109 protein-coding genes, 1 tRNA gene, 4 pseudogenes and 1 riboswitch (2 of these 115 cut by a window edge) are annotated in these 112,090 nt (G+C 75.1%); of the genes and pseudogenes, 57 read left to right on the forward strand and 57 right to left on the reverse strand.

The annotated features are described in order from the left end of the window. Positions 1-458, reverse strand: partial view of a cation:proton antiporter domain-containing protein gene (locus RM780_RS02555; protein WP_311628758.1) — the beginning only. The gene continues 1,021 nt to the left of window position 1, outside the view; 458 of the gene's 1,479 nt are visible here — the first part of the coding sequence; the start codon lies at positions 456-458; its stop codon lies off the left edge, out of view. Between the two features lie 7 nt (positions 459-465). After that, on the reverse strand, positions 466-693 hold the full coding sequence (locus RM780_RS02560; protein WP_311628759.1) for a potassium transporter TrkA: 228 nt from the start codon (positions 691-693) through the stop codon (positions 466-468). A gap of 222 nt (positions 694-915) precedes the next feature. Here RM780_RS02560 and RM780_RS02565 point away from each other — a divergent pair, with 222 nt between their 5' ends. Beyond that, a complete protein-coding gene (locus RM780_RS02565) occupies positions 916-3,669 on the forward strand; it encodes an alpha/beta fold hydrolase (protein WP_311628760.1) in 2,754 nt (917 codons plus the stop codon). Continuing rightward, complete coding sequence (locus RM780_RS02570; RefSeq protein WP_311628761.1) at positions 3,666-4,553, forward strand: ABC transporter permease; 888 nt, start codon at positions 3,666-3,668, stop codon at positions 4,551-4,553. The genes RM780_RS02565 and RM780_RS02570 overlap by 4 nt, the downstream gene beginning before the upstream one ends. A 7-nt stretch (positions 4,554-4,560) precedes the next feature. Here the strand turns inward: RM780_RS02570 and RM780_RS02575 are convergent, their stop codons facing one another. The 4 genes and pseudogenes from RM780_RS02575 to RM780_RS02590 form a co-directional block, all read right to left on the reverse strand. Then, positions 4,561-5,793 (reverse strand): glycosyltransferase family 4 protein, encoded by a 1,233-nt coding sequence (locus RM780_RS02575; RefSeq protein WP_311628762.1) that lies wholly within the window; start codon positions 5,791-5,793, stop codon positions 4,561-4,563. Further along, positions 5,790-6,254, reverse strand: coding sequence for a hypothetical protein (locus RM780_RS02580; RefSeq protein ID WP_311628763.1), 465 nt, complete (start codon positions 6,252-6,254; stop codon positions 5,790-5,792). The genes RM780_RS02575 and RM780_RS02580 overlap by 4 nt, the downstream gene beginning before the upstream one ends. Beyond that, on the reverse strand, positions 6,251-7,150 hold the full coding sequence (locus RM780_RS02585) for a sulfotransferase family protein (protein WP_311628764.1): 900 nt from the start codon (positions 7,148-7,150) through the stop codon (positions 6,251-6,253). The genes RM780_RS02580 and RM780_RS02585 overlap by 4 nt, the downstream gene beginning before the upstream one ends. A gap of 343 nt (positions 7,151-7,493) precedes the next feature. After that, positions 7,494-8,261 (reverse strand): annotated as a pseudogene (locus tag RM780_RS02590) (sporulation protein); the annotation flags it as partial. 212 nt (positions 8,262-8,473) lie between these two features. On the opposite strand from RM780_RS02590, the gene RM780_RS02595 reads away from it, so the two are divergent. The 4 genes from RM780_RS02595 to RM780_RS02610 all read left to right on the forward strand — a co-directional run bounded on the left by RM780_RS02595 (position 8,474) and on the right by RM780_RS02610 (position 11,704). Continuing rightward, positions 8,474-9,124, forward strand: a complete 651-nt coding sequence (locus RM780_RS02595; protein ID WP_311628765.1) for a DUF3105 domain-containing protein — start codon at positions 8,474-8,476, stop codon at positions 9,122-9,124. Continuing rightward, a complete protein-coding gene (locus tag RM780_RS02600) occupies positions 9,121-9,768 on the forward strand; it encodes a DUF305 domain-containing protein (protein ID WP_311628766.1) in 648 nt (215 codons plus the stop codon). Before RM780_RS02595 ends, RM780_RS02600 begins: the two co-directional genes overlap by 4 nt. 62 nt (positions 9,769-9,830) lie before the next feature. Next, positions 9,831-10,145, forward strand: coding sequence for a GNAT family N-acetyltransferase (locus RM780_RS02605; RefSeq protein ID WP_311628767.1), 315 nt, complete (start codon positions 9,831-9,833; stop codon positions 10,143-10,145). Positions 10,146-10,393: 248 nt separating this feature from the next. Next, complete coding sequence (locus RM780_RS02610; protein WP_311628768.1) at positions 10,394-11,704, forward strand: amidohydrolase family protein; 1,311 nt, start codon at positions 10,394-10,396, stop codon at positions 11,702-11,704. 51 nt (positions 11,705-11,755) lie between these two features. Here RM780_RS02610 and RM780_RS02615 read toward each other — a convergent pair whose 3' ends face one another. From RM780_RS02615 to RM780_RS02635, 5 genes are all read right to left on the reverse strand, one after another. Next, entirely contained in the window at positions 11,756-12,430 is a 675-nt protein-coding gene (locus tag RM780_RS02615; protein ID WP_311628769.1) for a GntR family transcriptional regulator, read from the reverse strand. A 31-nt stretch (positions 12,431-12,461) separates the two neighbouring features. Then, entirely contained in the window at positions 12,462-13,457 is a 996-nt protein-coding gene (locus RM780_RS02620) for an isopenicillin N synthase family dioxygenase (RefSeq protein WP_311628771.1), read from the reverse strand. Beyond that, positions 13,454-14,563, reverse strand: a complete 1,110-nt coding sequence (locus RM780_RS02625; protein WP_311628772.1) for an isopenicillin N synthase family dioxygenase — start codon at positions 14,561-14,563, stop codon at positions 13,454-13,456. The genes RM780_RS02620 and RM780_RS02625 overlap by 4 nt, the downstream gene beginning before the upstream one ends. Positions 14,564-14,681: 118 nt before the next feature. Then, the gene (locus RM780_RS02630; protein WP_311628773.1) at positions 14,682-15,584 is read right to left on the reverse strand and encodes an ABC transporter permease; all 903 of its coding nucleotides are present in this window, start codon (positions 15,582-15,584) and stop codon (positions 14,682-14,684) included. Further along, complete coding sequence (locus tag RM780_RS02635; RefSeq protein ID WP_311628774.1) at positions 15,581-16,360, reverse strand: ABC transporter ATP-binding protein; 780 nt, start codon at positions 16,358-16,360, stop codon at positions 15,581-15,583. The genes RM780_RS02630 and RM780_RS02635 overlap by 4 nt, the downstream gene beginning before the upstream one ends. A gap of 330 nt (positions 16,361-16,690) precedes the next feature. Between RM780_RS02635 and RM780_RS02640 the strand changes: the two genes are divergently transcribed. After that, positions 16,691-17,851, forward strand: a complete 1,161-nt coding sequence (locus tag RM780_RS02640; protein WP_311628775.1) for a hypothetical protein — start codon at positions 16,691-16,693, stop codon at positions 17,849-17,851. A gap of 1 nt (position 17,852) precedes the next feature. Here the strand turns inward: RM780_RS02640 and RM780_RS02645 are convergent, their stop codons facing one another. The 10 genes and pseudogenes from RM780_RS02645 to RM780_RS02690 all read right to left on the reverse strand — a co-directional run bounded on the left by RM780_RS02645 (position 17,853) and on the right by RM780_RS02690 (position 24,909). Next, positions 17,853-18,233 (reverse strand): RNA-binding S4 domain-containing protein, encoded by a 381-nt coding sequence (locus tag RM780_RS02645; RefSeq protein ID WP_311628776.1) that lies wholly within the window; start codon positions 18,231-18,233, stop codon positions 17,853-17,855. Continuing rightward, positions 18,226-18,405: pseudogene (locus RM780_RS02650) on the reverse strand (wHTH domain-containing protein); the annotation flags it as partial. The gene RM780_RS02645 and the pseudogene RM780_RS02650, both read right to left, overlap by 8 nt. A gap of 227 nt (positions 18,406-18,632) precedes the next feature. Continuing rightward, entirely contained in the window at positions 18,633-19,166 is a 534-nt protein-coding gene (locus RM780_RS02655) for a DEAD/DEAH box helicase family protein (protein WP_311628778.1), read from the reverse strand. A gap of 79 nt (positions 19,167-19,245) precedes the next feature. Then, positions 19,246-19,734 (reverse strand): GNAT family N-acetyltransferase, encoded by a 489-nt coding sequence (locus RM780_RS02660; protein WP_311628779.1) that lies wholly within the window; start codon positions 19,732-19,734, stop codon positions 19,246-19,248. A gap of 236 nt (positions 19,735-19,970) precedes the next feature. Beyond that, positions 19,971-20,276, reverse strand: a complete 306-nt coding sequence (locus tag RM780_RS02665) for a MazG nucleotide pyrophosphohydrolase domain-containing protein (RefSeq protein ID WP_311628780.1) — start codon at positions 20,274-20,276, stop codon at positions 19,971-19,973. A gap of 120 nt (positions 20,277-20,396) precedes the next feature. Continuing rightward, positions 20,397-21,260, reverse strand: coding sequence for an aminoglycoside phosphotransferase (locus tag RM780_RS02670; protein WP_311628781.1), 864 nt, complete (start codon positions 21,258-21,260; stop codon positions 20,397-20,399). Beyond that, on the reverse strand, positions 21,257-22,006 hold the full coding sequence (locus RM780_RS02675) for an AAA family ATPase (protein ID WP_311628782.1): 750 nt from the start codon (positions 22,004-22,006) through the stop codon (positions 21,257-21,259). Before RM780_RS02675 ends, RM780_RS02670 begins: the two co-directional genes overlap by 4 nt. Before the next feature lie 8 nt (positions 22,007-22,014). Beyond that, entirely contained in the window at positions 22,015-22,935 is a 921-nt protein-coding gene (locus tag RM780_RS02680; RefSeq protein WP_311628783.1) for a radical SAM protein, read from the reverse strand. A gap of 35 nt (positions 22,936-22,970) precedes the next feature. Further along, positions 22,971-23,543: a GNAT family N-acetyltransferase gene (locus RM780_RS02685; RefSeq protein WP_311628784.1), complete on the reverse strand. Its 573-nt coding sequence runs from the start codon at positions 23,541-23,543 to the stop codon at positions 22,971-22,973. Positions 23,544-23,565: 22 nt separating this feature from the next. After that, entirely contained in the window at positions 23,566-24,909 is a 1,344-nt protein-coding gene (locus tag RM780_RS02690; RefSeq protein WP_311628785.1) for a hypothetical protein, read from the reverse strand. A 410-nt stretch (positions 24,910-25,319) separates the two neighbouring features. Between RM780_RS02690 and RM780_RS02695 the strand changes: the two genes are divergently transcribed. The 4 genes from RM780_RS02695 to RM780_RS02710 all read left to right on the forward strand — a co-directional run bounded on the left by RM780_RS02695 (position 25,320) and on the right by RM780_RS02710 (position 26,974). Next, positions 25,320-25,532 (forward strand): hypothetical protein, encoded by a 213-nt coding sequence (locus RM780_RS02695; protein WP_311628786.1) that lies wholly within the window; start codon positions 25,320-25,322, stop codon positions 25,530-25,532. A gap of 73 nt (positions 25,533-25,605) precedes the next feature. Beyond that, positions 25,606-25,809: a hypothetical protein gene (locus RM780_RS02700; protein WP_311628787.1), complete on the forward strand. Its 204-nt coding sequence runs from the start codon at positions 25,606-25,608 to the stop codon at positions 25,807-25,809. Continuing rightward, on the forward strand, positions 25,806-26,009 hold the full coding sequence (locus RM780_RS02705; protein ID WP_311628788.1) for a hypothetical protein: 204 nt from the start codon (positions 25,806-25,808) through the stop codon (positions 26,007-26,009). Before RM780_RS02700 ends, RM780_RS02705 begins: the two co-directional genes overlap by 4 nt. A 122-nt stretch (positions 26,010-26,131) precedes the next feature. Beyond that, positions 26,132-26,974, forward strand: a complete 843-nt coding sequence (locus RM780_RS02710; RefSeq protein WP_311628789.1) for an LPXTG cell wall anchor domain-containing protein — start codon at positions 26,132-26,134, stop codon at positions 26,972-26,974. An 85-nt stretch (positions 26,975-27,059) separates the two neighbouring features. Here the strand turns inward: RM780_RS02710 and RM780_RS02715 are convergent, their stop codons facing one another. The 5 genes from RM780_RS02715 to RM780_RS02735 form a co-directional block, all read right to left on the reverse strand. Continuing rightward, positions 27,060-27,866, reverse strand: coding sequence for an SDR family oxidoreductase (locus RM780_RS02715; protein WP_311628790.1), 807 nt, complete (start codon positions 27,864-27,866; stop codon positions 27,060-27,062). A 94-nt stretch (positions 27,867-27,960) separates the two neighbouring features. Further along, positions 27,961-29,769, reverse strand: coding sequence for an SDR family oxidoreductase (locus RM780_RS02720; protein WP_311628791.1), 1,809 nt, complete (start codon positions 29,767-29,769; stop codon positions 27,961-27,963). Continuing rightward, a complete protein-coding gene (locus RM780_RS02725; RefSeq protein WP_394812872.1) occupies positions 29,766-30,722 on the reverse strand; it encodes a M24 family metallopeptidase in 957 nt (318 codons plus the stop codon). Before RM780_RS02725 ends, RM780_RS02720 begins: the two co-directional genes overlap by 4 nt. A gap of 83 nt (positions 30,723-30,805) precedes the next feature. After that, positions 30,806-31,987, reverse strand: coding sequence for a PDR/VanB family oxidoreductase (locus tag RM780_RS02730; RefSeq protein ID WP_311628792.1), 1,182 nt, complete (start codon positions 31,985-31,987; stop codon positions 30,806-30,808). A gap of 50 nt (positions 31,988-32,037) precedes the next feature. Beyond that, positions 32,038-32,919 (reverse strand): metal-dependent hydrolase, encoded by an 882-nt coding sequence (locus tag RM780_RS02735; protein ID WP_311628793.1) that lies wholly within the window; start codon positions 32,917-32,919, stop codon positions 32,038-32,040. 79 nt (positions 32,920-32,998) lie between these two features. Here RM780_RS02735 and RM780_RS02740 point away from each other — a divergent pair, with 79 nt between their 5' ends. Then, positions 32,999-33,679, forward strand: coding sequence for a TetR/AcrR family transcriptional regulator (locus RM780_RS02740; protein ID WP_311628794.1), 681 nt, complete (start codon positions 32,999-33,001; stop codon positions 33,677-33,679). A 19-nt stretch (positions 33,680-33,698) separates the two neighbouring features. Here RM780_RS02740 and RM780_RS02745 read toward each other — a convergent pair whose 3' ends face one another. Genes RM780_RS02745 through RM780_RS02755 form a run of 3 tightly spaced genes read right to left on the reverse strand, consistent with a single transcriptional unit; the run spans position 33,699 to position 36,021 of the window. Then, on the reverse strand, positions 33,699-34,574 hold the full coding sequence (locus RM780_RS02745; RefSeq protein WP_311628795.1) for a 5-oxoprolinase subunit C family protein: 876 nt from the start codon (positions 34,572-34,574) through the stop codon (positions 33,699-33,701). After that, positions 34,571-35,200, reverse strand: a complete 630-nt coding sequence (gene pxpB / locus RM780_RS02750; RefSeq protein WP_311628940.1) for a 5-oxoprolinase subunit PxpB — start codon at positions 35,198-35,200, stop codon at positions 34,571-34,573. Before pxpB ends, RM780_RS02745 begins: the two co-directional genes overlap by 4 nt. A gap of 38 nt (positions 35,201-35,238) precedes the next feature. Continuing rightward, positions 35,239-36,021, reverse strand: coding sequence for a LamB/YcsF family protein (locus RM780_RS02755; protein ID WP_311628796.1), 783 nt, complete (start codon positions 36,019-36,021; stop codon positions 35,239-35,241). 92 nt (positions 36,022-36,113) lie between these two features. Between RM780_RS02755 and RM780_RS02760 the strand changes: the two genes are divergently transcribed. After that, positions 36,114-36,341: a DUF6126 family protein gene (locus RM780_RS02760; protein ID WP_311628797.1), complete on the forward strand. Its 228-nt coding sequence runs from the start codon at positions 36,114-36,116 to the stop codon at positions 36,339-36,341. Between the two features lie 158 nt (positions 36,342-36,499). Then, positions 36,500-36,799, forward strand: coding sequence for a putative quinol monooxygenase (locus RM780_RS02765; RefSeq protein ID WP_311628798.1), 300 nt, complete (start codon positions 36,500-36,502; stop codon positions 36,797-36,799). Positions 36,800-36,825: 26 nt separating this feature from the next. On the opposite strand, the gene RM780_RS02770 is transcribed toward RM780_RS02765, so the two are convergent. Beyond that, complete coding sequence (locus tag RM780_RS02770) at positions 36,826-37,053, reverse strand: hypothetical protein (protein ID WP_311628799.1); 228 nt, start codon at positions 37,051-37,053, stop codon at positions 36,826-36,828. Between the two features lie 188 nt (positions 37,054-37,241). Between RM780_RS02770 and RM780_RS02775 the strand changes: the two genes are divergently transcribed. Next, positions 37,242-37,682: a hypothetical protein gene (locus tag RM780_RS02775; protein WP_311628800.1), complete on the forward strand. Its 441-nt coding sequence runs from the start codon at positions 37,242-37,244 to the stop codon at positions 37,680-37,682. Here the strand turns inward: RM780_RS02775 and RM780_RS02780 are convergent. Further along, the gene (locus RM780_RS02780; RefSeq protein ID WP_311628801.1) at positions 37,670-39,115 is read right to left on the reverse strand and encodes a dihydrolipoyl dehydrogenase family protein; all 1,446 of its coding nucleotides are present in this window, start codon (positions 39,113-39,115) and stop codon (positions 37,670-37,672) included. The two genes, RM780_RS02775 and RM780_RS02780, sit on opposite strands and share 13 nt — an antisense overlap. Before the next feature lie 242 nt (positions 39,116-39,357). On the opposite strand from RM780_RS02780, the gene RM780_RS02785 reads away from it, so the two are divergent. The 6 genes and pseudogenes from RM780_RS02785 to RM780_RS02810 all read left to right on the forward strand — a co-directional run bounded on the left by RM780_RS02785 (position 39,358) and on the right by RM780_RS02810 (position 44,175). Next, entirely contained in the window at positions 39,358-40,356 is a 999-nt protein-coding gene (locus RM780_RS02785) for a hypothetical protein (protein ID WP_311628802.1), read from the forward strand. A 48-nt stretch (positions 40,357-40,404) separates the two neighbouring features. Continuing rightward, positions 40,405-40,749 (forward strand): annotated as a pseudogene (locus RM780_RS02790) (uracil-DNA glycosylase family protein); the annotation flags it as partial. Positions 40,750-40,995: 246 nt separating this feature from the next. Beyond that, the gene (locus RM780_RS02795; RefSeq protein ID WP_311628941.1) at positions 40,996-41,484 is read left to right on the forward strand and encodes an Lrp/AsnC family transcriptional regulator; all 489 of its coding nucleotides are present in this window, start codon (positions 40,996-40,998) and stop codon (positions 41,482-41,484) included. A gap of 84 nt (positions 41,485-41,568) precedes the next feature. Further along, entirely contained in the window at positions 41,569-42,381 is an 813-nt protein-coding gene (ddaH, locus tag RM780_RS02800; protein WP_311628803.1) for a dimethylargininase, read from the forward strand. After that, the gene (gene rocD / locus RM780_RS02805; RefSeq protein WP_311628804.1) at positions 42,378-43,589 is read left to right on the forward strand and encodes an ornithine--oxo-acid transaminase; all 1,212 of its coding nucleotides are present in this window, start codon (positions 42,378-42,380) and stop codon (positions 43,587-43,589) included. The genes ddaH and rocD overlap by 4 nt, the downstream gene beginning before the upstream one ends. A gap of 250 nt (positions 43,590-43,839) precedes the next feature. Continuing rightward, positions 43,840-44,175, forward strand: coding sequence for a hypothetical protein (locus RM780_RS02810; RefSeq protein WP_311628805.1), 336 nt, complete (start codon positions 43,840-43,842; stop codon positions 44,173-44,175). Between the two features lie 122 nt (positions 44,176-44,297). Here the strand turns inward: RM780_RS02810 and RM780_RS02815 are convergent, their stop codons facing one another. After that, positions 44,298-45,347: a zinc-binding dehydrogenase gene (locus RM780_RS02815; RefSeq protein ID WP_311628806.1), complete on the reverse strand. Its 1,050-nt coding sequence runs from the start codon at positions 45,345-45,347 to the stop codon at positions 44,298-44,300. Between the two features lie 329 nt (positions 45,348-45,676). Here RM780_RS02815 and RM780_RS02820 point away from each other — a divergent pair, with 329 nt between their 5' ends. From RM780_RS02820 to RM780_RS02840, 5 genes are all read left to right on the forward strand, one after another. Continuing rightward, a complete protein-coding gene (locus RM780_RS02820; protein WP_311628807.1) occupies positions 45,677-46,738 on the forward strand; it encodes a phosphotransferase family protein in 1,062 nt (353 codons plus the stop codon). 67 nt (positions 46,739-46,805) lie between these two features. Then, positions 46,806-47,774, forward strand: a complete 969-nt coding sequence (locus RM780_RS02825) for an NADPH:quinone oxidoreductase family protein (protein WP_311628808.1) — start codon at positions 46,806-46,808, stop codon at positions 47,772-47,774. Positions 47,775-48,011: 237 nt separating this feature from the next. Further along, complete coding sequence (locus tag RM780_RS02830) at positions 48,012-48,752, forward strand: class II aldolase/adducin family protein (RefSeq protein WP_311628809.1); 741 nt, start codon at positions 48,012-48,014, stop codon at positions 48,750-48,752. Positions 48,753-48,841: 89 nt separating this feature from the next. Next, entirely contained in the window at positions 48,842-49,591 is a 750-nt protein-coding gene (locus RM780_RS02835) for a dienelactone hydrolase family protein (RefSeq protein ID WP_311628810.1), read from the forward strand. 29 nt (positions 49,592-49,620) lie between these two features. Continuing rightward, on the forward strand, positions 49,621-51,210 hold the full coding sequence (locus RM780_RS02840) for an FAD-dependent monooxygenase (protein ID WP_394812876.1): 1,590 nt from the start codon (positions 49,621-49,623) through the stop codon (positions 51,208-51,210). 111 nt (positions 51,211-51,321) lie between these two features. Here RM780_RS02840 and RM780_RS02845 read toward each other — a convergent pair whose 3' ends face one another. Then, positions 51,322-52,128 carry an IclR family transcriptional regulator gene (locus RM780_RS02845; RefSeq protein ID WP_311628812.1) on the reverse strand — a complete coding sequence of 269 codons (807 nt, stop codon included), beginning with the start codon at positions 52,126-52,128 and terminating at the stop codon, positions 51,322-51,324. A 50-nt stretch (positions 52,129-52,178) separates the two neighbouring features. Next, the gene (locus RM780_RS02850; RefSeq protein ID WP_311628813.1) at positions 52,179-52,673 is read right to left on the reverse strand and encodes a VOC family protein; all 495 of its coding nucleotides are present in this window, start codon (positions 52,671-52,673) and stop codon (positions 52,179-52,181) included. 181 nt (positions 52,674-52,854) lie between these two features. On the opposite strand from RM780_RS02850, the gene RM780_RS02855 reads away from it, so the two are divergent. Both RM780_RS02855 and RM780_RS02860 read left to right on the forward strand, forming a co-directional pair. Next, positions 52,855-53,703 (forward strand): fumarylacetoacetate hydrolase family protein, encoded by an 849-nt coding sequence (locus RM780_RS02855; RefSeq protein WP_311628814.1) that lies wholly within the window; start codon positions 52,855-52,857, stop codon positions 53,701-53,703. A gap of 257 nt (positions 53,704-53,960) precedes the next feature. Beyond that, positions 53,961-55,496 (forward strand): AMP-binding protein, encoded by a 1,536-nt coding sequence (locus RM780_RS02860; protein WP_311628815.1) that lies wholly within the window; start codon positions 53,961-53,963, stop codon positions 55,494-55,496. A gap of 24 nt (positions 55,497-55,520) precedes the next feature. On the opposite strand, the gene RM780_RS02865 is transcribed toward RM780_RS02860, so the two are convergent. The 10 genes from RM780_RS02865 to RM780_RS02910 form a co-directional block, all read right to left on the reverse strand. Continuing rightward, positions 55,521-56,186 (reverse strand): response regulator transcription factor, encoded by a 666-nt coding sequence (locus RM780_RS02865; RefSeq protein ID WP_311628816.1) that lies wholly within the window; start codon positions 56,184-56,186, stop codon positions 55,521-55,523. After that, positions 56,174-57,316 (reverse strand): GAF domain-containing sensor histidine kinase, encoded by a 1,143-nt coding sequence (locus tag RM780_RS02870; protein WP_311628817.1) that lies wholly within the window; start codon positions 57,314-57,316, stop codon positions 56,174-56,176. The genes RM780_RS02865 and RM780_RS02870 overlap by 13 nt, the downstream gene beginning before the upstream one ends. Positions 57,317-57,389: 73 nt before the next feature. Next, positions 57,390-58,706 carry a DUF2252 domain-containing protein gene (locus RM780_RS02875; RefSeq protein WP_311628818.1) on the reverse strand — a complete coding sequence of 439 codons (1,317 nt, stop codon included), beginning with the start codon at positions 58,704-58,706 and terminating at the stop codon, positions 57,390-57,392. A 146-nt stretch (positions 58,707-58,852) separates the two neighbouring features. Beyond that, entirely contained in the window at positions 58,853-59,725 is an 873-nt protein-coding gene (locus tag RM780_RS02880; RefSeq protein ID WP_311628819.1) for an energy-coupling factor ABC transporter ATP-binding protein, read from the reverse strand. After that, positions 59,722-60,495, reverse strand: coding sequence for a cobalt ECF transporter T component CbiQ (gene cbiQ / locus RM780_RS02885; protein ID WP_311628820.1), 774 nt, complete (start codon positions 60,493-60,495; stop codon positions 59,722-59,724). The genes RM780_RS02880 and cbiQ overlap by 4 nt, the downstream gene beginning before the upstream one ends. Positions 60,496-60,504: 9 nt before the next feature. Then, entirely contained in the window at positions 60,505-60,861 is a 357-nt protein-coding gene (locus RM780_RS02890) for an energy-coupling factor ABC transporter substrate-binding protein (protein WP_311628822.1), read from the reverse strand. Beyond that, on the reverse strand, positions 60,858-61,562 hold the full coding sequence (locus RM780_RS02895) for an energy-coupling factor ABC transporter permease (RefSeq protein ID WP_311628823.1): 705 nt from the start codon (positions 61,560-61,562) through the stop codon (positions 60,858-60,860). The genes RM780_RS02890 and RM780_RS02895 overlap by 4 nt, the downstream gene beginning before the upstream one ends. Positions 61,563-61,590: 28 nt before the next feature. Then, a riboswitch (cobalamin riboswitch) is annotated at positions 61,591-61,784 on the reverse strand. A gap of 297 nt (positions 61,785-62,081) precedes the next feature. Further along, positions 62,082-62,810: a hypothetical protein gene (locus RM780_RS02900; RefSeq protein ID WP_311628824.1), complete on the reverse strand. Its 729-nt coding sequence runs from the start codon at positions 62,808-62,810 to the stop codon at positions 62,082-62,084. Positions 62,811-62,927: 117 nt separating this feature from the next. Next, positions 62,928-64,013 (reverse strand): carboxylate-amine ligase, encoded by a 1,086-nt coding sequence (locus RM780_RS02905; protein WP_311628825.1) that lies wholly within the window; start codon positions 64,011-64,013, stop codon positions 62,928-62,930. A 152-nt stretch (positions 64,014-64,165) separates the two neighbouring features. Then, positions 64,166-66,385, reverse strand: coding sequence for an NADP-dependent isocitrate dehydrogenase (locus tag RM780_RS02910; RefSeq protein ID WP_311628826.1), 2,220 nt, complete (start codon positions 66,383-66,385; stop codon positions 64,166-64,168). Positions 66,386-66,618: 233 nt separating this feature from the next. On the opposite strand from RM780_RS02910, the gene bla reads away from it, so the two are divergent. Continuing rightward, positions 66,619-67,611 carry a class A beta-lactamase gene (gene bla, locus RM780_RS02915; protein ID WP_311628827.1) on the forward strand — a complete coding sequence of 331 codons (993 nt, stop codon included), beginning with the start codon at positions 66,619-66,621 and terminating at the stop codon, positions 67,609-67,611. A gap of 162 nt (positions 67,612-67,773) precedes the next feature. On the opposite strand, the gene RM780_RS02920 is transcribed toward bla, so the two are convergent. Then, positions 67,774-68,340, reverse strand: coding sequence for a TetR/AcrR family transcriptional regulator (locus tag RM780_RS02920; RefSeq protein ID WP_311628828.1), 567 nt, complete (start codon positions 68,338-68,340; stop codon positions 67,774-67,776). Between the two features lie 116 nt (positions 68,341-68,456). Here RM780_RS02920 and RM780_RS02925 point away from each other — a divergent pair, with 116 nt between their 5' ends. Then, on the forward strand, positions 68,457-69,329 hold the full coding sequence (locus RM780_RS02925) for an SAM-dependent methyltransferase (protein WP_311628829.1): 873 nt from the start codon (positions 68,457-68,459) through the stop codon (positions 69,327-69,329). A 227-nt stretch (positions 69,330-69,556) separates the two neighbouring features. Here RM780_RS02925 and RM780_RS02930 read toward each other — a convergent pair whose 3' ends face one another. After that, a complete protein-coding gene (locus RM780_RS02930; RefSeq protein WP_311628830.1) occupies positions 69,557-69,967 on the reverse strand; it encodes a Fur family transcriptional regulator in 411 nt (136 codons plus the stop codon). Between the two features lie 411 nt (positions 69,968-70,378). On the opposite strand from RM780_RS02930, the gene katG reads away from it, so the two are divergent. From katG to RM780_RS02945, 3 genes and pseudogenes are all read left to right on the forward strand, one after another. Further along, positions 70,379-72,610 carry a catalase/peroxidase HPI gene (katG, locus tag RM780_RS02935; RefSeq protein ID WP_311628831.1) on the forward strand — a complete coding sequence of 744 codons (2,232 nt, stop codon included), beginning with the start codon at positions 70,379-70,381 and terminating at the stop codon, positions 72,608-72,610. A 331-nt stretch (positions 72,611-72,941) separates the two neighbouring features. Then, the gene (locus tag RM780_RS02940) at positions 72,942-73,637 is read left to right on the forward strand and encodes a type 1 glutamine amidotransferase domain-containing protein (protein ID WP_311628832.1); all 696 of its coding nucleotides are present in this window, start codon (positions 72,942-72,944) and stop codon (positions 73,635-73,637) included. A gap of 22 nt (positions 73,638-73,659) precedes the next feature. Next, positions 73,660-74,328, forward strand: a pseudogene (locus tag RM780_RS02945) (NADPH-dependent F420 reductase); the annotation flags it as partial. Between the two features lie 34 nt (positions 74,329-74,362). On the opposite strand, the gene RM780_RS02950 reads toward RM780_RS02945, so the two are convergent. Together RM780_RS02950 and RM780_RS02955 are read right to left on the reverse strand one after the other, a co-directional pair. After that, a complete protein-coding gene (locus RM780_RS02950) occupies positions 74,363-75,514 on the reverse strand; it encodes an abortive phage infection protein (RefSeq protein WP_311628833.1) in 1,152 nt (383 codons plus the stop codon). Between the two features lie 170 nt (positions 75,515-75,684). Then, entirely contained in the window at positions 75,685-76,365 is a 681-nt protein-coding gene (locus RM780_RS02955) for a glycoside hydrolase family 16 protein (protein WP_311628834.1), read from the reverse strand. 283 nt (positions 76,366-76,648) lie between these two features. On the opposite strand from RM780_RS02955, the gene RM780_RS02960 reads away from it, so the two are divergent. The 12 genes from RM780_RS02960 (at position 76,649) to RM780_RS03015 (ending at position 88,501) form a co-directional block, all read left to right on the forward strand. Next, on the forward strand, positions 76,649-77,077 hold the full coding sequence (locus RM780_RS02960; RefSeq protein ID WP_311628835.1) for a hypothetical protein: 429 nt from the start codon (positions 76,649-76,651) through the stop codon (positions 77,075-77,077). Positions 77,078-77,156: 79 nt separating this feature from the next. Then, positions 77,157-77,786, forward strand: a complete 630-nt coding sequence (locus RM780_RS02965; RefSeq protein WP_311628836.1) for a dihydrofolate reductase family protein — start codon at positions 77,157-77,159, stop codon at positions 77,784-77,786. Between the two features lie 213 nt (positions 77,787-77,999). Continuing rightward, complete coding sequence (locus RM780_RS02970) at positions 78,000-79,778, forward strand: NACHT domain-containing protein (protein ID WP_311628837.1); 1,779 nt, start codon at positions 78,000-78,002, stop codon at positions 79,776-79,778. A gap of 127 nt (positions 79,779-79,905) precedes the next feature. Then, complete coding sequence (locus RM780_RS02975) at positions 79,906-80,211, forward strand: MSMEG_0570 family nitrogen starvation response protein (protein WP_311628838.1); 306 nt, start codon at positions 79,906-79,908, stop codon at positions 80,209-80,211. Then, positions 80,208-81,533 (forward strand): MSMEG_0569 family flavin-dependent oxidoreductase, encoded by a 1,326-nt coding sequence (locus tag RM780_RS02980; RefSeq protein WP_311628839.1) that lies wholly within the window; start codon positions 80,208-80,210, stop codon positions 81,531-81,533. Before RM780_RS02975 ends, RM780_RS02980 begins: the two co-directional genes overlap by 4 nt. 15 nt (positions 81,534-81,548) lie before the next feature. Beyond that, on the forward strand, positions 81,549-82,373 hold the full coding sequence (locus RM780_RS02985) for an amidohydrolase family protein (RefSeq protein ID WP_311628840.1): 825 nt from the start codon (positions 81,549-81,551) through the stop codon (positions 82,371-82,373). A 65-nt stretch (positions 82,374-82,438) separates the two neighbouring features. After that, positions 82,439-82,960, forward strand: coding sequence for an MSMEG_0572/Sll0783 family nitrogen starvation response protein (locus tag RM780_RS02990; RefSeq protein ID WP_311628841.1), 522 nt, complete (start codon positions 82,439-82,441; stop codon positions 82,958-82,960). A 12-nt stretch (positions 82,961-82,972) separates the two neighbouring features. Then, on the forward strand, positions 82,973-84,073 hold the full coding sequence (locus tag RM780_RS02995) for an MSMEG_0568 family radical SAM protein (RefSeq protein ID WP_311628842.1): 1,101 nt from the start codon (positions 82,973-82,975) through the stop codon (positions 84,071-84,073). 5 nt (positions 84,074-84,078) lie between these two features. Continuing rightward, positions 84,079-85,539 (forward strand): MSMEG_0567/sll0787 family protein, encoded by a 1,461-nt coding sequence (locus RM780_RS03000; protein WP_311628843.1) that lies wholly within the window; start codon positions 84,079-84,081, stop codon positions 85,537-85,539. Beyond that, the gene (locus RM780_RS03005) at positions 85,536-86,390 is read left to right on the forward strand and encodes a carbon-nitrogen hydrolase family protein (RefSeq protein ID WP_311628844.1); all 855 of its coding nucleotides are present in this window, start codon (positions 85,536-85,538) and stop codon (positions 86,388-86,390) included. Before RM780_RS03000 ends, RM780_RS03005 begins: the two co-directional genes overlap by 4 nt. A 90-nt stretch (positions 86,391-86,480) precedes the next feature. Then, on the forward strand, positions 86,481-87,311 hold the full coding sequence (locus RM780_RS03010) for a carbon-nitrogen hydrolase family protein (protein ID WP_311628845.1): 831 nt from the start codon (positions 86,481-86,483) through the stop codon (positions 87,309-87,311). Beyond that, entirely contained in the window at positions 87,308-88,501 is a 1,194-nt protein-coding gene (locus RM780_RS03015) for an MSMEG_0565 family glycosyltransferase (RefSeq protein WP_311628846.1), read from the forward strand. Before RM780_RS03010 ends, RM780_RS03015 begins: the two co-directional genes overlap by 4 nt. Here the strand turns inward: RM780_RS03015 and RM780_RS03020 are convergent. Then, positions 88,464-88,551, reverse strand: a tRNA-Leu gene (locus RM780_RS03020). The two genes, RM780_RS03015 and RM780_RS03020, sit on opposite strands and share 38 nt — an antisense overlap. 159 nt (positions 88,552-88,710) lie before the next feature. Here RM780_RS03020 and RM780_RS03025 point away from each other — a divergent pair. The 3 genes from RM780_RS03025 (at position 88,711) to RM780_RS03035 (ending at position 91,404) form a co-directional block, all read left to right on the forward strand. After that, on the forward strand, positions 88,711-90,045 hold the full coding sequence (locus tag RM780_RS03025; protein ID WP_311628847.1) for a M20/M25/M40 family metallo-hydrolase: 1,335 nt from the start codon (positions 88,711-88,713) through the stop codon (positions 90,043-90,045). Positions 90,046-90,180: 135 nt separating this feature from the next. Then, a complete protein-coding gene (locus tag RM780_RS03030; RefSeq protein WP_311628848.1) occupies positions 90,181-90,417 on the forward strand; it encodes a chaplin in 237 nt (78 codons plus the stop codon). 144 nt (positions 90,418-90,561) lie between these two features. Then, positions 90,562-91,404 (forward strand): chaplin, encoded by an 843-nt coding sequence (locus tag RM780_RS03035; RefSeq protein ID WP_311628849.1) that lies wholly within the window; start codon positions 90,562-90,564, stop codon positions 91,402-91,404. Between the two features lie 70 nt (positions 91,405-91,474). Here the strand turns inward: RM780_RS03035 and RM780_RS03040 are convergent, their stop codons facing one another. Further along, the gene (locus RM780_RS03040) at positions 91,475-91,663 is read right to left on the reverse strand and encodes a DUF5703 family protein (RefSeq protein ID WP_311628850.1); all 189 of its coding nucleotides are present in this window, start codon (positions 91,661-91,663) and stop codon (positions 91,475-91,477) included. A gap of 47 nt (positions 91,664-91,710) precedes the next feature. On the opposite strand from RM780_RS03040, the gene RM780_RS03045 reads away from it, so the two are divergent. Beyond that, a complete protein-coding gene (locus tag RM780_RS03045; RefSeq protein ID WP_311628851.1) occupies positions 91,711-92,376 on the forward strand; it encodes a hypothetical protein in 666 nt (221 codons plus the stop codon). Positions 92,377-92,443: 67 nt separating this feature from the next. On the opposite strand, the gene RM780_RS03050 is transcribed toward RM780_RS03045, so the two are convergent. Both RM780_RS03050 and RM780_RS03055 read right to left on the reverse strand, forming a co-directional pair. Beyond that, complete coding sequence (locus RM780_RS03050) at positions 92,444-94,324, reverse strand: helix-hairpin-helix domain-containing protein (RefSeq protein ID WP_311628852.1); 1,881 nt, start codon at positions 94,322-94,324, stop codon at positions 92,444-92,446. A 188-nt stretch (positions 94,325-94,512) separates the two neighbouring features. Then, complete coding sequence (locus RM780_RS03055) at positions 94,513-95,499, reverse strand: aldo/keto reductase (RefSeq protein ID WP_311628853.1); 987 nt, start codon at positions 95,497-95,499, stop codon at positions 94,513-94,515. An 85-nt stretch (positions 95,500-95,584) separates the two neighbouring features. Between RM780_RS03055 and RM780_RS03060 the strand changes: the two genes are divergently transcribed. From RM780_RS03060 to mshC, 5 genes are all read left to right on the forward strand, one after another. Then, positions 95,585-96,634 carry an LLM class F420-dependent oxidoreductase gene (locus tag RM780_RS03060; RefSeq protein ID WP_311628854.1) on the forward strand — a complete coding sequence of 350 codons (1,050 nt, stop codon included), beginning with the start codon at positions 95,585-95,587 and terminating at the stop codon, positions 96,632-96,634. 59 nt (positions 96,635-96,693) lie between these two features. After that, positions 96,694-97,386, forward strand: coding sequence for an MSMEG_4193 family putative phosphomutase (locus RM780_RS03065; protein ID WP_311628855.1), 693 nt, complete (start codon positions 96,694-96,696; stop codon positions 97,384-97,386). Between the two features lie 64 nt (positions 97,387-97,450). After that, positions 97,451-98,044 carry a DUF3090 domain-containing protein gene (locus tag RM780_RS03070; RefSeq protein WP_311628856.1) on the forward strand — a complete coding sequence of 198 codons (594 nt, stop codon included), beginning with the start codon at positions 97,451-97,453 and terminating at the stop codon, positions 98,042-98,044. After that, positions 98,005-98,853, forward strand: a complete 849-nt coding sequence (locus RM780_RS03075; RefSeq protein WP_311628857.1) for an SCO1664 family protein — start codon at positions 98,005-98,007, stop codon at positions 98,851-98,853. Before RM780_RS03070 ends, RM780_RS03075 begins: the two co-directional genes overlap by 40 nt. A 196-nt stretch (positions 98,854-99,049) precedes the next feature. Further along, a complete protein-coding gene (mshC, locus tag RM780_RS03080) occupies positions 99,050-100,279 on the forward strand; it encodes a cysteine--1-D-myo-inosityl 2-amino-2-deoxy-alpha-D-glucopyranoside ligase (protein ID WP_311628858.1) in 1,230 nt (409 codons plus the stop codon). An 88-nt stretch (positions 100,280-100,367) separates the two neighbouring features. Here mshC and RM780_RS03085 read toward each other — a convergent pair whose 3' ends face one another. The 5 genes from RM780_RS03085 to RM780_RS03105 form a co-directional block, all read right to left on the reverse strand. After that, the gene (locus RM780_RS03085; protein ID WP_311628859.1) at positions 100,368-101,357 is read right to left on the reverse strand and encodes a PAC2 family protein; all 990 of its coding nucleotides are present in this window, start codon (positions 101,355-101,357) and stop codon (positions 100,368-100,370) included. Between the two features lie 231 nt (positions 101,358-101,588). Further along, positions 101,589-103,187 (reverse strand): glycerol-3-phosphate dehydrogenase/oxidase, encoded by a 1,599-nt coding sequence (locus RM780_RS03090; protein WP_311628860.1) that lies wholly within the window; start codon positions 103,185-103,187, stop codon positions 101,589-101,591. Positions 103,188-103,192: 5 nt separating this feature from the next. Continuing rightward, positions 103,193-104,722: a glycerol kinase GlpK gene (gene glpK, locus RM780_RS03095; protein WP_311628861.1), complete on the reverse strand. Its 1,530-nt coding sequence runs from the start codon at positions 104,720-104,722 to the stop codon at positions 103,193-103,195. A 38-nt stretch (positions 104,723-104,760) separates the two neighbouring features. Continuing rightward, positions 104,761-105,573, reverse strand: coding sequence for an MIP/aquaporin family protein (locus RM780_RS03100; protein WP_311628862.1), 813 nt, complete (start codon positions 105,571-105,573; stop codon positions 104,761-104,763). A gap of 151 nt (positions 105,574-105,724) precedes the next feature. Continuing rightward, positions 105,725-106,492, reverse strand: coding sequence for an IclR family transcriptional regulator (locus RM780_RS03105; protein ID WP_311628863.1), 768 nt, complete (start codon positions 106,490-106,492; stop codon positions 105,725-105,727). A 241-nt stretch (positions 106,493-106,733) separates the two neighbouring features. Between RM780_RS03105 and metH the strand changes: the two genes are divergently transcribed. The 3 genes from metH to RM780_RS03120 all read left to right on the forward strand — a co-directional run. Next, positions 106,734-110,246, forward strand: a complete 3,513-nt coding sequence (metH, locus tag RM780_RS03110; RefSeq protein ID WP_311628864.1) for a methionine synthase — start codon at positions 106,734-106,736, stop codon at positions 110,244-110,246. Between the two features lie 160 nt (positions 110,247-110,406). Next, the gene (locus RM780_RS03115; RefSeq protein WP_311628865.1) at positions 110,407-111,147 is read left to right on the forward strand and encodes an HAD family hydrolase; all 741 of its coding nucleotides are present in this window, start codon (positions 110,407-110,409) and stop codon (positions 111,145-111,147) included. 41 nt (positions 111,148-111,188) lie between these two features. Next, positions 111,189-112,090, forward strand: the 5' portion of a protein-coding gene (locus tag RM780_RS03120) for an ABC transporter substrate-binding protein (RefSeq protein ID WP_311628866.1). It continues 697 nt past the right edge of the window; the window shows 902 of its 1,599 coding nt (coding positions 1-902); its start codon is at positions 111,189-111,191; the stop codon falls past the right edge of the window.

Below are 112,090 nucleotides of genomic sequence, written 5' to 3' on the forward strand. Positions count from 1 at the left end.
ATGCCCAGGATCACCGGCGTCTCGGCGTTGGTCAGCCGGTGCAGCTCGATCAGCGACTTGGTGACGATCGCCGAGGAGGAGATGCCCAGCGCCCCGGCGATCACCAGCGCCTCCGCCCCGCCCCAGCCCAGGGCCAGACCCAGCAGCAGCCCGGCGCAGACGTTCAGCGAGATCGAGCAGGCCGCCGCCGCGAACAGCCGCCGCCCGCCGCCCAGCACCTGGTCCACCGGGAACTCCACGCCCAAATGGAAGAGGAGCAGCACCAGCCCCAGCGCCGCGACCAGCGAGACGTCGTCGGGGTGGTCCACCAGCACCGGGCCGGGCGTTCCCGGGCCCAGCAGGATGCCCACGAGCATGTAGCAGGGGACGGCGGGCAGGCTCCAGCGGCGGCCGGCCCTGGCCAGCAGCCCGGCGAGGAGGACGGCCGCGCCCAGGCCCGCCAGTTCGGCGTTCTCCACGGCCGCGCTACTCCTGGAAGAAGGTGGCCGACAGCACGGCGCCCACCTTCCTGGCCTGCTCCTCCGACAGCTCGATCACGGCCGTCGGGTCGGGGGAGGAGGAGGCGAAGACGTACAGGTCGCGCGTCCCGCCCGAGCGGATGACCACGGAGATCCGCTGGTCCGGGCGGCCCAGGTCGATGTCGTAGCGCTTCCCGACTCCCGGCAGGTCCTGGACGTGTACGCCCTTGCCCATCACCACTCCTGACTGTCCGACTGTCCGACTGCCCGGCCGCCACGACGGCTCCCGGCGATCCCGCCGCGGCTGACGCTCTGCCTGCGGGCGGCGTTCCGCCCGTTATCGGCAGATTGTGCCCCGGTCGCGGGCCGTCGCGGCGCAGCGACCCCCGCCCGGCCGCCGCTCCCGCCCGGGTAGCGTGGGGTGATCAACGGCGCCGCGAAGGGAACCCGGCACGCCATGACCTCCGTCGCACGGCCCTCCCCGCTCCGCTTCCTCCCGGCCCGCCTGAGGCGGATCCGCCCGCCCCGCGGGCGCGCCGGGCGGGCGCTCGCCGCCGCCGCGGCCCTCCTCGTCCTGGCCGCGGTCCTCCTCCCGCTCGCCGCCCGCGGCGAGGAGGCGCCCACGCGCCGCGAGGAGCACGTGCTGCGGCTCCCCGAGAGCCCCGGCAGCCGCGAGACCGTGTCCATCGACACCACCTTCGTCACCGCCGGCGACCCCGGACGGCCGCGCCCCGCCGTGCTCCTCGCCCACGGCATGGGCGGCAGCAAGGCCGACCTGGCCGACGACGCCGACCGCCTCGCCCGCGCCGGCTACGCCGTCCTGACCTGGTCGGCGCGCGGCTTCGGCGCCTCGGGCGGGCGCATCGGCCTCAACGACCCCGACCGCGAGGTTGCGGACGTCAGCCGCCTCATCGACTGGCTCGCCCGGCGCCCAGAGGTCCAGCTCGACGCCGAGGGCGACCCGCGCGTGGGCATCTCCGGCTCCTCCTACGGCGGCGCCGTCGCCCTGCTCGCCGCCGGGCACGACCCCCGCGTGGACGCCCTCGCCCCTCGCATCACCTACTGGGACCTGTCCGAAGCCCTCTTCCCCGGCGGCGTGTTCAAGCGCCTGTGGGCCGGCCTCCTCTTCACCACCGGCTCCACCGACCTCTCCGGCGGCAGCGCGGACGCCTCCGGCTGCGGGCGTTTCACCCCCGAACTGTGCGCCCTCTACGAGCGGGTCGCCACCTCCGGAGAGCCCGACGAGGAGGCCCGCCGCCTGCTCGCCGAGCGCAGCCCCGCCGCCGTCGCCGATCGCATCGCCGTGCCCACCCTCATCCTCCAGGGCCAGCACGACTCCCTCTTCCCCCTCGGCCACGCCGACGCCATGGCCCGCGCCATCGAGGCCAACGGCGCGCCCGTCGCCGTGGACTGGCTGTGGGCCGGGCACGACGGCGGGCTGCCCGAGGACGGCCGCGCCGCCGACCGCGTCACCGCCTGGTTCGACCGCCACCTCGCCGGCCGGGAGGACGCCGGCACCGGGCCCGCCTTCCGCGTCACCCGCATCAGCGGCTTCGACTCCGCCAACGGCGCCACCCTGCTGCGCGGCGCCTCCGGCGACGCCTATCCCGGCCTGGACGGCGGCGCGCGGGAGACCGTTCCCCTCGGCGGGCAGTCCCAGACGTTCGTCAACCCGCCCGGCGGCGCCCCGCCCGCCCTCTCCGCCGTCCCCGGCCTTGGCGCCCTCAGCGAGGCCGCCGCCCTCGGCTTCGGCCTCAGCCTCGACATCCCGGGCCAGCACGCGGCGTTCGACTCCGCGCCGCTGGCCGAGCCGCTGCGCGTCACCGGCAGCCCCCGCGTCCGGGTCACCCTCGCCTCCGACAGCCCCTCGGCCGTCGTCTTCGCGAAGCTCTACGACATCGCGCCCGACGGCGAGCGCCGCATCCTGCCCGCCGGGCTCGTCACCCCGCTGCGCGTGGAGGGGACGAACGTCCCCGGCGGGCGGACCGTCGAGATCCGCCTCCCGGCCGTCGACCACCCCTTCGAGGCCGGGCACCGCATGCGGCTGGTGCTCTCCAGCACCGACCTCGGCTACGCCTCGCCCGCCGAGCCCGCCACCCTCACCGCCGCCCTCACCGGCCCCGGCCTGACCGTCCCCACCGCCCCCGGCGTCCACACCGGCGCGGCCCCCCTGCCCGCCTGGACCTGGGCGATGCCCCCCATCGCCGCCGCCCTGGCCGCCCTCCTCCTGGCCACCGGCCGCCGCCGCCCCGGCCCCCGCCGCCTCCCGCCGCCCGACCCGGCCCTGGCCGAGACGCCCCTGCGCCTGACCGGCCTGACCAAGCGCTACGCCGGGGCCGCCGACCGCTACGCCGTCCGCGACCTGGACTTCACCGTCGAACGCGGCCAGATCCTGGGCCTGCTGGGCCCCAACGGGGCGGGAAAGACCACCACCCTGCGGATGCTGATGGGCCTGATCACCCCCGACGCCGGGGAGATCCGCGTCTTCGGCCACGCCGTGCGCCCCGGCGCGCCCGTCCTCTCCCGCGTCGGCGCCTTCGTGGAGGGCCCCGGCTTCCTGCCCCACCTCACCGGCCGCGCCAACCTCGACCTGTACTGGCAGGCGACCGGCCGCCCCGCCGCCGACGCCCACCGGCGGGAGGCGCTGGAGATCGCGGGGCTGGGCGAGGCCGTCGACCGGCCCGTGCGCACCTATTCGCAGGGCATGCGCCAGCGCCTGGCCATCGCCCAGGCCATGCTCGGCCTGCCCGACCTGCTGATCCTGGACGAGCCGACGAACGGCCTGGACCCGCCGCAGATCCGCGCCATGCGCGAGGTGATGATCCGGTACGCGGCCGGCGGGCGCACCGTCGTCGTCTCCAGCCACCTGCTCGCCGAGGTCGAGCAGACCTGCACCCACCTCGTCGTCATGGCCGCCGGACGCCTGGTCGAGTCCGGGCCCGTGGCCGAGATCGCCGGCCACGGCACCACCCTGCTGGCCACCACGCCCGCGCCCCTGACCCCGGACCTGCTGGAGCGCGTGGCCGCCCTGCCCGGCGTCGCGGGGGCCGAACCCGCCGACTCCGGACTGCTGGTGCGCCTCGCGCCCGGGGCCGACCCCGCCGCCCTCGTCGTGGGCCTGGTCCGCCTCGGCGTCCCCGTGCACGGCCTCGTCCCCCACCGCCGCCTGGAGGACGCCTTCCTCACCCTGATCGGAGGGTCCGCCCCGTGACCGGAACGTCCCGCCAGGCGCCGGCCGAGGCCCAGGGCCCGCATGCCCCCGCCGCGCCCGGCTACGCGCCGCGCCGCACCCTGCCGTTGCGCACCGAGGCAATCCGGCAACTGCGCCGCCGCCGCACCCTGGTGATGGCCCTGCTGCTGGCCGGGCTGCCCTGCGTGGTGGCCGCCGCCTTCGCCGTCGGCGGCGCCCCGGACGGCTCGGAGGACGCCACGCTCATCCGCGGGGCCACCGCCTCCGCCGCCAACTTCGCCGTCGCCTGCCTCTTCCTGTCCACCGGCTTCCTGCTGGCGGTGCCCGTCGCGCTGTTCTTCGGCGACACCGTCGCCTCCGAGGCGAGCTGGTCCTCGCTGCGCTACCTGCTGGCCGCGCCCGTGCCGCGCGGGCGGCTGCTGGCCGCGAAGTTCGCCGTCGCCCTGGCGTTCAGCGCCGTGGGGCTGGCCCTGCTGCCGCTGACCGCCCTGGGCCTGGGCGCCGTGCTCTACGGCTGGGGCCCGCTGGAGCTGCCCACCGGCGGCACCCTCCCGGCCACCGAGGCCGCGGGCCGCCTCGCCGCCGTCACCGCCTACGTCCTGGCGGGCCACCTCGTCACCGCCGCGCTGGCGTTCTGGCTGTCCACCGTCACCGACGCCCCGCTCGGCGCGGTCGGCGGTGCCCTCGGCCTGACCATCGTCGGCAGCATCCTGGACGCCATCACCGCGCTGGGCGACTGGCGGGACTTCCTGCCCGCCCACTGGAGCTACGCCTGGGCCGACGCCTTCCAGCCTCGCCCCGAGTGGACCGGCATGCTCCAGGGCACCTCCGTCTCGCTGTCCTACGCCCTGGTGCTGGGGGCCCTGGCCGTGCGGCGCTTCCGCGCGAAGGACATCGTTTCCTGAGGCGCGCTCATACCCGGGCGGCGCGGCCGAGGAGTTCGGCGAACAGCTCCTCCCACTGCCGGGCGACCGCCTCGGGGGAGTAGGCGCGGACTGTGGCCAGGGCGCGGTCGCCCAGCTCGGCGCGCAGGGTCTCGTCGGCCATCAGGCGCCGCATCGCCGCCGCCAGCGCCGGGACGTTCTCCGGGGGCACCAGCACCCCGTCGCGGCCGTCGGTCAGCACGTCGGCCGGACCGGTCGGGCAGTCGAAGCTGACCACCGGCAGGCCGTGGGACATCGCCTCCAGCAGCACCATCGGCAGGCCCTCGTGCCGCGAACTGAGCACGAACATCGACGCCTTGGCCATCTCCTCGTCCAGCCGGCCCGTGCCGCCCATCAGGAAGACGTGGTTGTAGAGGTGGTGGCGGTCGATCAGGCGGCGGAGCTGCCGGTGCCGGTCGCCCGCGCCGAAGATCCGCAGCTGCCAGTCGGGGAACTCCGCCACCGCCTCGCCGAACGCCGGGATCAGCAGGTCGAAGCCCTTCTGCGGGCGCAGCCTCCCGGCCGCCACCGCGATGTGGCTCGCGCAGGTGGACGGCTTCTGCCGCAGGGAGTGCACCGCGTTGGGAACGCGCTCCACCCGCAGGCCCGGGATGCGCCGGGCGTACTCCTCGGCGTCGCGGGCCGTCAGGACCGCCACCGCGTCCAGCCGCGGGTACCAGCGCACGATGGCCGCGCGCAGGTCCGCCCGGTGCGCCGCGAGGTTGACGTGCTCCTGGCCCACCCGCAGCACCCCGCCCGTGGCGAACCGCGCCGAGAGCAGGTTCAGCGCCGGGCGGGTCGTCACCAGAACGCCGTCCTGGAGCCCGGCCATCCAGCCGGTCACGGCCTCCTCGATCCAGCGGCTGACGGCCCTGTGCCCGGCCTCGCTGCGCGGGATGTGCCGCGGCGGCCCCTCCGCGCGCCGGGCCGCCCGCCACCGCCCGAGCCGCCGCAGCGGACCGGCCGGGAGCCCGGCGGCCTCCCGCGCGAGCGCGGCGCGGGCCTGGCGGGCGGGGCGGCGCAGGTCGGCCAGCGCGCTCATCCGCACCCGCGGGTCGACGTCGAAGTGCGGCTGATCGCGCCGCCGCAGCACGCTGACCAGCTCGACGCGGTGCCCGGCCTCCGCCAGGGCGTTGGCCTGGGTGATGACGGTGCGGATGGTGCCGCCCATGCCGTAGGCGTGGAGCAGCAGGTAGCGGATCAGCAGGGGGCGCTCGGTCACGCGGGACTCACCTCGACGGAGAGGTTGTCGTGCAGCGTGTAGTACGGCTTGACCACGGCGGAGGCGTGGCCTGCCCGCGCCACCGGCTGCCCGGGATACACCATGATGTTCTTCTTACCCCTGATGTCGTCCAGGTGCCTCCCGAGGCGCAGGCGCTCCGCGTCCGGGGACGGGCCCGACGCCAGGTGCAGGTCCCAGTACACGGGCAGCTCGAGGTCCGCGGGCGCGAACTCCGTCACCGGCACGGATACCTCGAACGTCCCGCCCTCCAGCTCCGCCGGGGCCCGCACCCGGCGGGCCTCCCCGCCCGGGGGGTCGCGCAGCTCGGCGAGCAGCTCCCACGCCTGCGCGCCGGCCCGCCGCCCCGGCCACCAGCCCGCGCGGCGGCCGTGCAGGTGGCCGACCAGCCGCAGCCGCCCGTCGCGCGGCCAGATCTCCGCCAGCTCCGCGTGGCCGCTCACGCCCGCCGCTCCCCGCCCGCCGCCTCCGCCGCCGCGCCCTCCGCCCCCGCGCCCTCCGGCCCGGGGCCCTGAGGCTCGACGCCCGCCGCACGCGTTGATCCGCTCGCGACCGGCCCGGCCCCGCCCGCCGCGTACCCCCACGCCGCGCAGATGCGGTGCAGGGCCTCGGGGACCTCGGCCGCCTCGGGGAGCGCGCGCCCCGGCTGCACCCGGCCGGTGCGGATCTTCTCCCGCCAGTCGCCCAGGCCCTTGGCCGGCTCGCCCGTGGCGTGCCGCCCGTACTCCAGCATCCCCGGCTCCCAGCCCACCCCGAGGAACCCGCACACGCCCCGCAGCGCTGTCTCCGGGTCGCCGGTCAGCTCCTCGTAGCGCACCGTGTGGCCGGGCAGCGCCGCACGGGCCCGCTCGACGGCGTTCATGAAACGCAGCGCGTCCAGCGCCGCCTCCTCCGGGCCGCGCCGCTCGGGGTCGGCCTCGTGCCAGGACGCCGCCACCGAGGCGGGGTGCCGCAGCAGGAACAGGAAGCGGGCGTCCGGCCAGCAGGCCGCGATCCGGCGGTGGGAGAACGCGTTCCCCGGCGTCTTCTCCACCAGCACCCGCTTGCCCGAGCGCGCCAGCTCCCGGTGCAGCAGCCGGTCCCACAGCAGGTGCTCGGCGTCGGCCCGGTCCAGGTCGAGCGCCGCGAGGGCCTTGCGTGCCAGGCCGGAGGCGAAGTGCACCTCGAGGCGCCGGAAGTGCAGCTCGTGCGGGGCGTGCACCTGGGAGTGGGCGTTCAGCATCATCCGCAGCAGCGTCGAGCCGGAGCGCACCGGCGCGATGATGAACACCGGCTCCCGCAGCAGCCGGTCCACCTCCGGCTCGCGCGGCGCCCGGTAGGGCAGGGGAGCGGCCGGCATTGGCCGGGGGGAGGCGGCCGGGGCGGGGGCCGGCCCGCGGCGGACCCGCCGCAGCCGGATTCCCGTCGCGGCACCGATCGCGTGATTCAGCTTGCGCAGGCTTTTCCTGAGGTCATTCATGGCGTAGGCGGCACCGCATCGACGGGAGGGAAGGGGGGAAGGGTGACGAACCGTCGCGTCACCCCCCCGTTCATACACCAGGAATAACGGGACGGATAACGCGCTTCACGCGCAGGAGTGACCCCGGCCCCGACGCCGTGCCCCGGACGCGCCGCGGGGCCGGCCCCCGCGCCCCCCGTGGTGGGGAGCGGGGGACCGGCCCCGCGCCGGAGAAGTCCTAGCGCCGGCGGGCCGAGAGCTGCCGCACCCAGGAGTCCACCGCCGCCTGCCAGTCGGTGCCGCCCGCGTCGTGGCTGACGGTGAACCGGGTCAGCGCGTCCCCGCCGCCCGAGAACAGGCCGCCGCGCTTATCGCCCTCCAGCACGATCTCCACGCCGCCCGGCGAGGCCAGGAATGTCAGCTCCACCTCGCGCAGCGCCTGCGCGTACTGCGGCGGCGGGGTCAGCTCGATCTCCTGGTAGAACGGCAGGGTCTGCCCCGTGCCGCCGATCCGCCCGTACTCCAGGTCGGCGCTGCGGAAGCCGAAGCCCAGCCGCCCGAACGCGTCCAGGATCGCCTCCTGCACCGGCAGCGGTCGCACCTGCAGCGGGTCCAGGTCGCCCTTGTCCACCGCCCCGGCGATGGCCAGCTCGGTCCGCACGCCCAGCACGATCCCCAGCGGCTGCCCGTAGACCTCCGTCACCGGGGTCTCCCAGGGCACCTGCACCGAGAACGGCACACTGACCTGCTGCCCCTCCGTGAGCTTGAACGCCCCGCCCACCACCTGCCGGTGGAAGACGACCGTGCCCTCGGCCTCGACGTCCTCCCCCTCGACCTCGACCCGCGCAACGAAGTCCAGCGTCACGCCCGTGATCTCGGCGTCCACCGAGCCCCCGCGCACGTGCACCTGCCCGGCCAGCGCGGAACCGGGCACCACCGGGCCCGGGTTGAGCACCGTGTCGACCGAGGGACCCCCCACGCCGAGCGAACCGAGCAACCGTTTGAACACCATCGAGGCGCCTCTCTCATCCTGTCGTTCATATCGTGCGCATGGTCCGTCGCCGCGCCTGCTGCCCGGAGCGCGACCGGGGAACGCCCCCGCCCCGCGCGGCCGTTCCCACGCTACGCCCTCGGGGACGCGGCGCGGGGGCGAACCGGTTCACCGCTTCCGGCGGTCCGCGACCGCCCCTTCCGTCACTCCAGAGGGTGAGTACGATGAGCGCGATGACCACGACAGAGCGCGTCCTCGCGGAGCGTGACCGGCGCCGGGCCCGGCGCCGCGCCGCCACGCCGTTCCTCGCCGCGCTCGCCGCGGCGGCCCTCCTCGCCGGCTGCGGCGGGGGCGGGGACGAGGGGGGCGGCCCGTTCGACCCCGCCCCGCAGAGCCCGTCCCCGGCCGACGGCGCCCCCGGCGACGCGCCCTCCGGCGCGCCCCCCGCCATCGAGGGCGTCGAGACCTGGTCCGGCCTGGCCCGCGACCACCTGCCGGGCGACCTCGACTACCCGATGAACCCCCCGGCCGGCGGCGCCCACAACCAGGCGTGGATGAACTGCGACGCCGACGTCTACGACGCGCCCGTCGCCGACGAGAACGCCGTCCACTCCCTGGAGCACGGCGCCGTCTGGGTCACCTACACCGAGGCCGCGCCCGAGGCCGACGTGCAGGCCCTCGCCGCCCGTGTCTCCGCCACGCCCTACACGCTGATGAGCCCCAAGCCCGACCAGCCCAACCCGCTCACTCTCACCGCCTGGGGCGCCCAGCTCAGCGTGGAGAGCGCCTCCGACCCGCGGGTCGAGCAGTTCCTGACCGCCTACGTCCAGGGTCCGCAGACCCCCGAGCCGGGCGCGCCCTGCGGCGGCGGGCTGACGCAGTGACCCCGCGCCGGTGGCTGATCGCCGCCAGCGCCCTCCTCGCCCTGCTGGCCGCAGGGCTCCTGGCGGCGGCCGGCTCCGGGGACGGCTCCGGCGAGGCCCCCGGGGCCGCGGCGGCCCCGGCCGTTCCCGCCGACGGCTCGGCCGACGCCGGCTTCGCCCGCGACATGGCCGTGCACCACCAGCAGGCCGTCGAGATGGCGTTCCTCGTGCGCGACCGCACCGAGGACGAGGAGATCCGGCTGCTGGCCTACGACATCATCGCCACCCAGTCCAACCAGCGCGGGATGCTGCTGGGCTGGCTCGACCTGTGGAACCTCCCCGTCGCCTCCGGCACGCCCATGGCCTGGATGGCTGGCGAGGACCACGGCCACGGCGCCGACGCCCCCGAGGGCGGCGCCCCCGCCATGCCCGGCATGGCCACCGACGCGCAGCTCGACGGGCTGCGCGGGGCCACGGGCCGGGACGCCGAGCGGCGCTTCCTGCGGCTGATGACCGCGCACCACCGCGGTGGCGTGGACATGGCGCGGGCCGCGGCCCGGCTGGCCGGGACCGAGGAGGTCCGGCGGCTGGCCCAGGGCATGGCCGACTCCCAGGAGGCGGAGATCTCCCTGATGAACGCCCTGCTGGCCGAACGCGGCGCCTGACCCCGGCCGTTCCCCCGCCCCCCGGCGTGCGGCGCCCGGCGCGCCACGCGAGGATGGACCGCATGAGCGACACCGAGCAGGTCACCGTCCGCGACAACCCCGAGGGCAGGCGTTTCGAGGCTCGCCTGGACCCGGCCGCCGCCGAGCCCGCCGGCTTCACCGAGTACCGCCGCCGGGAGGGCGGGGTCGTGGAGTACTTCCACACGGAGGTGGACCCGGCCTTCGAGGGCCGGGGCGTGGGCGGGGCGCTGGCGCGCGCCGCGCTGGACGACGCCCGCGCCCGGGGGCTGCGGGTGCGCGCCACCTGCCCGTTCGTCTCCGGCTGGCTTGACCGCCACCCCGACTACCACGACCTGCGCGAGCGGCCCTCCCTCTAGGGCGGCCCGCGCCGCCCCGGCCGCTCACGTGCCCGGCATCCGCGTGTGACATCCCCGATACATCGCCTGCCTACCGTGTGCCCCACGCCGGTCATGGCTGCAACGGCCGGCGGGCTCCGACCTCTCTTCGCGGCGCTAACCAGCCATCGCTCCAGCCCGACCACCCGGGAGGAAACGATGGCCCCGGCCGTCCGCCCCGCGCGGCGCGCCTCCCGGCACGGGCACCCCTGGCCCACCGGAGGCACGCCATGCACGTCGACGCCGTCACCAACACCACCGTCTGGAGCGGGGGCCAGTGGCTCCCCGGGCGGGACGTCCTGCTCGCGCGCGGCCGGGTGGCGGCGGTGGTCCCCGCCGGGACCGTGCCCCACACGCCCGGCGCCGCGTTGCTCGACGGCTCCGGCGCCCACCTGATCCCCGGGCTGGTCAACACCCACACCCACCTGCACCAGGCCCGGATGCGCGGCATCGGCGAGGGGCAGCCGCTGCTGTCCTGGCTGCGCCTGGTCGGCGAGGAGACCGTCGCCCTGACCCCCGAGCAGGCGTACGCCGCCGCCGCAGCCGCCGCCACCGAGGCGCTGCGCAGCGGCACCACCACCCTGGTCGAGCACATGTGGCCGCACCCCAGCGCCGAGGTGCACGACGCAGTGCTGCGCGCCCTGCGGGACGCCGGGATCCGGGCGGTGCTGTGCCGGGGCGTCGCGGACCGGCCGGACGTCAGCCGCAGGTGGGGGTTCGACCCGCGGCTGATGCAGCCGCTGGAGGAGACGCTGGAACACGCCGGCGCGCTGGCCGCGGCGATGCGCGGCAGCCGCGTCTCGCCGGGCCTGGCGGTGCCCAACCCGCGCTGCCTGACGCAGGACGGGATGCGGCGGGTGCGGTCCTGGGCGGAGGAGCGGGGCCTGCCCGTGTCGATCCACCTGCTGGAGACCGACACCGACGAGGTCATGTGCCGTCAGCACGCCGGCACCGGCGCCGTCGACTACCTGGCGGAGGCCGGCTTCCTGTGGGAGCGGCTGCTGGCGGTGCACTGCGTCACCCTCGACGCGCGCGGCCAGGCGCTGCTGGCCCGCCACCGCGTCGCCGTCTCCTACAACCCGCTCAGCAACATGCGCCTGGGCAGTGGCATCGCGCCGGTGCCCGCGATGCTCGCCGCCGGCCTGCGCGTCGGCATCGGCGTCGACGGGGCCGCGAGCAACGACACCCAGGACATCCTGGAGGCCCTGCGCATCGGCGCCTACCTCCAGCGGGCCGCCCACCGCCAGGCCGACCTGCTCGGCTTCGGCCGGATGATCGACATCGGCAGCAACGGGGCCAACGCGGCCCTCGGCCTTGAGGAGTGCCCGCACGGGGTGGTGCCGGGCGTCCGGGCGGACCTCGTGCTGCACCGCTTCGAGCGCGACTTCGCCACCCTCCCGGTCCGAGACCCGGGTGCCACCCTGCTGACCTGTGCCGGAACCCGCACGGTCGACACGGTGCTGATCGACGGCGAGGCGGTGCTGCGCGACGGGCGGAGCCTGCGGCTGAACGAGGCCGCGCTCGCCGCCGCGCTGGTCTGAACGCCGGTGGGGGCCCCGGACGTGCCGGGGCCCCCACCGTGGGCGGGCGGGTCAGCGGGCCGCGGTCCCCTCCGCCGCCAGCCAGCGGCGCATGCGCACCATCAGCGAGGCCACGTGCGCGCTCGCCGCCCGCTGCGCCGTGGCCGCGTCCCCCGCGTCGATCGCCGCGAGGATCGCCCGGTGCTCGCGCACCGCCAACTCCCGGTTGTGCTGGGAGGACCACAGGGCCGAACGGTAGAGGTGCGCCTGCGCGTCGAGCCGCCGCAGCGCGTCGATCAGCGCCGCGTTGGCCGTCAGCGCGCGGACCGCCGTGTGGAACTCCAGGTCCAGCGCGGCCTCCGCGTGCGGCTCCGGAGCCTTGCCGAGCAGCTCCTCCTGACGTGCGATCAGCTCGTCCAGCCGCGCGATGTCCCCGGGCGCCGCCCGCAGCGTCGCCTCGCGGGCGGCGAGGCCGTCCAGCGCCTCGCGCACCTGCATCACGTCGAAGACCGACTCCTGGTCCAGCTGCGCGACCTTGGCCCCGGCGTGCGGGATGTGCACGGCGAGCCCGTCGTATATCAGCCGCTGCACGGACTCGCGGACCGGGCTGCGGCTGACGTTCAGCTCCGCGGCCAGCGCCGGGACGCTCAGCGGCGCGCCCTGAGGCAGGGCGCCACTGAAGATGCGGTCGAGCAGTTGGCCGTACACGGCGTCGGCCAGGAGCGCGCCGCTGTCGCCGGAGCCCATGGTCCTCCTCCTGGGCGCTGCGCCCAACGCGTCACATCGCCCGGTGAGCATAGTTGGCGTTGACGCGCTCCCGCAGGTACTCCGCCGCCGTGATCGGCGGATACGTGCCCAGCGGGCTCTCGATCACCACGTCCCGGTTGGCCTGCGCGAAGAACGGGATGCTGTACCGCGGCCCGGTGTACTCGTCCGCGCCCGGCACCCGCACCCGGTGGAAGTTGGACAGCAGCCGGTCGTCGCTCCAGCGCATCAGCATGTCGCCGATGTTGCAGGTGATCGCGTCCGAGGACGGGGTCACCGAGGTCCACTCCTGCGCGTCGGCGTCCCGGCCGGGGCAGACCTGAAGGCCCCCCTGACCGTCGCGCTGGAAGAGCAGCGTCAGGCAGTCGAAGTCGGTGTGGGCGCCGGCCCGCCAGGTGCCGGGGCGGTCGCGCAGCTCCTCGGGGAGCGCGAAGTAGTGGATCAGCCGCAGCGTGGACTGGTACTGGTCGCTGGCGGGGTCGTGGGCCCGGGCGAAGAAGTCGCTGTCGAAGCCCAGCCGGTCCGCGAAGCAGGACAGCACGCGCATCGCCACCTCCCAGCAGCGGGACTCGAAGCCGAGGACGAACTCCCGGAAGCCGGCCAGCTCCTCCTCCGCCGGCCACCGGCCCTCCATATGCGGCCGGGTGACCTGGTAGGACTCCTTCTGGTCGGGGGTGCCGACCGAGGGGCGCACCTGGGTGAGGAACTCCCATCCGGCGTTCAGGGACTTGTCCAGCGGCAGCCGCTCCTTCACCGCCGTGGGCAGGGCGAAGAACTCCTCGGCGATCGCGAACGCCCGGTCCACCGTGGCCCGTTCGATGCCGTGGTTGACGAGCTGGAAGAAGCCGATGCCGGTGGCGGCGGCCCACAGCTCCTCGGTGATCTCGGGCTTGCGGGCCTCGAAGTCCGACAGGTCGATCACGGGGACGTGGCGGTCGGTGGTCTCGATCCCGGGGCCGCCCATCCGGGCTTCCTTCTTGAGCTCTTGCAGGCTGTACTCGGCGGTCATCGTTCCACTCTCGGTCGGGCCGGCGCCGCGGAAGGGGCGGCGGGGGCGGAGGAGGGGGCGGTGGCGGCGAGGACGCGCGCCGCCTCGCGGTCGGCGCCGGCGGGGGCTCTGCCGGTCTTCAGCCCGGCGACCTTGGCCGAGATGTTCTCGGCCACCGTGATCGGCGGGTACAGCTCCTGGCCCGGCTCGTAGCAGCCGGGCAGCGCCTCGATCACCGCGTCGTGGTTGCCGTCGAAGAAGAAGGCGGCCGAGCGGCGGCGCAGGATGCGGCCGTCGACGATGGGCGGGTTGACCCGGTGCAGCGTCGACATCCAGCGGTCGTTGGTCCAGCGGGCCATCGCGTCGCCCAGGTTGATCAGCAGCGCCCCGTCGGCCGGCTGGACGTCGTGCCAGCGCCGGTCGGAGCCGAGGACCTGAAGCCCGGGGACCTGGTCGGCCCACAGCACCGTGAGGATGCCGAAGTCGGTGTGCGCGCCCATGCCCATCAGCTCGCCGGCCAGCTCGATTTCCCCCTCGGGGAGGGCGTAGTGGTTCATCTTCAGCGCGTCGATCGAGTGGTCGGTCATCGCGTCGAAGTACCCGGGATCCAGGCCCAGCGCGTCGGCCATCGCGGTCAGCAGCACCCGCGAGATGTACGTGACCTCGCTGAAGTACTCCTCGACGGCGGCCCGGAACCCGGGCGCCGCGTCCGGCCAGGTGTTGGGCGCGTAGCTGGAGCGCGGCAGGTCGAGCCCCGGGTACCAGCCGGCCTCGGCGCCCACGGTGAACGCCTCGTAGAAGTCGTTCATCATGCCCGCCGGCGGCACGCCCAGGCTCATGCTCAGCGACTCGGACTTCGGCGGCGCGTAGCCGCGGTTGTCGCCGGCGTCGCGGCGGTAGGCGGCCTTGCGTTCCAGGGGCAGGGAGAAGAACTCGTCCAGCGCGGCGGCCAGCCCCTCGATGGCGGAGTCCGCCACCCGGTGCCCGGTCACCTGCATGAAGCCGACCTCGCGGCAGGCCTGGTCGATCCGGCGCGCCACCTCGGCGCAGTCCGGGCTCGTGCGCGCGGTGGCGCCGGAGACGAGATAGGGGCCGATGTCGATCGTCGGTACGTGGAACTCGGTCATGGGTCTCCTCGGTGAGGTGTCCGGTCGTCCCGGCGGTGGTCGTTTCCCGGTCGCCGTCCCGGCGCCTGTCCCGGCGGCGGTTCTCTCGGCGGCGTTCGCCGTCGCGGTAGCGGGGGCCTCAGCGCGGGTCGCCCGAGCTGTGCCAGCGGCCGACGACCAGCCGCGAGAGGACGGTGAAGAGGGTGAAGACGGCGATGCCGAAGGCGGAGGCCAGCAGGATGGAGGCGATCAGGTCCTCGGAGCGCAGCGTCGCCCGGTAGCCGTCGAGCAGCGTGCCGATGCCCGGCTCGCCCCGGGCGAAGAACATGTCGCCGAGGATGGCCCCGATCACGACCTGCCCGGAGGCGATGCGCAGCCCGGTGAGGATCGAGGGCAGCGCGGCCGGCAGCTCCAGCAGCACCAGCCGCCGCCCGCGCGAGGACCGCCCCAGCGTGAACAGCTCGTGCATCCCCCGGTCGACCGAGCGCAGCCCGAAGTGGGTGTTGGTGATGATCGGGAACAGGGCGATCATCACGCAGACGATGACCCGCGAGCCCGTGCCGTAGCCGAACCACAGGCCGATCAGCGGCACGATCGCCAGCACCGGGATGACCTGGAGCATGACCGCGTAGGGGTAGAGCAGCCGCTCGATCCAGCGGGCCTGGCTCATCAGCGCGCCCAGGCCCACCCCGATGAGCGCCGCGCACAGGAAGCCCAGGGCCGCGATGCGCGCGGTGACGCCGAGGGCGGTGAGCATCGGCTCCATGCGCGTGGCGTCGAGGAAGGAGTGCGTGACCACCTCGTGGGGCGGTGGCAGCAGGAACCGGCGGTCGGGCGAGAGCAGCAGGTAGGTCACGCCGTACCAGAGGGCGACGCCGAGCGCGAAGGACAGCGCGGGAACGGCCGTGGCGCGCGCCGCGCGGGTCAGCAGCCGCCGCGCGCGGCGTCCGGCGGCGGACGTGGGTTCCGCTGCGGGGGCGGCGGGCGGGGCGGCGTCCGCGGCCCGGGCCGCGGCCGTCGTGATGGCTTCGGTGCTGGTCACCGGACCCCCTGAAGGACGTCGGAAACGGCCGCCACGTGCTCGACGTACCGGGGGCTGAAGCGCACCTCGGGGCGGCGCGGATAGGGCAGGTCGATGTCGATGGTCGCGGCGATCCGGCCGGGCCGCGGCGACATCACGACCACCCGCCGCGCCAGCAGCACCGCCTCGGCGACGGAGTGCGTGACGAACAGGACGGTGAACCGGCGGCTCTCGTACAGCCGCAGCAGCTCCCCCTGCATCTCCTGGCGGGTGAGTTCGTCCAGGGCGCCGAACGGCTCGTCCAGCAGCATCATCTCCGGCCGCAGGACGAGGGACCGGGCCAGCGAGACGCGCATCCGCATGCCGCCGGAGAGGGCGCGCGGAAGCTGGTCCGCGAAGGCCGTCAGCCCGACGGCGTCCAGGGCCGCGGCGACCCGCCCCTCGCGTTCCGCCTTGGGCACCTTGGCCAGGCGGGCGAGGAGGCCGACGTTGCGCCGCACGGAGGACCACGGCAGGAGGTTGGGCTCCTGGAAGACGAAGCCGACCGAGGTGGTGCCCAGAGCGACCGAGCCGGAGGTCGGCGCCTCCAGGCCGGCGGCGAGGCGCAGCAGCGTCGACTTCCCGCAGCCGGAGGGGCCCACGAGGGCGACGCACTCGCCCTTGGCCACCGTGAGCGAGACGTCGTCCAGGGCCTGCGTGCCGGTCGGGTAGCGCATGCCGACGTGGTCGAACGACGCCTGCAGGCCCTTGGTCAGGTGACGGGCGTCAACGTCGTGCATGGTGTCGACGAGGTGCACGGTGATCTCCGATCTGCTGATCGAGGCGGGTCGACCGGACCGACCGAGCCGGGTGCCAGTCTCGACGTGCATGCAGATCTGGGCAATGGCGCGCCAGTTAACTCCATGTAACATGCAGCGTCCGTGTCTCGGGCCGCCGCTCCGCGCCCCCTCTGACCTGCTTACTCGCGATCACTCCCCAGGTAAACGGTCTTGCGAAGCGGCCGGGACGGGGATGGCTGACATTCGGGGATTGCATGTAATGGCGCCGTAACAGCCGTACGCCACAGTGGCCTGCACACCACCCAGAGCCGACAGGCCGTCCCACCCCAGTCCCACCCCAGGAGCACCATGAGACCGTCCACAGGACGCCGGCTCGGCGCCCTCGCCCTCGCGCCCCTCTTCGCCCTCACCGCCTGCGGCGGATCCGACACCGGGGAGGACGCCGCCGCCGACCTCGAACCGGCCCCCGCCGCGCAGCGGCTGGACGAGGTCTGCCCCGCCACGGTCGTCGTGCAGCTCCAGTGGCAGCCGCAGTCCGACATGGGCGCCATGTTCGAACTGCTGGGCCCCGGCTACAGCGTCGACGCGGGCGACCGGTCGGTGACCGGCCCGCTCGTCGCGGACGGCCGCGACACCGGCGTGCGGCTCACCCTGCGGGCCGGCGGGCCCGCCATCGGGTTCCAGTCCGTCACCTCGCAGATGTACGCCGACGACGCCATCCACCTCGGGCTCGTGCACTCCGACCAGCAGATTGCCGCCTCGGGGGACCAGCCCGTCGTCGGCGTGACCCCGCTGCTCAAGCACAGCCCCGCGATGCTGATGTGGGACCCCGAGGCCCACCCCGGCCTGTCGATCGACCGGATCGCGGAGACCGACGCCTCCGTCGTCGTCTCGCAGGACCAGTTCTTCCCCGCCTGGCTGGTCGCCGAGGGCTACGTCACCCAGGACCAGCTCGACCCGAGCTACGACGGCGCCCCCGCCCGCTTCGTGGGCGACTCCGGCATCGTCCAGCAGGGCTTCGCCAACTCCGAGCCCTACACCTACGAGGAGGAGACCCCGGCGTGGGGCAGGCCCGTGGGGTACCAGCTCCTGCGGGACGTCGGCTACGACATCTACGCCTCCAACCTGACCGTCCGGCAGGACCGGCTGGAGGAGCTCTCCCCGTGCCTGGAACGGCTGGTGCCCCTCGTCCAGCAGGCCGGCGCCGACTACATCACCGAGCCGGAGGCCACCAACGAGCGGATCGTCGACATCGTCTCCCAGGACCCCGCCTACACGCCCTACACCATCGGCGAGGCCGCCTACAGCGCCGAACTGCTGCGCGGCGAGGGCCTGGTGGCCAACGAGGAGGACGGGTCGATCGGCTCCTACGACCTGGAGCGGGCGGGGGCCTTCGTCACCGAGCTGGCGCCCATCATCCGAGACGGCGGCTCCGAGGTGCCCGCGGACCTCACGGCCGAGGACCTGTTCACCAACCGGTTCGTGGACCCGGCCATCGGGCTGCCCTGAGTCAGCGGGCGCCGCGCAGGCGCTCCATCTCCCGGCGGTCGCGCTTCGTGGGGCGTCCGGCGCCCCGGTCCCTGATCCCGGCCGGGGCGACGGCCTCCCGGGGCGGCGGGGGCGGGCTGTGGTCCGTGTAGCAGGCGACGGCCACCGGCGCGCCGACCCGCTTGCGGATCAGTTTGGTCACCACCACGACTCGCTCGTGGCCCTCGGCCCCGCGCAGCCGCACCTGGTCGCCCGGCCGCACCTGGTGCGCGGGCTTGACCCGCTCCCCGTTGACCCGCACGTGCCCGGCGCGGCAGGCCGCGCCCGCGGCGGAGCGCGTCTTCACCAGCCGCACCGACCAGATCCACACGTCGACCCGGACGGGCCCCAGCTCCTCAGCCATGCCCCGACTCTAGGGCAGGGGGCGGCGCGGGATCGAAGACCAGCTCCTCGGGCAGCCGGTAGCCCAGCGCGACAAGGCGGGCGGCGACCTCGGCGGGGGCGCGCCGCAGCGAGGCGGCCGCGGCCAGGATGTGGCGCGCGGACACCGCCGCGCGCGGCGGCAGCCAGGGGGTGCTGCCGGTCGAGGTCGCGGCTGATCAGCTCTCTTCGGCGGCGGCGAGGACGTGGTCCAGCTCCACGGCCGGCTGGGGTCGAGCCATGCGCCGGTGCCCGAGAAGTGCGCCTGCGGCGGCGGCTCCGCCAGGGGTGGCTGCCGTCCAGGTTGCGTGACCGTGTGTGCGGAAGCTGCCACATTGTAGACGCCCAGCGGGAGTTGACGGCTTCTCGCTCGCCCCGCGCCCTACCCGGCCCAGCCCGTGGCGCGCACCACCTCGCGCGCGATGTCCACGACGCCCCGGCCGTCCGTTCCCACCCGCAGGGTCCCGGCCGGGGCCCGCTCGTCCAGCAGCCGCGCCTTGCGGGCACTGCCCGCCAGCTCCTTCTCCAGCTCCGATCCGAGCTCCCGCCCCGCCAGCCGCTCCCGGGCGGTCGCATCCGAGGCGGTGAGCAGCACCCGCACCATCCGCACCCCCACCCCCATGGCGCGCTCGAACATCCCCGCCGCCTCGGGCAGCACGCTCACCGTGTTCGTATAGACCAGCCGCCGGTACCCGAGCCGGGCGTAGTTCCCCCACACGGCCGTCAGGTTCCGCTCCGCGATCCCGGCCCGGCGGGGATCCCCCTCCGGAGCCGGATGCACCTGCCCCATGAAGTCCCCGTCGATCACCGCGTGCGCGACTCCCGCCCCCCGCAGCAACGCCGAAACCTCCCACCCCACGGTGGTCTTCCCGACCCCGGCCCGGCCCCCGAGGAGCAACACTTCTGCCTGATCCACGCGGCCAGCGTCCCAGCCCGCACCCGCCTCCGGCGACCCGGTATCCACCGAGAGCCCGGCGGCACGGGTAGCGCCTCCGCTAGCGGAGTTCCTTGCGCATCCGGGTGCACATGGTCTCGTGACGACGCACCGACCCGTCCGCGGCCTGCACGTCCCACGCCTCGGGCCGACGCTGAAAGGCACGGTAGCCCAGCCGCTCGTACAGGGCCCGGGCCCGCGGATTGTCCTCTTCCACGCCGAGTTCCGCACGACGCAGGCCGCGGCCCCTGATCCGCTGCTCAGCCGCGCCGATGAGCAGCGTGCCGATTCCGCAGGACTGCAAGGCGGGATGAACGGCCACTTGCCACAGCGTCCCGGCACCCTCTGCCGCCCGGTAGTCGACGCCGCCCACCGCCACCGGCACGTCAGCAGGAGGACACACCGCGAGGTAATCCACCTCGCCCAGCCGGGCACGCTCCAACTGCTTCGCCACATCGGCCAGATGGGCCCCGGACCCCGCCCAGCCACACGACGCCAGATCCGCACCTCTCAGGTCGCGCACCGACAGCCTCAGCACGACGTCAACCACCCTCGCCCCTTCCGGAAGACCAGCCCTGGCTCTCGCCGAGCCAACCACAAGTCCGCCGACTCCTCGATCACACCGCGTGCTCCTGTGCCGGTCCGGAGGAACCGCCATCCGTACCGGTCGGGAACGGCGGGGTCGCGGCCGTCTTCTTTCGTCCGGGCATGCCGGGCCATGCAAGCAGGGGTTCGAGAGTGCAGCGGTCCCCGGCCGCTCTTCATGGCGGATCAAGGCCGCGGTGCTCAGCCGTCGGATACGCGGATCATGGTCCCGTTCTTGTCGGGTAGATAGGAGCGGCGAGTGTTCTTCTCGATCTTGTCCGCGACTTCCGCGTCGAGGTCAATGCCTTGCATCTCAGCGATCGCGACCAGGTAGAGAAGGACGTCGGCCAGTTCTTCTCCGCGGTCGGGCAGCCCCTTGCGCCAGGCGGTGAAGGCTTCGCCGACTTCGGCGGTGAGCAGGCCGAACTCCAGGGCGACGTCGGTGGTGTTGAAGCCTTTGCTGACCTTGTTTTCCCAGGCGATTTTCTGGGCTTGGGCGATATCCAAGGCTGCTCCAAGAGGCAGTGAATCAAGCGAGGCAGGCGGGGCCGGTGCGCGCGGCACATGCCCGTGGCCGTCGAGTCCGGCGGGCAGGCGCCGTCGGGCCGAGCCCTTGGTTGGGTTGATCTATGGACGGCTGCTCAGCAGGGAGAGAAGCCTCCGCCCGTGGCGTTGGAGGGGTTCGATGAGGTGGGGGTGGTCGCCGAAGCGCGTGCGGTTGAGGAGGCGGGCTGCTGCGTAGAGTTGCGCCCGCCGGCCGTCGGGCGTTTCGAGAACGGGGAAGTGGCCGCGGATTGTTCGTGAAAGGGCCGGTACGGCGAGGCTGTAGCAGTGCAGCGTGGCGGCGTCGATCCCGGCGGGGCCCCGGCCCCACTGCTCCCAGTCGAGGATGCCGAGGGGGTCGTTGAGCAGGTTCGCCCAGTGGAGGTCCGCGTGCACGGTTTCCCAGCGTTCGATGCGGATCTGGGGGACGGGGCCGAAGGCGTCGCGGATGCGCTGGTCGACCTTCTCCTGGTCGATGCTCACCCGGTCGGTGGACATGCCGGCGAGGCGGGAGAGGGCGTACCGGAGAGCCGCCCACCAGGGGGCGGGCGGGTCGATGCCGGGGTGTGCTTCGGGGGTGGCGGAGCACGGCGTGCCGGGGAGGAGGGTGAGGACTTCGGCGCGTTGGCGTCGCCAGTCGCCCTCGTCCCACTCGTAGCTGTCGAGGAGGCGGGGCTTGGGCAGGCCGCTCAGGGCATTGGCCTCGGCGTTACCTGTCCAGGCGTGGCCACGGGCCCATCGGAGTTCTTCGGAGACCACGCGCAGCCAGACCGGGCCGTCCGCGCCATCGGCGGGCGCGCCGATCGAGCGCAGGAGCCAGCCGAAGGCCGGGGCCGCCGCCGTGGTGACGTCGAAGTGGTGAGCCGCGCGTTCCAGGTTCCCCCGCATCCACAGACGAAAGCGGCGGTCGGCTTCCTCGACCTCCGGGGAGGAATCGGCTGCGTTCACGGCGCAACGATATGGCGCAGGTAGGCGTGCGGGTCGGCGAGGTAGCGCCGCCAGTGATCAACCAGTTCGAGTTCTTCCCACGTCGCGCGCCGGAAGCCGTGGTCGCCGATCTCGACGATGTCGGCTCCCGGTGTGGAGGCCAGGATGGGCGAGTGGGTGGCGCAGATGACCTGTGCACCAGTCCGGCCGAGGTGGTGCATCAGACCGACCAGTTGAAGACACGCCGTGAAGGACAAGGCGGCTTCCGGCTCGTCCATGACGTAGAACCCTGGGGCATCGAACATCGCTTGGAACATGGTCAGGAAGCCTTCGCCATGGCTCATGGCGCTGGTGTCCTCGTCCCAGTAGCCCTGGACACCGCCGAGGTTCTCCGTCATGTCGAACGCCGTCTCGGCTCGAAGGAAAAATCCCTTCTTGTACTTTCGGGGGCCGGCCAGCATCCGTGCGCCCGCCGCAGTGGTGTCGGCTCTCAGCACCTCTCCCAGGGGTGTCTTCGTGGGATCAGGGCGTCCATGGACTCGCGCGAGCCGCCCGCCGTAGGCATCCAGCTTGAAGCTCTCGGCGATGGCCTCGACCAGCGTGGACTTTCCCGCCCCGTTGTCGCCGACGAGAAAGGTGACAGGGCGGCGGAACGCCAGTCCCTTCTCCAGCAGCTCCGTGACGCAGGGGAGGGTGAACGGCCAGCGGTCACGCTGCGCAGGGCCGGGTGCCAATTCCTCCGGTACGTAGACCCGGTCGACGAACACGGAACTCCCTAGTCGTAGTTGGGCTGGCAGCCCCCCTTCGGGCGGCACGGGCCCGTCCCCGTTGGCCAGCACGAGGGCTGGCAGGCCGGACCGCATGCCGGGCCGCACTGAGGATCGCAGGGATTCTTCGGACCGCACGGGTCCTTTTTTGCTGCCTCAGCGGCGATCGCCCGCCTCTCAAACTCTAGTCGCAGCCCGCTGCGGATCTCTTCTGCTGCGGGACTGTCCAGGACATCTGCGAGGGCTGTCTCCAGAACATTGCCGACCGGGAGCCAGCGGGAGAACACACACGGCCACACCGCACCGTCCGGCGATATGGCGATCACACCGGAGGCGCAGCGTCCGCACAGCTGCGAGGTGTCGGGCCGCTGGTTCCTGACGCCGCGCCCGACCTGACGCAGTCGGTCGGTGCCGATGCTCCGCACGCCAAGGTCGATCAGTTGCCGCCGTGCGGCGTCCGCGCGCTGGCCGTCGAGCACCTCGACCACGCCGGCGCGGATGGGGATGCCACGCCGCACGGCCTCGGCGATGTTGGCCCTGGTCCTCGTGTATGAGGGGCGACGAGTGATCGCAGCATGCTCGGCGGAGTCGTCGGAGTAATAGCTGGTAGCCAGTGATACACCGGGGCGCTCAAGAACTTCCCACATGGCTTCGGCGACGTGGACGAGATTGGAGAAGACTTCCACCCGCAGTCCATGGCTCAGTGCGTGGGTGATGAGCGCGGGGAGGCCGGGGTGGAGGGTCGGCTCTCCTCCGATGAACTGCACTGTGGTGACACCTCGATCGGCGAGCTGAGTGATCACACTCCGCCAGTCCTCCGAGTCCATCCTGCCGTGGGTACCGTCCGGCCCGGAGGCGGCATAGCAATGCTCGCAGGCGAGTTGACACTTACCGGTAATTTCTAACCAAGCGAAGTCGATCTGCGACATGAAATCCTCCCGCTTTGGTTCGGTGCTGATCCCGGCTACCCGCTGGCCCCTGTACCGGCCGGGCGGTTGTTCCATTCGTCTTCGGTGATGGCGTGGACGAGGGAGTCGCGCCAGGCGCCGCGTACGTGGACGTGCTGGCGGATGCGGCCTTCCTCGGTCATGCCGGCGCGCAGCAGGATCTTCTCGGAGGCAGTGTTCAGCGGGGAGCGTGCGGCCCAGACGCGGTGCAGGCCCAGCGGGCCGAAGGAGAACGCCAGCAGGGCCGCGACCGTTTCGGTGCCGTAGCCCCGTCCCCAGGCGTCCGGGCGCAGGGCGAAGCCCATGGTGACGGCCCGCTGCTGATGCGGATCATCCGCGAGACGGGCGAACCCGACCAGCTCCCCGCCCTGCCGCACGCACACCGCCAGCGCGTACTCGGTGCGGGGCCGGGCCCGCGCGGACCCTATCGAGCGCCCGACGATCTGCTCCACCTGCTCCCGGCTGCGCGGCTCGAACGACAGGTGCCGCGTCGCCTCCGCACTGCCGTAGATCCCGAGCACCGCGTCCACGTCTCCGGCCTCCAATTCCCGCAGCAGCAACCGGGCGGAGGGGTGACTCACGGGATACATGCGGGCACCCTACCGGGGGCGCTCATCGCGGCAGCGCGCGAGCAGGCGTGGAGGCAAGGGTCTCGATGCGGGCCCGCAGGTCCCGTGCGGAGGCGGCGGTGGCGTACGCCGGAGCGCCCAGGGCCCGGTGCACGCGCAGTGCGCTGGCGAGAATGCCCGCGATGCGCTGGTTGGCGGCCAGGTTGAGGACGGGGTCGAGTGCTTCGGCGGCGCCGTCGGGATTCCCGGCCTGGATGCGTGCCAGCGCGAGGTTGGTCCGGGCGCCTGCCTCGTCGCCGAAGGCCCAGTTCTGTGGGGCGGCTGCGCGGTAAGCCGCGACGGCGGCCTCCGTGCGGCGCTCGGCGGTGGGCGTGGACCCCGGCAGGAGCACTTCGGCTTCCGCCATGTAGTAGAGCTGGCGTTCGTTCGGGAAGGTGAGAATGCCGCCCATCTCGTCCAGGGCGTCCGTGGTGACCGCCTCGCGCGCGTCGGCGCTGTGCTGAATCGCCGTCATAACGGCCTCGGCTTCTCCGAGAACCGCCAGAGCACGGGCGCGCAGGCTCGCGAGCCACAGGCCGACCGTGCCCGCGTCGGGCGCGAGTGACGCGCCGCTTTCGGCATAGTGGCGGGCGTCCTGCGGGCGGCCGGCCCAGTACGCGATGAGGCTTTGAAGTCCGCGCACCCAACCCCGCATAGCGGCGTGGTCGGCCTGGTCGGCGCAGACGTAGGCCGCGCGGGCCTGCCGCATCGCTGATTGGGGGTCGCCCAGGTCGTGACTTGCCTTGGCGAGCATGCCGGAGGCGATCGCGGCGTACAGATGCAGGTCACGCGCCTGGGCCGGCTTCGCCCGCCCGCTCTCCAGCAGCCGGAACGTGAGGTCCTGTATGTCGATCAGGTCGTCCAGAATCGTGCTGAGCGGTACACGCGGATACTGCTCCGCGATCGCTCGGACAACTGACTGGACGTGGTCCATCGTCTCGGAGCCGATCCGGTTCGACTCTGCCGTCATCGCCCACTGAAGGGCCCTGTTGGCCGCCATTGACGCCAGCCTTCCCATCTCCTGGTGCGCCGCGTCGCCGGGAACTCGGCCGCCGGCCGAGCCCCCGCACGGGCTCACTATGTCGCTGCCGGAGGAGACCCGCGTCTCCACCATCAGCTCTTCGGCGGAATAGCCGAATAGGTGCTGAAGCACGCGGCGTGCATCCGGCTGAGGTCTGACCTTGCCCGAGCACCAACGCTCGAAGGTGCTTTCCGATACGGACAGCATCCCCAAGGGCGGGTGGCCTTCGATGCCCGCCAACTCCTTGGCCGCCTGCTCGAAGTGGGAGCGAAAGGCGGGGTACTGCCAATTGCGTTCCGTCAGTAAGGAGCGAAGCAGTGTCCGCATCGTCGGCCCATCCCTGACATCGGTGCAGCGTGTAGATCGACCGTAGACCGGCCCCGACGGGCTTGGGAACGCCGCTTCGGGCAATGGGCACGGATGAGGGACGGATGGGGGATCAGTGACGGTCGGGCATCCCCGCCCCCACGGATACGGGGGGCGGATGCAGGTTCCGATGGGCCGGGAAACGCCGCGATGCTGCGATGCGTAATCGGTCGATCACTTGGACCCGAGGAGGCGTGTATGCCGACCGCATCACTACCCGGATGGATTCCCCCGGATGAGGACGGGCCGCGACTGCTTCCCTTCGGGGGGTTGTTCGATGCGGTGCGGGTGGGGGTCGGGCTTGCTCCGTATGTGCTGGCGCGGCTGAACTCCGCTTCCGGGCCGGTGATTCAGGACGCGTGCGCCTGGACGTGGCTCGTGGAGCCCGGGGGCGCGCGCGGTGGGGCCTGGCCGGGGCCGAGGTGGTGTGCGGGGAGGCGGGCGTTCTGGTGCCGCCGTTGCGGCCCGAGCCCAGGGCGTTGCCCCGGTGGATTCTGCCCGGGGCCACGGCGGACTACCTGACCCAGGCCGGGGCGCTGCATGGCGCGCTCGTCGCGTTCGCGGGAGGGCCGCATGGGGCGTGAGGTGTTGCCGCCCGCGCGGCGGCTGGTGAGGTGCCAGGGGTGTCCGGAGTACGTCCCGGAAGGGGCAGTGCACGTGTGTGGGCCGCCGCCGGAGCTGGCCGGGGTGGATCTGGAAGCCCGGCTGAGTCTGGGGCAGTGGGCGCAGGAGGAGTGTGTGCTGTGCGGGGTGGCGTTCAACGGAGTGGTGGGGACGCGGGCGCTGGGGCCGGTGTTCGACCGGATGCGGCAGCCGCACATGGTGCGGGCCTGCGCGGACCGGTGCGGGGGGAAAGCGTGATCGCCGTGCCCGTCGTCGTGGACGCCAAGAGCGTGCGGCGGGGGGATCAACTGCTCGTGGGGGGACAGGCGTTCACCGTCATCGACATCCTCGGGCAGCCACGCGGCGGGAAGCGGCTCGACCTCGGGGACGGCGTTCAGCTCGTGATACAGCCGAACACCGTCCTCTACGCCACCAGGACCGTCAGGCCCGCCGGGTGAAGTGAGGGTGCGCGTGCGGGAGTGCTTCGTGGGGTGTGTGAAGATGACGCGACCGGCGTGCGCCCGTTGCGCGGTGACGCGCGTTGGCCTCGATTCCGCACGCATCAGATTCCGAGGTAGTGATGAAGCTTCGCCGGGCCTTCGCGGTCGTCGCTGCGACCGCCGTCATAGCCCCCGTCACCTTGCTGGCCGGGGGGCCCGCGTTCGCCACGGACGGGGGTGAGGAGCAGGCCGCGGGCGGGGGTTCCGGGGAGAACGCGAGTGGCGGCGCCATCGAGGCGGAGGATGGCGGGCCGCAGGTGCCGGAGGCCGAGGACTGCGAGGAGTGGGCGGAGAACCCCGATGTCGTCGCCGAGCTGATCGGCCTTCCCGCCACCGTGGTCGCGGGGGAGTGGACCGAGTTCACCTACCGGATCACCAACGACTCGGACGCGGCCGTCGAGGCGCTGGACGCGTTCGTCTACGCCGAGGCCACCGACTCGGACTGGGAGGACTACGTCGTCCCCCGCCTGGAGTGGTACATCGACGGCGCGTGGAGCGAGGTCACCGACGAGTTCGGCTACTTCGGTACCACCGACCTGGAGCCCGGAGCCCAGGAGGAGGCCCGGCTGCGGCTCCAGGTCCCGGCCGACGCGCCCGAGGGATTCGGGTACGCGGTCAGCGCCGGCTCGTACGTGGACGACGCGGGCGTCTGCCAGGACGCGACGTGGAACGTCTACGAGTTCGAGGTGGTCCCCGCCGGCGCGGATGTTGAAGACCCCGGCGAGGCGCCCGGCACCGAGGGTGAGGGCAACCGACCCGGCCCGCAGGGCGGCCTGGAGGAGTTGCCCTCCACCGGCGATCTCGCCGAGACCGGCTCCTCCTCGGACCTGCCGTTGTTCGCCCTCGCGGGTGGCACGGCCGTCGCCCTGGGCGCCGGCACGCTCGTCCTGATCCGCCGCCGCAAGGGCGCCGCCCCCGCGTAACGTCCGGCGCGCAACGCCCACGCCGCGCCACCGGCCCCCGCGTCCACCTGGCCGCGGGGGCCTGCCGTGCGTGGCCGGAGGAGCCTCAGCGGGCCGGCGCGGACACGCGTTCCGTCAGGAAGTCCTCCCACGTGCGGTGGCCGACCGCGTGGTCCGGGGCGAGGTTGACGCCCTCGCGGTAGGCGCGGGCGGCCGAGCCGGGGAGGCGGACGGGGAGGAGGGGGCGGCGCCTGCCGGTGGCGGTGAGGTAGGTGCGGAGCATGGCCTTCATCGTCAGGATCTGGGGGCCGGCCATCTCGGGGACGAGGCCGGCGGGGGGCGCCAGGGCGAGTTCGGCCATGCGGGCGGCGACCTCCGAGACCTCGATCGGTTGGAAGCGCATGCCGGAGAAGTGGGGGACCAGGGGCAGGCGGGACAGCGGGCGGGCCATGTCCAGGATGAGGTCGTGGAATTGGGCGGCGCGCAGCGTCGTCCACGGCACGCCCGAGTCGGCGATGACCCGCTCGGTGGCGAGCTTGTCCGCGAAGTAGCCGAACATCGCGCGGTCCAGGCGGCCGACGACGGGGACGCGGTCGGCGCCGACCACCGAGATGTTCACCAGGTGCCGGGTGCCCGCGCGCAGGGCGGCGGCCGTCAGGGTGCGGGCCTTGGCCTCGTCGCCGCGCGGGGTCCCGGCGCAGTGCACGATGACCTCCGTCCCGGCGACGGCCTCCTCGATGCCGTCGCCGGAGTCGAGGTCCCCGGCGACGTACTCGACGCCGTCCCGCGCCTCGTGCGGGCTGCGGCTGAGGACGCGCACCGCGTGGCCCGCGTCCCGCAGGAGCGGCAGCACGTGGCGGCCCAGCGTGCCGGTGCCGCCGGTGAGCAGGATCGGTGCGGTGGGTGCGGACATCGGAATACCTCCACGGTCACGGTCACAAGGGGTCCGGCCTGTTGACCGGGCAACGGGCCGGGATGTGACCGTGGAGCGCGGCCGTGCGAGTGATTCAGCCCACGCGGAAGCGGGCCGCCCGGCGCAGCAGGCCGGGGGAGAGGCGGGTCAGGGCGTGGGCCACCTTCGCCTCCGGGGTGACCGGGACGACCGCGCGGCCCGTGCGCACCGCGCGCAGGATCTGTGCGGCGACCTTCTCCGGCGGGTAGTTGCGCCGCGCGTACATCCCCGCGAACCGCCGCTGCCGGGCGGCCTGTTGCTCGGCGTCGAGGCCGGAGAACGTCGTGGTGCGCGTGATGTTCGTGTTGACGATGCCGGGGCAGATCGCCGAGACCCCGATCCCGGCGGAGGCCACCTCGGCCCGCAGGCAGTCGGAGAGCATCAGCACGGCCGCCTTGCTGGTGGCGTACGCGGCCAGCATCCGCGAGGGCAGATAGCCGGCGGCCGAGGCGACGTTGACGATGTGCCCGCCCGTGCCGCGCTCCTTCAGCAGCGCGCCGAACGCCCGGCTGCCGTTGATCACGCCCCACAGGTTGACGTCCAGGACGCGCTGCCACTCCTTCGGCGTGGTCTCCAGGAAGGAGCCGGAGTGCCCGATGCCCGCGTTGTTGACGACGATGTCGGGAACGCCCAGGGCGGCGGCGACCTCGGCCGCGAAGGTGTCCACGGCCGCCGCGTCGGCCACGTCCACGCGCCAGGCGTCGGCGCGGGCGCCCAGCAGGCGGGCCAGCTCGGCGGTGCGCTCGGCCGAGGCGAGGTCGATGTCGCACAGCGCGAGCTGCGCGCCCTGCTCGGCGAACGCCAGGGCCGTGGCCCGGCCGATGCCGCTGCCCGCGCCGGTGACGACGGCCAGCTTCCCGGCGAACGGCCCGGAGGAAGAGGACGGAGAGGACGAAGGGGAGGAGGGGACCGCCTTCAGCGGGCGGCCCACGCGGGCGCGCTCCAGCTCGGGGGCGGCCGGCCCGCCCTCCTGGTGCGCGACGAACTCCCGCACCATCCGCGCCACCGTCGGCCCCTGCCGCAGCAGCGCCGACCAGTGCGAGGCCCGCAGCGAACGCCTCCACAGGCGCGGCGCCCACCGCTCAAGGCCCTCGGTCAGCGCGGGGCGCACGTACCGGTCCTTGGTCAGCACGATGAGCTGCACGGGCAGCGGGGTGGTGCGGCGGCGCGGCTCGCGGGCGCGGGGCAGCATGTTCGCCCGGTACAGCTCCATGCCGCGCACCGCGTCCCCGGCCAGGCCCTTCTGCGGGTGGCCCTCGCGCGGCGTGACGCCTTCGAGGCGGCGCAGCACGGTGCCCCAGTTGCGGCCCAGGACCAGCCGCCACACGGCGGGCGCCAGCACGGGCACGTGGAAGGCGCCGATGTACCAGGAGTGCGCGCCCTGCCCGGCGAGCTGCGCGAGGTGGCGCGGGGTGGGGCGGGAGACCCGTTCCCGCATCCAGTGCCCGACGTGGTCCAGGCACGGGCCGGACATGGTGGTGAACGAGGCGATGCGGCCCGGCGCCTCCCGGTCGGTGACCGCTTCCCAGGACTGGACCGAGCCCCAGTCGTGGGCGACGACGTGCGCCGGACGCCCCGGGCTGGTCGCCTCGATCACGGCGAACAGGTCGCGGGCGAGCTGGTCCAGCCGGTACCCGGCGCGGGATGAGGGGCGGCCCGAGGCGCCGGCGCCGCGCACGTCGTAGCGCACCACGTGGTGGTCGGCGGCCAGGTCGGCCGCCACGTCGTCCCACACCCGGTGGGTGTCGGGGTAGCCGTGCACCAGCACGACCGTGGGACGGTCGGCCGGGCCCTGCTCGTAGACGGCCAGGTCGAGACCGCCGGAGGGGACGGTGCGGCGGCGGACGCCGGATTCGCTGCTCATGGGGTGACGGTCTCCTGTTCGTGGGTGTCCGGCGTCGGCCCGGCCGCGGCGCCCGGCGTGGAGCGGGCGGAGCGGGCGGCGCGCGCCGAGCGTTCCCGCCAGCGGTGGACGTGCGGGAGGTCGTCGTCCAGCCAGTAGGCGTCGTCCTCGGTGACCACCAGCAGCTCCTCGAACTTCAGCCCCACGCCCCGGAAGCCGATGTGCGGCTCGACGGCCCACAGGCCGGGCGTGGGCGCGTGCCGGGAGGAGCGGCCGTCGGCCCACAGCGGGGAACGGCCGTGCAGCCGCTCGCTGATCAGCTCGCGGCCCAGCGTCTGGAGGGTGCGCACGCCGAAGCCGAAGAGCGTGGCCCCGGCCGGGCCGCGCGGCGAGAGGCGGGTGACCTGGTGGCCGATGACCCGGCCGGGGTAGACGCGGTGGCGGTTGTCGTAGCCGTGGCGGGCGATCAGCGCGTCGACGGCCGCGTAGACCTCGTTCAGCGGCTTGCGGGCCCGCACCTCGCCGACGATCAGCGCGCGGTACTCGGCCAGGTCGGCGTCCAGCCGCTCCCAGATCGGGTTCTCCCCGACGACGCCGCCGTAGCCGATGTCGGCGGTGTAGCCGTCCACGACCGGGGCGCAGTCCAGGACGAACGGCATGCCCTCGGCCAGCCGCCGCGCGCTCGGGAAGAACTGGAGCGGGGTGCGGAAGCCGCGGAAGGCGGTGCGGTCCCCGAACCAGGCGAAGGGCACGTGGAAGAAGTCCCCCACCCCGGCCGAGACCAGCTCGTGCCGCAGCCGGCCCGCGGCCTGGCGTTCGGTCACGCCCGGCTCCAGCCACTCCGCGACGCGCCCGGCGCAGGCGTACGCGAGCTGCTGCACCTCGCGGAAACGGCCGAGGTCGCGCTCGTCGAAGGGGAAGCGGGGCGGCTTGCCGGGCGGGGTCTTGGGGCCGGTCATGGACTTCGGGCTCATCGGGGCCTCCGGGCGGCGGCGGTCGTCCGCGGACGGGTCACGGGCGGGTCGGGGACGGGCGAGGGGCGGGTCAACGGACGGGGTCACAGGTCGAGTTCGAGGCGGGCGCCCTCGGGGGCGCGGGAGACGCAGACCAGCATCCGGCCCTCGGCGCGCTCCTCGGCCGTCAGCCTGCGGTCGCGGTGCTCGACGGGGCCGCCTCCGAGAACCCGCTGCTCGCAGGTGCCGCAGAAGCCCTGACGGCAGGAGTAGGGCGTTGCCGGGTCGCGCTCGCGCAGCACGTCCAGCGCGGAGCGGTCGGCGGGCACGGGCAGCTCGGTGCCGCTGCGGCGCAGGCGCAGGGTGAACGGCCGCCCGTTCACGACGGGTTCGGGCGCGAAGCGCTCGAAGTGCAGGGCGGCGGCGCCGGAGTCGTCGAACGCCCCGCGCACGGCCTCCAGCATCGGCGCGGGCCCGCAGCAGTAGACGGCCGAGCCGGGGCGGGGCGCGCGGGCCAGCAGGCCGGGGCCGTCCGGAGCGCCGTCCTCCTCGTCGCTCAGCACGGTGACCCGGCCGGGGTGCCCCTCGGAGAGGCGGGCCAGGGCGGCGGCGAAGGGCAGCGAGGCGCGGCTGCGGCCGGCGTGCACCAGCCGCCAGTCCAGGCCGCGCCGGGCGGCCTCGCGGGCCATGGGCAGGATCGGGGTGATGCCGATGCCGCCGGCGATCAGCAGCACGGCGGGCTCGGCGGCGAAGGGGAACGCGTTGCGCGGGCCGCGCGCCGATATCCGGGCTCCCTCGCGCAGCGCCTCGTGCACCTCCGCGGAGCCGCCGCCGCCCGCCTCGATGCGGCGCACCGCGATCCGGTAGGCGTAGGGGTCGGCCGGGTCCCCGCACAGGGAGTACTGCCGCACCCGGCCCGAGGGCAGCCGCAGGTCGAGGTGGGCGCCGGGCTGCCAGCGGGGGAGCGGGGTGCCGCCGGGGGCGGTCAGCCGCAGGGTCACCACGTCCTCGGCCAGGGTCTCGCGGGCGGCGACGACCAGGGCCAGCGGCGGGCGCGGGGCGCGGTTGGCGTAGTGGTCCCCGCGGGTGACCAGGCGCAGGTAGGCGTCGGTGAAGGAGTGCAGGAAGCGGGCCATGCGGTCGGGGCGGTCGGGCCGCGGGCCCTCGTCGTCGCGCCAGGCCGCGGTCGCGGCGGCGGGGGCGGGGTCGACGGCCGTCGCGACGGGCGGGCCGGTCCCGGCGTGCGGGCCCGTCCCGGCGGGCGGCTGGGGGGCGTTGCTGTCCATGGTCGTGTGTGGTCCTCGGCGTCCTCGTCGGGGGGCCTGTCGGCGGGCCGTCAGTGCGCGGCGGCGCGGGCCGCGGGGGAGGTGGCGAGGTAGGCGATGGCCTGCCGGGTCGAACCCTCCTGGCTGGGGTGGTAGTCCGCGCGCAGGTAGCGGGCCGCGGAGCGCGACAGGGGCGCGAGGTGCGGCAGCACGCCCCGCCGGGCGGCGTCCAGGTAGCCGCGCCAGGTGGGCCGGGCCCGGCCGGGCAGCTCGGGGTCGTTGGCCATCAGGAACCGGGTGCCGCGCACCCACAGCAGCAGCATCACCGGCCCGGCCGTCAGCATCGGGCGCACCCGGCGCAGGTAGCGCGGATCGAGGTGGCGCAGCAGGTCGAACGCCACGCTGCGGTGCTCGACCTCCTCCGCGCCGTGCCAGCGCAGCAGGTCCAGCATCGTCGGGTCGGCGCCGGCCCGGTCCAGGGCCTCGGCGTTGAGGATCCAGTCGCCGAGGAAGGCCGTGAAGTGCTCGATGGCGGCGATCATCGCCACCCGCTCCAGCAGGTGCTCGCGGGCGCGCCGCCCGGGCAGCCCCGGGCGTTCTCCCAGGACGCGGCGGAAGAGGTACTCCACCTGCCGCACGAAGGGGGCCGGGTCCAGGTCCTTGGCCAGCAGGTACTCCAGCACGCCCTGGTGGGCCTCGGCGTGGACGGCCTCCTGGCCGATGAAGCCGAGGACCTGCTCGCGCAGCTCCTCGTCGCGGATCAGCGGCAGCGCCTGCTTGAACGTCCGCACGAACCAGCGCTCGCCCTCCGGCAGCAGCAGGTGGAGGACGTTCATCACGTGGGTGGGCAGCGGCTCGCCGGGCACCCAGTGCATGGGGAGCCGGGACCAGTCGAACTCCACGTCGCGCGGCGTCAGAACGAGGTTGTCGTGCTCGTCCGGGCGTTCCGCCATCGGGGTCCCTCCTTCGCGGCCCTTATTGAGAGTGCATCAACAGTAAGCCTTATTGAGACTGAGTCAATAGGATGGGGGCATGGCCCGAACCTCACCCGTGCCGGAGATGCGCGGCCCGCGCGGCGGCGCGCGTGGCGCCCGGCTGACGCCCGCCGAGCGGAAGGCGCAGATCCTCGCGGCGGCGCGCGCGCTCCTGGAGGAGAGCGACCTGGACACCGTCTCGATGGAGTCCGTGGCGCGCGCGGCCGGGGTCTCACCCGCGCTGCTCTTTCACTACTTCGGCTCCCAGCACAAGCTGCACCACGCGGTGCTGCGGGAGCTGGGCGGGGAGATGCTGGAGGACCTGGCCCCGGACCCGGCGCTGAGCGCGCGGGAGCAGCTTCGGCACGCGCTGGACATGTTCGTGGCCCAGGTCGCGCGGCACCCGGCGGCCTACCTGACCGTCGTGCGGCTCTCGCAGAGCAGCGGGGAGATGCGCCAGCTGCACCGCGCGGCGCGGGCCGCGTTCACCGAGTGGGTCACCCAGGCCCTGGCGGCGGCGGGCGCGCCGGTGACGCCCGCCGTGACGCTGGCCGTGCGGGGGTGGCTGGCCTACGTGGAGGAGGTCGTGGTCATCTGGCTGGACGACCGCTCCCTGATGAGCCCGGAGGAGCTGGCCGAGCAGTGCGAACTCGCCTGCGTGCAACTGGTCGAGGGCGCCCTCGGCGACCCGGAGCTGGCGGAGACGATCCGCGAGCGGATGAGCACGCGGCCGTCTTGAACCTTGGCCTGGCCGGGGCCTATCCGCGGCCAAGCCCCGCCAGGAGGAAGCGGACGGGGGTGCCCGGGACGGCCTGGGCGGCGGCGGGGAGGTCGGCGGGGTGGACGACGGCGATGACCGGGTAGCCGCCGGTGGTGGGGTGGTCGGCCAGGAAGACCAGGGGGAGGCCGTCCGGGGGGACCTGGACCGCGCCCAGGACCATGCCCTCGCTGGGCAGCTCGCCCGCGCGGGCGCGTTCGAGGGGCGGGCCCTCGGTGCGCAGGCCGACGCGGTTCCCGGCCCCCGCCACCCGGTAGCCGGGTCCGGCGAGCGTCCGCAGCGCCGCGGCCGTGAACCAGTCCGTGCGCGGGCCCAGGCGCAGCCGCAGGACGAGTTCGGCCGGGGGCGCGGGCTGCGGGGCCGCGTCCACGGGGGCCGGGGCACCGGCCGCCGGGCCCAGCGGCAGGACCGCGTCCGCCGCCAGCGGGGCGGGGCCCAGGCCCGAGAGCAGGTCCGTGGACCGGCTGCCCAGGACCGGCTCCACCGCCACCCCGCCCGAGAGGGCCAGGTAGCTGCGCACCCCGCGCGCCGCGCGCCCCACCTCCACCACCGCGCCGGCCCGCGCGCGGAAGGGCGCGCCCCACGCGGCCGGGCGCCCGTTCACCGTCACGGCGCAGGGCGCGCCCGTCACGGCCGCCGTCGCGGGGGCGCTCAGGCGGACCGCGCAGCCGTCGAGCGTGGTCTCCAGGGCGGCGGCCTCGGGGGCGTTGCCCACCAGGCGGTTGGCCAGGCGGTGCGCGGGGCCGTCCAGCGCGCCGGAACGCGGCACCCCCAGGTGCGCGTGGCCCGCCCGCCCGGCGTCCTGCACCGTGGTGAGCGCGCCCGCCCGCACGACGGTCAGCGCCCGGCCGGTCATGCGTGCTCCTCCGGGACGAACCGGACGCGCGTGCCCGGCGTCAGCAGCGCGGCCGGCTCCCGCGCCGCGTCCCACAGCACGGCCCGCGTGCGGCCGATGAGCTGCCAGCCGCCGGGCGAGGAGCGCGGGTAGACCCCGGTGTACGGCCCGGCCAGGGCCACCGACCCGGCCGGGACGGCGGTGCGCGGCGTCGCGCGGCGCGGGACCGCGTACCGCTCGGGCAGCCCCGTGAGGTAGCCGAAGCCCGGCGCGAACCCGCAGAACGCCACCCGGAACTCCGCCCCCGCGTGCACCCGCGCGACCTCCGCGACCGGCACGCCCCAGTGCGCCGCCACCTCCGCGAGGTCCGGGCCGTCGTACCGCACCGGGATCTCCACGACCCGGTCCGCCCCCGCCGCGGCCGGGGGGATCTCCCAGCGCGGCAACTCGGCGGCCAGCGCGGCCCGTTCGGCCGGCCCGCCCAGGCCGTCGAGCAGCACGGTGCGCGCGGCCGGGACGATCTCGCGCACCGGGGGCAGCGCGCCCGCCTCCCGCCGGCGCGACAGCTCCGCGTACAGCGCCTGGGCGCGTTCTCCCGAGGCCACCTCCACCAGCAGCGCGTCCTCGCCGACCGGGAGCACCCGCAGGCCCGGGCGTTCCGCCGCACCGTCCGCCGTGCCGCCGGTCACGCGAAGGCCTCCACCGCGACCCCCGCCCCGCCCAGCGCCTCGCGCACCCGCCGTGCCAGCGCGACCGCCCGGGGCGTGTCCCCGTGCACGCACAGGGAGCGCGCCCGCACCGCGACCTCCTCCCCGGAGGCCGAGGCGACCGCGCCGTCACGGGCCAGCCGCACCGCCCGCGCCGCCACCGCCTCCGGGTCGGTCAGCACCGCCCCCGCCTCGCGCCGGGGGACCAGGGTCCCGGCGGCGGTGTAGCCGCGGTCGGCGAACGCCTCGGCCACCACCGGCAGCCCGGAACGCCCGGCCGCCTCGTGCAGCCGCGAGCCGGGCAGGCCCAGCACGGGCAGCCCCCGGCCGTCCGGCCCCGGCCCGGCCAGGGCAACGCCCTCGGCCACCGCCGCGGCCTGCTCCTCGTCGTGGACCACGCGGTTGTAGAGCGCGCCGTGCGGCTTCACGTACGCCACGCGCGCCCCGGCCGCGCGGGCGAAGACCTCCAACGCGCCGATCTGGTAGGCCACTTCGGCGGCCAGCTCCTCCGGCGGCACGTCCATCGCCCGCCGCCCGAAGCCGGCCAGGTCGCGGTAGGAGACCTGCGCGCCGATGGCCACGCCGCGCTCGGCGGCCAGCTCGCAGACCCGCCGCATGGTCGGGGCGTCGCCCGCGTGGAAGCCGCAGGCGACGTTGGCGCTGGTGACCACGGCCAGCAGCCCCTCGTCGTCGGTCAGCTCCCAGCGCCCGAACCCCTCGCCGAGGTCGGCGTTCAGATCGATCGATACCGTGGTCGTCACGGCCCCATTCTCCGCTCCTCGGCCGCGGGGGAGAGGCCGGTGCCCGCCCGGGGCCCTCGCGCCCTCCGCCCGCTCGTGAGGAGAAGACGCGGATGCCCGCCTCCCGCCCCGCCGAACGCCCGGCCTCCACGCCCGGGTCCGACCCCGAGGCCGTTCCCCGGTCCGCCTCCGGGGCCGCGCCGGATCCCGTCCCCGCGCGCCGCCGCGTCCTCGACCGCATCCCGCGCGGCCTGTGGATCCGCGTCCTGCTCTACGGCCTGGTCGGCCACGTCTTCGCGGCCTTCCTGATCCTGCTCTTCGAGCTGGGCGCCCGCCAGTAGCGCCCCGCCGGTCGGCCGCCGCCGGCCCGAGGGGGGCCCTGCCGTGCGTGGTTCTGGCAGACCCTGGCTGGGCGGGCGGGCCGGACGCAGGATGAGCAGCGCGTCCGGCCACGGAGCGCCGGGGGCCCCACGGACACCACGGACATCAGGAGCGCACCATGCCGAGCCCGCTCACGATCGTCGCGACCTTCGTCGCCAAGCCGGGCCAGGAGCGGCGGCTGCTGGAAGAGCTGACCGCGATGATCGAGCCCTCGCTGGCCGAGGAGGGCTGCCTGGCCTACCACGCCTACACGGACCCCTCCCGCGCCGACCGCGTGGTGCTGATCGAGGAGTGGACCGGTGCGGAGGCGCTGGAGCACCACTTCACGCTGCCGCACTTCAAGAACATCGCCGCGGTCCTGGACGAGATCCTGGCCGAGCCCTTCACGATGCGCCGCCTCACCGACGCCCCCGCCTGACCGACGCCCCCGCCCGGCCCGCCGCCTCAGTGCTCCGGCGGGCTGGCGTGGAGCGTCGGGTCGAGGGAGGCGTCGTAGACGCCGCTGCCCTTGCAGTTGCGGCAGGTCCCGGCCCGCAACTGCGTCTCGGCGAGGGGGAACGCGAAGGGCTCGGGCCCGGGGACGTAGGCGAACTGGTAGTGCCGGTACCCCTCGCCCTCGCACCAGTTGCACGTCTCCGGCCTTCGCTGGGACTGGGTGATGTAGTGCTGCACGCGCGTGCCTCCCTCCGGGGGAAGTCCTCCCCACCCCGGAGGGAGGCTAGTCCGCCGTTCAACGTCCGGTTCTACGCGCGGGGACTGCGGCGCGCCCGCGTGAACCGGCGGGGGCGCCGGATCTGGGAGAGTGTTCCGCACGATCATGAGACGGCGGGAGGGGTGAAGTGCGGGCGTCTGCAAGGGCGTTGGGGCTGGGACTGGTGGCGGCCGGCCTCCTGGGCGGGGCGCTGGGGTGTCAGGCGCGGGCCGGGGAGCCCGGGGCCGGACGAGGGTCCGGGAGCGCCCCCGCGACGAGCCGGGAGACCCCGCCGCCCGGCCCGGAGGAGGGTCTGACCGAGCGGCTGCCCGAGGAGGGCCTGACGACCCCCTCGCCCGAGCCCGCCCCGCCGGAGCCCGCGCCCTCCACCGCCCCCGCGGCCGGGCCGGAGCCGGAGCCCGCGCCCGAACCGGCGCCCGGGCCCTCGCCGTCCGCCACGTGGCCCGCCACCTGCCGGGTCGGGGACCCCTTCTGGGACGCGATGCTGCGCGCGTGGTGCCGGGCCGCGTTCCCCGGCGGCCCGCCGGGGCAGGAGCCGCCGGAGGGACAGCAGGGACAGGAGAGCCCGGCGCCGGGTCAGCCCCGGTAGGTCTCCAGCAGCCGCAGCCAGATCTCGCTCACCGTCGGGAAGGAGGGGACCGCGTGCCACAGGCGTTCGAGGGCTACCTCGCCCACGACGGCGATGGTCGCCGCGTGCAGCAGCTCGCCCGCCTGCGGCCCCACGAAGGTCGCGCCCACCAGGCGGCCCCGGTCCTCGTCCACCACCATCCGTGCCCGGCCCCGGTAGCCGTCCGCGAACAGCGCCGCGCCCGAGACGCTGCCCAGGTCGTAGTCCACGGCGCGCACGCGCAGCCCCGCGCCCTCGGCGGCCTCCGCGGTGAGCCCGACCGAGGCGACCTCCGGCTCGGTGAAGACCACCTGGGGAACGGCCGCGTGGTCCGCCGTCGCCGAGTACGGGCCCCAGGGCGTTTCCGTGGCCGCCTCGCCCCGGGCGCGGGCGGCGATGGCGGCCCCGGCGATCCGGGCCTGGTACTTGCCCTGGTGGGTCAGCAGCGCACGGCGGTTGACGTCGCCCGCGCAGTACAGCCAGCCCCCGGCCACGCCGCGCACCCGCAGGGAGTCGTCCACCTCCAGCCACGAGCCGGACTCCAGGCCCACGGTCTCCAGGCCGAGGTCGGCGGTGCGGGGGCGGCGCCCGGTGGCGAAGAGGACCTCGTCCGCCTCCAGTTCGCTCCCGTCCTCCAGCGCCAGCGTGACCGGGCCCTCGGGCGAGGGGCGGCGCAGGGCGGTGACCGAGGCTCCGGGGCGCACGTCCACGCCGCGCGCCGCCAGCCCCTCGGCGACCAGGTCCCCGGCGAACGGCTCCATCCGCGGCAGCGGGCGTTCCCCCCGCATCAGCAGCGTGACCCGGGAGCCCAGCGCGCTCCACGCGGCGGCCATCTCCGCGCCGACCACGCCGCCGCCGACCACCGCCAGCCGCCCCGGGACCTCGCGGGCGCCGGTCGCCTCGCGCGGGGTCCACGGCCGGGCCTCCTCCACGCCGGGCAGGCCGGGAACGACGGCCGCGCTGCCCGTGCAGACGGCGACGGCGTGCCGGGCCGCCATGGGGCGGGTCGCGCCGTCGGGGGTGGTGACGTCCACGCGGCGCGGCCCGGCCAGGCGGCCGTGGCCGCGGACCAGTTCGATGCCGGCGGACTCCAGCCAGGAGACCTGCCCGTCGTCCTTCCAGTCCGAGACGAACCCGTCCCGCCGCGCCAGCACGGCCGCGGCGTCCGGGCGGGGGCGCGCGACCGCCTCCCGCGCGCCGCCCACGGAGCGGGCCGCCTCCAGGGCCGCGGCCGGGCGCAGCAGCGCCTTGCTCGGGACGCAGGCCCAGTACGAGCAGTCGCCGCCGACCAGTTCGGACTCCACGATGGCCGTGGTCAGGCCGGCGGCGCGGGCGCGGTCGGCGACGTTCTCGCCTACGGGCCCCGCGCCGATGACGATGACGTCGTAGGTGACGGTGTCGCTGGAGGTGCTCATCGGAACTCCGGAACGATGGGGGGCGGTCGGTGGGAATCCTGCGCCCACCGTAGGCCGGTCGGGGGCGCGCGGCAGCCCCGGGCGCGCCGGGGGGGCCGGGGGTGCGGGGACCGCCGCCGGATGCTGAGCGTTCGTCACATATCCTCCACATGGCGGTACGAGGCGTGGCGGGGACGGTCCCGGCTCAGTACGGTGCCGTCCTGCGGGGCGGGCTCGCGGCAGGGGGTGCGGTGAGGAATCCGGTGCGGTCGAAGGGCGGGGCGTGGTGCGCGCGGTGGCGGGCGCGGCTGGCGCGGTCGTCCGTGGCCCGCTCCCCGGCGGCGCGCTCGGCGGTGGCGGCCTCCTTCATCGTCGTGGTGGCCGTGGTCGCCGGGCTGCTGATCACCGGCCCGCTGCGGGCCTCGCCCGGGGAGGGCGGCCCGTCGGCTCCCGCGAGCCCCTCCTCCGCGGAGGGCGGCCCCCAGGCGAACGGTCCGGCGCAGGAGGAGGAGCGTGCGCCGGCGCGCGTGGACCCGGCCGAGGGCGCGGCCGGGAGCGTGCTGCGCGTGCACGGCGCCGGGTTCGCGCCCGGCGAGGAGGTCGCCCTGTACTGGGGCGGCGACGAGGACAACGCCCTGGGCCGGGGCACGGCGGACGCGCGCGGGCGCGTGGTGATCGAGGCGGCCGTTCCGCCCGGGGAGGACGCCGGGCCCGGCGCGCACGCCCTCTACCTGGTGGGGCGGGACGGGCGGCGCAGCGCGGCGGCCGAGTTCACGGTCCTGCCCCGGGGCGAGGACGCGGAGCGGCCCGGGAGCGGCGCCGGGGAGGAGGAGCCGGAGGACGACGAGGAGCCGGAGGACCCGGACGCGCCCGCCTCCGCCCGCCCCGACCCCGTGCCCTCGCCGTCTCCGCCGCCCGCGCCCTCGCCGCCCGGCGGCCTGCTGGACGGGCTGGCGCGGCTGCTGGTCAGCCCGCTCCAGGGGGCGGGCGGCTCGCCCGTGACCGTCGAGGGGGCGGGCTTCGAGCCGGGGGAGCGGGTGGTCCTGTCCTGGGTCACCTTTCCCGGCCTCTTCGGCTTCGAGGACTCCGAGCGGGTCGCGACCGTCACGGCGGACGGGGAGGGGGGCTTCGCCGCGCGCGTCCGGGCTCCCTCGCAGGACGGGGTGCTCGGGACGTACGCGTGGCTGCGCGCCGAGGGCAGCGACAGCGGGGTGCGGGCCGAGAGCTACTTCTACGTGCAGGTGCCGCACTTCGGGCCCTGAGCGGGCCGCCCGTCCCCCGGCCCGGGCGTGGCCGGGTACCCGGCGCGGATGAACGACGCGACCGCGCCCGGCTCCGGGTACGACGCCGGGCCCTGCCTGCCGCCGCCGGACGCGGACCTCGCGGCGCTGCGCCGGGCGGCGGGCGGCTGCGAGGGCTGCCCGCTGTACCGCGACACGACGGGGACGGTCTTCGGCGAGGGCAGCGCGACGGCGCGGGTGCTGTTGCTCGGCGAACAGCCGGGCGACCAGGAGGACCGGCGCGGCGCGCTCTTCGTCGGCCCCGCCGGGCGGCTGCTGGACCGGGCCGTGTCCGAGGCCGGGCTCGCCCCGGCGGAGACGTACCGGACGAACGCGGTCAGGCACTTCGGGTCCGCCCGCGCCGGCCCTGGCAAGCGGCGCATCCACAAGCCGCCGAGCCGGATGGCGGTACCTCCCAGGCCCCCTCGGCGGCCCTCCGCGCCGGCGACGACGCGAGGCGGTTCACGCCAGCCTCGTCTCGGACCTCCGCACGGCGGCGTCCAGGCTGCGCTGACGCGCCCGCCGGCCGGCCTCCCGCGCGGGGACGGGGGTGGGCCCCGGGCACACAATGGCGGCGTGGCCGCCCCGGGCAGGGGCGGGGCGAGGAAGGGGCGACAGCCGGTGGTGCTGGATGAGTTGGACCGGAAGATCGTGGCCGCGCTGGTGGCCAACGCCAGGACCAGTTTCGCGGAGATCGGGGGCGCCATCGGGCTGTCGGCGCCGGCCGTGAAGCGGCGGGTGGACCGGATGCGGGAGGCCGGGGTGATCACGGGGTTCACCGCCATGGTCAGCCCGACCGCGCTGGGGTGGACCACGGAGGCGTACGTGGAGGTGTACTGCGACAGCGCCGCCCCGCCCCGGCGGCTGGCCGAGGTCGTGCGGGACCACCCGGAGGTGACCGCCGCCATGACCGTCACGGGCGGCGCCGACGCCCTGCTGCACATCCGCGCCACCGGCGTCGAGCACTTCGAGGAGGTCCTGGAGCGCATCCGCGCCGAGCCCTTCGTGCGCCAGACGATCAGCTACATGGTCCTCTCCCACCTCATCTCCGGCAGCCCCGAGGCCGGCGCCAGCCCCGCCACCCGCCCGGACGAAACGAACAGCCGCTGACCGGCCCAACCGCGCAACACTGCTGCGCGCACGCGCAATCGTGGTTTCTTGTCGCCCGCCCCGCGCGTTCCTACCGTGAGAAACATGCCAGCCACGCGCGAGGGGCGCCCCCGGCGCTACCTGACCTGCGAGCCCCGGTTCTTCGAGGTCCGCTACGCCATCAACCCGTGGATGCGGCCCGGCGCCCCGGTGGACACCGCCCTGGCCCGCGCCCAGTGGCAGGCCCTGGTCCGCGCCTACCGCGACCACGGCCACACCGTCGAGCACGTGCCGCCCGTGCCCGGCCTGCCCGACATGGTCTTCGCGGCCAACGCCGCCCTCGTCCTGGGCGGCCGGGTCCTCGGCTCCCGCTTCCACGCCCCCGAGCGCAGGCCCGAGAGCGCGGCCTACGAGCTGTGGTTCAAGGAGGCCGGCCACGAGGTCCACCCGCCGCGCGCCACCTGCGAGGGCGAGGGCGACCTCGTGCCCGTGGCCGGGCGCATCCTGGCCGGCACCGGCTTCCGCACCACCCCGGAGGCGCACGCCGAGGCCCGCGCGCTCTTCGGCGTCCCCGTGACCGGGCTGCGGCTGACCGACCCGCTGTTCTACCACCTCGACACGGCGCTGTTCGCCCTGGACGACGAGAACATCGCCTACTACCCCGGCGCCTTCGACCCCGGCAGCCGCGCCCTGCTCGCCCGCCTCTTCCCCGAGGCCGTCCTCGCCACCCGGGCCGACGCCCTCGCCTTCGGGCTCAACTCCGTCTCCGACGGGCGCCACGTCTTCATCGCCCCCGGCGCGCGCGAGCTGATCGGGCGCCTCTCCGGCCTCGGCTACGTCCCGGTCCCCGTCGAGCTGTCCGAGCTGCACAAGGCGGGCGGGGGCATCAAGTGCTGCACCCAGGAGGTCCGGCCATGACCACCACGCGCTCCTCGGCCGAGCTGATCCACGCCGAGTCCGCCGTCCTCGCGCACAACTACCACCCCCTGCCCGTGGTCGTCGCCCGCGCCGAGGGGGTGTGGGTCGAGGACGTGGAGGGCCGGCGTTACCTCGACATGCTCGCCGGCTACTCGGCCCTCAACTTCGGCCACCGCCACCCCGCGCTGATCGAGGCCGCCCACCGCCAGCTCGACCGGCTCACCCTCACCTCCCGGGCCTTCCACCACGAGCTGCTGGCCGGGTTCGCGGAGGAGCTGGCCGCCCTGACCGGCCTGGAGATGACCCTGCCGATGAACACCGGCGCCGAGGCCGTCGAGAGCGCCGTCAAGGTCGCCCGTAAGTGGGCCTACGAGGTCAAGGGCGTGCCGCGCGACCGCGCCACGATCGTCGTGGCCGAGGACAACTTCCACGGCCGCACCACCACGATCGTCGGCTTCTCCACCGACCCCGTGGCCCGCGACGGCTTCGGCCCGTTCACGCCCGGCTTCCGCGTCGTGCCCTACAACGACCTGCCCGCACTGCGCGAGGCGGTGGACGAGACCACGGCGGCCGTCCTGCTGGAGCCCGTCCAGGGCGAGGCCGGGGTCGTCATCCCCGACGAGGGCTACCTGGCCGGGGTGCGTGAGGCGACCCGCGCGGCCGGGGCCCTGTTCATCGCGGACGAGATCCAGTCGGGCCTGGGCCGCACCGGCACCACCCTGGCCGTCGAGCACGAGGGCGTGCGCCCCGACGCGGTGCTTCTGGGAAAGGCGCTGGGCGGAGGCATCGTGCCCGTCTCCGCGGTGGTGGCCACCCGCGAGGTCCTGGGCGTGCTGCGCCCCGGGGAGCACGGCTCCACCTTCGGCGGCAACCCGCTGGCCGCCGCCGTCGGCTCGGCCGTCGTCGCGCTGCTGCGCACGGGCGAGTACCAGCGGCGGGCGGCCGGGCTGGGAGCGGTGCTGCGGGACGGGCTCGCGGCCCTCGTCGGGCGGGGCGTCACCGGCTTCCGCTGCCGCGGCCTGTGGGCGGGCGTGGACGTGGACCCGGCCATCGGCACCGGGCGCGAGATCGGCGAACGGCTGCTGGCCGAGGGCGTGCTCGTGAAAGACACCCACGGCTCGACGATCCGCCTCGCCCCGCCACTGACCATCACCCCCGAGGAACTGGCCTGGGCCCTTGGCCGGCTGGCGGCCGTGCTGGAGCGCTAGGACCTCGCCGGCCGGTCCCCCGGTCCCGCGGCCGTGGGCGGTGCCCCGGCCAGGGGGCACCCTCCGCGGGGCCGGGTTCAGGCCCGCCGGCCCACGGCTTCGCGTCAGCGAGGCGGTCCGGGAGACACCCGGGGGAGCGGCGAGGTTCACACGGGGGAGTGGCGGAGTGCATCCACCCGGTGGCCCGGGGTAGCCAGCGGCTGTCACCGCACAGGCCCCTCGGGGCACCGGGGAAGGGAACATCACCAGCATGCGCATCCGACACGCACTCGGCACCCTGGCCGCCGCCCTGCTGATGGCCGTCGCGCTCCCGGCCGCCTCGGCCGGCGCGGCGACGGGCGCCCTCACGTGGTACACCGTCGGCGCCAACACGGGCTCGGTGGACAACCCCGAGCCCTACCTGTGCTACGAACTGGCCGATCCGGAGGAGCCGGTGACCGGCGGCTACAACGGCACCGTCTTCGACGCCAGGCTCTACATGGACATCAACTGCGGCCGGGCCCTCGTCGAGGTCCGCGCCGGGGACGGATACGAGACCGAGCCCGTCTACAGCGTGAAGTTCTACCCGCGCCACGCCACGCGCTGAGCGCGCCCCCCGAACCGGCCGCGGGCGGCACGGTACGCCGCCCACCCCGTCCGTCCGCGGCCACCTCGCGCCGGGCGCACGCCCGCGCCCGGCGCGACCCCGGCCCAGGAGCCCGGCCCGCGTCAGGGAATGAGCACCAGCCGGACCGGGGCCCCGTTCTTCCCCTCCAGGGCCGCCACCGCCTCGGCCGCCTCGGCCAGCGGCACCCGGCCGCTGATCGAGGGGCCCAGGTCCAGCCGCCCGGCCGCCGTCAGCTGGACGAGCTGGTCCAGGTGCTCGGGCGCCGAGCCGTAGTGGCCCTTGACCTGCTGCCCCAGGTAGCTGAAGAGGATCGAGTACGGCAGCGCCAGCGGCTCGGGCGTCAGCCCCACCAGCACCAACTGCCCGCCCGGGGCCAGGACCCCGGCCGCCTGCTCCCGCGCGGCCGTCACCCCGGCGAAGTCGAAGGCGGCGTCCAGGCCGAGCCCGCCCGTGGCCCCTCGCACCGCCTCGGCCAGGCCCGGGTCGGCCGGGTCGAACGCCAGGTCCGCGCCGAAGTCCAGGGCCCGCTGGCGCGCCTCGGGCAGCGGGTCCACGGCGATCACCGGGACCGCCCCCGCCAGGCGGGCCAGCCGCACGCCGTGCGCGCCCAGGCCGCCCACGCCCCAGACGCCGACCGCCTGCGCCGGGCGCACCCCTGCCGTGGTCACCACCGCCGCGTAGGGCGTGGACACCGCGTCGGGGATGATCGCGCCCTGCTCGAACGGCAGCCCCTCCGGCAGCCGCACCAGCGTGTCCTCGCGGGCCAGCGCGTACTGCGCCCAGCCGCCGTCGTAGTCCACGCCCCGGGTCAGGAGCTTGCGGCAGGACCCGCGCCGCCCCCGGCAGCCGCCGCACTCCCCGCAGACCTGTCCGGCCGCCAGCAGCACGGGCGTTCCCGGGCGCCACTTCTCCGCGACGTCGGGGCCGGTGGCGTGGATCACCCCGGCGACCTCGTGGCCCAGGGTGACGGCCTCGCCCTCCAGGTGGAGCGGGCTGAGCGTGCCGTCGATGAGGTGCGCGTCCGACAGGCACACCCCGGCGGCCCGCACCTCGATCAGCGCCTCGCCCGGCCCGGGGACGGGCACGGGCACCTCCTCCACGGCGAATCGCCTGCTCTCCACGTGCAGCCGGCCGGCCGGCATGGTCTCCATCGCGAACTCCCTCGGGGCGTACGGGCGTGCGGGCGGGGTGGGGCGGCGTCGCCGGACGGAGATCCTGCCAGCCGCCGCCCGCCCCTGTCGAGCAGTGCTCAACGGCCGGGGCGGGCGCGGCCGGGGGCGGCGGGCGCGGGCGGCGGCGGAGCGTGACGGGCGCTATTGAGCAATGCTCAGCAGGGCGCTAGCCTGCGTGCGGACAGGACACCGGCCGCCGGGACGGCCGGAGCGACAGCCGAGAGGCAGACCGTGGATGTGAGCCACTGCGCCGCCGCGCGCGGGAATCCGGAGCCGGTCCGGGACGCCGGGAACGCCAGGGGCGGCCGGTGAGCGCGGGCGCGGACGGCGCGGCCGTGCGGGAGGAGGACGCCTTCGACGTGCCGCGCGTGGACGCCTGGCTGAAGGAGCGCCTCGACGGGCTGAGCGGCACGCCGGAGGTCACCCAGTTCACCGGCGGGGCCTCCAACCTCACCTACCTGCTGCGCTACCCCGGAGCCGACCTGATCCTGCGCCGCCCCCCGGTCGGCCGGAAGGCCGCCTCCGCGCACGACATGGCCCGCGAGTACCGCGTGCAGGAGGCCCTGCGGCCCGTCTTCGGCCGGGTGCCGGCCGTCCGCGCGCTGTGCCGGGACCCCGAGGTCCTCGGCAGCGACTTCTACGTCATGGACCGCGTCCCCGGGCACATCCTGCGCCGCGAGGCACCGCCCGGCCTGCGGCTGGACGCCGCGCGGGCCCGCGCCCTGTCCGAGACCTACGTGGACACCCTCACCGACCTGCACCGCGTCGACCCCGCCGCGGCCGGCCTGTCCGGCCTGGGCCGCGGCAGCGGGTACGTCGGCCGCCAGGTCGCCGGCTGGACCAAGCGGTACACCCAGGCCAGGACGTGGAACGTCCCCTCCTTCTCCCGGGTCACCGCCTGGCTGGACGCGCACCGGCCCGAGGACGTGGGCACCTGCGTGATCCACAACGACTGGCGGCTGGACAACCTCGTGCTGGACGGGGACAGCCTGGGCGTGCGCGCCGTCCTGGACTGGGAGATGGCCACCCTCGGCGACCCGCTGATGGACCTCGGCGGCGCCCTGGCGTACTGGATCAGGCCCGAGGACGGGCGCCTGGCGCTGGCCACCCGCCGCCAGGCCAGCCACCTGCCCGGGATGCTCACCCGCGAGGAGATCGTCGAGCGCTACTGCGACCGGATGGGCCTGCCCACGGAGAACTGGCCCTTCTACGAGACCTTCGGGCTCTTCCGGCTGGCCGCCATCGCCCAGCAGATCTACTACCGCTATCACCACAAGCAGACCCGCAACCCCGCCTTCCGCAACCTGTGGCTGGCCGTCCACGTGCTGCACGGGCGCTGCCGCGCCGTCATCCGGCGCGCGGGCGGCTGAGCGGCCGTTGCCCTGCCCCTGCCCGCGTCCGGGAGGGCGGGGCGGAGAGAGAAGAGGACCAGAGCAGATGCGCGCCATTCACATCAGCAGCCTGGACGGGCCCAAGGCGGCCCAGGTCGTGGAGACCGGGGCCCCCGAGCCCGGCCCCGGCCAGGTGCTGATCGACGTGCACGTGGCGGGGGTGTCGTTCCCCGACGTGCTGCTGAGCCGCGGCGAGTACCAGATCAAGCCGGAGCCGCCGTTCGTGCCCGGCGCGGAGGTGGCGGGCGTGGTCCGCTCCGCGCCCGCGGACTCCAGCTTCGCGCCGGGCGACCGGGTCGCGGCCTTCCCCGCCTTCGGCGGCTTCGCCGAGCAGGTGGCCACCGATCCGCGGCTGGTCTTCCCGCTGCCGGACGGGCTGTCGTTCGAGGCCGGGGCCGCCCTGCCGATGAACTACCTCACCGTCCACTTCGGCCTGGTGCGGCGAGGGCGGCTGCGGGCCGGCGAGACGGTTCTGGTCCACGGCGCGGCCGGCGGCGTCGGAACGGCCGGCATCCAGCTCGCCCGCGCGCTGGGCGCCCGGGTCCTCGCGGTCGTCTCCACGCCGGAGAAGGGGGAGGTGGCCAAGGAGGCCGGGGCCCACGAGGCGGTGCTGGCCGAGGGCTTCCGGCAGTCGGTGGCCGACCTGACCGACGGGCGCGGCGTGGACCTGGTCCTCGACCCGGTCGGCGGGGACCGCTTCACCGACTCCCTGCGCAGCCTCGCCACGGAGGGCCGCCTGCTGGTGGTCGGCTTCACCGGCCGCGAGATTCCCACGGTCAAGGTGAACCGGCTGCTGCTGAACAACATCGACGTCGTCGGCGTCAGCTGGGGCGGCTTCTGGATGCCGCGCCCCGAGTACCTGCGGGAGCAGTGGAACGACCTGCTCCCGCACCTGGCCTCCGGCGCCCTGGATCCGGTCCTGGGCGCGCAGTACCCCCTGGAGTCCACCCCCGACGCCCTTCGCGACCTGGACGAACGCCGCGCGACGGGCAAGATCCTGATCCGCCTGCGCTAGCCCTTCCCCGTCGGGCACCCGCCCCCGACCCGCACCCCGAGACCCGCGGCCCCCGTGCCGCGGGTCTTCGGCGTTTCCGGGGGACCGCACGCCGGCGGCGGGGCCCCGGGGCGGCGAGCGCGGCGACCTCGTGCGGTGTGGGCGATTGCCAGGGAGGGGGACCGCGGCTTAGTCTGTCCCGCGAAGCAAGACATCTGTCCTTATAATCAGGACAGATGACGGACACCGGAGGTCGCCATGCCGCAGCCCGCCGACGAGGCCGAGGCCAGGGTGCTCGCCGTCCGCGCCTCCCACGCGCTGGCCGCCGCCGGCCAGGGCGACATGGTCTGGGGCCACGTCGCCGTCCGTGACCCCGGCGGACGCGGCATCTGGATCAAGGCCCCCGGCTGGGGACTTGAGGAGGTGCGCGAGGACCGCCTCCAGCTCGTCTCGCCGCGCGCCGAGGTGCTGGCCGGCGAGGGCGCGCCGCACAAGGAGTGCCACATCCACCTCGCCGTCCTGGCCGCCCGCCCGGACCTGGCCTGCTCGGTCCACACCCACGCCCCCGCCGCCGTGGCCTTCGCCGCCCTGGACGTGCCGCTGCTGCCGCTCTCCCACGAGGGCGCCCTGTTCGGCGGCGCCGATGTGCCGCGCTTCCGCCGCACCGGCGGCCTGGTCTCCACCCCCGCGCTGGGCGAAGAGCTGGCCGCCGTCCTCGGGGAGGCCCCCGCCGCCCTGCTGCCCAAGCACGGCCTGGTCGCCGCCGGGACGGGCGTTCCGGCCGCCGTCATGCACGCCGTGCTGCTGGAACGGGCCTGCCGCACGCAGCTGGCCGCCGCCTCCGCCGGGCCGGTGCGGGTCTTCTCCGACGCCGCCGAGGCCGCCGCCAAGCGCGCCGAGTGCTGGCCCGAGAGCCAGTTGGAGGCCGGCTGGCAGTACCTCGTGCGCCGCGCCGCGCGCGCCGCCTCCGGGGCGCCCCGGCCGCCCGCGGACCTGTAGCCGCCTCCCGTCCCCGCCCGCGGGGACCCCAGCGTCCGCCGGGCCGCACCCCGGCGGGCCCGACCCCTCACCGCGAAGGAACACCCGAGATGACACCGCAGCAGCCGATACCCGCCACCGAGTGGCTCACCGTCCCCACCGCCGACGGCCCGATGCGCGTCTACGCCGCCCGCCCGGCCGAGGGTGCGGACCGCGCCGTCGTCGTGCTCCAGGAGGCGTTCGGCGTCAACGAGCACATCCAGGACATCGCCCGCCGCTTCGCCGCCCGCGGCTACCTCGCGCTGGCCCCCGACCTCTTCCACCGCAACGGCGTCGGCACCCTCGCCTACGAGCAGCACGCCGAGGCCATGCCGCTGATCGGCGCCATCGGCCCCGAGGCCATCGCCACCGACGTGAGCGCCGTCCTGGACCACCTGCGGACCGAGGAGTCCATCGCGCCGGGCCGCACCGCGCTCACCGGCTTCTGCTTCGGCGGGCGCGCCGCGTTCACCGCCGCCACCGCCCTGCCCGGCCTGGCCGCCACCGTCGTCTTCTACGGCCCCGGCATCGCCGCCGGCCCGCACGCCGTGCTGGAGCGCGCCGCCTCCCTGGACGCCCCCCTCCTGCTGCACGTCGGCGAGGCCGACCCCACCATTCCGTCCGAGCAGGTCGCCGCCATCGACGCCGCGCTGAAGGAGGCCGGCGCCACGTTCGAGAGCCACGTCTACGCAGGGGCCGGCCACGCCTTCGCCTGCGACGCCCGCCCCCACATGTACCGGGCCGAGGCCGCCGCCACCGCCTGGGAGCGTACCTGGGACTTCCTCGGCCGCCACCTGCCCGCCGCGGCGGCCCGGCCGTGACCGCCGGGGCGAGGCCCCCCGTCCTCGTGGTGGGCGGCGGGCCCGTGGGCCTGACCGTGGCCAACCTCCTCGCGGCGCGCGGGGTCCGCGTCGTCCTCGTGGAGCGCAACGCCACCACCAGCGACGAGGCCAAGGCCATCAGCCTGGACGACGAGTCCCTGCGGACGCTGGACGCCGCCGGGCTGGCCGAGCGCGTGCTGGAGATCGTCGTCCCCGGCACCGGCACGCGGTACTACGACCGCAAGGGGCGCGCGCTCTTCCACGCGCGCGGGCCGCAGGCGTACCGGCTGGGCTTCCCCTTCAAGAACCAGTTCGCCCAGCCCGAGCTGGAACGCGTGCTGCTGGCCGCCCTGACCGCGCGCCCCGAGGCGGAGGTCCGCTTCTCCACCGAACTGGTCGCCTTCTCCCAGGACGGCGAGGGGGCCACGGCCCAGCTTCGCGTCATCGGGGAGGACTCCGCCTCGCCCCTGCGCGTGGCGTTCGTCCTGGGCTGCGACGGCGGGCGCTCCACCGTCCGGGAGCTGTGCGGGATCGGAATGACCGGCACCAGCCACGAGCAGGTGTGGCTGGTCGCGGACACCACGGGCGACCACCACGACGAGCGGTACGGCATGCACCGGGGAACGCCCGGGCGGCCCACCGTCATCGTGCCGGGGCGCGGCGGGCGCTGCCGGTACGAGTTCCTGCTGCGGCCGGGGGAGGGGGAGAAGGGTGCGAAGCCGGACTACGAGACGGTGCGCCGCCTGGTGGCCCCCTACCGCACCCTCGGCCGCGAGGAGATCGAGCGCTGCACCGCGTACACCTTCAACGCGGTGGTGGCCGACCGCTGGCGGCACGGCAGTGCCCTGCTGCTGGGCGACGCGGCGCACATGATGCCGCCCTTCGCCGGCCAGGGCCTCAACTCCGGGGTCCGGGACGCCGCGAACCTCGCCTGGAAGGTCGCCGAGGTCTGGCACGGCCGGGCCGGGACCGGCCTGCTGAACACCTACGAGGCGGAGCGCCGCGCGCACGCCGAGGCCACCGTGCGCTTCTCGGAGCGGCTGGGCGAGGTGGTGATGACCACCTCGCGGCGGCGCGCCCTGGCCCGGGACGTGGCGGCGCGGGCGCTGCTGCGCGTCCCGGCCGGGCGGCGCTGGCTGACGGAGATGCGCTACCGGCCCACCGCCCGGCACGCCGGGGGCCTGGTCATCGGCCGGCACCCGCTGACCGGCACCCAGCTCCCCCAGCCCTCGGTCCTCGTCCCGCCGAGCCTGCGCGCCCGCCCGCTGGACGCCACCCTCGGCAACGGCCTCGCGCTGCTGGGTGTGGACCTGCCGGACGAGGCGTGGCAGCGGGTGGACGGGCCCGCGTGGCGCTCGGCGGCCTGGCCCGTGCGGCGGGTGGACGTGGCGCTGGGCGACCGCCTGCCGCGCCCGGCCCCGGGGCGGCGGGCGGTCGCCGACGCGGACGGCCGCCTGGAGGCGGCCCTGCGCGCGGCCCGTGGCCGCTTCGTCCTCGTCAAGCCCGACCGCTACATCGCGGCCGTCTTCTCCCCCGCCGAGGCCGCGGGCGTGGCCGCCCGCCTGCGCGCGCTCCTGGACCGCCCCGCGCAGGCGGCGCCGGAGACGCCGGAGGACTGACCCCGCGGAACGCCCGCCGCACCCCCCGGCGGGCACCCGCGGGCCCGGGCGCGCGGGCGGCGACGGGGCGCACGCCCGGCGCGCGTCAAGGCGGCCCTGGGGGCCGCGCGTTCAGGACAGGCCCGTGCGGGCCAGGTCGGCGGAGAGTTCGGCGGCGGCCTCGCGGACCGCGGAGGCGAGGGCCGGGACCTCCTCCTCCGGGACGCGGTGGGAGAGGGCCGCGATGCTGATCGCCGCCACCACCGTGCCGTCCTCGCGGCGGACGGGGGCCGCCACGCCCAGCACGTCGGGGTCCCGCTCGCCGCGCGAGGCGGCCCAGCCGCGCTCCCGGATGGCCGTCAGCCGCGCCCGCAGCACCTCGGGCTCGGTGACCGTCGCCTCGGTGAAGCGGGCCAGCGGCCGGCTGAGGATCTCGTCCAGCTCCGTCTTGGGCGCGTACGCCAGCAGCACCTGCGCGGCGGCCCCGGCGTTGACCGGCAGCACCTGGCCGCGCTCGTAGGACAGCCGCAGCGTGTGCGCGGCCTCCTCGCGCTCCAGGCAGACGACCGCCGACCCGGCCAGCCGGGTCAGCAGCACGGGCTGGCCGGTGCGCCGCACCAGCTCCCGCATCACCGGCCGGGCCAGGTCGGAGAGGCCGACGCCCTTGCGCGCCAGCCGCGCCAGGTCCAGCACCCGCGGACCGAGCCGGAAGCCCGAGCCGCCGGCGTTCTCCTCCAGGAAGCCGTTGGAGGTCAGGCTCTGGAGGTAGCGGTAGGCGGTGGAACGGGCCACCCCCAGGTGGGTGGCGACCTCGTTGGCGGACAGCACGAGACGGTCGTCGGAGAAGAGGAGCAGAATGTCCAGGGCGCGGTCCGCGGTCGAGTTGCGCCCGCGGTACCCCTGGGTGGCTCCTGAATCCCGGGGAGTAGTTCCTGACATACGAGAAACCTACCAGGGGTGCGCGGGCACCGGCAGCGGTCGCCGGCCTCTTATTGAACGGGCTGGTAGGCGGCGCCCCCGTCGCTCAGCAGCCGCTCGGCCTCCGCGTAGATCTCCTCCGGCGAGCGGCCGAAGTCGATCGACTTGCGGAAGGGCTGGCGCACGTCCCGCTCGATGCGCAGGTAGACCTCGTTGCGGTTGCCCTCCGGGTCGAAGAAGTAGATCCCGAAGGCGTTGCCGTGGGTGACCTCCTGCTGGACCTCCACGCCCTCCTCCTCGAACTTCTTGTGGAAGGCCCGGATGTCCTCCAGCGAGGCCACCCGCCAGGAGATCTGGTGCTGCTGCTTCGCGCCGATCTCGGCGGTGCGCCCCTTCTGGAGCACGAACTCGTGGTGCTCCTCCTCCGGCCTGGCGCTGAAGAAGACGATGCCCAGCCCCTCGTCCTCGTCGGTCACCGTCAGGCCCAGCACGCGCTCGTAGAAGTCGCGCATCCTCGGCAGGTCGTACACCCACAGGCCCGTGTGGCCCAGCGTGGTGATGGCCATGCGATCCCTCCTCGTTTCCGTCCCGCTCCCCGCGCGCCCCTGCGGGTGTCTCGAAAAACGGGACATCTATCCTGCTATGCAAAACAAGAGTACGATCGGCACCCGCACCGGTCAACGAGAGCGAGATCCCGGAAAAAGATCCGGAAGAGACCGGAAGAGAGAAGAGAGAGGGGCTGCGCCCATGCGACTGGCCACCATCCGGCACCAGGGCACCACCCGCGCCGCACGCCTGGACGGGGAGACCTACGTCCTGCTGCCGCACGCCGACCTCGGCGCCCTGCTGGCCTCGGGGGAGGACTGGGCCGCCCGCGCGGCGGCGGAGGACGGCGAGCGCGTCGCCGCGGCGGAGGCCGACCACGCCACGCTGGTCCCGCACCCGAACAAGATCATCTGCCTGGGCCTCAACTACGCCTCGCACATCCGCGAGATGGGCCGCGACCTGCCCGCCTACCCCACCCTCTTCGCCAAGTACGACGGCGCCCTCATCGGCGCCGGCGACCCGGTCACCCTGCCCGTGGTCAGCGACCGCGTGGACTGGGAGGCCGAGCTGGGCTTCGTCGTCGGCCGCACCGCCCGCCACGTCCCCCGCGAGAAGGCCCTGGACCACGTCGCGGGGTACACGGTGATCAACGACGTCACCGTCCGCGACTACCAGCGCCGCACGCGGGAGTTCCTCTCCGGCAAGACCTTCGAGGCCACCACCCCCGTCGGCCCCGTCCTGGTCACCCCCGACGAGCTGGGCCCCGGCGAGCCCGACCTGGAGATCCGCTGCGAGGTGGACGGCACGGTGATGCAGCGCGCCCGCACCTCCGACCTCCTCTTCGGCGTGGCCGAGATCCTCTCCTACGTCAGCGAGATCATCACCCTGCTCCCCGGCGACCTCATCGCCACCGGCACACCCGGCGGCGTCGGCGACGGCCGCGACCCCAAGGTCTTCCTGCGCCCCGGGCAGGTACTGCGCACCTCCATCGAGGGCATCGGCGAGCTGCGCAACACCTGCGTCCCCGAGGCGGTCCCCCCGGCTGCCTGAGCGGAGGGCCGCGGCGGCGGCTCCGGGCGTTCAACCGGAGCAACCGCCGCCCCGCGCCCGCGCCGGGGCGCCCACCCCGCCCACGCGCCCCGGGGGAGCGTGCGACCGGCCTGCGCGCACGCCCCCGCGCCCCACCCATTTGGGGGTGGTCCCCGCCGCGCATCCGTGGCCGGATAGGTCGATCGGCGCGGCCCACAGCCGGCACCGGGCCGCACGCCGCGCCGCCGTGCCTGTCAGGGTCGACACAGGAGGCCGCCTTGTTCGTGCCGTTCAGCGTCCGGGACTTCTTGGACCGGGCCGTCACCGTCTACGGAGAGCGCACCGGCGTGGTGGACGAGCCCCGGCAGCCCGCGGAGTCCTGGGGCCGGATCAGCTACGCCCGCCTGGGGGAGCTGGCCCGCGCCCAGGCCGCCGGACTGGACGCGCTGGGCGTGGGGCCGGGCGAGCGCGTGGCCGTCGTCTCCCACAACAGCGCCCGCCTGCTGGCCTCCTTCTTCGGCGTCGCCGGCCACGGCCGCGTCCTGGTCCCGGTCAACTTCCGCCTCAAGCCGGAGGAGATCGCCTACATCGTCGAGCACTCCGGCGCCAGCGTGCTGCTGGCCGACCCCGAGCTGGCGGGACCGCTCTCGGGCCTTCCGGTCAAGCACCGCTTCACCCTGGGCGCCGCCTCCGACGAGGCCCTGCTGCGCTTCGGGACCGAGCCCGCCCCCTGGGAGCCCGACGAGAACGCCCTGGCCACCATCAACTACACCTCGGGCACCACCGCCCGCCCCAAGGGCGTGGAGATCACCCACCGCAACTCCTGGGTCAACGCCGTGACCTTCGCCCTCCACGCCGGGGTCAGCGACCGCGACGTCTACCTGCACACGCTGCCGATGTTCCACGCCAACGGCTGGGGCATGCCCTTCGCCATGACCGGCCTGGGCGTGCGCCAGATCGTGCTGCGCAAGATCGACGGCACCGAGATCCTGCGCCGCGTCGCCGAGCACGGCGTCACCGTCATGTGCGCGGCCCCCGCCGTCGTCAACGCCGTCCTGGCCGCCGCCCGCGAATGGGACGGCCCCATCCCCGGCCGCGACCGGGTGCGGGTCATCGTGGCCGGGGCCCCGCCGCCCACCGCCACCGTCGCGCGCGTGGAGTACGAGCTGGGCTGGGAGTTCATCCAGATCTACGGCCTGACCGAGACCTCCCCGCTGCTGACCATCAACCGCACCCGCGCCGAGTGGGACGGCCTCGACGTCCAGGCCCGCGCCGAACGCCTGGTGCGCGCCGGAGCCCCGGCTCTCGGCGTCTCGCTGCGCACCTCCGGCTCCGGCGAGGTCCTGGCCCGCTCCAACGTCGTCCTGCGCGGCTACTGGCAGCAGCCCGAGGCCACCGAGGAGGCCCTGGAGGGCGGCTGGTTCCACACCGGCGACGGCGGCGCCCTCGACGGCGACGGCTATCTCACCATCAGCGACCGCAAGAAGGACGTCATCATCACCGGCGGCGAGAACGTCTCCTCCATCGAGGTCGAGGACGTCCTCTTCTCCCACCCCGCCATCGCCGAGGCCGCCGTCATCGGCGTCCCCCACGAGGAGTGGGGAGAGACCGTCAAGGCCCTGGTCGTCCTGCGCCCCGGCATGAACGCCTCCGAGGAGGAGCTGATCGGCCACTGCAAGCAGCGCCTGGCCGGGTACAAGGCGCCCACCTCCGTGGAGTTCCGCACCGAGCTGGCCCGCACCGCCACCGGCAAACTTCAGAAGTACCGCCTGCGCGAGCCCTACTGGGCCGGGCACGAGCGGCGCGTCAACTGACGAACGCCCCGGCGCCGCCCGGTCCTACAGCAGCCGCTCCTGCCCGGCGCGCGCCACCGCCTCCACGCGGTTGTGCGCGCCGAGCTTGGCCATGGCGTTCTGCAGGTACGCCTTGACGGTGTTGCGGGTCAGGCCCAGCTCCTCGGCGATCTCGGGGTTGGTGCGGCCCAGCGCCACCCACCGCAGCACCTCGTACTCACGGCGCGTCAGGCCCGTGCGCACCAGCGCCTCGGTCACCCCCGCGTCCGCGTCCAGGCGCGGGTCCACCACCCGCTCCCCGGCCGCGACCCGGCGCAGCGCCGCGGCCAGGTCCGTGGTGGAGGAGTCCTTCAGCAGGCAGCCGTCCAGGCCCCCGGCCAGGGCCGCGGGGAGCGCCGCGTGGTCGGCGTAGGCGGTGAACAGCACGATCCGCACGCCCGGCGCCCGCGCGCGCAGCGACCCGGCCGCCTCCGTGCCCAGCATGTCCGGCAGCCGCAGGTCCAGCAGCACGATGTCCGGCCGCAGCTCGGCCGCCAGCCGCACCGCCTCCCGGCCCGAGCGGGCCGACCCGGCGATCTCGATGCCCGGGTCCGAGCGCAGCAGGAGCTGCACCCCGCCCACCACCACCGGGTGGTCGTCCACCACCAGCAGCCGCAGGGCCCCGGCCGTTCCGCCCGCAGCCTCCCCGCCGGGCCCGGTCACGGCAGCCACGCCCGCACGGTCAGGCCGCCGTCCTCGTCCGAGACCACCGACAGCGTCCCGCCCAGGCGCTCAAGACGCTCCCGCGCCGCGCGCAGCCCGCGCCCCGAGGACCACGCCGGGTCCGGGGCGTCGGCCAGGCCCAGGCCGTCGTCCGCCACCGCCATGCTCACCCCGCCGTCCAGCCCCGCCAGGCTGACGACCACCGAGCCGGCCCGCGCGTGCTTCTCGACGTTCAGCAGCGCCTCCCGGGCCACCGCGACCAGCGCGCGCCGCCGCTCCGCGTCCAGCTCGGGCACCGGCGTGACGCCCACGCAGCGCGCCAGGATGCCGGTGCGCTCGGCGAACGCCCGGCAGTCGGCCACCAGCGTCGCGTGCAGCTCCCGGCCCGGCTCGGCGTCGTCGATGCCCGCCAGCGACTCCCGGAAGAGGGAGGCGGCCTCCGCTATCCGCCGCTCCACCCCCCGCAGCCGCGCCAGCACCTGCGGGCTCAGCCCCGGGTCGGTGCGCAGGTCCCGCAGCTCGGCCCCGGCCGTGAACAGCATCGCCCCGACCGAGTCGTGCAGCCCGGCCGCGATCCGCTCCCGCTCCGCCGCCAGCGCCGCCTGCGTGCGGTCCTCAAGACGGTCGGCCACGTACAGCTGCTCGGCGCCGTCCTCCGCCACGCTCTGGATGCGCGCGATCGCCGCGTCCCCGAACCGGGCCTGGCGACGCAGCCCGACGTAGACCACGCCCGTGAAGTGCTCCCCGAACCGCATCGGCAGGGCCACCATCGCGCGCAGCCCCTCCTCCGCGACGGGCTGGTCGAAGTCGTGGGTGATGCTGGGGGAGAGGACGTAGTCGGGCACCCATACCGGGCGCAGCAGCGCCGCCGCCTTCCCGCCCAGGCCCAGGCCGCTGGGCACGACCAGGTCGCGCAGCCCCGGGCGTTCCACCCCGGAGTGGCCGCGCAGCACCACCTCGCCGGGGCCCTCGGGTTCGCCCACCATCCCGACATCCGCCCCGGCGGCCTCCCGGGCGGCGTCCGCGACGCGCCGCAGCAGCGCCGAGCGGTCCAGGAGCAGCGTCAGCCGCCGCCGCTCGTCGACCAGCCGGTCCAGGGTCTCCGAGGCCGCCAGCGCGGCAGCGGCGTCGTCGTCCATGGCCGGAAGCCTGGCACACCCGGGGCGGCGGGCTCCACCCGTGCGCCGGAACGCGGCCCCGGCCGGCGCCCCGCTACAGACCCGGGATGCGGCCGTTGCGGAAGAGGTCCACGAAGATCTGGTGGTCGGCGCGGGCCCGCTGCCCGTAGGCGTGGGCGAAGTCCACCAGCAGCGCGGCCAGGCCCTCCTCGTCCTCCCCGATCGCCTCGTCGATAGCCCGCTCGGTGGAGAAGGGCACCAGCGAGTGCCCGCTCTCGTCGTCCGCCGCCGCGTGCATCGTCGCCGTGGCCCGGCCCAGGTCGGCCACCACCTGCGCGATCTCGCCCGGCTCGTCGATGTCCGACCAGTCCAGGTCCACGGCGTAGGGGGACACCTCGGCCACGAGCTGGCCCGCGCCCTCCAGCTCGGTCCAGCCCAGCCACTGATCGGCGTGCGCCTGGAGCGCGCGCTGGGAGATCACCGTGCGGTGCCCCTCGTGCAGGAAGTAGGAGCGCACCGCCTCGTCGGTGACGTGCCGCGAGACGGCCGGGATCTGGGCCTGCTTGAGGTAGATGACGACGTCGTTCTCCAGCGCGTCGCTGTTGCCCTCCAGCAGGATGTTGAACGAGGGCAGCCCGGCCGAGCCGATGCCGACCCCGCCGCGGCCGACCACGTCCTTGACGCGGTAGGTGTCCGGCAGGGCCTGCCGCGCGTCCGGCAGCGTGGCCAGGTACCCGTCGAAGGCGGCCAGCACCTTGTCGCGCGTGTCCGCGTCCAGCTCCACCGCGCCGCCGCCGATGGTGAACCGCCGCTCGTAGTCCCGGATCTCCGTCATCGAGTCCAGCAGCGAGAACCGGGTGCGGGCGCGGGCGTCGCGCAGCGCGGTCAGCAGCGGTCCCTGCGCGGTGTCCAGGGTGAACGGCGGCACCTGCTCGTCCGGGGCCCCGCCCGCCAGCGCCCGGATCCGCTCGCGGTAGGCCAGCGCGTAGGTCCGCACCAGCGAGCCGATCGTCTCGTCCCCGATGGCCTTGGTGTAGCCGATCAGGGCGAGGGAGGCGGCGAAGCGCTTGAGGTCCCACAGGAACGGCCCGACGTACGCCTCGTCGAAGTCGTTGACGTTGAAGATCAGGCGGCCCTTGGAGTCCATGTAGGTGCCGAAGTTCTCGGCGTGCAGGTCCCCGTGGATCCACACCCGCAGCGTGCGTCCGTCCAGGTACGGGCCGTCCGCCGGCTCGCCCCGCAGGTCGTGGTAGAAGAGGCAGGCGGTGCCCCGGTAGAACGCGAAGGCGGAGGCCGCCATCTTCCGGAACTTCACGCGGAAGGCCGCCGGGTCGGCGGCCAGCAGCTGCCCGAAGGCGGTGTCGAGGACGGCGAGTATCTCCTCGCCGCGCTGAGCGGTCGGGTCGGCCACGGCGGGCCCCTCCTGACGGTGATCCCGGGCCCCGGACCCCTTGCCGGGCACCCCCTGCGGGGGAGACTACCGCCGCCCCCGCACGCCCCGGCGCGGGGGCCCGGCCCCGCACGCCGGGGGCGGCGCCCCGGCCGGGGCGCCGCGGGTCAGCCCGCGTAGCCGTCCAGCTCCTCCGGGGTGCGCGGGCCGGGTGCGGCCGGGGACAGCAGGCCGTGCGCGCGCAGCACGTCCGTGGCGGCCAGGCCCCACGGGCGGCGCAGCCGGGCCGCCGCCACGTGCTCCGCACGCGCGAGCACGGCCGCGGCGGGCCCGGCGTGCAGCCCCTCGGGCGTCAGCAGCGCCGCGTCCTGTGCCCAGCGCAGCGCCAGGTCCACGTCGTGCGTGGCCATCACCACCGTCGTTCCGGCGGCTCGCAGCCGGGCCAGGACCTCCAGCAGGCGCTCCTGCCCGTGCGGGTCGAGCCCGGCGGTCGGCTCGTCCAGGATCAGCACCCGGGGCCGCATCGCCACCGCGCCCGCGATCGCCGCCCGCTTGCGCTGCCCGAAGGAGAGCAGGTGCGTGGGGCGGTCGCGCAGCGCCGCGATGTCGAGGGCGTCCAGCGCCTCCTCCACGCGGGCGAGGACCTCCGTCTCCTCCAGCCCGAGGTTCAGCGGGCCGAAGGAGACGTCCTGTTCCACGGAGGCCGCGAAGAGCTGGTCGTCCGGGTCCTGCACCACCAGCTGGACGGTGGTCCGCAGGCGCGTCAGCCCCTTGCGGTCGTGGGCCACCGGCTCGCCCCGCAGCCGCAGTTCGCCGGACGCGGGGCGCAGGCCGCCGCTGAGGAGGCGCAGCAGCGTCGTCTTGCCGCTGCCGTTGCGCCCCAGCAGGGCGGTGGCCCGGCCCGGGGGCAACGCCCAGCTCAGGCCGTCTAGTACGAGCGGCCCGTCGGGGTAGGCGAAGGAGGCGTGGGACAGCTCCACCACGGGCGGGCCGTCGGCGGGTGCCGCGGCGGTCGGTTCGCCGCCGGCGCGTGCGGTCATGGGCGGAGACCTCCGAGGAGCGGTTCCAGGTGCGGTTCCAGAAACAGGGTCAGCCCCGCCAGGGCGGCCAGCAGGCCGCCCGTGGCGGCCAGGAAGCGGGGCGAGAGCGGGGCCTCGGGCACCAGCACCCGCAGCCGCCCGTCGTAGCCGCGGCCGGCCAGCCCCGCCTGGAGGCGGGCCGCCCGGTCGAAGGCGCGCACGAAGGCGGCGGCCCCCAGCCCGGCCAGCGAACGCCAGGCCGCGGCCCGCCCCGCGTCCCCCAGCCGCGCGGCCTGCGCCTGGCGCACCCGCGCCAGGGAGTCCAGCAGCAGGAACGCCATCCGGTAGGTCGCCAGGGCGACGTCCGCCACGGCCGGGGGCACCCCGGCCCGGTGCAGGCGCGGCAGCACGTCCGAGACGGGCGTGGTGAACGCGAACAGCAGCAGCCCCAGCGAGGCGGCCGAAGTCCGCAGCAGCAGGTCGAGGGCCCGCCAGGGGCCGCCCTCGGCAACGGACAACCAGCCCTCGGGCCCGCCGAGTTGGAAGAGCAGCGGCAGGGCACCGGTGACGCAGAAGCCCAGGGGCACCCGCCAGGCCCGCCACAGCCGCCGCGGCGGGACCCGGGCCGGGCCCAGGAGGACGGCCAGCGCCGCGGCGGCCGTGAGCACCGCGCCGGGCCGGGCGGGCAGGGAGATCGCCAGGACCGTCAGCCCCAGGCCGAGGACGGCCTTCTCCAGGGGATGGCGGCGGCGCCAGCGACTGCTGTGCGCCGCCGCGTCGATGGGCAGCACGGAAACGGCCTACGACCCGGCCGCGCCGGCCCCGGGCCCGCCCCCTGGCCCCGCCGCGTCGGCCGCCCGCTCCTCGCCCTGCCGGCGCCCGCGCCGCAGGCCGAGGTAGTAGGCCAGCACCCCCGCCCCCAGCGCGGCCTGCGCCGCGAACAGCGCCGACTCGATCTCGCCCGAGGGCGGCTCGTACAGCGGCGTGAACCACGCCTCGTAGCCGGGGTCGTTCTCCGCGATGGCCTCCTCCGCCTGCGCGTCCGCGCCGGTGAAGGGCTCCTCCTGCCGGTCCCCGAGGCCCAGGGCCACCGGCAGGACCGCCAGCAGGAGGACGGCCGCCACCAGCAGCAGGTTGATCCGCGTCGCGCGCTTCACCGGGCCGCCGCCTCTCCGCTCCGGGAAGCCGGGGCCGGGGCGACGGCCGGCACGCCCAGGCGCGCCAGCTCGCCGGGGCTGGACTGGGCCAGCAGCCGCAGCACCAGCACGGTCAGCAGGCCCTCGCTGACGGCCAGCGGGATCTGGGTGACGGCGAAGATGCCGCCGAACTTGGCCACCGCGCCCAGGAATCCGCCGGCCGGGTCGGGAAAGGCCAGCGCGAGCTGCACCGTCGTGACGCAGTAGGTGCTCAGGTCCGCGACGAACGCCCCGGCGAAGACCGCCGCCATCAGGGGCGTTCCGGCGCGGTGCAGCAGCCGGTAGGCGGCCCAGCCGGCCCACGGGCCCGCGACGGCCAGGGAGAAGGCGTTGGCGCCCAGGGTGGTCAGCCCGCCGTGCGCGAGGAGCAAAGCCTGGAAGAGCAGGGTGATGGTGCCGAGCACGGCCATCACGGGGGGCCGGAAGAGGATGGTGCCCAGGCCGGTCCCGGTGGGGTGCGAGCAACTGCCCGTGACCGAGGGGATCTTCAGCGCGGAGAGGACGAAGGTGAAGGCGCCCGAGGCGCCGAGCAGCAGGGTGGACTCGGGGTTCTCCCTGACCTCGCGGGTCAGGACGCGGACTCCGTGGACGACGAAGGGGGCGGCGGCGGCGCTCCAGGCGACCGCGTGAACAGGGGGCAGATAGCCCTCGGCGATATGCATGCCGGGCAGACCTCTCCAACACCTCGTGGATGGACAACGCGCCCTGGCCGGTCTCCTGGCTGACGGGTGACGCCGCCCGTGCTCCGCCTTCCCAGACCGGCGGTCTCCCGCGGTGGTCCAGTGGCTTCCGTCAAGGAGTGGAGCCGGACTTCCCGATCACAGTGGCGAGGGCCGCGCCGGTCTTCCACCGGCTTCCCGAGCACCAAGGCCCTGCGGACAGTAGTGGCACCGGCCCCGCTCGGCAAGACATCCCGGTCGGCTGTTGCGCGGTCACGGGGCCCGCCGCCGCGCGGCGGGAGGACTGCGGGAGGTGCGGGAAAGGGAGAAGCGCCGGCCGTCGACGACCGGCGCTCCAGCACCGTGGAAGCGGCCCCCACGGGCCGTCGTCCGCATCCCGGCGGATGCTCGGAACCCCGTCCCGGGGAGGACCCCCGTCCCCCGAGCGACCCGCCCGCCCCGGACGGGCGGGGGCCCCGGGCCTTTCTCCCTCCCGGGGCCCGCGCGCGGGCGGGGCGGGTCTCAGGACCTGCCCGCGTGGCGGCCGGCGAGGAAGGCCGCGCCCGCGACGCCCGCCAGGCCGGCCGCCGCCCCGGCGGCCACGGCCTTGCGGTGCCGCACGAGGGTCCACCCGGCCGCGGCGGCGGAGGCGGCCCGGCCCACGGGGACGGCCACCGCCCGCCCGGCCCCCGCCAGCCCACCGGCCGCGGCCCGCCCGGCCTCCCCGGCCTTCTCCCGCGCCACGGCTCCGGCCTGCGCGGCCTTCCCCGCCGCGCTCGCGGCCGTCTCGCCGGCACGGCCCGCCGCCTTCGTGGCCGCACCGCCTGCGGCGCTCCCCCGCGTTCCGTCCCCGGCGGCCCGCACGGCCGTTGTCCCGGCCGCGTCGGCGGCCGACTTCGCCGCCCCGCGCGCGGCCTCGCCCGCCGCCGTGCCCCCGGTCCCGTCCCGGGGCTCGCCCTTCGCGTTCCCGGGGTCGCCGTCCGCCGCCGTCCTCCCCGCGGCGCCGCCCCCGGTGGCGGCCTTCCGGGCCGCCTTCTTCCCCGCCGCGGCCGTCCCCGTCGTCCTGCCGTCCGTCGTCTTCCCGGCTGCCGTCTTGGCGGCCGTCCTCTTCGCCGCCGGCCTCCCGCCGCCGGACCCGCGCGCCGCCGGCTTCGTGCCGGACGTTCTGCCGCCGCTCGTCTTCTCGCCGCGCTTGGCCACGCGTTCGGCGTCCGCCTCGGGGGTCTGCGTGTGCTTCTCGTTGTCCGTCATGACCTCCGGGTAACACCGCGCGAGCGCCGCGAAACGCCCCGCGTCCGGGCGTCGTTCACCGCGGGGCGTTGACGTCCCGGGCACGCCGGGCGTGCGCGCGCCGGGGACGCCGGGCGTTCAGGCGCCGAGGAAGGCGAGCAGCGCCTCGGGACCCCCCTCGCGCAGCACGCGGCGCTGGCGGGCCGCCCCGCCGCCCGAGGCCAGCAGCCGCTCCACGCCCGCGCGCACCCGCGGCGCGTCCCCGGCCGCCTCCAGTGCCGGGGCGATGCCCTCCACCAGCGCCGAGACCACCTCGGCCGCCGGGCGCCGCTCGGGCGTTCCCGGAACGATCAGCGTGTCCGCCAGCCCGTGCCGCGCGGCGTGCCAATTCGCCGCCGCCACCAGCTCGGGGGGCGCGCCCGCCGGGCGCGGGGCGCCCGCTGCCTCCTCGTGCAGCGCGGTGAGGACCAGCCCGCGCACGATCCCGGCGAAGACCACCGCGTCCTCGGGGTCCACCGCCACGTCCAGTGCCCGCACCTCCAGCGTCGGGTAGCGCTGGGAGGGTCTGGCCTGCCAGTAGATCTGGCCCAGGTCGCGGATGACGCCGGTCCTCAGCAGGTCCTCGGTGCGGCGCCGGTACTCCCGGGCGTCCGCGACGTCCGGCGGCGGCCCGCTGACCGGCCAGCGGCCGAAGACCACCGTGCGCCAGCTCGCGAAGCCGGTGTCCGCGCCGTCCCAGAAGGGGGAGTTGGCGGCCATCGCCACCAGCACCGGCAGCCAGGGCCGCACCCGGCTCAGCGCCGCCACCGCGGCCTCCGGGTCGGGGACCCCGACGTGGACGTGCATGCCGCAGATCAGCTGCTCGTCCACCAGTTGCGGCGCGTCAGCCAGCATCGCCCGGTACCGGGGGCGGTCCGTGACCGAGACGCGGCCCCGCGTGGGCGCCGCGGCGCTCGCGACCAGCCGCGCGCCCGCGCGCGCGGCGGCCTCGGCCAGCGCCCCGCGCAGCCGCCGCAGGTGCCCGCCGACCTCCTCCAGCGTGCGGCAGACCGGCGTCTCCGCCTCGACCTGCGCCTGAAGCAGCTCCGGCTCGACCTCGCCCGCGTCCACCGAGGGCTGCGCGCCCGCCTCCGCCAGCACCCGCTGGCCGAGCGGCACCGGGTGCCCGCTCTCGCGGTCCAGCAGCAGGTACTCCTCCTCGACTCCCACCGTCGCTCGCTCCACGTCCCGCCCTCCGTTCGGCGCCCCGGACCCCGGGTGACCTGCGACGAGTGCCCGCCGGCCCCCGGGCCAACCCTCCCGGTTCCGCGACGCGGCGGGGCCCCGGGCCGTCCCCCCGGCCCGGGGCCCCGCCGTCGCGCTCCGCGCCTGCCGTGTCAGCCCAGCGTCGCCAGCGCCTCGTTGAAGGCCGCCGAGGGCCGCATCACGGCCGCGGCCTTCGCCGGGTCCGGGTGGTAGTAGCCGCCGATCTCGGCCGGGGAGCCCTGCACCGCGATCAGCTCCCCGACGATCGTCTGCTCCTGCTCGCCCAGCGTCTTCGCCAGCCCGTCGAACGCCTCGGCCAGCGCCGCGTCCTCGGTCTGCCGCGCCAGCTCCTGGGCCCAGTACAGCGCCAGGTAGAAGTGGCTGCCGCGGTTGTCGATGCCGCCCAGGCGGCGGCTGGGGGAGCGGTCCTCGTTCAGGAACGTGGCCGTCGCCCGGTCCAGGGTGTCCGCGAGAACCTGCGCGCGGGCGTTGCCGGTGGTCTGCGCCAGGTGCTCGAAGCTGACCGCCAGCGCCAGGAACTCGCCCAGGCTGTCCCAGCGCAGGTAGTTCTCCTTGACCAGCTGCTGGACGTGCTTGGGCGCCGAGCCGCCGGCCCCCGTCTCGAACAGGCCGCCGCCGTTCATCAGCGGCACCACCGAGAGCATCTTGGCGCTGGTGCCCAGCTCCAGGATCGGGAAGAGGTCGGTCAGGTAGTCGCGCAGCACGTTGCCGGTGACGGAGATGGTGTTCTCGCCGCGGCGGATGCGCTCCAGGGAGTAGGCGATCGCCTCCACCGGCGGCAGGATCTCCAGGGTCAGGCCCCCGGTGTCGTGCTCGGCCAGGTAGGTGCGCACCTTCTCGATCAGCTTCGCGTCGTGGGCGCGGTTCTCGTCCAGCCAGAACACCGCCGGGTCGCCGGTGGCGCGGGCCCGGGTGACGGCGAGCCTGACCCAGTCGCGGATCGGGGCGTCCTTGGTCTGGCACATCCGGAAGATGTCCCCGGTGCCCACACCCTGCTCCAGCACCACGGCGCCGTCCTGGTCCACCACGCGGACGGTGCCAGGGGCCGGGATCTCGAAGGTCTTGTCGTGGCTGCCGTACTCCTCGGCCTTCTGCGCCATCAGGCCGACGTTGGGCACCGAGCCCATGGTCGCCGGGTCGAAGGCGCCGTTGGCGCGGCAGTCGTCGATGACGACCTGGTAGATGCCCGCGTAGCTGCTGTCCGGCAGCACCGCGAGGGTGTCGGCCTCCTGGCCGTCGGGGCCCCACATGTGGCCCGAGGTGCGGATCATCGCGGGCATGGACGCGTCCACGATGACGTCGCTGGGCACGTGCAGGTTGGTGATGCCCCGGTCGGAGTCGACCATCGCCAGGGCCGGGCCCTCGGCCAGCTCCGCCTCGAACGAGGCCCGGATCGCCTCGCCACCCTCAAGCCCCTCCAGGCCGCCCAGGATCGCGCCCAGGCCGTCGTTCGGGCTCAGCCCGGCCTCGGCCAGCGCCCGGCCGTGCTCGGCGAAGGTCCGGGGGAAGAAGGCGCGCACCACGTGACCGAAGATGATCGGGTCGGAGACCTTCATCATCGTCGCCTTCAGGTGCACGGAGAACAGCACGCCCTCGGCCTTGGCCCGGCTGACCTGGGCCGCGAGGAACGCCCGCAGCGCGGCGACCCGCAGCACCGCCGCGTCGACCACCTCGCCGGCCAGGACGGGTACGGACTCGCGCAGCACGGTGGTGGTGCCGTCCTCGCCCGCCAGCTCGATGCGCAGCGCGCCGTCCGCGGCGATCACGGCCGACTTCTCGGTGGAGCGGAAGTCGTCGGCGCCCATGGTGGCGACGTTCGTCTGCGAGTCGGGGGACCAGGGGCCCATCCGGTGCGGGTGCGCCTTGGCGTAGTTCTTCACCGAGGCGGGGGCGCGGCGGTCGGAGTTGCCCTCGCGCAGCACCGGGTTGACCGCGCTGCCCTTGACGCGGTCGTAGCGGGCGCGGATCTCCCGCTCCTCGTCGTTCGCGGGCGCGTCCGGGTAGTCGGGCAGGGCGTAGCCCTGGCGCCGGAGCTCGGCGATCGCCGCCTTCAGTTGCGGGATGGAGGCCGAGATGTTCGGCAGCTTGATGATGTTGGCCTCGGGCGTCCTGGCCAGCCGCCCCAGCTCCGCCAGGGCGTCGTCGATGCGCTGGTCCTCGGTCAGACGCTCCGGGAAGCTCGCGATGATCCGCCCCGCCAGGGAGATGTCGCGGGTCTCCACGCCCACCCCCGCCGTGCGGGCGTACGCCTGGACCACGGGCAGGAAGGAGTAGGTGGCCAGGGCCGGGGCCTCGTCGGTGTGCGTATAGATGATGGTCGAGTCAGTCACTGCAACTCCGCTTCACGTCTGCTGCGTCTCGATATCAAGATATCTGCTCCCGGCCGCGGACTCGCCCCGCCTCCGGCTCCGCGCAGGGAACGCCGCCGCGGCCGGATCGCGCGCCCCCGCGGGTACCCCCCGGTGGGAGGCGGTAGCGGCCCGGGGCGGAGAGTTGTCCCGGCCCGCGGCGCGCCGCGGGCCGGCGCTCGCACCGTTTCCGCACCGCACCCCGGAAGGCCGTCATGACACCCCCCACGCCCCCGAAGCGCCGCGCCCCCGGCGCGGCGTCGCGCCGCGCGCCCCGCGGCGCCTTCCTCGCGGCCTGCCTGCTCGCCCTGGCCGCCGCCCTCCCGGCCTGCACGAGCGAGGAGGAGCCCGACGGCCGGGAGGCCTCGCCCTCCGCCACGGACTCGGCCGGGAACGCCCCTTTGGCCGTCCCCGCCGAGGAGACCGCCGCCGGACTCCGGGAGCTGGAGGGCTCGTTCGACGCCCGCCTCGGCGTCTACGCCCTGGACACCGGCACCGGGCGCGAGGTCGCCCACCGCGCGGACGAACGCTTCGCCTACGCCTCGACGTTCAAGGCCCTGCTGGTGGGAGCCCTGCTGCGGGAGCGCGGCGAGGACGGGCTGGAGGAGGTGATCACCTACGGGTCCGGCGATCTGATCGCCAACTCGCCCGTCACCGAGAACTTCACCGAGACCGGGATGAGCCTGCGCGAGCTGTGCGCCGCGACCCTCTGGTACAGCGACAACGCGGCGGCCAACCTCCTCCTGGAGGAGCTGGGCGGCCCCGACGCCCTGGAGGCGGTCCTGAGGGAGCTGGGCGACGACACCACCGGGATGGACCGCGTCGAGCCCGACCTGAGCGAGGGCGCCCCGGGCGACGAGCGGGACACCAGCACCCCCCGCGCCCTGGCGGCGGACCTGCGGGCGTTCCTCCTCGGCGACGCTCTGGAGGAGCGGGAACGCGGGCTGCTGCGGCGGTGGATGGAGACCAACACCACCGGCGAGACGCTGATCGCCGCCGGCCTCCCCGAGGGCTGGACCGTGGCCGACAAGAGCGGCACGGCCGGGTACGGCGGGCGCAACGACATCGCCGTGCTGTGGCCCGAGGACGGCGGCGACCCGGTGGTCCTGGCCGTCCTCTCCACCCGCGAGCGGGAGAACGCCGAACGCGACGACGCGCTGATCGCCGAGGCGGCCGGCGTCGCCCTGCGCGGCCTGGGCCGCGCCTGACCCGGCGGGGGCGGCGAACGCCCGGGGTGCGGGGAACGCCCGGGGTGCGGGGAACGCGAACGGTGCCGTGAACGCCGGTGGTGCCGTGAACGCCCCGGGCGCGCGGATCGTTCGCCGGAGCCGTCGGAGGGGGCGTTGACCCCGGGCGTTCACCCGGGACGTTCAGCCCGGGTCCGGGCCCCGGTCGTAGATGCCCAGGGCGATGGCGACGGCCGCCTCGCGGCACTGCTCGTCGCTCAGGTCCAGGTCGCCCATCATGCCCACGCTCCAGGAGATCGCCGCCAGCGCCTGCCGCGCGTGGTACCGGGCCAGCGGCGCGTGGTCCGGCGCGGTCATCGCGTCGGCCACCTCGCGGAACTGGTACCGCAGCCCGGCGCCCACCTCCAGGGCGCGGAAGGCGGCCTGGTTCTCGTACATGAACCGGGTCATGTCCCGGCCGGTCGCGTGCAGCAGCGCGCCGTAGCGGCGCAGGAGTTCCCGCCCGGTCTCCCGGCCGGGCGGCTGCGCGGCGGACCAGGCGAGCAGCTCGTCCACGCCCGAGCGCAGGTCGTCGGCGAGGCTGACGACGATGTCCTCCTTCGCCCGGAAGTGGTAGTAGACCGCGGCCTTGGTGATGCCCAGCCGTTCGGCGATCTCCCGGATCGAGGTCTTCTCGTACCCCAGCTCCGAGAACAGGGCCATCGCCACCGCCCGGATCCGCTCCCTGGTGTCGGTGCGCCGTCCCGCCATCGCGCCTCCCTCGTCTCCGCCCTCAGCCTTTACTTGACGGCCGGTCAGTCCGACCCTATCGTCTCTGCCGTTCCGCCATTGCTTACCGGTCGTCAAGCAAAGAAAGGGAGCCGGCCGTGTCCGCAGCACCGCTTCCCGAGATCCTGTCCGGGCCGCCCCTGACCGCCGTCGGCGTCGCCGTCGTCCGGGCCGCCGAGACCCGGCGGCCGGACCGCCTCTACGCCGACCCGCTGGCCCAGGCGTTCGTGGACGCCGCCGAGCGCGCCCACCTCGCGCCCACCGCCCCGCCGGGCGCTGCCGAGACCTGGGCGGGCGTGCTCGCGCTGGCCGAGGCCATGCGGGCCACCCGCACCCTCGGCGTGCGGCTGGCCGACGACGGACTACTGGCCGCCGCCGAGGCCGGCTGCACCCAGGCCGTCCTGCTCGGCGCCGGACTGGACACCCACGCGTTCCGGCTGGAGTGGCCCGTGCCCGTCCACGTCTTCGAGGCCGACCTGCCGCAGCTCTTCGCGTTCAAGGAGCCCGTCCTGGCGGCGCAGGGCGCCGAGCCGGTCTGCGCCCGCAGCGTCGTCCCCGTGGACCTGCGCGCGGAGGACTGGCCCGGGGCCCTGCTGGACGCCGGCTTCCGGCCCGAGCTGCCCACCGCCTGGGTGGACCAGGTGATCGCCACGACCCTGCCCCGGGACGAGGCCCGCCGCGCCGTGCGGCGGCTGACCGCGCTCTCCGCGCCCGGCAGCCGGTACGGCTACCCCGTCCTGCCCCCGGGGAGCTTCGCGCGCACCGTCCGCGCGGTGCCCGGCGCGGAGCGCGTCTTCCCCGTGCCGGAGGGGGACCCGGGATCGCGCGGCCTGGGCGCCGGGGACCGGGCGTGGCTGGAGGGCCTGGGCTGGAGCACGGCCTTCCGCGAGATCTCCGACCTCACCGCGGGCTACGGCCGCGAGGTCCCCGCCTCCCCGGGCGCGGGCATGGTCGCCGCCGTCCGCCTCTGACCCCGGCCCGGCCCGGAAGGCGCGCCCCGCCACGGCCCGGATCGCAGGGCTTTCGACCGCGGCGGGCGCGCCCGCGCCCGCCGCCCGGGCATGCCCCGTGCGCGGACCTCCGGGCACGCCGCGAGCGCGGACCTCACGGGCGCGAGTCCTCCGCCCCACGCGGGGGGTGTGCCCCGGGCCTCCGGGAGACTCAGGGGTGCGGCGGCCTCAGCCGCGGCCGACGGGCCCTACGCGCAGGTGGGGCACACGCCCCGGTACGTGACCTCGACCTCGGAGACCGTGAAGCCGAAGCGCTCCTCCGCCGGGAGGTCGGCCAGCGGGTTGCCCGCGGGGTGGACGTCGCGGATCGTGCCGCAGCGCGAGCACACCAGGTGGTGGTGCGGGCGGTGCGCGTTGGGGTCGTAACGCTTGGCGCGGCCGTCCGTGGAGACCTCCAGGACCTCGCCCAGGGAGACCAGCTCGCCCAGCGTGTTGTACACCGTGGCCCGGGAGATCTCGGGCAGCCGCACGGCCGCGCGGGCGTGGACCTCGTCGGCCGTGAGGTGGACATGGTCGCCGTCGAGGACCTCCGCGACGACGCGCCGCTGGGAGGTCAGCCGCCAGCCACGTCCTCGCAATCGTTCCAGCAGGTCGCTCATGGCGTTCACCTTTTCAGGTTCGGCGGGACATCAGAAAGCCGGCCGGCGGACCTCCGTGCCCCGGGGACGTACGGGTTTGGCACTCTTCTTGACTTGAACTCTGTCTATCGTAGGATCGCATCCGGTGATAGCCAAGGGACAGGAAGTGCCCCGTACGGCAGGAGACGAAACGTGACGGGACCACCGCCGAGCCGTGCGCGGTGCCGGTCCGCGGGCGTCGGCCGCCCGCGTCGCCCCGGCCGGGACCGTCCGGCGCGGTGAGCCCCCGGGACGCCGGCGTCCCACCCGCGCTCGAAGCTTCCTTCCCCTCTCGGCCGACGAGGCCGAGGTCGTACCCGGGGCCCGCGCCCCGGGCGTTCCACCGCTCGCATCCCCTGAGCACCGTGACCCGCCTGGGCCGGAAGGATTCCCATGTCTGACAACCATGATGCAATCGTCGTAGACGCGAAGACGGAGGGCACGGGCGGCTGCCCCGTCGCCCACGGGCGCGCCGCGCATCCGACGCAGGGCGGCGGGAACCGCCAGTGGTGGCCGGAGCGGCTGAACCTGAAGGTCCTCGCCAAGAACCCGGCCGTGGCCAACCCGCTGGGCGAGGACTTCGACTACGCGGCGGCCTTCAACGCCCTGGACCTGCCGGCGGTCAAGCGGGACATCGAGGAGGTCCTGACCACCTCGCAGGACTGGTGGCCCGCCGACTTCGGCCACTACGGCCCGTTCATGATCCGCATGGCCTGGCACAGCGCGGGCACCTACCGCATCAGCGACGGCCGCGGCGGCGCGGGCGCCGGCCAGCAGCGTTTCGCCCCCCTCAACAGCTGGCCGGACAACGGCAACCTCGACAAGGCCCGCCGCCTGCTGTGGCCGGTGAAGAAGAAGTACGGCCAGTCCCTGTCCTGGGCCGACCTGATGATCCTGGCCGGCAACGTCGCGCTGGAGTCCATGGGCTTCCCCACCTTCGGCTTCGGCGGCGGCCGGGAGGACGTCTGGGAGTCCGAGGAGGACGTCTACTGGGGCCCCGAGACCACCTGGCTGGGAGACGAGCGCTACACCGGCGACCGCAACCTCGAGGAGCCCCTGGGCGCCGTCCAGATGGGCCTGATCTACGTCAACCCCGAGGGCCCCAACGGCAACCCCGACCCGGTGGCCGCCGCCCGCGACATCCGCGAAACGTTTCGCCGGATGGCGATGAACGACGAGGAGACCGTCGCCCTGATCGCCGGCGGCCACACCTTCGGCAAGACCCACGGCGCCGGCCCTGCCGACAGCGTCGGCCCCGACCCCGAGGCCGCCCCCATCGAGCAGCAGGGCCTGGGCTGGAAGAACTCCCACGGCACCGGCAAGGGCGGGGACACCATCACCAGCGGCCTGGAGGGCATCTGGACGGCCACCCCGGTGGCCTGGGACAACTCCTTCTTCGAGACCCTCTTCGCCCACGAGTGGGAGCTGTTCACCAGCCCCGCGGGCGCGCAGCAGTGGCGGCCGAAGAACGGCGGCGGCGCGGGCACCGTCCCCGACGCCCACGACCCGTCGAAGACGCACGCCCCCACCATGCTGACGACCGACCTCTCGCTGCGCTTCGACCCGGCCTACGAGCAGATATCGCGCCGCTTCCTGGCCAACCCCCAGGAGTTCCAGGACGCCTTCGCCCGCGCCTGGTACAAGCTGACCCACCGCGACATGGGCCCCGTCGTGCGCTACCTCGGCCCCGAGGTCCCCTCCGAGACCCTGCTGTGGCAGGACCCGCTGCACGAGGCGACCCACGAGCCGATCGACGCCGCGGACGTCGCCGCCCTCAAGGCGCAGGTCCTCGCCTCCGGCCTGTCCGTCTCCCAGCTGGTGTCCACCGCCTGGGCCTCGGCCTCCTCCTTCCGCGGCAGCGACAAGCGCGGCGGAGCCAACGGCGCGCGCGTCCGCCTGGAGCCCCAGCGCGGCTGGGAGGTCAACGACCCCGACCGGCTCGCGGTCGTGCTGCGGACCCTGGAGGGCATCCAGGAGTCGTTCAACGCGGCGCAGGCCGGCGGCAAGCGGGTCTCCCTGGCCGACCTCATCGTCCTGGCCGGTGCCGCCGCCGTCGAGCAAGCCGCGCAGGAGGGCGGCCTCGCCGTCGAGGTGCCCTTCACCCCGGGCCGCGTGGACGCCACGCAGGAGCAGACCGACGTCGAGTCCTTCGCCGCCCTTGAGCCGGCGGCCGACGGGTTCCGCAACTACCTCGGCAAGGGCAGCCGCCTCCCGGCGGAGTACCTGCTGATCGACCGGGCGAACCTGCTCAACCTCAGCGCCCCCGAGATGACCGTCCTCGTCGGCGGCCTGCGCGTCCTGGGCGCCAACCACCAGGAGTCCGCGCTGGGCGTCCTCACCGACAGGCCGGGCGTTCTGACCAACGACTTCTTCGTCAACCTGCTCGACCTGGGCACGACGTGGACGGCGGTGTCCGAGGACGCCACCACCTTCGAGGCCCGCGACGACGCCACGGGCGCGGTCCGCTGGGCCGGGACCCGGGCCGACCTGGTCTTCGGCTCCAACTCCGAGCTGCGGGCGCTGGCGGAGGTCTACGCGAGCGACGACGCGAAGGAGAAGTTCGTGCGCGACTTCGTCGCGGCCTGGGACAAGGTCATGAACCTCGACCGGTTCGACCTGGCCTGAGCCCCCGCCCCCCGGGGGGCACGCACGACCCCTGCCCGGCCGCGGCGCCATGAAGCCCGCGGCCGGGCAGGGCCGTGTCCGGCCGCGGCGCCCGGGGCCATGCCGGAACGCCCGAGCCCCGCGCCCCGGCCCGGCGACCGTGTCGGGCCGCGTCGCCGCCGCCCAGGGCGTTGCCCCGCGTATTCCCGCCCTCGCATCGGAGTCCCGATGCCGGGCATAGCGGTCCCTATTTCGTGCCCCGCGGGAGCGGGCCTAGCGTCGGGGGCAGCGCCGCGCGAGCGCGCGGCGGCTCGCCGCCCGGCCGGACCGGGCCTCACCCCCGGAGTGACCCATGTCGAAGATCCTCTTCGTGCTGACCGGCGCCGACCACTGGACCCTGGCCGACGGCACCGAGCACCCCACCGGCTTCTGGGCCGAGGAGGCCGTCGCCCCATACGGGGCGTTCACGGCCGCCGGCCACGAGATCGTCGTCGCCACGCCCGGCGGCGTCCTCCCCACCGTGGACCGCGCCAGCCTCGCGCCCGAGGTCAACGGCGGGCAGCAGGGCGCCGACCGGGTCGCCGCCGCCCTGGACGCCATGGACGAGATCAGGAACCCCGTCCGGCTGGAGGAGGTCGACCTCGCCGGCTACGACGCCGTCCTCTACCCCGGCGGCCACGGCCCCATGGAGGACCTGGCCGTCAACGCCGACTCCGGCCGCCTGCTGATCGAGGCCCTCGGCTCCGGGAAGCCCCTCGGCGTCGTCTGCCACGGCCCGGCCGCGCTGCTGGCCGCCACCAGGGACGACGGCTCCAACGCCTTCGCCGGCTACGAGGTCGCCGCGTTCACCAACGCCGAGGAGGCCCAGGCCGGACTGGCCGCCCGGGCGAAGTGGCTGCTGGAAACCCGCCTCACCGAGGCCGGCGTCCGGGTCCGCACCGGCGAGCCGTGGGCCCCGCACGTGGTCGTGGACCGCAACCTGGTCACCGGCCAGAACCCCGCCTCCTCCGCCCCCCTGGCGGCCGAGATCCTCGGGAAGCTGGCCTGACCCCCCGCCTCGCACAAGGAGCACGCGCATGAAGATCGGCATCGTCGGCGCCGGCAACATCGGCGGCAACCTCACCCGCCGCCTCACCGCCCTCGGCCACGAGGTCTCCGTCGCCAACTCCCGCGGGCCGCGGACCCTCACGGCCCTGGCCGAGGAGACGGGCGCCACCCCCGTCCCCGCCGACGAGGCCGCCCGCGGCGCCGCGCTGGTCGTCGTCACCATCCCCCTGCGGAACGTCCCCGACCTCCCGCCGGGGCTCCTCGACGACGCGGCCCCCGGCGTCGCCGTCCTCGACACCGGCAACTACTACCCGCGCGAGCGCGACGGCCGTATCGCCGCCATCGAGGACGAGGGGCTCACGGAGAGCCGCTGGACGGAGCGGCACCTGGGGCACCCGGTGATCAAGGCGTTCAACGGCACCTTCGCCCAGGACCTCCTCGACCGGCACCGCCCGGCCGGCGCCCCCGACCGGATCGCCGTTCCCGTCGCGGGCGACGACGAGGCGGCCAAGGCGACCGTGCGGCGGCTGATCGACGACCTCGGCTTCGACACCGTCGACGCCGGCGGCCTCGACGACTCCTGGCGCCAGCAGCCCGGCACGCCCGTCTACGGCCTCCGCGCCGGCACGGAGGCAATCACCCGTGCCCTCGCCGAGGCCACCCCGGAACGCCCGCCGGCCTTCCGCGGCTGACCCCGGCGGCTGACGTTCTCGCCCGCGCTTCGCCTCAGGACCGGCGGGCGCGGGCGAAGAGGCGGGCGAGGGTGCGGAAGGACTCCTTGGGCTCCCAGTGCCAGTCCGGGCCCGGGGCGGACGGGTCGCCCCCGCGGATCGTCCTCACCAGGCTGTAGGAGGCGATGTCCAGGTCGTGCAGCGGGTCGCCCGGCCAGTGCGGGGCGTCGGGCGTCACGAAGCTGTAGACCGTGGCGGAGTAGAGGGACAGGGACTCGAAGACGTCCATCACCTCCGCCAGGTACGCCGCCTGCGCCCGCTCGCTGCGCACCAGCCCGCCCCGGATCTCCGGCGGGTACGGCCCGTAGTCGACGACGTCCCAGCCCATGCCGCCCGCCTCGGGAGCGCCCTCGAAGGTGCAGGTGCCGCACTCGCTGATCGCCACCGGCCTGCCCCATCGCCGGTACGCCGACAGCTCGCGTGCGTAGGCGGCCCGGTCGCGGTGGTACTCGTAGTAGTTGACGCTCACGATGTCGAACAGGTCCCAGTCGACCTCCTCGCCGTGCGCCGCGCCGTAGGTCAGGGCGCCGCGGAAGACCGACCGGCCCGTCCGCGCCGCCAGCCCGGTGAAGCGGCGCAGCTCCCGTGCCATGTGCACGGGGTCGTAGGTGCCGTCGAGGAGGTTCCGGACGCGCTCGACCGCGTCCGCCCCCGGCACGATGCCCGGCACGAAGAGGACGAACTCGCAGCCGACGTGCAGGTGCACCCGCGCGCCCTGCCGCCGCATGTGCTCGGCGCGGCGGCCCGTCTCCGCCAGGTGCTCCAGGATGTCCGCCTCGGGAACGTCCCCCAGCCGGGGCTGGAGCCACACGTGCAGGCCGAGTCCGGCCGCCTCCTCGGCCGTTGCCGCCAGCCGCTCCACGCCGTCGCCGAAGACCATCACCGAACCGGCGTGCAACGCGTCGCGGATCGCCCGCAGATCGGCCCGCATCCGGCGGGCGTTCCACCCGGTGGCGGGGGATTCCCCGTCCGTCACCTCGTAGTTGACGCCACGGAGGGTCAGCCCGCCGCGCCTGTCCCCTCCGGCCGCGCCCGCCCGCGCCGTGCCGAACGCCCCAAGTCCCGCCAGTGCCCCCAGCGTTCCGGCCGCCGCCCCGCCCACGAAGCGCGACCGCCCGATCCCCTTGCGCTCCCCGCCGCCTGCCATGCCGCTCCCCGTCCTCTTGTCGTGCGCTGTCCGTTCCGGCCCCGCGTGGCCGGCGGCCGTCAGTCTCGCGGGGCGGGCGGGGGAGGGGCGTCAGACCGGGGGCGGAACGGCCGCGGAGGCATTCGACCTTCGTCGCGGGTCCGCCGTCGTCCGCGCCGGGTACGGCCCGCTCACTCGTAGACGCGGACCCAGTCGACCTCGAAGACGGCCGGGCGCAGGCCGCCGGCGCCCGTGAAGTTGTCGAGCTGGATGGTGAGATGGCCGGAGGGCATCGCCTGGATGTCCCCGCGCTCGTCGTCCGCCCCGCCGGAGTAGCGGAACCACTCCACCCCGTCGACGTACCCCACGAGTCCCCGAGCGGTCCACTCGAAGGCGAAGGTGTGCCACCGCGTCATGTCCACGGGGCACAGGTCGCTGCGCTCGCGCTCGTCCGTGGGGCTGCGGGGGTAGTGCAGGAAGGCCGTGAGGCACTGCGCGTCGGGGTCCGCGTACTCGACCCAGTCGTACTCGCCGTTCTCCAGCCGGTTGCCCTCGGTGGGCCAGATCAGGTGCAGCGGGTGGTAGAGGCCGCCCTCCGCACCGGTGTTGCGCGAGCGGGAGCGGACCTCCCACCGGCCGTACCGGGTCTCGTGCCGCTGCCGCAGCCACCCGGTGTCCCCGTCCTCCTCGCCGGTGAGCGTGAGGATGCCGTCCGCCACGGCGCTGTTCGCGGCGCACCGCCGGCCGTTCCCCGCGTGCCCCTCCCAGCAGCCCTCCTCGCCCCTCGGCAACGCCCACCGCGCGGGATCGGGCACCCCCGCGTACCCGAACTCGTCGGACACCGGCAGCGGCTCCCCCCACCCGTACCGCACGGCCGCCTCCGCCGGCCCGGCCGCCCCCGCATCCGCCGGCGCCAGCAGGGCCATCACCCCCGCAGACACCCCGGCGACCGCCCCCCGCACCCGCCTCCCCGCACGCCCTGTCCGGCCGACCCTCACGACGCCCTCCTCCTCCGAAGGCCCCCGTCATACCGGCCCCCGCCCGGGAGGGGTCCCGAACGCCGCTCACGGCGGCCCCGCGTGACCCGGCGGCCTCCGCACGGCCGCCGTCGCGCCCGGTGTGGACTGTGCCGCGCGGCGGGAGGAGGCTGGGGTGATGGCGTACCAGGAGCAGCCCGACGGCGGGGACGCCGCCGACCGCGAGGCGCAGACCGACATCTACCTCCGGGCGCTGCGCTCGCGGCTCGGACCAAAGGCGTTCGAGGCGGTCGTGCGCGCGGCCCTGGAGATCCTGGCCGCGGCGAGCCGCGAGCAGGAGCGGGTGGACATCGACCTGCCGGACGACCTGCGGGACGAGTGGCTGATGCTGATGGCCGTGCTCGGCTCGGGCCGCATGGACATGCGCCGGCTGGAGATCCCAGGCGAGGAGGGAGGCGGCTGGGCGATGGTGACCGCCGAGGCCGCCGAGGACCCGGCCGTCCGCGCGCGGCTGCGGGACTTCTTCGCGGAACGGCACCGGCAGCGGGCCGCCGAGCGGGAGACGCTGGAGGGGATCGCCCGCGCCAGCGGGATGATGCCCGACTGACCGGCGACCGATGAGTTCGCGGCCGGGCGCCGGTCTCACCTCCTGACGGCACACGGGCCGGGACGCACGGAGGAGCACCATGGGACTGATCCACATCGACCTGTTCACGACGCTCGACCTGGTCGGCCAGGCGCCGGGGGGCCCGGAGGAGGACCCGGAGGGCTTTCCGTTCGGGGGCTGGCAGGCGCCGCTGTTCGACGAGGCGGTCGGCCGGCAGGTCGACGCCGGGATGGAGGGCATGGACGCGCTGCTGCTGGGCCGCAGGACCTACGACATCTTCGCCGCGTACTGGCCCGGCCAGACCGAGGGCGTCGACGGCGGGATCGCCACCCTGTTCAACAGCCTCCCCAAGTACGTCGCCTCCCGCGGCACTCCGGACCTCGGCTGGGCGGGCTCGGAGCTGCTGGGCCCCGACCTCGCGAGCGCCGTGCGGGACCTGCGCGAGAGCCATCAGCACGTCCACGTGATCGGCAGCCTCGACCTGGTCCAGACCCTCCTGCGCGAGCGCCTGTTCGACCGCCTGCACCTGTGGGTCTACCCCCTGGTGCTCGGCGTCGGCAAAAAGGTCTTCGAAGACGGCACCGTCCCCGCCAACCTCACCCTCCTCGAACCCCCCACCGCCTCCCCCAAGGGCGCCGTCCTCCTCCACTACGCCCTCGCCCCGGGCACCCCGGCGACGGGCGACATGAGCAGGGACGAGCGCGCCTGAGCCGCCGCCCGTCCGCGGCCCCCGGATCGGCCCGGGTCCCCACCCTGTTGCCGAGGGCCAAGTCGGCGGTTCAATCAAGGTGTTGGGCGGGGTGAGCGGCAGTTGGCCGGGGGAGGGCGGTTGGTCGTGGGGGGAAAGCACGGGAGACCCGCGCCGAGGGCCGGGGTGCGGGCGTTACGGGTGTGGCGGGGGCGGGAGAGCGACACGCGTGAGGTGGCCGACCGGCTCGCGGCCGAGGTCCTGGCGGCGGAGACCGCCGCGTGGCGGGTGGTGGCCGGGCGGCCGGAGCGCGTGATGGACGTCCCGTGGGCGTCCGGCGCCGCCGTTGCCGCGACGCCGCGGGACCTCGCCGCCCACTGGCGCGGACTGCGCCCCGGGCAGCTGGTGGTGACCGGAGCCCCGGGAGCGGGGAAGAGCGTGCTGGCCCTGCGCCTGGCGTTGCTGCTCCTCCAAGACCGCGCGGACGGCGACCCGGTGCCCGTGCGGCTGGACCTGACCGGCTTCGAGCCCGGCCGCTGTCAGTTCCAGGCGTGGCTGGCCGGCCGTCTCGTCAGGGCGTACCGGCTGCGCCGCGCCGAGGCCGAGGCGCTGGTGGCCGCCCGCAGGATTCTCCCCGTGCTGGACGGCCTGGACGAGATGGACGCGGACCCCGAGCCCGGGCCGGAGTCCCGCGCCGTCGCCGCGCTGGCGGCCATGGACGCCTACCGGGCGGACCCGCGCGGCGACCGGCTGGTGCTGACCTGCCGCACCGCGGCGTTCACGCACCTGGAGACCCGGGGCGCCTGGGCCGAGGACACCGCCCGCATCGAGCTGCGGACCCCGGACGCACCTGCCGTGCGCGCCTTCCTCGCCGGCCCGCCCGGTGCGTACGCCCGGTGGAGCCGCGTCCTGGACCACCTGGCCGCCGCCCCCGCCGGGCCCCTGGCCCAGGCGCTCTCAACGCCCTGGCTGCTGGCCCCCGCCGCCACCGCCTACGAGCACCTGGATCCCGACGGCCTGCTCGACCCCGCCCTCAACACCCCGGAAGCGCTCCGCGAGCACCTGCTGAGCCTGCTGATCCCCGCGACGGGCCGCCGGGTCCACAGGCCGGCCCGCGTCCGGTCGTGGCTGACGACCCTGGCCCGCTACCTGGAGGACAACACCGCCACGGCCCGCACCGTGGACCGCCGGAGACTCCCGGCCACCGACCTCGTCCCGCACGAGCTGTGGCCCCTGGCGGGGGACCGCCGCGCCCGCCGCACCTCGACCTCGCTGGCGCTGGCCGCGACGCTGTTCGTCGCGGTCGTCGCGGGGGCGGCCTCGGGGTATCCCGAAGTGACGCTGGCGGTCGCCGTCGTAGGGAGGGCGCCTTCGGAGCCCTGGTCGCGCATGTGGCCTCCGCCGATGCGGCTCGACCCGCGGCACCTGGGAACGCCGCCGGAACGGCGCTCCCTGCGGGCAGCGCTCCTGGCGGGCGTCATCGGTGGTCTCGTGACCGGCTCCGCCGCCTGGGTCGAGCACGGGCTTCCCGTCGCTCCCCTCGGCTTCGTGGCCGGGGCGCTGCTCGGCCTCGCGGGCGGGCTCGTGCTGCTTCTCCTGGGGCCCGGCGACGCGGGAACGGCGAGAAGGGGCGCATTCTTCCGCCAGGAACGCACGGTCGCGCTCGCGTTCGGCTCCGTGTTCGGAGCCGCCGCGGGCCTCCTGCCCGGCTTGTCCTTCGGCGCCGCCACCGGCCTGGCGGTCGGTCTCGGAATCGCGCTCGTCTCCGCCCTCTGGACCTGCCCCCTCAACGCCCGTTACCTCGGCCTGCTGATACGGACGCGGCGGCGTTCGGGCCGCTGGCTGCCGTGGCGGCTGGGACGCTTCCTGGACCGGTGCGTCGACGCCGGCCTGATGCGACGGGCGGGAACGGCCTACCGGTTCCGCCACCGCGAATTCCAGGACTACCTCGGCCGCGCGGCAGCGGCGCCGCGACCGCTCTCGCCGGATCCGACGGCACGTCACCCTCGGTGAGCTTTTGGCAACACCCCTTTATTCCGGATGACTTCGACCGGTAATCGCCGGCGGCTGAAGTAGTCCCCACGAGCAGCACCGGAACCGCTCTCCCCGCGGCGGCCGGTGCTCCGGCTGGAGGACACTCATGCCCGAGATGTATGTCCGCGTGCGCTGGCCGGACGGCACGGTCCAGCGCTGCTACTCCCCTTCCACCGTAGTCCGCGACTTCTTCGAGCCCGGCGCCGGGTATCCCCTCGACGACTTCGTCGAGCGCAGCCGGCAGGCGCTGGGCATCGCGAGCGACCGGGTCCGCGCGCGGTTCGGCTACGCCTGCACCGCGACCGCCGCGCAGCTCGCCGAGATCGAGGCGACCGCCGCCGCCCACGCCGCCTCGCCCGGGGCCGAGGTCGTGGTCGAGGCGCTGACCGGCGCGGACGGGAGCCAGCGGTGACCGCGCCCGGGCCGGGCACCGGCGGCGCCCACTACGAGGTTGCCGTCGTCGGCGGCGGGCAGGCCGGGCTGTCGATGAGCCACCGGCTCGCCGAACGCGGCGTCCGCCACCTCGTGATCGAGGCGGAGCGGGTGGGCCACGAGTGGCGCGAGCGGCGCTGGGACTCGTTCTGCCTGGTCACGCCCAACTGGCAGTGCCGGCTACCGGGTTTCCCCTACCGGGGCCCCGACCCGGACGGGTTCATGGTCCGCGACGACATCGTCCGCTACCTGGAGGACTACGCCGCCGCCACCGCGCCGCCGCTGCTCGAGGGCGTGCGGGTCACCCGGCTGCGGCGCACGGGGAGCGGCACCTTCCGGCTCACCACGACGGCCGGGGAGATGACGGCCGATCAGGTCGTCGTCGCCACCGGCCCCTACCACGCGCCGAACGTCCCGCGCCTGGCCGAGCGGCTGCCGTCCCGGGTCCTCCAGCTCCACTCATCCCGGTACCGCAACCCGGGCCAACTCCCCGACGGGGACGTGCTGGTGGTCGGCACCGGGCAGTCCGGCTGCCAGATAGCCGAGGATCTCCACCTGGCCGGCCGCCGGGTGCACCTGGCCGTGGGCAGCGCTCCGCGCGTGGCCCGCTTCTACCGGGGCCGTGACTGCGTGGCCTGGCTGAACGAGATGGGCCACTACGCCAAGGGCATCGACGAGTTCGCCGGGGCGGAGGCGGTGCGGCTGCGCGTCAACCACTACGTGACGGGCCGCGACGGCGGCCGGGACATCGACCTGCGGGCCTTCGCCCGCCAGGGCATGCGCCTGTACGGGCGGCTCGCAGGCGCCGTCGGCGCCTCCCTGACCTTCGCCGGCGACCTGGCGGCCAACCTCGACCACGCCGACGCGGTGGCCGAGTCCATCAAGGACGCCATCGACGCGCACATCGAGGCCCACGGCATCACGGCCCCGGACGAGGCCCGCTACGTCCCCGTCTGGCGGCCCGGTCCCGGAACGGCCTCGCGCGCCCTCGACCTCGACGCCGCCGGCGTCACCTCGGTGATCTGGTGCACCGGGTTCACCCGCGATCACCGCTGGATCGAGATACCCGTCTTCGACGGACGCGGCTACCCGATGCACCGGCGCGGCGCCACGAGCTGCCCGGGGCTGTACTTCCTGGGCCTGCCCTGGCAGCACTCCTGGGGCTCGGGCCGCTTCGAAGCGGTCGGCAGGGACGCGGAGTTCCTCGCCGCGCACATCGACGCCTCCCGCCGGCTCGCCGACGTCTGCGGCGCGCTGACCGGCGCCCCCACCGCCGTCGCCCCGGCCCTCCCCGTCGGCTGAAGGAGCGGACGCCCCATGACCTCCGGCCACGCCGACGCCCACCGGCACATCGGCGTTCTGCCCGCCCACCCGTTCTACGGCGGCCCGCCCGTCAGCCCCGACGTCACAGCCCGCGCCACGGTCAGGCAGTTCCTCGCCGACCTCGACGACGAGGGCACCGCCCGCGCCCTGGTCATCCCCAACTACGGCGTCCCCGACCCGGACATCGCCTTCTCCCTCAACGAGCTGGCCGTCGAGGCCGCACAGGCCGACGACCGGGTCCGGGCGGGACTGTGGGTCTCCCCCCGCCCCGAGGACGCCGAACGCACCGACAACGCCCTGGCGTTGGCGGGCGAGGCCGGGGTGCGGGCGCTCAAGCTCAGCTTCCTCCTCGGAGGCCGCCCCACCGACCCCGCCTGCCGCCCGCCGCTGGACCGGATCTTCCGGGCCGCGGAACGCCACCGGCTGGTCGTCCACGTCCACACCTCGCCGGGCGCCGCCTCCGACATCGACGAGGTCGGCCGCCTCGTCGAGTGGTACGCCGACCGAGTGCCCCTGCATCTCGTGCACTTCGGCGGCGGCATGAGCGGCCACATCAAGCTCGCCGGCTCCCGCTTCTTCGACTGGATCGAGGCCGGCAAGCGCGTCTACACCGACCTCTCCTGGGCCATCGGCTTCACCCCGCACTGGCTGGCCCGGGAGATCGAGCGCCGCGGCATCGGCCACGACCGGGTGCTCTTCGCCAGCGACCAGCCGTGGGGCGACTTCGCGGGCGAGTACGCCCGGATGCGCGCCGCGACCGGCGACGGCGAGCTCGGCCGTCTCGTCTTCCGGGACACCTTCGCCACGCTCTACGACTGACCGCCCGCCCCCCAACGCCCCACGACCGCACGCCCGTTACCGGCACCGACGCAAGGAGATCAGCCATGTCCGAGACCGCCGAACTCAGCGACGTCGAGAAGACGTCCCTCAACGAGATCCCCCACCCCTCGCTGCCCGAGGGCTCCAGCATCTACGGCAGCACCAAGGTCTTCCCCGACTACCAGGCGGAGGACGGCGAGACGTACTTCACCCTCGTGCACGGCATCGCCCACGAGTCGTCCGTCAGCTTCGTCGCCGTCCTCCAGGCGACCCGCGCCCTGCGCAAGGGCTTCGAGACCGCCATCTACTTCTACGGCCCCGGCTCCCTCAACTGCCTTGCCACGCGCGGCTTCCCGACCACCGGCAACTCGGCGTTCCCCGGCGAGCACAACATCAACAACCAGCTCAAGACCTTCATCGCCGAGGGCGGCAAGGTCTACTGCTGCCGCTTCGGCCTCTCCCTGCACGGCGCCCGCGAGGAGGACCTGATCGAGGGAGTGATCCCCACTCACCCGCTGGACGTCCAGGACGCGCTGATCCACTACGCGCGCAAGGGCGCCATCATCAACTCCACCTACCAGCTCTGAGGAAGGCGCCCGATGAGCGTTGGCACCGGCACGCCGGTGGATGTGCGGATCATGACCCGCGCCGAACTCGCCCTGCACGGCGTCCGGATGGACGACGCGCAGGTGAGGCGGCCCGAGGGCGCGGGGCCCAGCGACGACGGCCACGTCCTCGTCGACGGTGCCAACGCCGCGCTCCCCACCAACCCCCACAGCCCCTACACCGTGCGCGACGGCCGCGTCTGGCTCGGCGACGGCACCGAGTCGCCCACCGACACCGGCCTGACCCTCACCCCCGTGCGGCGGCCGGAGTTCTACGACCTGACCACCGCCGACGGCGTCCCCTACGAGCACATCGCCCGCCTGCACGGCGCCGACGTGCTGGCCACCACCGTCGTTCAGACCTGCGTCCGCTACGCCGAGTCCGACCGCTGCCGCTTCTGCACCATCGAGGAGTCCCTGCGCGCCGGCGCGACCGTCGCAGCCAAGACCCCGGCGCAGCTCGCCGAGGTGGCCGAGGCCGCCGTACGGCTGGACGGCGTGCGGCAGATGGTGATGACCACCGGCACCACCGCGGGCCCCGACCGGGGCGCCCGCGCCCTCGCCCGCTCGGTACGCGCCGTGCTGGCCGCCGTGCCGGGGCTGCCGATCCAGGTCCAGTGCGAGCCACCGGGCGACCTGGCCTGGATCGGCGCCCTGCGCGAGGCCGGGGCGAGTGCCATCGGCATCCACGCCGAGTCGCTGGACGAGGACGTCCGCCGCCGCTGGATGCCCGGCAAGTCCACGGTGCCGCTGGCCGATTACGAGGCCGCGTGGGACGAGGCCGTCCGCGTCTTCGGCCACAACCGGGTCTCCACCTACCTGTTGGTCGGCCTCGGCGAGGACCCGGACGAACTGATCACGGGCGCCGCCCGGTTGATCGAACGCGGCGTCTACCCGTTCGTCGTCCCGTTCCGCCCGATGCGCGGCACGCTCGCCGCCCGCGACGGCGCCAAGGCCCCGGACCCCCGGACTCTGCACCGCGTCACCGTCGCCGTGGCCGCCCGGCTCCGCGCGGCGGGGATGACCGGCGCGGACCAGAAGGCCGGCTGCGCGGCCTGCGGGGCCTGCGGCGTCCTGGCGACGGCCGGCGGGTGAGCGGCGTGCGGACCTGGCACCCGGCCGGCGGGCCCCCGCCCGCGTGGCCCGACGGGCCCGAGGACGTCCTGGCGTTGCTCGGCGACCGCAACACCCTCGACCGGCAGCCCCCGTACCGCGTCGAACAGGCCGACGGCGGCCCGGTCCTGGCCGCCTACCGGCGGCTGCGCCGCGACGCCTTCGTGCACGAGCAGGGACTCTTCGAGGGCCACGACGCCGACGACCGGGACGAGGACCCGCGCACCGTCGTGCTCGTCGCCCGGGACCGGGAGGGCGCCGTGCTCGGCGGCGTCCGGCTGGGCCCGGCGCACGACGGCCCCGACATCGGCTGGTGGGCCGGCGGGCGGCTGGTCGTCGCACCCGCCGCCCGGCGCGCGGGCCGGATCGGCGCGGCACTCGTCCGGGCGGCCTGCGCCCGCGCGGAGGCGGAGGGCGCGCTGCGCTTCGACGCCACCGTCCAGCGGCGCAACGAGGTGTTCTTCACCCGGCTCGGCTGGAGGCCGGTCCGGCCGGTCACCGTCGCGGGCGCCCCGCACACGCTGATGCGCCGGCCCATCGGGCGGATCGCCGCCCAGGCCGCCGCCAAGAGCGCCCTGGGGCCGCTGCTGGCCGGACTGGCGCCGGGCGGCGCCGGCTTTGTCGGCGACGACGGCGCCCCCGTGCCGGGCGGCGACCTCATCGCCGCCTGCGACGCCATCGTGCCCTCGATGGTCGAACGGGACCCGCAGTGGGCCGGCTGGTGTGCGGTCCTGGTCAACGTCAACGACCTGGCCGCCATGGGCGCCACCCCGGTCGGGCTGCTCGACGCGCTCGGTGCCCGCAACGCCTCCCACGCCGCCCGGGTGCTCGCCGGCCTCACCCGGGCCGCCACCGCGTACGGCGTGCCCGTGCTGGGCGGGCACACCCAACTAGGCGTCCCCGCCGCCCTGTCGGTCACCGCGCTCGGCCGCGCCGCGCGTCCCGTGCCCGGCGGCGGCGGCCGGCCCGGGCACGCCGTCCGGCTGACCGCCGACGTGGGCGGCGGCTGGCGCCCGGGCTACCGGGGCCGCCAGTGGGACTCCACCAGCCACCGGTCCGCCGCCGAACTACGCGCCCTCGTCAGCACGTTGGCGGACACGCGGCCCGGCGCGCGGCCCGCCGCCGCCAAGGACGTGTCGATGGCGGGCATCGCCGGCACCCTCGGCATGCTGGCCGAGGCCAGCGGCTGCGCGGCCGTGCTGGACGTGGCGGCCGTGCCGCGCCCGGCCAGCGCGACGGCGGGGGACTGGCTGACGTGCTTCCCCGGCTTCGCGCTGCTCACGGCCGACAGGCCCGGCACCCCCGCCCCAGGCGCGGGGTCAGGCGGCCCGGCGGTGAGCGCCGTGTGCGGGGAGCTGACGCCGGGGCGGGGCGTCGCGCTGCGCTGGCCGGACGGAGAGATCACGGAGGCGGTCGCCGGAACGGTGACCGGAATGGGGACCGCATGAGCACCGTACGCATGGCCGCCGTCGCCGCCGGGTTCGGCCGCGACCTGGAGGAGGACTTCCGGGTCGCCGCCGGGCTGATCGAGCGGGCCCGGGCCGACGGCGTCCGGCTCCTGGCGTTGCCGGAGGCATGCCTCGGCGGCTATCTGCTGAGCCTCGAGGGCGACGCCGGCCAGGACGCGGGCCCGCCCGCGCTGGCCGCCGACGGGCCGGAGATCCGCCGGCTGGCCGCACTGGCCGGCGGGATGACCGTCGTCGCGGGCTACTGCGAGGCGGGCGCGGACGGGCGCCGCTACAACAGCGCGGTCTGCGTCAGCGGCGACGGCGTCCTGGGCAACCACCGCAAGGTGCACCAGCCGCTGAGCGAGGACGCCAGTTACGCGTCCGGCGACGGCTTCCGCGCGTTCGACACCCCGGCCGGGCGGATCGGCATGATGATCTGCTACGACAAGGCGTTCCCCGAGTCCGCCCGCGCGCTGGCCCTGGACGGCGCCGAGATCGGCGTCTGCGTGTCCGCCTGGCCCGGTGCCCGCACCCAGCCCGCCGCCGACCTGGCCGAGGACCGCTGGAAGCGGCGGTTCGACCTCTTCGACCGGGCCCGGGCACTGGAGAACCAGATGGTGTGGCTGTCGGCCAACCAGTCCGGGACGTTCGGCTCGCTGCGCTTCGTGGGCAGCGCCAAGGTGGTCGACCCCGGCGGCGAGGTCCTGGCCGCCACGGGCGTCACGGCCGGGGTGGCCACCGCCGAACTCGACGTCGCCCGCGCCCTGGAGACCGCTCGCCGCTCCATGGCCCACCTGCGCGACCGCCGCCCCGACGCCTACGCGCAGGCCCCGGCCGCGTTCCCGGCCTGAGCCCGGCATGATGACCCCGCACGGGTGCGCGTCCGCACGGCGACGTGTCCCACGGCCACCCGTCCCGCAGAAACCGGAAGGCAGACCCACGTGACCCGGATCGCCGCCGCTGCCGCCCACTTCGGCCGCGACCTGGACTTCGACCTGGCGAGGATCGCCAAGCTCATCGACGACGCCCGCAAGGAGGGCGCCGGGCTGCTCGTGCTGCCCGACGCCGCGCTCGGCGGCTATCTCGCCGACCTCCGCCACCCCGACCCCGACGCCCTGCCGCCCGCCCTCAAACCGGACGACCCGCTGATCGCCGAAGTCGGCCGCCTGGCCGCCGAGATGGTCGTCTGCGTCGGCTACTGCGAGGACGACGGCGGCGCACGGTACAACGCCGCCGTCTGCGTCAGCGGCGACGGCGTCCTCGGCCGTCACCGCAAGGTCCACCTCCCGGCCGGAGAGACCGTCGTCTACACGCCGGGCGACCGCTTCGACGCGTTCGACACCCCGGCCGGCCGCGTGGGGATGCTCATCGACTACGACAAGACGTTCCCCGAGTCGGCCCGCAGCCTCGCCCTGGACGGCGCCGAGATCCTCGCCTGCCTGTCCGCCTGGCCCACCAGCGTCACCAACCGCGCCCCGCGCATGGCGCAGGACCGGCAGGCGAAGCTGTTCGACCTCTACGACCAGGCCCGCGCCGCCGAGAACCAGGTCGTGCTGGCCTCCTCCAACCAGACCGGCGCCATGGGCGGCATGCGCTTCCTCGGCCAGGCCAAGGTGGTCGGCCCGGGCGGCGACATCCTGGCCCGCACCTGGGCCAAGGCCGGACTGGCCGTCGCCGAGGTGGACGTCGGCGCCGAGATCGAGCGGGCCCGCCGCGTCCTGCGCCACCTGGACGAGCGGCGCCCCGCCAGCTACCGGGAGGCCCGCGCGTGAGGATCGCCCTCCTCAGCTACTCGACCAAGCCGCGCGGCGGCGTCGTCCACACCCTCGCGCTGGCCGAGGCCCTCGCGGCGGCCGGACAGGACGTCACCGTCTGGACCCTGGGCCGGGGCGGCGACCAAGGGTTCTTCCGCCGCGTCGACCCGGCCGTGCGGCAGCGGGTCGTGCCCTTCCCCGACGGACCGCCGCAGGAGACGGTGGGGGAGCGGGTGCGGCGGTCGATCGCCATGCTGCGGGCCGCCTTCGACCCCGGCCCTTACGACGTCGTGCACGCTCAGGACTGCATCAGCGCCAACGCCGTGGGCCGCTGCGTGCGGACCGTCCACCACATCGACCACTTCACCACCCCGGAGCTGGCCGCCTGCCACGAGAGGGCGATCACCGAGCCGTACGCGCACATCTGCGTCTCGCGAACAGTCGCCGACGAACTCGCCGCCGGATGGGGCCTGGCGGCCGAGGTCATCCCCAACGGCGTGGACCACGAACGGTTCGCCGCCGCGGCCGGGGACGCCACCGGCCGCGCGGCGTGGGCCGGCCGCATCGGCGGGCGGTACGTGCTGACGGTCGGGGGCATCGAACCGCGCAAGGGCTCGCTCGACCTGCTGGAGGCGTACGCCCTGCTGCGCCGGCGCCGCCCGGGGGTGCGGCTGGTGATCGCCGGCGGCGAGACGCTCTTCGACTACCGCGAGTACCGGGCCCGCTGGGAGGCACGGGCGGCGGAACTGGGCGTCCGGCCGCTGATCCTCGGCACGGTCCCGGACGCCGGACTGCCCACGCTGGTCGCGGCGGCGGACGCGTTCGCGTTCCCCTCGCTCAAGGAGGGCTTCGGCATGGCCGCCATGGAGGCACTGGCCGCCGGCGTCCCCCTGATCGTCCGCGACCTGCCGGTCCTCCACGAGGTCTTCGCCGGCGCCGCCCGCTTCGCGGCGACCCCCGAGGACCTCGCCGGCGAACTGGACCAGGCCCTCACCACCCCCGACCCACCCCGCCGGGCCGCGGGCCGGACCCTGGCAGCCCGCCACACCTGGACGGAGGCGGCCCGCCACCACCTGGACTTCTACCGCTCACTGCGCCCCACGCACGCTCCCGCACAGCGGACCATCATCCGCACCCAGAGCGTTCCTGCAGGTCAGAGGCCGAAAAGGCTGGTGTCCGAGGGGGGACTTGAACCCCCACGCCCTTAAACGGGCACTAGCACCTCAAGCTAGCGCGTCTGCCATTCCGCCACCCGGACAGGGTGTGCGCCCGGGGCCGGTGGTGGCCGGGGCGACGTGGGACACCATAGCAAAGCCGAGGGTTGACGATCTCCCCGTGCGGCGGGCCAGGACGGCCTTGGGCGGTGCGGGGGTCGCGGGGGAGGATGGGGCGGATCCCCATCGCAGGAGGAGGCGACGTGAGCGAGTCGACATCGGAGCTCCGGCCGGGCGGCCCCCGTGCCGAGGATGAGGTGGTCGGCCTCTGCCGCGACCTGATCCGCATCGACACCAGCAACTACGGCGACCACTCCGGCCCCGGCGAGCGCGCCGCCGCCGAATACGTCGCGGAGCGGCTCGCCGAGGTCGGATTGGAGCCCCGGATCTTCGAGTCGCACCCCGGGCGGGCCTCCACCGTGGCGCGGATCGAGGGGGAGGACCCCTCCCGCCCGGCGCTGCTGATCCACGGGCACACCGACGTGGTGCCGGCGAACGCCGAGGACTGGACGCACCACCCCTTCTCCGGCGAGATCGCGGACGGCTGCGTCTGGGGGCGCGGCGCGGTCGACATGAAGGACATGGACGCGATGACGTTGGCCGTCGTCCGCGACCGGATGCGCACCGGCCGCAAGCCGCCGCGCGACGTCGTGCTGGCCTTCCTCGCCGACGAGGAGGCGGGCGGCCTCTACGGCGCGCGGCACCTGGTGGACCGCCACCCCGAGCTGTTCGAGGGCGTCACCGAGGCGATCAGCGAGGTGGGCGGCTTCTCCTTCACCGTCAACGAGAACCTGCGGCTCTACCTCATCGAGACTGCCCAGAAGGGCATGCACTGGATGCGCCTGACCGTGGAGGGCACCGCCGGCCACGGCTCGATGACGAACAAGGACAACGCCATCACCGAGCTGTGCGAGGCGGTCGCGCGGCTGGGGCGGCACAAGTTCCCCGTCCGGGTCACCAAGACCGTGCGGGCCTTCCTGGACGAGCTCTCCGACGCCCTGGGGATCGAGCTGGACCCCGAGGACATGGAGTCCACCCTCGCCCGGCTCGGCGGCATCGCCAAGATCATCGGGGCAACGCTCCAGAACACCGCGGCCCCCACCCAGCTCGGCGCCGGGTACAAGGTCAACGTCATCCCGGGGCAGGCGACCGCGCACGTGGACGGGCGTTTCCTGCCGGGGTTCGAGGAGGAGTTCCTCGCCGACCTGGACCGGATCCTCGGGCCCCGGGTGCGCCGCGAGGACGTGCACGCCGACAAGGCGCTGGAGACGTCGTTCGACGGGGCGCTGGTGGAGGCGATGCAGTCGGCGCTGCGGGCGGAGGACCCGGTGGCGCGGGCCGTTCCGTACATGCTCTCCGGGGGGACGGACGCGAAGTCCTTCGACGACCTGGGCATCAGGGGCTTCGGCTTCGCCCCGCTGAAGCTGCCTCCGGAGCTGGACTTCGCGGGCATGTTCCACGGGGTGGACGAGCGGGTACCGATCGAGGGGCTGACGTTCGGCGTGCGGGTGCTCGACCGTTTCCTCGACCAGTGCTGACCCCTTGAATCGCTCATTCGTGCGGAATTCCTCAGCCTGAGTGAAAGATCACGTCGGTTCGTGCCCTTGTTTCGCCCTCCTCGTTGCAGGAATTGCAGTCCCCGGCTGGGGCGGCATTGTCAACTAGGAGGAATAATGATCAAGAAGGTCGTGGCCGTCGCGGCTGCCACCAGCGGTCTGATGCTCGCCGGCGCCGGTGTGGCCACCGCCGCGGGGGACGGCGCGCAGGGTGTTGCTGCCGGTAGCCCGGGTGTGATCTCCGGCAACGTGATCCAGGTTCCGATCAAGATCCCGGTGCAGGTCTGCGGCAACACCGTGAACATCATCGCGCTGCTGAACCCCGCGTTCGGCAACACCTGCCTCAGCAAGTAACGCCTCGCCCCCACTCCCATCGAGGGCTTGAGCCGCGGCCCCGGAGTGCGTCGGCGCTCCGGGGCCGCTCGGCTTCACATCGGGTGCGGGAGCCCTCATCCCCCCACCCCGCATCCATTGAGCAACGAGTCAGGGGATCAACGAATGCGACAGGTCACGAGGAAGGGCCTGATCACCGTGGCCGCGGCCGGCGGACTGCTGGCGGCGATCGGCGGCTCCGCCCACGCCGACACGGATGCGAGCGGCGTCGCCGCTCACTCGCCCGGGGTCCTCTCCGGGAACACCGTGCAGGTGCCGGTCGACGTGCCGGTCCAGGCCTGCGGGAACTCCGTCAACGTGGTCGGCGCCCTCAACCCGGCGTTCGGCAACTCCTGCGTCCAGAGCGACGGAGGACAGGGCGGCGGCTCGCAGGGCGGTCAGCAAGGCGGCGGTCAGCAGGGCGGTCAGCAGGGCGGCGGCCACCAGGGTGGCGGCTCGCAGGGCGGCGGTCACCAGGGTGGCGGCTCGCAAGGCGGCGGTCACCACGGCGGACAGCAGGGGCCCGGCGCGTCCGGGGCCCAAGCCCAGGCGGTCGGCTCCCCGGGGGTCGGCTCCGGGAACGCCGTCCAGGTGCCGGTCGACGTGCCGGTCCAGGCCTGCGGGAACTCCATCGACGTGGTCGGCATCCTGAACCCGGTCTACGGCAACGACTGCTCCGTCGGGGAAGCCCCCGCGCCCGAGCAGCCGCAGACCCCCGAGCAGCCGCAGACTCCGGAGCGCCCGGAGCGTCCCGCGGCGCCGGTGGACGGCGAGGAGGCCCCGGCCGAGCAGCCCGAGCCGGAAGGGACGCGGGTCACCGAGTCCCAGCCGCGCGAGGACGCTCCGGCCGAGCTGGCAGAGACCGGCAGCAGCCTGGCCGCCACCGCGGGGCTCCCGCTCGGCGCCGGCCTGCTGATCGGCGGTGTCGTGCTCTACCGGCGCGGCCGGTCGATGGCCCGCAGGGGCTGACCGCTCCGCGCCGCACGCGGCGCTGCGGTGCACAGGCGCGTGGGTCCCGCCACAGGGCGGGGCCCACGCGTCACCATGTGGCCCGGGTCTGGCGGATGATCCTCCGCCGCAGCCGCACCTGGCGGCTGCCGTCGGGATAGAGGCGGAGCCTGGCCAGCTCCCAGTGTCCGTACTCGGCGTGCTCCGTCAGCAGGCGGGTGGCCGCGGCGCGGGAAACGCCGCGTGGCACGTACACGTCACGAAACTCGTATTCCGGCATCGTATCTATTGTGCGGGCAAGCCCTGGATGCCGATACCGTCTGCACCATGTCTGATGCTGAGCAGCCCACGGCTGCCCAAGTCCGCGCCGCCGCCGACGCGCTCAAAGAGGCGATCGACCGGCACCTGGCCGCCATCGAACGGCGCGCCGCGGCGCCCGACGGCGACTCCGCGGCCGACGCCTCGGTGTTCGCCGCGTTCAACGAGATGGCCGCCGCGGGCGAGGCGTACGACGAGCTGCTGTACGACGTCTACGACGAGGTCACTCCCTTCGAGGTGCCGGGCACGGAGGGCGGCGCGTCCTACGCGGGCCCCGAGGAGCCGGAGGCGCTGAGCGTCTTCATCCGCCGGGACTACGCGGTCGTCGAGCCGCGGCGGCTGCTGGCGCAGGCCCGGCGGGTCACCGAGCTGGACCCGGAGTCGGCCGGCGAGGAGGACGGCGAGGGCGGGCCCGGCGAGGCGGCGGGCCGCAGCATGCAGGCCGCGCTGGGGGTGCTGTTCGGAGAGTTCGACCCCGACGAGATCGCCACCCGGCACAAGGAGTTCGGGCTGGAGGAGGGCGACGCCACGCTCTGGGTGACCGCGGCGGAGGAGCCGGCCGAGCCGGGGGAGTGGCTGGCCGCCCCCTTCGACGCCGTCGACCCCGAGCGGGTCCTGTGCCGCTTCGACATCAGCGAGGCGTTCGAGGAGGACGACCTGGACCCCGTGGACTGACCGGGGCCCGCCTGCCGACCGGGCCCCGTGAACCGACCCGCCGCCCGGCCCCGGCCGGCGCGGCCGGTCAGCCGGCCCCGGCCGCCGCCTGCTCGCCGAGGAGCGCCCGCAGCCGGGTCGTCCGGGCCGCGGGCGGCCTCGCCACCGCGGTGGCCAGGCCGGGCCCCGCACCCTGCACCACGGACAGGTGGTGCTCGGCGCGGCCGAAGGCGGTGTAGACCCAGGACCGGTCCAGCGCCGCCACGCCCGCCGGGTCCCCCGGCACCACCACGACCGCCGCGGACCAGCGGCAGCCCGCGGCCTGGTGCGCGGTCAGCGCCCAGCCGTGCCGCACGGTCTCCGCGACCAGCTCCCTGGCCACCCGGAAGCGCTCGGCCCCGTCCCGGAGCCACAGCCCCTCGGCGTCCGCGTCGGCCACCACGGCGAGCCGCGTCCGCCCGGGGGCGGGGGAGTGGGCCACCGGGTCGCCCGGGTCGAAGCCGCCGAAACGGCCCGGGCCGGGGCTGAGCCGCTCCTTCAGGGCGGCGTTCAGCGCGCGGGTGCCGGCCGGGCCGCCGTGGGCCGCGGTGATCACCCGGGCCTCGCCCGCCGGGCGGCCGAAGGCGCGGGGGATCGAGTCAGCCACGAGCTGCACCGCGCGGTGCACCGCCTCGCCCGGGTCGCCCACGGGAACGATCACCACCTCGCGGTCCGGGGCGGCGACCTCCGTCAGCTCCCCCGCGCCGATGCCGGAGACCAGCTCGCCCACCGGGCCCGGGTCCGGCACGCGGGAGGCCAGGCGCGGGCAGATCCCGGCGGCCAGCACGTCCGCGAGCACCTGGCCGGGACCGGCGGGGCCGAGCACCAGGGGGTCGCCGCTGAGCACCAGCCGGGAGCCGTCCGGCAGAGACTCCACCAGCGCCGCGGCCTCCTCCGCGCCGAGCTGCCCGGCGTCCAGGACGGCCACCAGATCCAGGGCCAGCAGCCCCTCGGCGTCCCGCCCCGGGCCCTCGCTTCCCTCCAGCAGCCCGGCCAGCGTCACCGCCGCCTGCGCGTCCTCCCGCGGCAGCAGGGCCGCCAGGCGGGCCCGGCCGTCGTGCGTGCGGGCGGCGGCGCAGGCCCGCAGGCCCGCGGCGCGCGCCGCCGCGACCAGCGCCGCCGGCTCGGCGCGGGCGGCCTCGCCGCCGCTGTGCACCGCCAGCGGGCCGCCGGCCGCCGCGCGGATCAGCTCCGCGGCCCCGGCGGGGCCCGCCCCGGGCGTTGACCAGTCCGGGCCGGCACCGGCGAACGTGCCCCGCAGGCGGGCCAGCCCGTCCGCCAGGCTCTCCTCGGCCAGGGCGTACCGCTCCAGGCCGAGCAGCACCCGCGGCTCCGCCTCCGCGTCGGCCCCCGGGGCGGCGTCCCGGAAGACCAGGACCGCGCCTGCCTCGACGGCCTCGCGCACCGCCTCGTCCGGGTCCGGCACGGCGCACCCGGCCAGCTCACGGGCGACGACGGACGCCTCCAGGGCGGTGTGCCCGGCGCGCGCGGCCCGCTCCAGGAGCCAGCCGGTCAGGGCCCGCGTCCGGCGCGGGTCGCCGGGGCCCCCGGCCGGGCCGAGCAGCGCCCGCGCGAAGCCGTCCGCCTGCTCCGGCCCGACGCCCGGGGCGGCCAGCAGCCGCCAGGGGTCGGCCCGCAGCTCCTCGGCCGCGCCCGCGCCCAGCGCCGCCGCGACCCGCTGCGCGAGCCCGGGCGGGGCGCCGCCCTCCGCAAGCAGCTCGGGCAGCCCGGCGGGCACCGGCACGGGCCGGTCCGGGGCCGTCGGGCGCACCGCGGGCGCGGGGGCCCGGGGAGCGGCCCGCCGCGGCGGCGCGGGCCGGGTGAAGAAGGAGTCCGCGGAACGCTCGCCACTCTCCACGGCCCGCACGGCGGCCCGCAGCTCGGCGGCCCGGTCCGCGGCGGACCCCGCCGCGCCCGAGGGCCCGCGCATGGGCGAGGCCCCCGCCGGAACGGGAGGCTCCGGCGCGTCCGGGACCCCGGACGACTGCGAACCTCCGGGCCCGCCCGGGGACTTCGCGGCCGCCGGTGCCTCAGCAGGGCCGGGCGGCTCGGGGGCCTGGGAGGGCCCGGGGGAGGGCGCGGGCCTGGCCGGTCCCGCGGACGCGTCGGTCGCCTCGCTCACAGCGTGCTCCAGTCGGGGTCGGGGTAGCGGTGCACCGGGGCCGACACGTCGTCCAGCGCCCGGCAGATCTCGTCAGGAAGGCTAAGCGCCTCCACTGACAACGCCTCCCCGAGCTGCGCGGCCGTGCGCGCGCCGACCAGCGGCGCCACCACCCCCGGCCGGTCCCGCACCCACGCCAGCGCCACCTGGAGCGGGGTGACCGCCAGCCCGTCCGCCGCTATCGCCACCGCCTCCACGATCCGGCCCGCCGCCTCGTCCAGGTAGGGCGCGACGAACGGCCCCAGCTGCTCCGAGGCCCCGCGCGAGCCGGGCGGGGCCTCGGCCTGCCGGTACTTGCCCGTCAGCACCCCCCGGCCCAGGGGCGAGGACGGCAGCAGCCCCACGCCCAGGTCGAGCGCGGCGGGCAGCACCTCGCGTTCCAGGCCGCGCTGGAGCAGCGAGTACTCAAGCTGCGCGGCGGCCAGCGGGGTGCGCGTGGCGGGGGCGGAACGCTGCCACGTCGCCGCCTTCGCGAGCTGCCAGCCGCTGAAGCCGGCCACCCCGGCGTACCGGGCGCGCCCGGTGGACACGGCGATGTCCAGGGCCTGGAGGGTCTCCTCCAGCGGCGTGTCCGGGTCGAAGGCGTGCAGCAGCCACAGGTCCACGTGGTCCGTGCCCAGGCGCTCCAGCGAGGCGTCGAGCGCGGAGAGCAGGTGCCCCCGCGAGGCGTCCACGCGCCGCTCGGGATCGGGGACGCAGCCCGCCTTGGTCGCGATCACCAGGTCCCGGCGCGGTACCAGGTCGCCCAGCAGCCGCCCCAGCAGGTACTCCGCGCCGCCGTCCGCGTAGACGTCCGCGGTGTCCACCAGGGTGCCGCCGGCCTCCCAGAACGCCTTCAGCAGGTCCGCGGCCTCCCGCTCCCCGGTGTCGCGCCCCCAGGTGAGGGTGCCGAGGCCGAGCCGGGAGACGCGCAGGCCGGTGCGGCCCAGGTGCCTGAGATCCATGGGCGTTGAGCGTACTTGCGCGGGCGGGATACAGTCCGGGGGACGGGTGTGTTACTCGTGGGTAAGACGTGCTGGAGGAGCAACGATGCGACTCGGGATCAACCTCGGCTACTGGGGCGCGGGGATGGACGCCGACAACCTGGCCGTCGCCCGCGAGGCGGACCGCCTGGGCTACGACGTCTGCTGGGCCGCCGAGGCCTACGGCTCGGACGTTCCCACGGTGCTGACCTGGGTCGCCGCGCACACCGAGCGCATCGACGTCGGCGCGGCGATCATGCAGATCCCCGCCCGCGCCCCCGCGATGACGGCGATGACCGCCGCCACCCTGGACACCCTCTCCGGCGGGCGGTTCCGCCTGGGCCTGGGCGTCTCAGGCCCCCAGGTCTCCGAGGGCTGGTACGGCGTGCGCTTCGACAAGCCGCTGGCCCGCACCCGCGAGTACGTCGAGATCGTCCGCAAGGCCATGACCCGCCAGCGGCTCACCCACGAGGGCGAGCACTGGACCCTCCCGCTGCCCGGCGGCCCCGGCAAGCCGATCAAGCTCACCGTCCACCCCGTCCGCGAGCGCATCCCCCTCTACATCGCCGCCATCGGCCCCAGGAACCTCGCCCAGACCGGCGAGATCGCCGACGGCGCGCTGCTGATCTTCTTCGCCCCCGAGCACGCCGAGGAGACCACCCTGGGCGCGCTGCGTGAGGGCCGTGCCCGGATCGGGCAGACGCTGGAGGGCTTCGACGTCGTCCCCACCGTCCCGCTGGCCGTGGGCGAGGACATCAACGCCCTGGCCGACCACTTCCGCCCCTACACCGCCCTGTACGTGGGCGGCATGGGCAGCCGCAGGCAGAACTTCTACAACGCCCTGGCCCGCCGCATGGGGTACGAGGAGGAGGCCGCGCGCATCCAGGACCTCTACCTGGCGGGCGACAAGGACGGCGCCGCCGCGGCCGTTCCCCACCGGCTGATCGACTCCACCACCCTCATCGGCCCCGTCGAGCGGATCGCCGACCGGATGCGGACCTACGCCGAGGCCGGGGTGACCACGCTTTCCCTGGCCCCCGCCGGCTTCGCCCTGGAGGAGCGGATCGCCGGGCTGCGCGCCGGGGTCGAGGCCCTGGAACGCGCCGGGCTGGCCTGAGCGCGGCACCCCGGGCCGCGCCGGGCGGCGCTGTCGGAGGGGGACCGTAGGCTTGCGGCATGCCCACCCTGTTGCTCCTGCGCCACGGGAGAACGACCGCCAACGCCTCGGGTCTTCTGGCCGGGCGCACCCCCGGCGTCGCCCTCGACGACTACGGCGCGGCCCAGGCCGCCGCGCTCCCCGCACGGCTCGCGGGCATCCCGCTGGCCGCCGCCGTGCACAGCCCGCTCCAGCGCTGCGCCGAGACCCTCGCTCCCCTGCTCGCCGAGCGCCCCGGGCTCCCGGCGCACGTCGAGGAGCGCGTCGTCGAGTGCGACTACGGCGCGTGGACGAACCGGCCGCTCAAGGAGCTGGCCGAGGAGCCCCTGATGGCCGTGGTGCGCTCCCAGCCCTCGGCCGCCGTCTTCCCGGGCGGCGAGTCCCTGCGCGCGATGCACGCCCGCGTGACCGAGGCCGTCCGCGACTGGGACGAGCGGATCGCCGCCGAGCACGGCCAGGACGCGATCTGGCTGATGTGCACCCACGGGGACAACATCAAGGCGATCGTCGCCGACGCCCTGGGCCTGCACCTCGACCTCTTCCAGCGCTTCCACCCCCGGCCCGCGTCCGTGACGGCCCTTCACTACGGGCGCCCGCCCGCCCTGCTGCGGTTCGGGGACACCGGGGACCTCGCGGAGTTCGTGCCGCGCACCGAGGCAGCCGCGCGGGACGCCGGGGAGGCCGAGCGGGCTCCCGTGGGCGGTGGTGCCTGACCACGGTGATCGCGAAGCGCAGTAGGGTGCCAGTGTCTCAAGCAACCGACCCACGGAGCCGTACGTGTCCCGTCAGGTGTTCCTCTACGACCCTCCCGAACGGTTTGTCGCCGGGACGGTCGGGCTGCCTGGCCGCCGTACCTTCTTTCTGCAGGCATCGGCGGACGGCCGCACCACCAGCGTCGCGCTGGAGAAGGCGCAGGTCGAGGCGCTCGCCGAGCGCATCGACGAGCTGCTGGACGAAGTCGTGCGCCGCTCCGGCGGCAACACCTCGGTCCCGGCGGTCGCCCCGCCCGAACTCTCCGACTCCCAGCCCCTCCAGACGCCCGTGGAGGAGGAGTTCCGCGTCGGCACCATGGCGTTGGCCTGGGACAGCGACAGCGAGCGCATGATCGTGGAGGCCCAGGCCCTGGTGGAGCTGGAGGCCGAGTCCGAGGAGGCGTTCGCCGAGGCCGAGGAGCGCCTGCTGCGCGACGACGAGAACGGCCCCCCCATGCTGCGCGTCCGCCTCAGCGGCACCATGGCCCGCGCCTTCGCCAAGCGGGCTCTGGAGGTCGTCAACGCCGGACGGCCGCCCTGCCCGCTCTGCAGCCTGCCGCTCGACCCGGAGGGACACGTATGTCCGCGCCAGAACGGATACCGCCGCAGCCGGGTGTAGACGCCGAAGAGGTTCTGGCACGGGGCGCGTTGACCGTGCACGGCCGAATCGTGGAGGCCTCCAACGCGGTGCTGTACGCGACCGCCGAGCTGGCCGGCGCGCGCCTGCCGTGCGTCTACAAGCCGGTCGCCGGAGAGCGCCCGCTGTGGGACTTCCCCGACGGGACGCTCGCGCAGCGCGAGGTCGCCGCCTACGAGGTCTCCCGCGCGCTGGGCTGGGAGCTGGTGCCGCCCACGGTCCTGCGGGACGGGCCGATGGGCGAGGGCATGTGCCAGCAGTGGGTCGGCCCCGCGCCGGACGCCGAGGAGGACGAGGCGCCGGGGCCCGACGGGCTGCTGGCGCTGGTCGAGGCGGAGACGCCCGAGCCGGGCTGGAAGGCCGTGGGTTTCGCCGAGGTGGACGCCGGGCGCACCGCGCTGCTCGTGCACGCCGACGACGAGCGGCTGCGCCGCCTGGCCGCCCTGGACGCGGTGATCAACAACGGCGACCGCAAGGGCGGCCACCTCCTGCCCCTGCCCGACGGCCGGCTGTACGCCATCGACCACGGCGTCACCTTCCACACGGACAATAAGCTCCGCACCCTGCTGTGGGGCTGGGCAGGCGAGCCGCTGCCGGACCCGGTGCGCGAGGCGCTGCGCGGCCTGAGCGCCGAGCTGGCCGAGGGCCGCCCCCTGGCCGGACGCCTGGCCGCGCTGATCACCCCGGCCGAGCGCGACGCCCTGCGCGCCCGCACCGAAACCCTGCTCCGCACCGGCCGCCACCCCACCCCCTCCGGCGAATGGCCCGCCTTCCCCTGGCCCCTGGTCTGACACCCCGCGCATCCCGGAACGGCCTCGCCCGGCACGGCCTCACGGCCCGCGCGCCCGGACGGGCCCGGACGGGAACGGCCCGGCACGGCCCGCAGCCCGGAACGGCCCCGGCCGTTCCGGGTCTAGCACAGCCGCCGGGCGGCCGGGCCGCCCCGGCCCTGTCGTGCGGTGACGGGGCGCCGGATAGGCTCGGCCCATGCATGCCTGGCCAGCCCCCAAGGTCCCCGTCCTGCCCGGTCAGGGGCGCGATCTCACCCTCCACGACACCGCCTCGGGCGGGCGGGTGACGCTCCGTCCCGGCCCGGTCGCCCGCCTCTACGTCTGCGGCATCACCCCCTACGACGCCACCCACCTCGGGCACGCCGCCACCTACACGGCCTTCGACTTGGTGCAGCGGATCTGGCTCGACGCGGGCCGCCAGGTGCACTACGTGCAGAACGTCACCGACGTCGACGACCCGCTCCTGGAGCGGGCCGCCGCCACCGGCGAGGACTGGACGGCGCTGGCCGAGCGCGAAACCGCCCTGTTCCGCGAGGACATGACGGCCCTGCGGACCCTGCCCCCGCGCGCCTACGTCGGCGCCGTGGAGGCGATACCGCTGATCGTGCCGCTCATCGAGCGGCTGCGGGAGCGGGGCGCCGCCTACGACCTCGACGGCGACGTGTACTTCTCGGTGGACTCCGACCGTCACTTCGGCTCCGTCTCCCACCTGGACGCCGCCGCGATGCGCGCCCTGTCCGCCGAGCGCGGCGGGGACCCCGAGCGCCCCGGCAAGAAAGATCCCGTCGACCCGCTGCTGTGGCGCGCCGCCCGCCCCGGGGAGCCCTCCTGGGACGGCGCCTCGCTCGGCCCCGGCCGTCCCGGCTGGCACATCGAGTGCGTCGGCATCGCCCTGGAGCACCTGGGCAACGGCTTCGACGTGCAGGGCGGCGGCTCCGACCTCGTCTTCCCGCACCACGAGATGGGCGCCTCCCACGCGCACGTCCTGACGGGGGAGTTCCCCTTCGCCCGCTCCTACGTGCACGCCGGGATGGTGGGCTACGAGGGCGAGAAGATGTCGAAGTCCAGGGGAAACCTCGTCCTCGTCTCCCGGCTGCGCCGGGACGGCGTGGACCCGGCCGCCATCCGCCTGGCCCTGCTCTCGCGGCACTACCGCGCCGACTGGGAGTGGACGGACGAGGTGCTGGAGCGGGCCCTGCGGCGCCTGGACCACTGGCGTTCCGCCGTCTCCCGTCCCGAGGGGCCCCCGGCCGCGGCCGTGGCCGAGGAGATCCGCGACGCCCTGGCCGCGGACCTCGACGCCCCCGCCGCGCTGGCCGCCGTGGACCGCTGGGCCGACGCCCAGCACGCGGCCGGCGGCACCGACACCGGCGCCACCGGCGAGGTCAGCCGCGCCGTGGACGCCCTGCTCGGCGTCGCCCTGTGAAACGCACGGGCTGACGGCCCCTCACGCCCCGCGCGGGCGGCCCGGAAACGCCACGGCCCCGGCGGGCATCACCCGCCGGGGCCGTCGCTCACTCCTCCTGGCCCTCGCCCGGACCCGGGTCCTGCGGGCCCTGGTCCCCGCCCTCCGGTGGCCTGCGGCTCGGCCGGGTCCGCCCGCTGCCGGGGTCGCGCAGGTAGGAGGAAGGGGGGTCCCCGGCCGGCGGATGCCCGTCCCGCCTCCGCAGATAGCGTTCGAACTCCTTGGCGATGGCCTCGCCCGAGGCCTCCGGCAGATCGGCCGTGTCCCGGGCCTCCTCCAGCGACTTCACGTACTCGGCGACCTCGCTGTCCTCGGCGGCCAGCTGATCCACCCCGATCTGCCAGGCCCGGGCGTCCTCGGGCAGGTCGCCCAGCGGGATGCCCACCCCCAGCAGGTCCTCCAGTGCGTGCAGCAGCGCCAGCGAGGCCTTCGGATTCGGCGGCTGCGCCACGTAGTGCGGAACGGCCGCCCACAGCGTCACCGCCGGCACCCCCGCGTGGCCGCACGCCTCCTGGAGGATCCCCACGATGCCCGTGGGGCCCTCGTACCGCGACTCCTCCAGGTCCAGCCGCTGCGCCAGCCGCTCGTCGGAGGCGACGGAGGTCACGGGCACCGGACGGGTGTGCGGCGTGTCGCCGAGGAGGGCGCCGAGCACCACGACCATCTCCACGCCCAGCTCGTGCGCGAAGCCGAGGATCTCGTTGCAGAACGAACGCCAGCGCATGCTGGGCTCGATGCCGCGCACCAGCACCAGGTCGCGGCGGCGCACCGGCCCCTCCTCCGACCCGATCCGCACCACCGACAGCCGGGTCGTCGGCCAGGTGACGCGGCGCACGCCGCCGTCCAGCCACACCTGGGGCCGGTTGACCTGGAAGTCGTAGTAATCCTCGGCGTCCAGCGCCGCGAAGACCTCGCCCTTCCACTCCCGCTCCAGGTGGGCGACCGCGGCGGAGGCGGCGTCACCAGCATCGTTCCAGCCCTCGAACGCGGCCACCATGACCGGGTCGACCAGCTCGGGAACCCCATCGAGCTCGATCACCCAGCGCCTCCTCCCGCCGCGGCCGGGGCGGCGCCCGGCCCGGCTCACGTAAGTGTTCCGTGCGGCCCAGCCTACGGCGTGACCGTGCCCAGCCCGCAGCCCTCGTACGCCTGCGCACGGTCATGCTCGGTGACGAGCCGGTCACGCCGAGCACGGCGCGCACGCCGACGGGCCCCGGCCGGTCGTCCCGGCCGGGGCCCGTGGCGCACCGCGGCGCGCCCGCTCCGCGCGCTACGCGGCGCGCCCGAGGACCTCCGTGACGCGGGCCCGGACCTCGTCCGTGTCCAGGCCGCGGATCGTCAGGGTGGTGCGGCGGCGCAGCACGTCGTCCGCCGTCTCGGCCCACTCCTGGTCGCGGGCGTAGACCACCTGGGCCCAGATCTCCGGGCCCTCGGGGTGGATGCGCTCGCCCAGCGCCGGGTCGTGGCGCACCAGGTCGGTGATCTCGAACGCCAGCGAGCCGTAGTGGGTGGCCAGGTGACGGGCCGTCGCCGCGTCCAGGGCGGCGCCCGGGTCGCGGTCGGTCAGCAGCCGGTGCGCGACCGCGCTGGGGTTGGCCAGGCCCGGCAGGGGCACCCGGCGCACCAGGCCCGAGGGCGGCTCCATCTCGCGGGCCAGGGCCGAGCCGGGCTGGGTGGCGAGCTTGCCCAGCACCATCCGGCCGATGTGGCGGTACCCGGTCCACTTGCCGCCGGCCACCGACAGCATCCCGCCGCGCCCCTCGGTCACCACGGTCTCCCGCTTGGCCGTCTCCACGCCGCCGGGGCCGCCGGGCAGCACCCGCAGGCCCGCGAAGGCGTAGGTCATCAGGGAGCGGTCCAGCGCCTGGTCCTTCACCGACAGGGAGGCCTCGTCGAGGATCTGCCGGATGTCGGCCTCCGTCGCGCGCACGTCGGCCGGGTCGCCCTCGTAGCTCTCGTCGGTGGTCCCCAGCAGCAGCTGGTCCTCCCACGGGAGCGCGAAGGTGACACGGTACTTGTCGACGAAGGTGGCCATCGCCGCGCCCCAGGGGGCGGTGCGGCGCAGCACCAGGTGGGCGCCCTTGGACAGCCGGATGCTGGGCTCCGCGCCCGGGTCCTCCATCCGCCGCAGGTGGTCCACCCAGGGGCCCGCCGCGTTGAGCACGAGGCGGGCGTCCACGCCGAACTCGGTGCCGTCGAGGCGGTCGCGCACCTCGGCACCGGTGACGCGGCCCTTCGTGAAGCGCAGGCCGGTGACCTCGGCGTGGTTGAGCACCGTCGCCCCGGCCTGGACGGCGGCCCGCACGGTCATGACGGCCACGCGCGAGTCGTTCATCTGGTGGTCGCCGTAGACCGCGACGGCCCGCAGGTTCTCGGTGCGCAGCGCGGGGTTGGCCGCCGCCGCCTTGGCCGGGGAGATGACCCGGCCCACGCCGTCGCCGAAGGCGGACAGGGCCGAGTAGGCGAAGACGCCGGCGCCGAGCTTGGCGGCGGAGTGCGGGCCGCCCTTGTAGACCGGCAGGTAGAAGGTCAGCGGGTTGACCAGGTGGGGGGCCACGTCCCGGGCCAGGACGCGGCGCTCGTGGTGGTTCTCCGCGACCAGCCGCACCGCGCCGGTCTGAAGGTAGCGCAGCCCGCCGTGGACCAGCTTGGAGGACGCGGAGGAGGTGGCGCCGGCGAAGTCGCCGGCGTCCACCATCGCGACCCGCAGCCCCGACTGGGCGGCGTGCCAGGCGACGGAGATGCCCAGGATGCCGCCGCCGACGACCAGCAGATCGTAGGTGGCCGTGGCCAGCAACTGCCTGGTCTCGGCACGCCGTTCCGGTCCCGTTGTGGTGACGGAGCCGGCGGTCGGGTGCAGGGTGTTCATGTCTGTCAGTTCTCCTCTTCGAGCCAGCCCATGGTCCGCTGAACGGCCTTGAGCCAGAACTGGTACTCGCGGTCGCGGTCGGCCGCTTCCATGTGCGGGGTCCACTCCGCGGCGCGGCGCCAGTTGGCGCGCAGCTCCTCGGTGCCGGACCAGAACCCCACCGCCAGGCCGGCGGCGTAGGCGGCGCCGAGGCAGGTGGTCTCGGAGACCATCGGGCGCACGACGGGGGCGCCGAGGAAGTCCGAGATGTTCTGCATCAGCAGGTTGTTGGAGGTCATGCCGCCGTCGACCTTGAGGGCGGTCAGCTCGACGCCGGAGTCCTTCTTCATCGCGTCGACGATCTCCCGGGTCTGCCAGGCCGTCGCCTCCAGCACGGCGCGCGCGATGTGCGCCTTGGTGACGTACCGGGTCAGGCCGGCGATCACGCCGCGGGCGTCGGCGCGCCAGTAGGGGGCGAACAGGCCGGAGAAGGCGGGGACGAAGTAGGCGCCGCCGTTGTCCTCCACGGACAGGGCCAGCGTCTCGATCTCGGCCGCGCTCTTGATCAGGCCCATCTGGTCGCGCATCCACTGCACCAGGGCGCCGGTGACGGCGATGGAGCCCTCCAGCGCGTAGACCGGCTGCTGGTCCCCGATGCGGTAGCCGACGGTGGTGATCAGGCCGGCGTAGGAGTTGATCGCCTCGGTGCCGGTGTTCATCAGCAGGAAGGTGCCGGTGCCGTAGGTCGACTTGGCCTCGCCGACGGAGAAGCAGGTCTGGCCGAAGAGGGCGGCCTGCTGGTCGCCGAGGGCCGAGGCGACGGGAACGCCGTCCAGCGCGCCGCCCCTGGCCGTGCCGTAGACCTCGGCGGAGGAGCGGATCTCCGGCAGCACGGCGGCGGGGACGCCGATGGAGGCGAGGATCTTCTCGTCCCACTCCATGGTGCGCAGGTTCATCAGCAGGGTGCGGGAGGCGTTGGTGACGTCGGTGACGTGCACGCCGCCCCGGGGGCCGCCGGTGAGGTTCCAGATGACCCAGGAGTCCATCGTTCCGAAGAGGATCTCGCCGCGCTCGGCGCGCTCGCGCAGGCCCTCGACGTTGTCCAGCAGCCAGCGGATCTTGGGACCGGCGAAGTAGGAGGACAGCGGCAGGCCGGTCTCGCGGCGGAAGCGGTCCTGGCCGACGTTGCGTCCCAGCTCGCGGCACAGGGCGTCGGTGCGGGTGTCCTGCCAGACGATGGCGTTGTGCACCGGCTCGCCGGTCGCCCGGTCCCACAGCAGCGTGGTCTCGCGCTGGTTGGTGATGCCGATGGCCTTCACCTGGTCCTTGGTGATCTGCGCCTTCTCCAGGGCGCCGGCGACGACCTCCTGGACGTTGGTCCAGATCTCGGCGGCGTCGTGCTCGACCCAGCCGGGCTTGGGGAAGATCTGCTCGTGCTCCTTCTGGTCGACGGAGACGATGCGGCCGTCCCGGTCGAAGACGATGCAGCGGCTGGAGGTGGTGCCCTGGTCGATGGCGGCGATGTACTCGCGGGGGGCGTCGGGGGAGGTGCTCATGATCACGGCTCCTGGTCAGGGTTCCGGGCGGCTAGGGGTCAGAAGAGGGCGTTGTGGATGCCGCCGGCGAGAGCGCCGCCGATCAGCGGGCCGACGACGGGGACCCAGGCGTAGCTCCAGTCGGAGCCGCCCTTGTTCGGCAGCGGCAGGAGCGCGTGCACGATGCGCGGGCCCAGGTCGCGCGCGGGGTTGATGGCGTACCCGGTGGGGCCGCCGAGGGAGAGACCGATGCCGACCACGACCAGGGCGACCATCAGCGTTCCGGTGCCGGAGAGGGCCAGGCCCTCGTTCAGGCCGATGCCCAGGATCAGCAGCACCAGGACCGCGGTGCCCAGAATCTCGGTGGTGAGGTTCTGGACCGCGTTGCGGATCTCGGGGGCTGTGGAGAAGACGCCGAGCACGGGGCCCGGGCCCCGGCCGTCCGCGACCGGGCGCTCCTCGGCGCGCCGCGGGTCGTCCACCGCGGGCGGGCCGGGAGTGTCGGAACCGCCGACGATCTCACGGTCGGCGAGGTGGGCCTGGAAGTGGCCGTAGTAGGCGAGCCACACCAGCACGGCGCCGAGCATGGCCCCGAGCATCTGGCCGGCGAGGTAGGTGCCCACGTCGCCCCATTCGCCGGTGTCGATGGCGATGCCGAGGGTGACGGCCGGGTTGAGGTGGGCCCCGGAGAGCTGAGCGGAGACGTAGGCGCCGGAGAGGACGGCCAGGCCCCATCCGAGGGTGATGGCGACCCATCCGGCGCCGAACGCCTTCGATTTCTTGAGCACGACGGCGGCGACGACGCCGCCGCCGAGCAGGATCAGAACGGCGGTGCCCAGCAGCTCGCCGAAGAAGATGTCGGAACTGGACATCGGTGACTCCTTTGTCCTTCGTCCAGGTGATGGAGGACCGGCGGCTTTCGTCCGTTGTTCGGCATTGTCGACCGCCGACCGGCAGTTTTCTCCTCCAGGGCGCTGCCGTCAAGTGGTGTGCGGAAGTTAGCGGCCAGATGCCAGGATTGTCCTAGAAACGCCCGGCTCCCAGGTCGCGCGACACGGACCGGGCGCAGTCCCGGACCGCCGCCACGAGCCTGGGGTGGAGCGTTCCTCCTGCCTGCATGCGTTCCACCGCGCCGGTGATGCCAACCGCGCCGACCGGCATCCGCCGCCGGTCGAGGATGGGGGCGGCGATCGAGGCCACGCCCTCCCAGGTCTCGCCCAGGTCGCTGGCCCAGCCCCGGGACCTGGTCTCCTCCAGGCCCTTCTCGAACTCGGCCGGGTCCGTCACCGTCAGCTCGGTGATCGCCGGGAACTCGCCCGCCTCCATCACCTCGTTGTGCGCCACCGGGTCGAAGGCCGCGAGCACCTTGCCCAGCGCCGTGCTGTGCAGGGGCTGCATCGCGCCCACCTCCAGCACCTGGCGGCTGTCGTCGGGGCGGAAGACGTGGTGCACGATCAGCACGCCCTGCTGGTGGAGAACGCCCAGGTAGGCGCTCTCCCCGCTGGAGCGCGCCAGGTCGTCCGTCCAGACCAGGGCGCGGGCGCGCAGCTCGTGGACGTCCAGGTAGCTGTTGCCCAGGCGCAGCAGCTCCGCGCCGAGCTGGTACTTGCCCGAGGCCGTGTCCTGCTCCACGAAGCCCTCCTGCTGGAGGGTGCGCAGCAGCCCGTGGGTGGTGGCCTTGGCCAGCCCGATGGCCGAGGCGATGTCGGACAGCCCCAGGCGCCGCTCGCCGCCGGCCAGCAGCCGCAGCACCGCCGCGGCGCGTTCCAGCGACTGGATGGTCCGAGCCATGGCGTTGCCTCCTGTGGTCCGCCGCACTGTGGCCATTCGGCACCGCGGTATCCGATGCTGTTCGGCATTGTCGAACACTGGCGGGGTATGCCGATAGATCCCCGTCCGGGACAACGAGTCTACGGTCCGTGGCCGGGCGTCCTGGCCTCCCTGCCGGGCACGCCGGGCCGTTACGCTGGCCCGGTGCGCTCCGTCACGGCCGCGCATAGCCGACAGCCGTCGCATTCCCCGGGAGCAGTCCATGGACGCATCCAGCACGCCCGCCGCCGGGCCCGCCACCAGGGCCGCCGCCCTCCGAGAGGCCCTCGCCGGCCGCGTCGTCGTCGCCGACGGCGGCATGGGCACCATGCTTCAGGCCCACGACCCGACGCTGGAGGACTTCCAGCAGCTGGAGGGCTGCAACGAGGTCCTCAACGTCACCCGGCCCGACATCGTCCGCGCGGTGCACCGCGCCTACTTCGACGCCGGCGTGGACTGCGTGGAGACCAACACCTTCGGCGCCAACCTCGCCGCCCTCGGCGAGTACGAGATCCCCGAGCGCATCACGGAGCTGTCCGAGGCCGGCGCCCGGATCGCCCGGGAGACCGCCGACGAGCTGGCCGCCGAGGACGGCAGGCTGCGCTGGGTGCTCGGCTCCATCGGCCCCGGCACCAAGCTGCCCTCCCTGGGCCACACCACCTTCCGGCCCCTGCGCGACGCGTACCAGCGCAACGCCGAGGGCCTGATCGCCGGGGGGGCCGACGCCCTGCTGGTGGAGACCAGCCAGGACCTCCTCCAGACCAAGGCCGCCGTGCTCGGCGCCCGCCGCGCGCTCACGGCCGCCGGCGCCGACCTGCCGCTGATCGTCCAGGTCACCGTCGAGACCACCGGCACCATGCTCCTGGGCTCCGAGATCGGCGCCGCGCTCACGGCGCTGGAGCCTCTGGGCATCGACATGATCGGCCTCAACTGCGCCACCGGCCCGGCCGAGATGAGCGAGCATCTGCGCCACCTCGCCCGCCACGCCCGGGTGCCGCTGAGCTGCATGCCCAACGCCGGCCTGCCCGTCCTCGGCAAGGACGGGGCCCACTATCCCCTCACCCCGTCAGAGCTGGCCGACGCGCACGAGGAGTTCGTCGGGGAATTCGGCCTGTCCCTGATCGGCGGCTGTTGCGGCACCACGCCCGAGCACCTGCGGCAGGTCGTCGAGCGCGTCCGCGGCCTCACCCCCGCCCCGCGCGACCCCCGCCCCGAGGCAGCCGCCTCCTCGCTCTACCAGGCCGTCCCCTTCCGGCAGGACACCTCCTACCTCGCCATCGGGGAGCGCACCAACGCCAACGGCTCCAAGAAGTTCCGCGAGGCCATGCTGGAGGGGCGCTGGGACGACTGCGTGGAGATGGCCCGCGAGCAGATCCGCGAGGGCGCCCACCTGCTGGACCTGTGCGTGGACTACGTCGGCCGCGACGGCGCCGCCGACATGGCCGAGCTGGCCGGGCGCCTGGCCACCTCCTCCACGCTGCCCATCGTGCTGGACTCCACCGAGCCGGCCGTCATCGAGGCGGGCCTGGAGAAGCTCGGCGGCCGGGCCGTCATCAACTCCGTCAACTACGAGGACGGCGACGGCCCCGACTCCCGCTTCGCCCGCGTCGCCCGCCTCGCCGCCGAGCACGGCGCGGCGCTGATGGCCCTGACCATCGACGAGGAGGGCCAGGCCCGCACCCCCGAGACCAAGCTGGCCATCGCCGAGCGGCTGATCGCCGACCTCACGGGGAACTGGGGCTTCGACCCCGGCGCCATCCTCATCGACTTCCTGACCTTCACCATCTGCACCGGCCAGGAGGAGTCCCGCCGCGACGGCCTGCACACCATCGAGGCCATCCGCGAGCTCAAGCGCCGCCACCCCGACGTCCAGACCACCCTGGGCCTGTCGAACATCTCCTTCGGCCTCAACCCCGCCGCCCGCCTCGTCCTCAACTCCGTCTTCCTGGACGAGTGCGTCAAGGCCGGCCTGGACTCCGCGATCGTGCACGCCGCCAAGATCCTGCCGATCGCCCGCATCGAGGCCGAGCAGGTCCAGGTCGCCCGCGACCTCATCTACGACCGCCGCGCCCCCGGCTACGACCCGCTCCAGCGTTTCCTGGAGCTCTTCGAGGGCGTGGACACCAGGTCGATGAAGGCCGGCAAGGCCGAGGAGCTGGCCGCGCTGCCCCTGGAGGAACGCCTCCAGCGCCGCATCATCGACGGCGAGCGCAACGGCCTGGAGGCCGACCTGGACGAGGCGCTGACCGCCCGGCCCGCGCTGGAGATCGTCAACGACACGCTGCTGTCCGGCATGAAGGTGGTCGGCGAGCTGTTCGGCTCCGGGCAGATGCAACTGCCGTTCGTCCTGCAGTCGGCCGAGGTGATGAAGGCCGCCGTCGCCCACCTCGAACCGCACATGGAGCGAACCGGCGACGAGGGCAAGGGCACCATCGTGCTGGCCACCGTCCGCGGCGACGTCCACGACATCGGCAAGAACCTCGTGGACATCATCCTCACCAACAACGGCTACAACGTGGTCAACCTCGGCATCAAGCAGCCGGTCTCCGCCATCCTGGACGCCGCCGCCGAGCACCGCGCCGACGTCATCGGCATGTCCGGCCTCCTGGTGAAGTCCACCGTGATCATGAAGGAGAACCTGGAGGAGCTGAACCGCCGCGGCATGGCGGCCGACTACCCCGTCATCCTCGGCGGCGCCGCCCTCACCCGGGCCTATGTCGAGCAGGACCTGCACGAGGTCTACCAGGGCGAGGTCCGCTACGCCCGCGACGCCTTCGAGGGGCTGCGGCTGATGGACGCCCTGGTCGCCGTCAAGCGCGGCCTGCCCGGCGCCGGGCTGCCCGAGCTGAAGCAGCGCCGCGTCCCGCGCCGAGAGACGCCGCTTCCCGCCGAGGGCGAGACGGACCTGCCCGCGCGCTCCGCCACGGCCACCGACGTGCCGGTGCCCCGCGCCCCCTTCCTCGGCACCCGCGTCACCAAGGGCATCCCGCTCAAGGACTACGCGGAGTGGCTGGACGAGGACGCGCTCTTCAAGGGGCAGTGGGGCCTGAAGCCCTCGCGCGCCGGGGACGGCCCCGACTACGCCGAGCTGGTGGAGACCGAGGGCCGGCCCCGGCTGCGCGGCTGGCTGGACCGCCTGCACACCGACAACCTCCTGGAGGCGGCCGTCGTCCACGGCTACTTCCCCTGCCACGCCGAGGGCGACGACCTGGTCATCCTCGACGAGGACGGCAAGGAGCGCACCCGCTTCACCTTCCCGCGCCAGCGGCGCGGCCGGCGCCTGTGCCTGGCCGACTTCTTCCGCCCCGCCGAGAGCGGCGAGACGGACGTCGTCGCCCTCCAGACCGTCACCATCGGGCCGCGGGTCAGCGAGGCCACGGCCGAGCTGTTCGCCGCCGACTCCTACCGCGACTACCTGGAGCTGCACGGCCTGTCCGTCCAGCTCGCCGAGGCGCTCGCCGAGTACTGGCACGCCCGGGTCCGCGACGAGCTGGGCATCGCCGGGGGAGACCCCGGCGACCTGGCCGGCATGTTCCGCACCGAGTACCAGGGCTGCCGTTACTCCCTGGGCTACCCGGCCTGCCCCGACCTGGAGGACCGGGCCAAGATCGCCGAGCTGCTGGGGTCCGAGCGGATCGGCGTCACCCTCTCGGAGGAGTTCCAGCTCCACCCGGAGCAGTCCACCGACGCGATCGTCCTCCACCACCCGGAGGCGAACTACTTCAACGCCCGCTGAGGCCCGCCGCCGCCCACCGAGGCTCTCCGCGGAGGGACCCCCGGCGGAAACGCACGGGCGACACGCCGGGCGGGCACGTACACTGATCGGTCCGGTACAGGCCGGTCGCCCCCGCCGGGGGCGGCCGGCCTTCGTGTCCCTTTCGTGGAGGTGAGTGCGGATGACCAGTTCCCTGCCCGCCGTCGACGCCCCGACCCCCCTCGGCCCCGGCCCCCAGGCCGTCCTGCTGGACATGGACGGCACGCTGGTGGACACCGAGGGCTTCTGGTGGGACGCCGAGGTGGAGGTCTTCGCCGCGCTCGGCCACCGGCTGGCCGAGGAGCACCGCGCCGTGGTCGTCGGCGGCCCCATGACCCGCAGCGCGGGCTACCTCATCGAGGTCACCGGCGCGGACATCACCCTGGACGCCCTGCGCGACCTGCTCAACGCCACCTTCCTGCGCCGCCTGGAGCTGGGCGTGCCCCTGATGCCCGGCGCCCGCCGGCTCCTGGCCGAGCTGGCCGCGCACGGGGTCCCCGCCGCCCTGGTCTCCGCCACCCACCGCGCCGTGATGGACCGGATGCTGGCCTGGCTGGGCCCGGAGAACTTCGCGCTCACCGTCGCGGGCGACGAGCTGCCCCGGACCAAGCCCCACCCCGACCCCTACCTCGCCGCCGCCGCGGGCCTGGGCGCCGACCCGGCCCGCTGCGTGGCCGTGGAGGACACCGTCACCGGCGTGACCTCCGCCGAGGCGGCCGGCTGCCACGTGATCGCCGTTCCCTCCGTGGCGGCCATCCCGCCGGGCGCCGGGCGCACCGTGGTCCCCTCGCTGGAGGCCGTGGACCTCGCCCTCCTCCGCAGCGTGGCCGGCGCCCGCGGGGGTGACGCATCTCACTCGGAGGTGGCCGCGCCTCCGGTTTAGGGTCGAGCCAGTCGCAGAGGGCGAACGCTAAGGAAGAGACGTTGACGAAACGCCTTTCGTGGGTGGCGCTCCCCCTGGCTGCCGGTCTCGCCGTCGCGCTGCTGCTCGCCGGCTGCGGTCTGACCGGCGGCGACGAGCCCGGCGAGGGCCGGCCCGTGACGCTCGGCATGACCGACGCCATCGGGTCCCTCGACCCGGCCTCCGGCTACGACCCCGGCTCCTGGATGGTGTTCAGCAACGTCTTCCAGACCCTGCTCAGCTTTCCGCCCGGCGGCACCCAGCCCGAGCCCGAGGCGGCCGAGGACTGCGGCTTCACCGACCGCGTCAGCCGCCGCTACACCTGCACCCTCCGCCGGGACCTGACGTTCAGCAACGGCAACGAGCTGACCTCCGCCGACGTCAAGTACTCCTTCGACCGCACCCTGCGCATCGACGACCCCGACGGCCCGGCCGTCCTGCTCTCCTCCATCGACCGGATCGAGACGCCCGACGACCGCACCGTGACCTTCCACCTCGGCCGGCCGGACGCCACCTTCCCGCAGAAGATCGCCTCCGGCGCCGGGGCCATCGTGGACCACCTCTCCTACCCGGCGGACGCGCTGCGCACCGACGGCCGGGCGGTGGGCTCCGGGGCCTACACGCTGGAGAGCTGGGACGGGGAAGAGGCCGTCTTCGCCGTCAACTCCCGCTACACCGGCCCGGCCGAGGTCCGGAACTCCGGGGTCACCCTGCGCCTCTTCCACGGGGACCAGGAGGCGCTGCGCGGCTCCCTGGAGCGCGGCGAGGTGGACGTGGCCTACCGCGGCCTGACCGCCGGGGACATCGCCGAGCTGGACACCGCGGGCGTCGTCGGGGAGCGGGGGCTCACCGTCGTGGAGGGGGCCGGGGCCGAGGTCCAGCACCTGGTCTTCAACCTGGACGACCCGGTGGCAGGCCGCCTCGG

It is taken from the genome of Streptomyces boetiae (assembly GCF_031845405.1).
Classification (GTDB): domain Bacteria; phylum Actinomycetota; class Actinomycetes; order Streptomycetales; family Streptomycetaceae; genus Streptomyces; species Streptomyces boetiae.

Bases quoted from the DNA above. Each gene is read 5' to 3' on its own strand.
- RM780_RS03065 (WP_311628855.1), top strand. From the start codon at position 96,694: ATGCCCACCCTGTTGCTCCTGCGCCACGGGAGAACGACCGCCAACGCC.
- RM780_RS02815 (WP_311628806.1), bottom strand. From the start codon at position 45,347: ATGGAGACCATGCCGGCCGGCCGGCTGCACGTGGAGAGCAGGCGATTC.
- RM780_RS02740 (WP_311628794.1), top strand. From the start codon at position 32,999: ATGGCCCGAACCTCACCCGTGCCGGAGATGCGCGGCCCGCGCGGCGGC.
- RM780_RS03115 (WP_311628865.1), top strand. From the start codon at position 110,407: ATGACCAGTTCCCTGCCCGCCGTCGACGCCCCGACCCCCCTCGGCCCC.
- katG (WP_311628831.1), top strand. From the start codon at position 70,379: ATGTCTGACAACCATGATGCAATCGTCGTAGACGCGAAGACGGAGGGC.
- RM780_RS02930 (WP_311628830.1), bottom strand. From the start codon at position 69,967: ATGAGCGACCTGCTGGAACGATTGCGAGGACGTGGCTGGCGGCTGACC.
- RM780_RS02560 (WP_311628759.1), bottom strand. From the start codon at position 693: ATGGGCAAGGGCGTACACGTCCAGGACCTGCCGGGAGTCGGGAAGCGC.
- RM780_RS02830 (WP_311628809.1), top strand. From the start codon at position 48,012: ATGCCGCAGCCCGCCGACGAGGCCGAGGCCAGGGTGCTCGCCGTCCGC.
- RM780_RS02735 (WP_311628793.1), bottom strand. From the start codon at position 32,919: ATGGCGGAACGCCCGGACGAGCACGACAACCTCGTTCTGACGCCGCGC.
- RM780_RS03075 (WP_311628857.1), top strand. From the start codon at position 98,005: ATGTCCGCGCCAGAACGGATACCGCCGCAGCCGGGTGTAGACGCCGAA.
- RM780_RS02715 (WP_311628790.1), bottom strand. From the start codon at position 27,866: ATGTCCGCACCCACCGCACCGATCCTGCTCACCGGCGGCACCGGCACG.
- RM780_RS03035 (WP_311628849.1), top strand. From the start codon at position 90,562: ATGCGACAGGTCACGAGGAAGGGCCTGATCACCGTGGCCGCGGCCGGC.
- RM780_RS02725 (WP_394812872.1), bottom strand. From the start codon at position 30,722: ATGAGCCCGAAGTCCATGACCGGCCCCAAGACCCCGCCCGGCAAGCCG.
- RM780_RS02880 (WP_311628819.1), bottom strand. From the start codon at position 59,725: ATGACCGCACGCGCCGGCGGCGAACCGACCGCCGCGGCACCCGCCGAC.
- RM780_RS02975 (WP_311628838.1), top strand. From the start codon at position 79,906: ATGCCCGAGATGTATGTCCGCGTGCGCTGGCCGGACGGCACGGTCCAG.
- RM780_RS03045 (WP_311628851.1), top strand. From the start codon at position 91,711: ATGTCTGATGCTGAGCAGCCCACGGCTGCCCAAGTCCGCGCCGCCGCC.
- RM780_RS02900 (WP_311628824.1), bottom strand. From the start codon at position 62,810: ATGACGGACAACGAGAAGCACACGCAGACCCCCGAGGCGGACGCCGAA.
- rocD (WP_311628804.1), top strand. From the start codon at position 42,378: ATGACCACCACGCGCTCCTCGGCCGAGCTGATCCACGCCGAGTCCGCC.
- metH (WP_311628864.1), top strand. From the start codon at position 106,734: ATGGACGCATCCAGCACGCCCGCCGCCGGGCCCGCCACCAGGGCCGCC.
- RM780_RS02855 (WP_311628814.1), top strand. From the start codon at position 52,855: ATGCGACTGGCCACCATCCGGCACCAGGGCACCACCCGCGCCGCACGC.
- RM780_RS02610 (WP_311628768.1), top strand. From the start codon at position 10,394: ATGCACGTCGACGCCGTCACCAACACCACCGTCTGGAGCGGGGGCCAG.
- RM780_RS03100 (WP_311628862.1), bottom strand. From the start codon at position 105,573: ATGTCCAGTTCCGACATCTTCTTCGGCGAGCTGCTGGGCACCGCCGTT.
- RM780_RS02730 (WP_311628792.1), bottom strand. From the start codon at position 31,987: ATGGACAGCAACGCCCCCCAGCCGCCCGCCGGGACGGGCCCGCACGCC.
- RM780_RS02850 (WP_311628813.1), bottom strand. From the start codon at position 52,673: ATGGCCATCACCACGCTGGGCCACACGGGCCTGTGGGTGTACGACCTG.
- RM780_RS02645 (WP_311628776.1), bottom strand. From the start codon at position 18,233: ATGGCTGAGGAGCTGGGGCCCGTCCGGGTCGACGTGTGGATCTGGTCG.
- RM780_RS02990 (WP_311628841.1), top strand. From the start codon at position 82,439: ATGTCCGAGACCGCCGAACTCAGCGACGTCGAGAAGACGTCCCTCAAC.
- RM780_RS02960 (WP_311628835.1), top strand. From the start codon at position 76,649: ATGGCGTACCAGGAGCAGCCCGACGGCGGGGACGCCGCCGACCGCGAG.
- RM780_RS02620 (WP_311628771.1), bottom strand. From the start codon at position 13,457: ATGACCGCCGAGTACAGCCTGCAAGAGCTCAAGAAGGAAGCCCGGATG.
- RM780_RS02760 (WP_311628797.1), top strand. From the start codon at position 36,114: ATGCCCGCCTCCCGCCCCGCCGAACGCCCGGCCTCCACGCCCGGGTCC.
- RM780_RS02995 (WP_311628842.1), top strand. From the start codon at position 82,973: ATGAGCGTTGGCACCGGCACGCCGGTGGATGTGCGGATCATGACCCGC.
- RM780_RS02595 (WP_311628765.1), top strand. From the start codon at position 8,474: ATGACCACGACAGAGCGCGTCCTCGCGGAGCGTGACCGGCGCCGGGCC.
- RM780_RS02810 (WP_311628805.1), top strand. From the start codon at position 43,840: ATGCGCATCCGACACGCACTCGGCACCCTGGCCGCCGCCCTGCTGATG.
- mshC (WP_311628858.1), top strand. From the start codon at position 99,050: ATGCATGCCTGGCCAGCCCCCAAGGTCCCCGTCCTGCCCGGTCAGGGG.
- RM780_RS03050 (WP_311628852.1), bottom strand. From the start codon at position 94,324: ATGCGCGGGCCCTCGGGCGCGGCGGGGTCCGCCGCGGACCGGGCCGCC.
- RM780_RS03030 (WP_311628848.1), top strand. From the start codon at position 90,181: ATGATCAAGAAGGTCGTGGCCGTCGCGGCTGCCACCAGCGGTCTGATG.
- RM780_RS02720 (WP_311628791.1), bottom strand. From the start codon at position 29,769: ATGAGCAGCGAATCCGGCGTCCGCCGCCGCACCGTCCCCTCCGGCGGT.
- RM780_RS02920 (WP_311628828.1), bottom strand. From the start codon at position 68,340: ATGGCGGGACGGCGCACCGACACCAGGGAGCGGATCCGGGCGGTGGCG.
- bla (WP_311628827.1), top strand. From the start codon at position 66,619: ATGACACCCCCCACGCCCCCGAAGCGCCGCGCCCCCGGCGCGGCGTCG.
- RM780_RS03090 (WP_311628860.1), bottom strand. From the start codon at position 103,187: ATGAACACCCTGCACCCGACCGCCGGCTCCGTCACCACAACGGGACCG.
- RM780_RS02765 (WP_311628798.1), top strand. From the start codon at position 36,500: ATGCCGAGCCCGCTCACGATCGTCGCGACCTTCGTCGCCAAGCCGGGC.
- RM780_RS02950 (WP_311628833.1), bottom strand. From the start codon at position 75,514: ATGGCAGGCGGCGGGGAGCGCAAGGGGATCGGGCGGTCGCGCTTCGTG.
- RM780_RS02640 (WP_311628775.1), top strand. From the start codon at position 16,691: ATGAGACCGTCCACAGGACGCCGGCTCGGCGCCCTCGCCCTCGCGCCC.
- RM780_RS03055 (WP_311628853.1), bottom strand. From the start codon at position 95,499: ATGGATCTCAGGCACCTGGGCCGCACCGGCCTGCGCGTCTCCCGGCTC.
- RM780_RS02965 (WP_311628836.1), top strand. From the start codon at position 77,157: ATGGGACTGATCCACATCGACCTGTTCACGACGCTCGACCTGGTCGGC.
- RM780_RS03005 (WP_311628844.1), top strand. From the start codon at position 85,536: ATGAGCACCGTACGCATGGCCGCCGTCGCCGCCGGGTTCGGCCGCGAC.
- RM780_RS02940 (WP_311628832.1), top strand. From the start codon at position 72,942: ATGTCGAAGATCCTCTTCGTGCTGACCGGCGCCGACCACTGGACCCTG.
- RM780_RS02690 (WP_311628785.1), bottom strand. From the start codon at position 24,909: ATGCGGACACTGCTTCGCTCCTTACTGACGGAACGCAATTGGCAGTAC.
- RM780_RS02605 (WP_311628767.1), top strand. From the start codon at position 9,831: ATGAGCGACACCGAGCAGGTCACCGTCCGCGACAACCCCGAGGGCAGG.
- RM780_RS02870 (WP_311628817.1), bottom strand. From the start codon at position 57,316: ATGGACGACGACGCCGCTGCCGCGCTGGCGGCCTCGGAGACCCTGGAC.
- RM780_RS02565 (WP_311628760.1), top strand. From the start codon at position 916: ATGACCTCCGTCGCACGGCCCTCCCCGCTCCGCTTCCTCCCGGCCCGC.
- RM780_RS02845 (WP_311628812.1), bottom strand. From the start codon at position 52,128: ATGTCAGGAACTACTCCCCGGGATTCAGGAGCCACCCAGGGGTACCGC.
- RM780_RS02685 (WP_311628784.1), bottom strand. From the start codon at position 23,543: ATGTATCCCGTGAGTCACCCCTCCGCCCGGTTGCTGCTGCGGGAATTG.
- RM780_RS02710 (WP_311628789.1), top strand. From the start codon at position 26,132: ATGAAGCTTCGCCGGGCCTTCGCGGTCGTCGCTGCGACCGCCGTCATA.
- RM780_RS03040 (WP_311628850.1), bottom strand. From the start codon at position 91,663: ATGCCGGAATACGAGTTTCGTGACGTGTACGTGCCACGCGGCGTTTCC.
- RM780_RS02895 (WP_311628823.1), bottom strand. From the start codon at position 61,562: ATGCATATCGCCGAGGGCTATCTGCCCCCTGTTCACGCGGTCGCCTGG.
- glpK (WP_311628861.1), bottom strand. From the start codon at position 104,722: ATGAGCACCTCCCCCGACGCCCCCCGCGAGTACATCGCCGCCATCGAC.
- ddaH (WP_311628803.1), top strand. From the start codon at position 41,569: ATGCCAGCCACGCGCGAGGGGCGCCCCCGGCGCTACCTGACCTGCGAG.
- RM780_RS02745 (WP_311628795.1), bottom strand. From the start codon at position 34,574: ATGACCGGCCGGGCGCTGACCGTCGTGCGGGCGGGCGCGCTCACCACG.
- RM780_RS02985 (WP_311628840.1), top strand. From the start codon at position 81,549: ATGACCTCCGGCCACGCCGACGCCCACCGGCACATCGGCGTTCTGCCC.
- RM780_RS02680 (WP_311628783.1), bottom strand. From the start codon at position 22,935: ATGTCGCAGATCGACTTCGCTTGGTTAGAAATTACCGGTAAGTGTCAA.
- RM780_RS02780 (WP_311628801.1), bottom strand. From the start codon at position 39,115: ATGAGCACCTCCAGCGACACCGTCACCTACGACGTCATCGTCATCGGC.
- RM780_RS02585 (WP_311628764.1), bottom strand. From the start codon at position 7,150: ATGCCGGCCGCTCCCCTGCCCTACCGGGCGCCGCGCGAGCCGGAGGTG.
- RM780_RS02615 (WP_311628769.1), bottom strand. From the start codon at position 12,430: ATGGGCTCCGGCGACAGCGGCGCGCTCCTGGCCGACGCCGTGTACGGC.
- RM780_RS02835 (WP_311628810.1), top strand. From the start codon at position 48,842: ATGACACCGCAGCAGCCGATACCCGCCACCGAGTGGCTCACCGTCCCC.
- RM780_RS03105 (WP_311628863.1), bottom strand. From the start codon at position 106,492: ATGGCTCGGACCATCCAGTCGCTGGAACGCGCCGCGGCGGTGCTGCGG.
- RM780_RS03060 (WP_311628854.1), top strand. From the start codon at position 95,585: ATGCGACTCGGGATCAACCTCGGCTACTGGGGCGCGGGGATGGACGCC.
- RM780_RS02625 (WP_311628772.1), bottom strand. From the start codon at position 14,563: ATGACCGAGTTCCACGTACCGACGATCGACATCGGCCCCTATCTCGTC.
- RM780_RS02825 (WP_311628808.1), top strand. From the start codon at position 46,806: ATGCGCGCCATTCACATCAGCAGCCTGGACGGGCCCAAGGCGGCCCAG.